This window comes from Agathobaculum sp. NTUH-O15-33 (assembly GCF_033193315.1).
Lineage (GTDB): Bacteria > Bacillota > Clostridia > Oscillospirales > Butyricicoccaceae > Agathobaculum > Agathobaculum faecihominis_A.
In genome coordinates, this window is record NZ_CP136187.1 from 851,208 (window position 1) to 966,550 (window position 115,343).

General features: G+C 58.0%; 103 protein-coding genes, 1 tRNA gene, 1 pseudogene and 1 riboswitch (1 of these 106 only partly in view). Of the genes and pseudogenes, 61 read left to right on the forward strand and 44 right to left on the reverse strand.

Features of this window, described 5'->3' with window-relative positions; all coding sequences use genetic code 11:
* The 11 genes and pseudogenes from RWV98_RS04460 to RWV98_RS04510 all read right to left on the reverse strand — a co-directional run.
* Positions 1 to 1,498, reverse strand: partial view of a helicase HerA-like domain-containing protein gene (locus tag RWV98_RS04460; RefSeq protein ID WP_317864046.1) — the 5' portion only. 65 nt of this gene lie to the left of the window's left edge; the window shows 1,498 of its 1,563 coding nt (coding positions 1-1,498); it begins with the start codon at positions 1,496 to 1,498; its stop codon lies beyond the left edge, outside the window.
* A gap of 372 nt (positions 1,499 to 1,870) precedes the next feature.
* A complete protein-coding gene (locus RWV98_RS04465) occupies positions 1,871 to 2,503 on the reverse strand; it encodes a cytidylate kinase-like family protein (protein ID WP_280961257.1) in 633 nt (210 codons plus the stop codon).
* Between the two features lie 13 nt (positions 2,504 to 2,516).
* Positions 2,517 to 3,224, reverse strand: a complete 708-nt coding sequence (locus tag RWV98_RS04470) for an ABC transporter ATP-binding protein (protein ID WP_280961258.1) — start codon at positions 3,222 to 3,224, stop codon at positions 2,517 to 2,519.
* A 15-nt stretch (positions 3,225 to 3,239) separates the two neighbouring features.
* A complete protein-coding gene (locus RWV98_RS04475; protein WP_280961259.1) occupies positions 3,240 to 3,998 on the reverse strand; it encodes an ABC transporter ATP-binding protein in 759 nt (252 codons plus the stop codon).
* 1 nt (position 3,999) lies between these two features.
* Entirely contained in the window at positions 4,000 to 5,076 is a 1,077-nt protein-coding gene (locus tag RWV98_RS04480) for a branched-chain amino acid ABC transporter permease (RefSeq protein WP_317864049.1), read from the reverse strand.
* Between the two features lie 12 nt (positions 5,077 to 5,088).
* Positions 5,089 to 5,970, reverse strand: a complete 882-nt coding sequence (locus RWV98_RS04485; RefSeq protein ID WP_317864051.1) for a branched-chain amino acid ABC transporter permease — start codon at positions 5,968 to 5,970, stop codon at positions 5,089 to 5,091.
* 182 nt (positions 5,971 to 6,152) lie between these two features.
* Positions 6,153 to 7,350 (reverse strand): annotated as a pseudogene (locus RWV98_RS04490) (ABC transporter substrate-binding protein).
* 285 nt (positions 7,351 to 7,635) lie between these two features.
* Positions 7,636 to 8,310, reverse strand: coding sequence for an ABC transporter ATP-binding protein (locus RWV98_RS04495; protein ID WP_317864053.1), 675 nt, complete (start codon positions 8,308 to 8,310; stop codon positions 7,636 to 7,638).
* Between the two features lie 27 nt (positions 8,311 to 8,337).
* Entirely contained in the window at positions 8,338 to 10,809 is a 2,472-nt protein-coding gene (locus RWV98_RS04500) for an ABC transporter permease (RefSeq protein WP_317864055.1), read from the reverse strand.
* 106 nt (positions 10,810 to 10,915) lie between these two features.
* Entirely contained in the window at positions 10,916 to 12,322 is a 1,407-nt protein-coding gene (locus tag RWV98_RS04505) for a sensor histidine kinase (RefSeq protein ID WP_317864056.1), read from the reverse strand.
* Entirely contained in the window at positions 12,323 to 13,024 is a 702-nt protein-coding gene (locus RWV98_RS04510; RefSeq protein ID WP_317864058.1) for a response regulator transcription factor, read from the reverse strand.
* 926 nt (positions 13,025 to 13,950) lie between these two features.
* Here RWV98_RS04510 and RWV98_RS04515 point away from each other — a divergent pair.
* Entirely contained in the window at positions 13,951 to 14,268 is a 318-nt protein-coding gene (locus RWV98_RS04515; protein WP_317864060.1) for a helix-turn-helix domain-containing protein, read from the forward strand.
* A gap of 409 nt (positions 14,269 to 14,677) precedes the next feature.
* On the opposite strand, the gene RWV98_RS04520 is transcribed toward RWV98_RS04515, so the two are convergent.
* The 4 genes from RWV98_RS04520 to RWV98_RS04535 form a co-directional block, all read right to left on the reverse strand.
* Complete coding sequence (locus RWV98_RS04520; RefSeq protein ID WP_280961267.1) at positions 14,678 to 15,862, reverse strand: cation:proton antiporter; 1,185 nt, start codon at positions 15,860 to 15,862, stop codon at positions 14,678 to 14,680.
* A 49-nt stretch (positions 15,863 to 15,911) separates the two neighbouring features.
* Positions 15,912 to 15,987: riboswitch (Fluoride riboswitch) on the reverse strand.
* Between the two features lie 78 nt (positions 15,988 to 16,065).
* Positions 16,066 to 17,985 carry an ABC transporter ATP-binding protein gene (locus RWV98_RS04525; protein WP_442872099.1) on the reverse strand — a complete coding sequence of 640 codons (1,920 nt, stop codon included), beginning with the start codon at positions 17,983 to 17,985 and terminating at the stop codon, positions 16,066 to 16,068.
* The gene (locus tag RWV98_RS04530; protein WP_280961296.1) at positions 17,985 to 19,664 is read right to left on the reverse strand and encodes an ABC transporter ATP-binding protein; all 1,680 of its coding nucleotides are present in this window, start codon (positions 19,662 to 19,664) and stop codon (positions 17,985 to 17,987) included. Before RWV98_RS04530 ends, RWV98_RS04525 begins: the two co-directional genes overlap by 1 nt.
* Complete coding sequence (locus RWV98_RS04535) at positions 19,567 to 20,175, reverse strand: MarR family winged helix-turn-helix transcriptional regulator (protein ID WP_280961268.1); 609 nt, start codon at positions 20,173 to 20,175, stop codon at positions 19,567 to 19,569. The genes RWV98_RS04530 and RWV98_RS04535 overlap by 98 nt, the downstream gene beginning before the upstream one ends.
* A 186-nt stretch (positions 20,176 to 20,361) precedes the next feature.
* Between RWV98_RS04535 and RWV98_RS04540 the strand changes: the two genes are divergently transcribed.
* Positions 20,362 to 21,618, forward strand: coding sequence for a DNA polymerase Y family protein (locus tag RWV98_RS04540; protein WP_317864062.1), 1,257 nt, complete (start codon positions 20,362 to 20,364; stop codon positions 21,616 to 21,618).
* A complete protein-coding gene (locus RWV98_RS04545) occupies positions 21,619 to 21,858 on the forward strand; it encodes a hypothetical protein (protein WP_317864064.1) in 240 nt (79 codons plus the stop codon).
* A gap of 51 nt (positions 21,859 to 21,909) precedes the next feature.
* Here RWV98_RS04545 and RWV98_RS04550 read toward each other — a convergent pair whose 3' ends face one another.
* From RWV98_RS04550 to RWV98_RS04575, 6 genes are all read right to left on the reverse strand, one after another.
* Positions 21,910 to 23,232, reverse strand: a complete 1,323-nt coding sequence (locus RWV98_RS04550) for a sensor histidine kinase (protein ID WP_317864066.1) — start codon at positions 23,230 to 23,232, stop codon at positions 21,910 to 21,912.
* 127 nt (positions 23,233 to 23,359) lie between these two features.
* The gene (locus RWV98_RS04555; protein ID WP_317864068.1) at positions 23,360 to 24,088 is read right to left on the reverse strand and encodes a M15 family metallopeptidase; all 729 of its coding nucleotides are present in this window, start codon (positions 24,086 to 24,088) and stop codon (positions 23,360 to 23,362) included.
* Between the two features lie 92 nt (positions 24,089 to 24,180).
* On the reverse strand, positions 24,181 to 24,981 hold the full coding sequence (locus RWV98_RS04560; RefSeq protein WP_317864070.1) for a hypothetical protein: 801 nt from the start codon (positions 24,979 to 24,981) through the stop codon (positions 24,181 to 24,183).
* On the reverse strand, positions 24,978 to 26,384 hold the full coding sequence (locus tag RWV98_RS04565; RefSeq protein ID WP_280961274.1) for a sensor histidine kinase: 1,407 nt from the start codon (positions 26,382 to 26,384) through the stop codon (positions 24,978 to 24,980). Before RWV98_RS04565 ends, RWV98_RS04560 begins: the two co-directional genes overlap by 4 nt.
* 4 nt (positions 26,385 to 26,388) lie before the next feature.
* On the reverse strand, positions 26,389 to 27,045 hold the full coding sequence (locus tag RWV98_RS04570) for a response regulator transcription factor (protein ID WP_280961275.1): 657 nt from the start codon (positions 27,043 to 27,045) through the stop codon (positions 26,389 to 26,391).
* Between the two features lie 48 nt (positions 27,046 to 27,093).
* A complete protein-coding gene (locus tag RWV98_RS04575) occupies positions 27,094 to 29,088 on the reverse strand; it encodes a fructose-1,6-bisphosphatase (RefSeq protein ID WP_317864073.1) in 1,995 nt (664 codons plus the stop codon).
* A 169-nt stretch (positions 29,089 to 29,257) separates the two neighbouring features.
* Between RWV98_RS04575 and RWV98_RS04580 the strand changes: the two genes are divergently transcribed.
* Entirely contained in the window at positions 29,258 to 29,677 is a 420-nt protein-coding gene (locus RWV98_RS04580; RefSeq protein WP_280961283.1) for a pyridoxamine 5'-phosphate oxidase family protein, read from the forward strand.
* Positions 29,678 to 29,739: 62 nt separating this feature from the next.
* Here the strand turns inward: RWV98_RS04580 and RWV98_RS04585 are convergent, their stop codons facing one another.
* Positions 29,740 to 30,480, reverse strand: coding sequence for a tRNA 2-thiocytidine biosynthesis TtcA family protein (locus RWV98_RS04585; protein ID WP_317864076.1), 741 nt, complete (start codon positions 30,478 to 30,480; stop codon positions 29,740 to 29,742).
* A gap of 266 nt (positions 30,481 to 30,746) precedes the next feature.
* Between RWV98_RS04585 and rplM the strand changes: the two genes are divergently transcribed.
* The 4 genes from rplM (at position 30,747) to RWV98_RS04605 (ending at position 33,761) form a co-directional block, all read left to right on the forward strand.
* Positions 30,747 to 31,175 carry a 50S ribosomal protein L13 gene (rplM, locus tag RWV98_RS04590; RefSeq protein ID WP_280961285.1) on the forward strand — a complete coding sequence of 143 codons (429 nt, stop codon included), beginning with the start codon at positions 30,747 to 30,749 and terminating at the stop codon, positions 31,173 to 31,175.
* A 16-nt stretch (positions 31,176 to 31,191) separates the two neighbouring features.
* Positions 31,192 to 31,599 carry a 30S ribosomal protein S9 gene (gene rpsI / locus RWV98_RS04595; RefSeq protein ID WP_280961286.1) on the forward strand — a complete coding sequence of 136 codons (408 nt, stop codon included), beginning with the start codon at positions 31,192 to 31,194 and terminating at the stop codon, positions 31,597 to 31,599.
* Between the two features lie 176 nt (positions 31,600 to 31,775).
* Entirely contained in the window at positions 31,776 to 32,465 is a 690-nt protein-coding gene (locus RWV98_RS04600) for a GTP pyrophosphokinase (RefSeq protein WP_280961287.1), read from the forward strand.
* Positions 32,466 to 32,492: 27 nt separating this feature from the next.
* Positions 32,493 to 33,761, forward strand: coding sequence for a DNA recombination protein RmuC (locus RWV98_RS04605; RefSeq protein ID WP_280961288.1), 1,269 nt, complete (start codon positions 32,493 to 32,495; stop codon positions 33,759 to 33,761).
* Positions 33,762 to 34,272: 511 nt separating this feature from the next.
* Here RWV98_RS04605 and trxA read toward each other — a convergent pair.
* The 3 genes from trxA to RWV98_RS04620 form a co-directional block, all read right to left on the reverse strand.
* Positions 34,273 to 34,605 carry a thioredoxin gene (gene trxA, locus RWV98_RS04610; RefSeq protein WP_317864079.1) on the reverse strand — a complete coding sequence of 111 codons (333 nt, stop codon included), beginning with the start codon at positions 34,603 to 34,605 and terminating at the stop codon, positions 34,273 to 34,275.
* Positions 34,606 to 34,955: 350 nt separating this feature from the next.
* On the reverse strand, positions 34,956 to 35,360 hold the full coding sequence (locus tag RWV98_RS04615) for a hypothetical protein (protein WP_317864081.1): 405 nt from the start codon (positions 35,358 to 35,360) through the stop codon (positions 34,956 to 34,958).
* Between the two features lie 61 nt (positions 35,361 to 35,421).
* Complete coding sequence (locus RWV98_RS04620) at positions 35,422 to 36,096, reverse strand: response regulator transcription factor (RefSeq protein ID WP_317864083.1); 675 nt, start codon at positions 36,094 to 36,096, stop codon at positions 35,422 to 35,424.
* A gap of 172 nt (positions 36,097 to 36,268) precedes the next feature.
* On the opposite strand from RWV98_RS04620, the gene RWV98_RS04625 reads away from it, so the two are divergent.
* Genes RWV98_RS04625 through RWV98_RS04640 form a run of 4 tightly spaced genes read left to right on the forward strand, consistent with a single transcriptional unit; the run spans position 36,269 to position 41,861 of the window.
* Complete coding sequence (locus RWV98_RS04625; RefSeq protein WP_317864085.1) at positions 36,269 to 38,143, forward strand: efflux RND transporter periplasmic adaptor subunit; 1,875 nt, start codon at positions 36,269 to 36,271, stop codon at positions 38,141 to 38,143.
* A complete protein-coding gene (locus tag RWV98_RS04630; protein WP_317864087.1) occupies positions 38,094 to 38,816 on the forward strand; it encodes an ABC transporter ATP-binding protein in 723 nt (240 codons plus the stop codon). Before RWV98_RS04625 ends, RWV98_RS04630 begins: the two co-directional genes overlap by 50 nt.
* A gap of 4 nt (positions 38,817 to 38,820) precedes the next feature.
* On the forward strand, positions 38,821 to 39,999 hold the full coding sequence (locus tag RWV98_RS04635; RefSeq protein ID WP_317864089.1) for an ABC transporter permease: 1,179 nt from the start codon (positions 38,821 to 38,823) through the stop codon (positions 39,997 to 39,999).
* 14 nt (positions 40,000 to 40,013) lie between these two features.
* Positions 40,014 to 41,861 carry an S-layer homology domain-containing protein gene (locus RWV98_RS04640; protein WP_317864091.1) on the forward strand — a complete coding sequence of 616 codons (1,848 nt, stop codon included), beginning with the start codon at positions 40,014 to 40,016 and terminating at the stop codon, positions 41,859 to 41,861.
* Positions 41,862 to 43,342: 1,481 nt separating this feature from the next.
* Here RWV98_RS04640 and RWV98_RS04645 read toward each other — a convergent pair.
* On the reverse strand, positions 43,343 to 43,585 hold the full coding sequence (locus tag RWV98_RS04645) for an AbrB/MazE/SpoVT family DNA-binding domain-containing protein (RefSeq protein ID WP_280963590.1): 243 nt from the start codon (positions 43,583 to 43,585) through the stop codon (positions 43,343 to 43,345).
* A 1-nt stretch (position 43,586) separates the two neighbouring features.
* The gene (locus RWV98_RS04650; protein WP_317864093.1) at positions 43,587 to 43,919 is read right to left on the reverse strand and encodes a hypothetical protein; all 333 of its coding nucleotides are present in this window, start codon (positions 43,917 to 43,919) and stop codon (positions 43,587 to 43,589) included.
* A gap of 161 nt (positions 43,920 to 44,080) precedes the next feature.
* Here RWV98_RS04650 and RWV98_RS04655 point away from each other — a divergent pair, with 161 nt between their 5' ends.
* The 3 genes from RWV98_RS04655 to ybaK all read left to right on the forward strand — a co-directional run bounded on the left by RWV98_RS04655 (position 44,081) and on the right by ybaK (position 45,724).
* Positions 44,081 to 44,434: a helix-turn-helix domain-containing protein gene (locus RWV98_RS04655; RefSeq protein WP_280963588.1), complete on the forward strand. Its 354-nt coding sequence runs from the start codon at positions 44,081 to 44,083 to the stop codon at positions 44,432 to 44,434.
* Positions 44,435 to 44,802: 368 nt separating this feature from the next.
* Positions 44,803 to 45,087: a helix-turn-helix domain-containing protein gene (locus RWV98_RS04660; protein WP_317864095.1), complete on the forward strand. Its 285-nt coding sequence runs from the start codon at positions 44,803 to 44,805 to the stop codon at positions 45,085 to 45,087.
* Between the two features lie 157 nt (positions 45,088 to 45,244).
* Positions 45,245 to 45,724: a Cys-tRNA(Pro) deacylase gene (gene ybaK, locus RWV98_RS04665; RefSeq protein WP_317864097.1), complete on the forward strand. Its 480-nt coding sequence runs from the start codon at positions 45,245 to 45,247 to the stop codon at positions 45,722 to 45,724.
* On the opposite strand, the gene RWV98_RS04670 is transcribed toward ybaK, so the two are convergent.
* Positions 45,711 to 46,481 carry a hypothetical protein gene (locus tag RWV98_RS04670; RefSeq protein ID WP_317864099.1) on the reverse strand — a complete coding sequence of 257 codons (771 nt, stop codon included), beginning with the start codon at positions 46,479 to 46,481 and terminating at the stop codon, positions 45,711 to 45,713. The two genes, ybaK and RWV98_RS04670, sit on opposite strands and share 14 nt — an antisense overlap.
* A gap of 161 nt (positions 46,482 to 46,642) precedes the next feature.
* On the opposite strand from RWV98_RS04670, the gene RWV98_RS04675 reads away from it, so the two are divergent.
* The 13 genes from RWV98_RS04675 (at position 46,643) to RWV98_RS04735 (ending at position 59,962) form a co-directional block, all read left to right on the forward strand.
* Complete coding sequence (locus tag RWV98_RS04675) at positions 46,643 to 46,849, forward strand: hypothetical protein (protein WP_317864101.1); 207 nt, start codon at positions 46,643 to 46,645, stop codon at positions 46,847 to 46,849.
* Positions 46,830 to 47,156 carry a YqeG family HAD IIIA-type phosphatase gene (locus RWV98_RS04680; protein WP_317864103.1) on the forward strand — a complete coding sequence of 109 codons (327 nt, stop codon included), beginning with the start codon at positions 46,830 to 46,832 and terminating at the stop codon, positions 47,154 to 47,156. Before RWV98_RS04675 ends, RWV98_RS04680 begins: the two co-directional genes overlap by 20 nt.
* A complete protein-coding gene (locus RWV98_RS04685) occupies positions 47,149 to 48,024 on the forward strand; it encodes a TIM barrel protein (RefSeq protein WP_317864105.1) in 876 nt (291 codons plus the stop codon). The genes RWV98_RS04680 and RWV98_RS04685 overlap by 8 nt, the downstream gene beginning before the upstream one ends.
* Positions 48,025 to 48,141: 117 nt before the next feature.
* Positions 48,142 to 48,576 carry a type II 3-dehydroquinate dehydratase gene (aroQ, locus tag RWV98_RS04690; RefSeq protein ID WP_280963583.1) on the forward strand — a complete coding sequence of 145 codons (435 nt, stop codon included), beginning with the start codon at positions 48,142 to 48,144 and terminating at the stop codon, positions 48,574 to 48,576.
* Positions 48,573 to 49,637, forward strand: a complete 1,065-nt coding sequence (locus RWV98_RS04695) for an aminopeptidase P family protein (protein WP_317864107.1) — start codon at positions 48,573 to 48,575, stop codon at positions 49,635 to 49,637. Before aroQ ends, RWV98_RS04695 begins: the two co-directional genes overlap by 4 nt.
* The gene (locus RWV98_RS04700) at positions 49,634 to 50,392 is read left to right on the forward strand and encodes a GNAT family N-acetyltransferase (protein WP_317864109.1); all 759 of its coding nucleotides are present in this window, start codon (positions 49,634 to 49,636) and stop codon (positions 50,390 to 50,392) included. Before RWV98_RS04695 ends, RWV98_RS04700 begins: the two co-directional genes overlap by 4 nt.
* Before the next feature lie 161 nt (positions 50,393 to 50,553).
* Positions 50,554 to 51,489, forward strand: coding sequence for a substrate-binding domain-containing protein (locus tag RWV98_RS04705; protein ID WP_317864111.1), 936 nt, complete (start codon positions 50,554 to 50,556; stop codon positions 51,487 to 51,489).
* Complete coding sequence (locus tag RWV98_RS04710; protein ID WP_317864113.1) at positions 51,489 to 52,931, forward strand: sensor histidine kinase; 1,443 nt, start codon at positions 51,489 to 51,491, stop codon at positions 52,929 to 52,931. Before RWV98_RS04705 ends, RWV98_RS04710 begins: the two co-directional genes overlap by 1 nt.
* 3 nt (positions 52,932 to 52,934) lie before the next feature.
* Entirely contained in the window at positions 52,935 to 54,482 is a 1,548-nt protein-coding gene (locus tag RWV98_RS04715) for a response regulator (protein WP_317864115.1), read from the forward strand.
* 45 nt (positions 54,483 to 54,527) lie between these two features.
* Positions 54,528 to 55,067 carry a methylated-DNA--[protein]-cysteine S-methyltransferase gene (locus tag RWV98_RS04720; RefSeq protein WP_317864117.1) on the forward strand — a complete coding sequence of 180 codons (540 nt, stop codon included), beginning with the start codon at positions 54,528 to 54,530 and terminating at the stop codon, positions 55,065 to 55,067.
* Positions 55,068 to 55,243: 176 nt separating this feature from the next.
* Positions 55,244 to 56,335, forward strand: coding sequence for an ABC transporter substrate-binding protein (locus RWV98_RS04725; RefSeq protein ID WP_317864119.1), 1,092 nt, complete (start codon positions 55,244 to 55,246; stop codon positions 56,333 to 56,335).
* Between the two features lie 50 nt (positions 56,336 to 56,385).
* A complete protein-coding gene (locus RWV98_RS04730; RefSeq protein WP_317864120.1) occupies positions 56,386 to 58,374 on the forward strand; it encodes a metallophosphoesterase family protein in 1,989 nt (662 codons plus the stop codon).
* 859 nt (positions 58,375 to 59,233) lie between these two features.
* The gene (locus tag RWV98_RS04735) at positions 59,234 to 59,962 is read left to right on the forward strand and encodes an S-layer homology domain-containing protein (RefSeq protein ID WP_317865688.1); all 729 of its coding nucleotides are present in this window, start codon (positions 59,234 to 59,236) and stop codon (positions 59,960 to 59,962) included.
* Positions 59,963 to 60,095: 133 nt separating this feature from the next.
* On the opposite strand, the gene RWV98_RS04740 is transcribed toward RWV98_RS04735, so the two are convergent.
* From RWV98_RS04740 to RWV98_RS04755, 4 genes are all read right to left on the reverse strand, one after another.
* Positions 60,096 to 60,332 (reverse strand): HPr family phosphocarrier protein, encoded by a 237-nt coding sequence (locus RWV98_RS04740; RefSeq protein WP_280963573.1) that lies wholly within the window; start codon positions 60,330 to 60,332, stop codon positions 60,096 to 60,098.
* Between the two features lie 288 nt (positions 60,333 to 60,620).
* Positions 60,621 to 61,949, reverse strand: a complete 1,329-nt coding sequence (gene aspS, locus RWV98_RS04745) for an aspartate--tRNA(Asn) ligase (protein ID WP_317864121.1) — start codon at positions 61,947 to 61,949, stop codon at positions 60,621 to 60,623.
* A gap of 141 nt (positions 61,950 to 62,090) precedes the next feature.
* Entirely contained in the window at positions 62,091 to 62,888 is a 798-nt protein-coding gene (locus tag RWV98_RS04750) for a lipid II flippase MurJ (RefSeq protein ID WP_317864122.1), read from the reverse strand.
* Positions 62,858 to 63,523 (reverse strand): hypothetical protein, encoded by a 666-nt coding sequence (locus RWV98_RS04755; protein ID WP_317864123.1) that lies wholly within the window; start codon positions 63,521 to 63,523, stop codon positions 62,858 to 62,860. The genes RWV98_RS04750 and RWV98_RS04755 overlap by 31 nt, the downstream gene beginning before the upstream one ends.
* Positions 63,524 to 63,935: 412 nt before the next feature.
* Here RWV98_RS04755 and RWV98_RS04760 point away from each other — a divergent pair, with 412 nt between their 5' ends.
* The 3 genes from RWV98_RS04760 to RWV98_RS04770 are packed head-to-tail and all read left to right on the forward strand — an operon-like array spanning position 63,936 to position 67,648.
* Positions 63,936 to 64,979 carry a sugar ABC transporter substrate-binding protein gene (locus RWV98_RS04760; RefSeq protein ID WP_317864125.1) on the forward strand — a complete coding sequence of 348 codons (1,044 nt, stop codon included), beginning with the start codon at positions 63,936 to 63,938 and terminating at the stop codon, positions 64,977 to 64,979.
* A 46-nt stretch (positions 64,980 to 65,025) separates the two neighbouring features.
* Positions 65,026 to 66,555, forward strand: coding sequence for a sugar ABC transporter ATP-binding protein (locus RWV98_RS04765; RefSeq protein ID WP_317864127.1), 1,530 nt, complete (start codon positions 65,026 to 65,028; stop codon positions 66,553 to 66,555).
* Positions 66,556 to 66,559: 4 nt separating this feature from the next.
* On the forward strand, positions 66,560 to 67,648 hold the full coding sequence (locus RWV98_RS04770; RefSeq protein ID WP_317864129.1) for a sugar ABC transporter permease: 1,089 nt from the start codon (positions 66,560 to 66,562) through the stop codon (positions 67,646 to 67,648).
* Positions 67,649 to 68,019: 371 nt separating this feature from the next.
* Here RWV98_RS04770 and RWV98_RS04775 read toward each other — a convergent pair whose 3' ends face one another.
* Positions 68,020 to 69,183 carry a zinc-binding dehydrogenase gene (locus RWV98_RS04775; protein WP_317864131.1) on the reverse strand — a complete coding sequence of 388 codons (1,164 nt, stop codon included), beginning with the start codon at positions 69,181 to 69,183 and terminating at the stop codon, positions 68,020 to 68,022.
* 116 nt (positions 69,184 to 69,299) lie between these two features.
* Positions 69,300 to 70,325, reverse strand: a complete 1,026-nt coding sequence (locus RWV98_RS04780) for a LacI family DNA-binding transcriptional regulator (protein WP_317864132.1) — start codon at positions 70,323 to 70,325, stop codon at positions 69,300 to 69,302.
* 535 nt (positions 70,326 to 70,860) lie between these two features.
* On the opposite strand from RWV98_RS04780, the gene RWV98_RS04785 reads away from it, so the two are divergent.
* The 4 genes from RWV98_RS04785 (at position 70,861) to RWV98_RS04800 (ending at position 75,635) form a co-directional block, all read left to right on the forward strand.
* Positions 70,861 to 72,027: a zinc-binding dehydrogenase gene (locus RWV98_RS04785; RefSeq protein ID WP_317864134.1), complete on the forward strand. Its 1,167-nt coding sequence runs from the start codon at positions 70,861 to 70,863 to the stop codon at positions 72,025 to 72,027.
* Positions 72,028 to 72,063: 36 nt separating this feature from the next.
* Entirely contained in the window at positions 72,064 to 73,572 is a 1,509-nt protein-coding gene (locus tag RWV98_RS04790; protein WP_317864136.1) for a sugar ABC transporter ATP-binding protein, read from the forward strand.
* Between the two features lies 1 nt (position 73,573).
* The gene (locus tag RWV98_RS04795; RefSeq protein WP_317864138.1) at positions 73,574 to 74,557 is read left to right on the forward strand and encodes an ABC transporter permease; all 984 of its coding nucleotides are present in this window, start codon (positions 73,574 to 73,576) and stop codon (positions 74,555 to 74,557) included.
* Positions 74,558 to 74,633: 76 nt separating this feature from the next.
* Positions 74,634 to 75,635, forward strand: coding sequence for a sugar ABC transporter substrate-binding protein (locus RWV98_RS04800; protein ID WP_317864140.1), 1,002 nt, complete (start codon positions 74,634 to 74,636; stop codon positions 75,633 to 75,635).
* Positions 75,636 to 75,984: 349 nt separating this feature from the next.
* Here RWV98_RS04800 and RWV98_RS04805 read toward each other — a convergent pair whose 3' ends face one another.
* Complete coding sequence (locus RWV98_RS04805) at positions 75,985 to 77,556, reverse strand: hypothetical protein (RefSeq protein WP_317864142.1); 1,572 nt, start codon at positions 77,554 to 77,556, stop codon at positions 75,985 to 75,987.
* Positions 77,557 to 77,727: 171 nt separating this feature from the next.
* On the opposite strand from RWV98_RS04805, the gene RWV98_RS04810 reads away from it, so the two are divergent.
* The 16 genes from RWV98_RS04810 to RWV98_RS04885 all read left to right on the forward strand — a co-directional run bounded on the left by RWV98_RS04810 (position 77,728) and on the right by RWV98_RS04885 (position 93,255).
* Positions 77,728 to 77,943: a hypothetical protein gene (locus RWV98_RS04810; RefSeq protein ID WP_317864144.1), complete on the forward strand. Its 216-nt coding sequence runs from the start codon at positions 77,728 to 77,730 to the stop codon at positions 77,941 to 77,943.
* A complete protein-coding gene (gene csaB / locus RWV98_RS04815) occupies positions 77,931 to 79,985 on the forward strand; it encodes a polysaccharide pyruvyl transferase CsaB (protein ID WP_317864146.1) in 2,055 nt (684 codons plus the stop codon). Before RWV98_RS04810 ends, csaB begins: the two co-directional genes overlap by 13 nt.
* 17 nt (positions 79,986 to 80,002) lie before the next feature.
* Complete coding sequence (locus RWV98_RS04820; RefSeq protein ID WP_317864148.1) at positions 80,003 to 81,175, forward strand: glycosyltransferase; 1,173 nt, start codon at positions 80,003 to 80,005, stop codon at positions 81,173 to 81,175.
* Positions 81,176 to 81,485: 310 nt separating this feature from the next.
* Positions 81,486 to 81,974 (forward strand): 5-(carboxyamino)imidazole ribonucleotide mutase, encoded by a 489-nt coding sequence (gene purE / locus RWV98_RS04825; protein WP_280960880.1) that lies wholly within the window; start codon positions 81,486 to 81,488, stop codon positions 81,972 to 81,974.
* A 64-nt stretch (positions 81,975 to 82,038) separates the two neighbouring features.
* Positions 82,039 to 82,749 carry a phosphoribosylaminoimidazolesuccinocarboxamide synthase gene (purC, locus tag RWV98_RS04830; protein WP_280960881.1) on the forward strand — a complete coding sequence of 237 codons (711 nt, stop codon included), beginning with the start codon at positions 82,039 to 82,041 and terminating at the stop codon, positions 82,747 to 82,749.
* A gap of 8 nt (positions 82,750 to 82,757) precedes the next feature.
* A complete protein-coding gene (gene purF, locus RWV98_RS04835) occupies positions 82,758 to 84,221 on the forward strand; it encodes an amidophosphoribosyltransferase (RefSeq protein WP_317864150.1) in 1,464 nt (487 codons plus the stop codon).
* Between the two features lie 36 nt (positions 84,222 to 84,257).
* Positions 84,258 to 85,679, forward strand: a complete 1,422-nt coding sequence (locus tag RWV98_RS04840; RefSeq protein ID WP_280960883.1) for an amidophosphoribosyltransferase — start codon at positions 84,258 to 84,260, stop codon at positions 85,677 to 85,679.
* 58 nt (positions 85,680 to 85,737) lie between these two features.
* Positions 85,738 to 86,778, forward strand: coding sequence for a phosphoribosylformylglycinamidine cyclo-ligase (gene purM, locus RWV98_RS04845; RefSeq protein ID WP_280960884.1), 1,041 nt, complete (start codon positions 85,738 to 85,740; stop codon positions 86,776 to 86,778).
* Between the two features lie 123 nt (positions 86,779 to 86,901).
* Complete coding sequence (gene purN, locus RWV98_RS04850) at positions 86,902 to 87,522, forward strand: phosphoribosylglycinamide formyltransferase (protein ID WP_280960885.1); 621 nt, start codon at positions 86,902 to 86,904, stop codon at positions 87,520 to 87,522.
* Positions 87,523 to 87,535: 13 nt separating this feature from the next.
* Positions 87,536 to 88,249: an IMP cyclohydrolase gene (locus RWV98_RS04855; protein ID WP_317864153.1), complete on the forward strand. Its 714-nt coding sequence runs from the start codon at positions 87,536 to 87,538 to the stop codon at positions 88,247 to 88,249.
* 29 nt (positions 88,250 to 88,278) lie between these two features.
* The gene (locus RWV98_RS04860) at positions 88,279 to 88,641 is read left to right on the forward strand and encodes a four helix bundle protein (protein ID WP_317864155.1); all 363 of its coding nucleotides are present in this window, start codon (positions 88,279 to 88,281) and stop codon (positions 88,639 to 88,641) included.
* A gap of 42 nt (positions 88,642 to 88,683) precedes the next feature.
* Positions 88,684 to 89,859 carry a phosphoribosylaminoimidazolecarboxamide formyltransferase gene (locus RWV98_RS04865; RefSeq protein WP_280960887.1) on the forward strand — a complete coding sequence of 392 codons (1,176 nt, stop codon included), beginning with the start codon at positions 88,684 to 88,686 and terminating at the stop codon, positions 89,857 to 89,859.
* A gap of 38 nt (positions 89,860 to 89,897) precedes the next feature.
* Positions 89,898 to 90,437, forward strand: coding sequence for a hypothetical protein (locus RWV98_RS04870; RefSeq protein ID WP_317864157.1), 540 nt, complete (start codon positions 89,898 to 89,900; stop codon positions 90,435 to 90,437).
* A 17-nt stretch (positions 90,438 to 90,454) separates the two neighbouring features.
* Complete coding sequence (locus tag RWV98_RS04875) at positions 90,455 to 90,973, forward strand: hypothetical protein (RefSeq protein ID WP_317864159.1); 519 nt, start codon at positions 90,455 to 90,457, stop codon at positions 90,971 to 90,973.
* Positions 90,974 to 91,482: 509 nt separating this feature from the next.
* Positions 91,483 to 92,733: a phosphoribosylamine--glycine ligase gene (purD, locus tag RWV98_RS04880; protein WP_317865689.1), complete on the forward strand. Its 1,251-nt coding sequence runs from the start codon at positions 91,483 to 91,485 to the stop codon at positions 92,731 to 92,733.
* Complete coding sequence (locus RWV98_RS04885) at positions 92,734 to 93,255, forward strand: hypothetical protein (protein ID WP_317864161.1); 522 nt, start codon at positions 92,734 to 92,736, stop codon at positions 93,253 to 93,255. It abuts the gene before it with no gap.
* Positions 93,256 to 93,764: 509 nt separating this feature from the next.
* Here RWV98_RS04885 and RWV98_RS04890 read toward each other — a convergent pair.
* The 7 genes from RWV98_RS04890 to glgB form a co-directional block, all read right to left on the reverse strand.
* Positions 93,765 to 94,394, reverse strand: a complete 630-nt coding sequence (locus RWV98_RS04890) for a hypothetical protein (protein WP_317864163.1) — start codon at positions 94,392 to 94,394, stop codon at positions 93,765 to 93,767.
* Between the two features lie 527 nt (positions 94,395 to 94,921).
* Positions 94,922 to 95,053: a cyclic lactone autoinducer peptide gene (locus RWV98_RS04895; protein ID WP_317864164.1), complete on the reverse strand. Its 132-nt coding sequence runs from the start codon at positions 95,051 to 95,053 to the stop codon at positions 94,922 to 94,924.
* Entirely contained in the window at positions 95,050 to 95,631 is a 582-nt protein-coding gene (locus RWV98_RS04900; protein WP_317864165.1) for an accessory gene regulator B family protein, read from the reverse strand. Before RWV98_RS04900 ends, RWV98_RS04895 begins: the two co-directional genes overlap by 4 nt.
* A 505-nt stretch (positions 95,632 to 96,136) precedes the next feature.
* Positions 96,137 to 97,483, reverse strand: coding sequence for a sensor histidine kinase (locus RWV98_RS04905; RefSeq protein ID WP_317864166.1), 1,347 nt, complete (start codon positions 97,481 to 97,483; stop codon positions 96,137 to 96,139).
* Complete coding sequence (locus tag RWV98_RS04910; RefSeq protein ID WP_317864168.1) at positions 97,429 to 98,142, reverse strand: LytR/AlgR family response regulator transcription factor; 714 nt, start codon at positions 98,140 to 98,142, stop codon at positions 97,429 to 97,431. Before RWV98_RS04910 ends, RWV98_RS04905 begins: the two co-directional genes overlap by 55 nt.
* Before the next feature lie 309 nt (positions 98,143 to 98,451).
* On the reverse strand, positions 98,452 to 99,342 hold the full coding sequence (locus RWV98_RS04915; RefSeq protein ID WP_317864170.1) for a hypothetical protein: 891 nt from the start codon (positions 99,340 to 99,342) through the stop codon (positions 98,452 to 98,454).
* Between the two features lie 11 nt (positions 99,343 to 99,353).
* Entirely contained in the window at positions 99,354 to 101,117 is a 1,764-nt protein-coding gene (gene glgB / locus RWV98_RS04920; RefSeq protein ID WP_317864171.1) for a 1,4-alpha-glucan branching protein GlgB, read from the reverse strand.
* 188 nt (positions 101,118 to 101,305) lie between these two features.
* Here glgB and RWV98_RS04925 point away from each other — a divergent pair, with 188 nt between their 5' ends.
* From RWV98_RS04925 to RWV98_RS04960, 8 genes are all read left to right on the forward strand, one after another.
* Positions 101,306 to 101,863, forward strand: coding sequence for an RNA polymerase sigma factor (locus RWV98_RS04925; protein ID WP_317864172.1), 558 nt, complete (start codon positions 101,306 to 101,308; stop codon positions 101,861 to 101,863).
* Entirely contained in the window at positions 101,856 to 102,644 is a 789-nt protein-coding gene (locus RWV98_RS04930; RefSeq protein ID WP_317864174.1) for a hypothetical protein, read from the forward strand. The genes RWV98_RS04925 and RWV98_RS04930 overlap by 8 nt, the downstream gene beginning before the upstream one ends.
* Before the next feature lie 73 nt (positions 102,645 to 102,717).
* A complete protein-coding gene (locus RWV98_RS04935; RefSeq protein ID WP_317864176.1) occupies positions 102,718 to 105,765 on the forward strand; it encodes an insulinase family protein in 3,048 nt (1,015 codons plus the stop codon).
* Entirely contained in the window at positions 105,734 to 106,021 is a 288-nt protein-coding gene (locus RWV98_RS04940; RefSeq protein WP_317864178.1) for an S-layer homology domain-containing protein, read from the forward strand. Before RWV98_RS04935 ends, RWV98_RS04940 begins: the two co-directional genes overlap by 32 nt.
* A 349-nt stretch (positions 106,022 to 106,370) precedes the next feature.
* Positions 106,371 to 108,296 (forward strand): methionine--tRNA ligase, encoded by a 1,926-nt coding sequence (gene metG, locus RWV98_RS04945; protein WP_317864180.1) that lies wholly within the window; start codon positions 106,371 to 106,373, stop codon positions 108,294 to 108,296.
* A gap of 52 nt (positions 108,297 to 108,348) precedes the next feature.
* Positions 108,349 to 108,543, forward strand: a complete 195-nt coding sequence (locus RWV98_RS04950; RefSeq protein ID WP_317864182.1) for a DUF4177 domain-containing protein — start codon at positions 108,349 to 108,351, stop codon at positions 108,541 to 108,543.
* Complete coding sequence (locus RWV98_RS04955) at positions 108,543 to 109,313, forward strand: TatD family hydrolase (protein ID WP_317864184.1); 771 nt, start codon at positions 108,543 to 108,545, stop codon at positions 109,311 to 109,313. Before RWV98_RS04950 ends, RWV98_RS04955 begins: the two co-directional genes overlap by 1 nt.
* An 85-nt stretch (positions 109,314 to 109,398) precedes the next feature.
* A tRNA-Ala gene (locus tag RWV98_RS04960) sits at positions 109,399 to 109,474 on the forward strand.
* A 159-nt stretch (positions 109,475 to 109,633) separates the two neighbouring features.
* Here RWV98_RS04960 and RWV98_RS04965 read toward each other — a convergent pair.
* Positions 109,634 to 110,929, reverse strand: a complete 1,296-nt coding sequence (locus RWV98_RS04965; RefSeq protein WP_317864186.1) for a sensor histidine kinase — start codon at positions 110,927 to 110,929, stop codon at positions 109,634 to 109,636.
* Positions 110,926 to 111,663, reverse strand: a complete 738-nt coding sequence (locus RWV98_RS04970) for a LytR/AlgR family response regulator transcription factor (protein WP_317864188.1) — start codon at positions 111,661 to 111,663, stop codon at positions 110,926 to 110,928. Before RWV98_RS04970 ends, RWV98_RS04965 begins: the two co-directional genes overlap by 4 nt.
* Before the next feature lie 220 nt (positions 111,664 to 111,883).
* On the opposite strand from RWV98_RS04970, the gene RWV98_RS04975 reads away from it, so the two are divergent.
* On the forward strand, positions 111,884 to 113,032 hold the full coding sequence (locus RWV98_RS04975) for a GGDEF domain-containing protein (protein ID WP_317865691.1): 1,149 nt from the start codon (positions 111,884 to 111,886) through the stop codon (positions 113,030 to 113,032).
* 38 nt (positions 113,033 to 113,070) lie between these two features.
* Positions 113,071 to 114,486 carry a carbon starvation CstA family protein gene (locus tag RWV98_RS04980; RefSeq protein WP_317864190.1) on the forward strand — a complete coding sequence of 472 codons (1,416 nt, stop codon included), beginning with the start codon at positions 113,071 to 113,073 and terminating at the stop codon, positions 114,484 to 114,486.
* Positions 114,487 to 115,343: the final 857 nt, after the last annotated feature.

A 115,343-nucleotide genomic window follows, 5' to 3' on the forward strand; every position in this document is an offset into this window, starting at 1 on the left:
TCAGCGCGGTTCCCGCGACCTTGTTGATCATCTTGGCGCGCTCCCGCGCTTCCCGCGCGGCTTCGCGGTCGGCCGCGGCCTGCTCGCGGGCCAGCTGACGGTCGTAGGCGTCCTGCTCCTTTCGGGCCTTGGCTTCGGCGGCCAGCTCCGCCTTGGCTGCCTTCAGCGCTTCCTCTTTCAGTTTGGCCTTTTCCTCCTCCGCTGCCGCGCACTGCACCTTTTGGCTCAGCTTTTCATAGGCGGATTCGCGGTCGATAGCCTGATCGTATTTCGCGCCCATGGGGCTTTGCTGCATGAGCACCGCGCGCTTTGCGTCGTCCAGCGCGGCCATCAGGCTTTGCGGCGGCAGGATGCGCGCCTGCTCGACGATGGAGGGACGGCCCTCCTCGTCCAAAAAGGAGATAAGCGCTTCGCCCGTGCCCAGCTCTGTGATGACCTTCGCCGTTTGAAACGCGGGGTTTGCGCGGAAGGTCTCGGCCGCTACCTTGACGGCCTTTTGCTCGCTCGGCGAATAAGCGCGCAGCGCGTGCTGGATGCGGTTGCCGAGCTGGGCTAGCACGGTGTCCGGCACGTCGGTCGGGCTTTGCGTGATAAAATAAATACCCACGCCCTTGGAGCGGATCAGCCGCACGACCTGCTCGATCTTTTCAAGCAGCGGCGCGGGCGTATCCCGAAACAGCAGGTGGGCTTCATCGAAGAAAAAGACCATTTTGGGTTTGTCCATGTCGCCGATCTCGGGCAGACGCTCGAACAGTTCGGACAGCATCCACAGCAAAAAAGTGGAGTACAGCTTGGGATTCAAAAACAGCTTGGCGCAGTGCAGAATGTTAATATAGCCGTGCCCCTCGCCGTCGCACCGCATCCAGTCGGCAAGATCGAGCGCGGGCTCGCCGAAGAACACGCCGCCGCCCGCGTCCTCTAAATTCAGCAGCTGGCGCGTGATCGCGCCGATGGAGGGCGTGGGGATGGCGCCGTATTCGCTTTTCAGCTCCGCGGCGTGGTCGCCGACATACTGCACCATGGCTTTCAGGTCCTTCAGGTCAAGCAGCAGCAAGCCCTGATCGTCCGCCACGCGGAACACGATATCTAAAACGCCCTCCTGCGTATCGTTCAGATCCATGATGCGGGAAAGCAGCATCGGGCCCATTTCGGAAACGGTCGCGCGCACCGGATGCCCCTTTTCCTGATAGACATCCCAAAACTGCACGGGATAGCCGCGGTAGGCAAAGCCCGTTTGATCAAGGCCAAACTTGGCAATGCGTTTTTGCATGCCCTCGCTGTCCACGCCAGGCGCGGCCATGCCGGAAACATCGCCCTTGACATCGGCTAAAAAGACCGGAACGCCCAGATCGGAAAACGATTCGGCAAGCACCTTGAGCGTGACCGTCTTGCCGGTGCCGGTCGCGCCGGCGACCAGTCCGTGCCGGTTGGCCATTTGGGGGAGCAGGCAAATGTTCCGGTCGCTCTGCGCGATCCACAGCTTTCCATCGGTGTACATAACATCCCTCCGTCGTTCAATATAGGCCCAGTTTAGCACGTTTTCAGCGGTTTGTCGAATATTTCCGTACAAGGAAAATTTATGTGAAAAAGCGCCCGGCCATGTGTGAATGGCCGGGCGCATAGTTAGCCGAATAAGTCCTCACGCCGCAGCGTGTATCAAATAGGATTTTGCCGCTTGCGACAAAATCCATCAAAACCGGGAGCATGTATCTCGGTTTTGATACAAACCGACTTCAAGTGTGCCTGTAAGGCGCGCACAGAAGCCGGAATACTCGATCGAAATGGGGCTTTGTTTCGATCGAAGACTGTCAAAAACTATTTTTGACAGTCTCAGCGCCCGGCCGTGTGTAAATGGCCGGGCGTTAAGATTTTATTTGGAGAACTGGTCGCGTACCGCGAGGTAGGCGACGATGGCCTCTACCGTGCCGTCAAAGCCCAGCACAGAAGAGTTGAGGGAAAGATCGTAATTGCGGGCGTCCATCCATTCCTGACCGGTGTAGCGCTTGTAATAAGCGGCGCGGTAGGCGTCCACCTCGGCGATCTTCTTTTTGACCTCGCGTTCGGGCAGCGAATCGACCTTCATGGCCTCCTGCAAACAAAAATCAGCGGTCGCGTGGACGAACACGCGCGTCACGTCGTCGCGGCCTTGCAGCACATAGTCCGCGCAGCGGCCGATCATGACGCAGGGCCCCTTGTCCGCGAGCTGGCGGATGATCTTCGCCTGATATTCAAACAGGTTGTCCTCCGCGGTGAAGCCGGACTGCTCGGGGCTGACCGGCTTGCCGCCGCGGCTCTGGTAACGGCTGCGCAGGCGGGAGAGCAGGTCGGGTTTCAGGCGTTCATCCGAAAACAGCACGGCGTTAATGCCGCTGTCCTCGGAGGCCATGGTGATGATCTCGCGGTTATAGCAGGGGATGCCCAGCCGCTTTGCGAGCAGCTGGCCGACTGTTTTGCCGCCCGAGCCATACTGCCGGGCAATGGTGATGATGTGCTTTCCGTTCATCGCGTGTTCCCCCTTATTCTCCCAAATAGGCTTTTTTGATATCTTCGTCGTCCAGCAGGGCCTTTGCGTCGCCCGACTTGACGATGTGGCCGGTCTCCAGCACGTAGGCGCGGTCCGCGATGGACAGCGCCTTGTTCGCGTTCTGCTCGACCAGCAGCACGGTCGTGCCCGCCTTCGAGACCTCTTCGATGATCTTGAAGATCTCGCTGACGAACAACGGCGACAGGCCCATGGACGGTTCGTCCAGCAGCAGCAGGCGGGGGCGGCTCATCAGCGCGCGCCCCATGGCGAGCATCTGCTGCTCGCCGCCGGACAGCGTGCCCGCGAACTGGTGCTTGCGTTCCTCCAAACGGGGGAAGCGTTGGTATACGTCGGCGAGCGACGCGGCGACCTCGCTTTTCGGGCGGGTGTACGCGCCCATTTTCAGGTTTTCATACACAGTAAGCCCCGCGAACACACGGCGGCCCTCGGGCACGTGGCTCATGCCGAGCCGCACGATCTCGTGCCCCGGCTTTTTGGCGATCTCCTTGCCCTCAAACACGACCGAGCCGCTTTTAGACGGCAGCAGGCCGGTAACGGTGTGCAGCGTGGTCGTTTTGCCCGCGCCGTTCGCGCCGATCAGCGCGACGACCTCGCCCTCGTTCACCTCGAAGGAAACGTCGCGGAGCGCGTGGATCAGGCCGTAATAAACGTTTAAATCCCGGACTTCCAGCATTGCCATAATCTCGTTCCTCCCTTATTCGCCCAGATAGGCCGTGACGACCTCGGGATCGCGCAGTACCTCGGCGGGCGCGCCCTGCGCGAGCTCGCGGCCGAAGTTCAAAACGTAAATGTATTCGCAGATGCCGGAAACCAGCTTCATATCGTGCTCGATCAGCAGAATGGTCACATCGAACTTATCGCGCACCAGACGGATGGTGTCCATCAGCTCCGCGGTCTCGTTCGGGTTCATACCGGCGGCCGGCTCGTCGAGCAGCAGCAGCTTGGGCTCGGTCGCGAGCGCGCGGGCGATCTCCAGCTTGCGCTGTTTGCCGTAGGGCAGGTTGGCCGCCTTAAAATCGGCCATGCCGTCCAGATCGAACACGCTGAGGATTTCGAGCGCGCGCAGGTCCATCGCGCGCTCCTTTTTGCGGTAGGAGCCGAGGTGGAACACACTTTCGCCGAGCGTATAGGTCATTTGGTTGTGCAGGCCGACCTTGACGTTGTCCAACACGGTCAGCTCCTGAAACAGGCGGATATTTTGGAACGTGCGCGCCACGCCCATTTTACAAATCTCGTGCGGTTTCTTGCCGATTAGGTTTTTCCCGTCCAGCCGGATACCGCCGTCGGTCGGCCGGTACACGCCGGTCAGCATGTTGAACACGGTCGTTTTGCCCGCGCCGTTCGGGCCGATCAGGCCGACAAGGCCGCCCTTTTCGATCGACATGGAAAGCTCATCCACGGCGCGCAGGCCGCCGAACGAAATACCCAGTTCGGTCACTTCCAGCATCGGCATATCACGCGCCCCCCTTTCCGGCCATACCGGCTTTTTCGATCTTTTCCATCTGCTTCAGCCCGCGCTTTTCCGCAAGGCGGCGCTTGAAGCCCGAATTGTTGAACAGCATCATCGCGATCAGCAGGATCGCGTAGATCAGCATGCGCCAATCGTTCACCGCGCGCAGCACCTCGGGCAGTACGGTCAAGAGCGCCGCCGCGATGATCGAGCCCCAGATGTTGCCCAGTCCGCCGAGTACGACGAACACCAGAATGAGGATGGACGCGTTAAAATCGAATTGCGTCGCCGATACCTTGGTGTAGTTCATGGCGAACAGCACGCCCGCCATACCGGCCAGCGCCGCCGATATGACAAAGGCGAGCAGCTTGTAGCGCGTGGCGGATACGCCCACCGATTCGGCGGCGATGCGGTTGTCGCGCACGGCCATGATCGCGCGTCCCGCGCGCGAATGGATCAGGTTCAAAACGACGAACAGCGTGATCAGCACGAGCACGATGCCCGAAATAAACGAGGAAAGCTTCTGGTTGCCGCTCAGGCCCATCGGTCCGTTGACGATCATCTTGCCGCCCTCGGCAAGCGTGAAGCGCTGCTCAAGCAGGCTGAAATGCAGGCCGCCCCCGTCCATGCCGATGTACAGGACGTTGACCATGTTTTTGATGATCTCGCCGAACGCCAGCGTGACGATGGCGAGATAGTCGCCCTTGAGGCGCAGCACCGGCACGCCGACGATCACGCCCGCGACCGCGGCGAACAGGCCGCCGCACACCATGGCGATCGCGAGCCGCACGGGCGCGAACGGAATCGCCTCCGCAAGGCTGGCCGCGACGACCGCGCCCGAAAACGCGCCGACCGACATGAAGCCCGCGTGGCCGAGCGATAATTCGCCCAGCACGCCGACCGTCAGATTGAGCGAGACCGCCATGGCGACATAGGCGCAGATCGGCACGAGCTGACCTTTGAGCGAGCTGGAGATGCTGCCCGCCGACAGCATGATCTGAATGACGATAAAGGCCGCGAGCACAGTGCCGTAGCACAAAAGGCCGGTGCGCGTCGACCGTTTCAAACTTTTCAGTTTCATCTTCGCGCCCCCTTACACTTTTTCACTGCGGCGCTTGCCAAGCAGGCCGTCCGGCTTGATGATCAGCACGATGATCAGCACCGCGAATACGATCGCGTCCGACAGCTGCGTGGATATGTACGCCTTGGAGAAGATCTCGATCAGGCCGAGCAGGACGCCGCCGAGCATTGCGCCCGGGATTGAGCCGATGCCGCCGAATACCGCCGCCGTGAACGCTTTGATGCCGGGCATCGCGCCGGTGGTCGGCATCAGGGTGGGGTAGGCCGAGCAGAGCAACACGCCCGCGACCGCCGCAAGGCCCGAGCCGATGGCGAAGGTGATCGAGATCGTCGTGTTGACGTTAATGCCCATCAGCTGGGCCGCGCCCTTGTCCTCGGACACCGCGCGCATGGCGGTGCCGATCTTGGTCTTGGTCGTAAAAAGGGTCAGGCCGACCATGATGATGATGCACGCCGCGACGGTGACCACCGTCGTCATTGTGATGGACAGCTCGCCGCCAAACAGCTTGAACGTGTGGCTGCCGACGACCGAGGTAAAGGTTTTGGGATTCGCGCCCCAGATCTTGAGGGCCGCGTTTTGCAGAAAATAGGATACGCCGATGGCGGTGATCAGCACGGCGAGGGACGAAGCCTGCCGCAAAGGCTTATACGCCAACCCCTCGATTACCACGCCGAGCACCGTGCACACCGCGATGGCAAGCAGCACGGATACCAGCGGGGTCAGGCCCCAGTACGCCGTGGCGCAGAACGACATGTACGCGCCGATCATGATAACGTCGCCGTGGGCGAAGTTCAGCATTTTGGCAATGCCGTATACCATGGTGTAGCCAAGCGCGATGATCGCATACACGCTGCCGAGACTGATCCCGCTGATCAAATAGGACAGGAAGGTCATGGGTAGGAACACCTCACATCTTTTATTTCTCATTTCTTGTGGAGCGGGGCGACGGTTCGCCGCACGCGCCAAGCCGCCGCCCCACCCCATAAACGGGGCGGAATGCAAAAAAGGGCAAAGGAGGGACCGTCGTCACGATATAACGGCGCCCTCCCTTGCTCTTCATTGAGACTTGCTTTAAATTACATGCCGACGTAAGCGCCGTTCTGGATGACCATGCCCTTCGGGCTCTTGGATACAGCGCCGGTCTCATCCCAAGTCACGCCTTCGCCGGTCAGGCCGTCGAACGTGATCGTCGGGAAGGTCGCAACCATCTTCTCGCAGAGATCCTGCGCGCTCATGTCCGCCGTGCAGCCGGCCGCTTCAAGGGCCGCCTTGTAGGCGTAAATGCAGTCGTACGCATCCGCTGCGAACTGGTTCGGCACGTCGCCGAACTGGGTCTTGTAGGTTTCAACGAACTTCTTGGTGCGCTCGTCCTCCGCATCCGCGTTGAACGGGGTCAGCAGCATAACGCCTTCGGCAAGCGAGGTGTCGAAGCCTTCAAGCGTCAGAATGCCGTCCATGCCGTCAATGCCGAATACCTTGGGTGCGAAGCCCGTGTCGTTCGCCTGCTTGAGGATCAGGGAAGCCGGCTGGTAGTAGATGGGCAGGAACAACAGATCCGCGCCCGCGGCCTTGGCTTCGCCGAGCTGCACGGAGAAATCGTTCGAGCTGTCCTTGGTGAAGGTCGTGGCCGAAACAATCTCCAGACCGAGCTCGTCCGCCTTGGTCTTGAAGGTGTTATACACGCCCTGCGAGTAGTTGTTGTCGTTCTGATAAATGACGCCGATCTTGGAGCCAAGCTTCTGATCCACAATGTACTGTGCGGAAGCCGTGCCTTGGTTCGGGTCGGCAAAGCACATCTGGTACACGTTGTCCACACCCGCGGTCACGTCCGGAGACGAAGCCGACGGGGTCAGCGCAAAGATGCGGTCCTCGTTGTGCAGAACGTTGGTGGCAGCGCCCGGCGTCGAGGTGACCGTGCCGAGAGAAAGCTGCAGGCCCCAGTCCTTCAGGGCGTTATATGCGTTTTCAGCCTTTGCCGGGTCGGACTCGTCGTCCTCATACTTCCAGTTCAAACTGGATCGCGCCGCCCTCGGCGTTGATCTCGTCTACCGCGATCTGCGCGCCGTTCTTGGCAGCGTTGCCGTAAATGGCGTTATCGCCGGTTAACGGGCCGGTGCCGCCGATCTTGAACGCCGCGGCGGACGTGCTCGCGCCGCCGTTATCGGCGTCCGGCGTCTTGTCGGCGTCGCCCTGCTTGCCAGCATCGCCGCCGCAACCGCTGAGCACCGATGCCAGCATCGCGCCGGCCAAGAGCATGCTTAGTGTCTTCTTCATGGTGAATCTTCTCCTTTACGATATAATCTCCCCGCCCCCTATGAAATGCAACCGCTAAGAGGTCTCGGATTATTTTCTTATTATACTACCTTTTGTTTGTTTTTGTATCTTTTTTTTCTTCTCTTGAGTAAATTCATAGAAACCGCTGATTATCATTTCAGAGAATGCACCGCTTTTGTGTGTTCTTACCGAAAACACTTGTCCACCTTGCAAGGAATGATGCAGCTTTGCAAGCACGCTCTTGCAAAAAGAAAGATGCACTGCAAAACGACCGGCAGGGGGCCGTCAGACGAGGGCGCCGTCCCTTACGGTAAGCACCCGGGTGCTGCTTTTCGCGGCCTCCGGCGAGTGCGTCACCATGATGACCGTTTGGCCGGTTTCGCGGTTTACCTGCCGCAGCAGGCGCATGATCTCGTCGCCGGTCTCGCTGTCCAGATTGCCGGTCGGTTCGTCCGCGAACAGGATTTCGGGCGCGCCGATCAGGGCGCGGGCGATGGCCACGCGCTGCTGCTGGCCGCCGGATAGCTCGCGGGGCGTGTGTCCGCGCCGGTCGGACAGGCCGACAAGCGCCAGCATATCGTCCAGCCGCTTGCGGTAGTCCGCCGCCCTTTTACCGTCCAGCAGCAGGGGGAGCAAAACGTTTTCCTCCACGTTCAGGTTGGGGATCAGGTTGTAGAACTGAAAGACAAAACCGATCTTTTGCCGCCGCAGTCGGCTCATTTTATCATCGTCCAAGCGGGAAATGTCGGCGCCGTCCAGTAGGACATGGCCGCTCGTCGGCGTATCCAGCCCGCCGAGGATGTAAAGCAGCGTGCTTTTGCCGGAACCCGACGGCCCCATGATGGATACAAACTCCCCTTTTGCTACCCGCAGGGAAACATCCTTCAGCGCGTCCGTTTCCGTATCGCCAAGGCGAAATGTTTTGACGAGATGCCGGGCTTCTAGGGCTATTTGTTTCATGATAAAAAACCTCCATACCGTTTGGCCTTATTCAAAGCGAATCTGCTGCGCCAGCGCCATGCGCCGCGCCTTTCGGATGGGCACGGCGGAGCCTGCCAGCGTGATCGCAACGCCCAGCGCGCCTGCGGAAAGAAACGTCAAAGCGTCAAGCGTCGGCGCGGCCGTTATTTTGGGGCCCGCCACAAGAAAGATCGTTTGTATTTCCAGATAAGATACGAGAATGGCGAGCAGCGCGCCGGTCAGGCCGGTGCAAAGCCCTTCGATCAGCGTCATTTTCACATTTTGGCGCAGGCTAAGCCCAACCGCCCGGTACATCGCGACGGCGCGCCGTTTTTGCAGAAAGCCGATCAGCAGATTGTTCACCACGCCCACCGCCGCAAGCAGCAGGATCAAATAGGTCATGCCATGCATAGGCCGCAAAAATGTACCCACCGTGTTTTGCGCGTCCGCGTTAAATTCCGCAACCGTGCGGCTCCAGTTTTCGGTATCGCCGAACAGGCTGCGCAGCTGCACCATGATCGCGTCCGGGTCGGCGGCGGTGTAGGCGAGGAAGCCATAGCCTATATCCCCGAAATCCGCGTTCGCGCAGGCCGAGGGGATGATCGCTTCCACATCGGTCGCGCGCGACCGAAAGCTATCGGCCACCCGGTAGCTCTGCCGATTCGTTTGCACGGACAGCGTAAGGGTGTCGCCAACGGCGACGCCCAGCCGCTCCATAAAGCTTTCGCTTAGCAAAACGGCGCGGCCCGCGGCAAACGCGGACACGGCTTGCGCCTTGCCGTCCGGTTCCTTGTAATGCAGCGCCAGCATGCCGCTGTATGAATCCACATCGTCGGTTGCTTCCAGCCGGGAAAGAGGCACGCCGTTCGCCCGCACCCCATCGTTCCATACGGAAAGGGGCAGCACCGTTTCGATGCCCTCCATGTCCTTCACCTGATCGACGAACGCCTGATCCATCTGTCCGTCCGCGAAGCCCTGCAAGGCCGCGCCGCGAAACACGTCGCTGACGTAGTCCGTCACAAAATTGCCGACGACCGTGATCGCAATGACAGCGGAAAGGCTGATAAACAGCAGCGTGATATTTTGCGCGGCGTTCGGATCATCCCGTAGGTTGCGGGCGGCGAGCCGGCCTTCGTTCCCGAAAAGAAGGCCCAGCGGCTGCTGTAAAAGTGCGGAAAGCAGGTTCATCAGCAGCGGGATTAGCAAGATCGCGGCCGCGATCAGGCCCAGCAGCGACAGGCCGCCCGCCGGGTAAAGCAAACGGTTCGGCGCGGCGCGGGGCAGAAAAAGGGAAAGCGCAAGCAGCGCCGCGCCGCAGCCAAAAGCCAAACGCCTGCCCGGCGGCTTTTGCTCCACCGTGCCCAGCACGACCGCCTTGATGGGCAGGCGGCTGGCCCTGCGCACGGGCAGCAGCGCGCTGAGCAGCGATACGCCGAGCGCCACGGCAAGGGGCAGCAGCACGCTGTACGGCGTTAGTACGATCGGTATGGCAATACCCTGCGCCAGCGACCGGCCCATGCCCCGCAAAAGAAGCCGCAGCGCCACAAGACCAACCGGCAGCGCGAGCAAGCCGCCGATGCCGCCGTAAAGCGCGCTTTCGGCCAGCAGAAGGCGGGTGACCGCCTTCTGCGTCGCGCCGATGCTGCGAAACGTGCCGATCACGGGCAAACGGTCGAGCGTAATGACCTTGTAGCTGCTGTAAATGATGAACACGCTCATGGTCAGCGAAAAAAAGCTGATCAGGAAAAAGGGCATGGATTTTTGCCGCGCGTCGGCTGCAATCTGCGTTTCGTTGACGACCTCGGCAATGGAATATCCCTCCGGCAGCGCGGCTGACAGCGCTTGCTTTAGCTCGCCGGTGGTCACGCCCTTGGCGGGCGCGAGCAGGATTTCGCTGTATTCCTCGCCCGCGCCAAGGATACCGGCCAACGTGGAACGGGGCAGCAGGGCGGTCGCGCCCCGGGTGTGCCGCAGAAAAACAGTATCATACGCGGCGATCGCGGCGACGGAAAAACGCATGGACCGGCCGCCGATTTGCAGGGCGACCGTATCGCCCTGTTTGATGCCGTATTTCTCGGTGAACCGGTCGGGCAGCACGATCCGGCCGCCGGAAAAGTCCGAAAGGGCGCCGCCGTTCACAAGGCGCGGCGGATTGATCTGTTCCAGCTTTGTCAGATCGGCCGCGACCAGATCGATTGATTCATAATAGCCCTCTTCGTGGTAAAGCGCCGCGCCCTTGAGCATGCCGACGTTAGCGCCGGTCTCGGGCAGGGAAGGCAGGGCGGCGGGATCGATCCAGCCCGTCCCGGCGGTCACGGATAGGGTGGTGCTGCCCGCCATGCCCCGCGCCATTTTTTTCTGCGCGCTTTCATAGGACGCGCCTACGGACAGGGATACGAACAGAAGCGTCGCGGAAAGCAGAATGGAGAGCAGCATCACCGCCGTTCGCGCTTTTCGTTCCTTCACGTTCATAAGCAAATAATGAAATAAAATTTTCATGGGTCCGCCTTCTTTCTCCGCCGGTACCCACAACACAGAAAAAGACCGGCGGTTTATCATGATCTTTATGATAAACCGCCGGTCTTAAATCGTGCTTCAGCGAACCTTAATTAACCTTAACGAGGGGAAAATCGATCTGAAAAATGGTGCCCGCACCGGGAACGCTGGAAACCGCAAGGACGCCGCCATGCAGCTCGATGATGCTTTTGGAGATCGCAAGCCCCAGCCCCGTGCCCTCGGGCTTTTGGCCGGTGTCCGCGCCCCGGTAATACCGGTCGAACAGTCGTTCTGTTTCGGCCTCGTTCATGCCCGGCCCATTGTCGGCCACCGTGATGCGTGAGGCGGCGACGTGCAGTTCTACCTCGGTGTCGGCCGTTCCGTGCACAAAGGCGTTGATGATCAGGTTGCGGAACGCTCTGGTCAGAAGCGTTTGATCGAACGGCACCATAAGACGCTCCGCGTCGCTGGAAAAGCGGATCACGCGGCCCTCATAAGCCGGGTCGTTCAGAATATCGATCGCCAACTCCTTTAGAAAGCGAACGATATCCTGCTCTTGCCGGTCTACGGACAGCATGTCGTTTTGAAGCTGATAGGTCAGCTTCAGATCGTCGATCAGGGCTTCCATATACGCGGCGTTTTTCAGCGTAACGGCCGCATACCGCCTGATTTGCTCCGGCGTGGCGCGGTCCTCCCGCATAAGCTCCGCATAGCCCTTGATGGGCGAAAGCGGCGTTTTAAGATCGTGGGTGATGTTTGCAATCCATTCCTCGCGCGTTCGTTCCGTTTGCGCCCGCGCCCGGTCGCTCGCGCGAATTTCCGCATCCAGCGCGTTCAGGCTTTCGGTCAACTCGCGAAACGCGCCGGTAGGCGGCTGGGCAAGGTAGCGGCGGAACGCGATCTCCTGCACCGAGGCGGTGAGCCGCTTGATCGTTCCGGCCGTCCAAAAACCATATACCGCGCCCGAAAGCAGCACGGCGCAAAACAGCACGGCGGCAAGGGCGAGCAGCAGCGCCTTGCCGCCCGTGAACCGCGCTCCGCTCAAATACATGGTGACCTTGGCGATGGATAGGGGAAAGTAAAGCAAATAGGTGTATTCCGTCCCCTCGTGCGAGGCCGTGCCCACAAAAGCGGTGCTGTCGTCCTCCGTTAGCCGTCCCGTTTGGAAAAGCTGCAACAGCGCCGCGTCGGAATAGGCGGCCGGGGCGCTCTCGGGCTTTCGGTAGCAAAGCACCTCGCGGCCGGTGCGGTCGAGCACTTGCAGGCCGATACGGTAATCCCGCAGCAGCTCGACGCCCGCCTGACTGACCCGCGGCTGTCCGTCGATAAAAAGAAGCTGCTGCTGAAATTCCTCGGTCAGGGCTTGCGGTCGGTCGGTTCGCATGGCGGCGTCGTCCGGCCCGTGCACGGTGATCAGCAGAAAAAACAAAACGGCGGCGGCAAGGATTGTGCCGAGCAGCGAAAAGAGAAAGATCAAATAAATATGGAGCGTGGTGCGGTAACCGGCGCGCTGCATTTAAGTCCCCTCCTTCCGAAGTCGGTAGCCCAGTCCCTTGACGGTGGTCAAAAGCTGGGGACGGGAGGGGATATCCTCGATCTTTTCACGCAGATGCCGGATGTGAACCATGATAGTGTTGTCGCAAACGCTGCTGTACTCGCCCCAGACCTGCTCATATAGCCGTTCCTTGCTGATGATCTTGCCCGCGTTTTCCATCAAATAGGACAGAAGCAGAAATTCCCGCCCGGTCAGCGCAAGCTCTTGGCCCGCTTTAAAGGCCCGGCCGCCGTCCCGGTCGAGCGAAAGCGACCCCACCGTCAAAGCCGCCTGACCCGGTCGCGCGCCGGTTTGATACTGCTGGCGGCGCAGCTGCGCCTTGACGCGGAACGCGACCTCGCGCGGGCTGAACGGCTTGACGATATAATCGTCGCCGCCGCAGGAAAGGCCGAGTATTTTATCGATATCGTCGTTTTTAGAGGATACGAACAGGATGGAGCAATAGGAAAACGTCCGAATTTGCCGGCATACCTCAAGCCCGTCCATATCCGGCAGCATGATGTCGAGCAGCACGGCGTCGGGCTGAAACGCGCGGCAGACGCGCAGGGCGTCCCGCCCGGTATAGGCCCGCTCGATCTGCCGAAAGCCGTCCTGCCGCAGCACCTCTTCGATCAGGTCCGCGATATCCTTTTCATCGTCCACCAATAAAATTTTGCCGTCCATGCGTTTCCCTCGCTTTCCGCGCGCTGTTCTGTACCCCTCATTATAGGGGCTTGGCCGCCGAAAAACAAGTGGGCGGAGTGACCGCACCAATGTCATTCAGTTTATATGTTTGTCATTCTGAGCGGAGCGAAGGATCTCGCGCGAACGCGCGGTTGCTGCCGAAATCGGGGGTTCGCTTTGCTCACAATTTAATGCGCGGCGGTAGCCGCGAGGGACGCTGCGGCGCCCGCTGCAAGGGCAAGAGGGAGCGGACACCTTGCGGTTTCCTCGCCCTCTTGACTTCCACTCTTTCCCTGTCTTCTGGCCGGGGCGGCGCGTGCCGCCCCTTTGTTTCTGTATGACGTATTGTGGTGCTGTGCCGGGTGCCTAGGGATTCAGTAGAAAGCTGCCTTCGCTCGGCCGGACCGGCCTGCTTTGCGCGCCCACGTATCCCGGCGCTCCGTTTGGCCGGTGGTTCGCTGCGCTCACAATTTAATGCGCGGCGGTTATATGCGTTGTTATCCCTCCGTACATGATGATTGTGAACACTGATAAAGTAACTATTGTTTATCATATTGCTAATATTGATGAACAGTACGTGCTTATATTAACGCATTCTTTATTGTAAAATTACAATAAGGTGATGTAAGTAGAAAAGGACGTAAAAAAGCGATTGACCGAAGAATCGTGCGGCGGTCAGGCGCAACCCGCTTGACTGAACTTTTTTATCATCCGGTTATTGCTGCCTAAAATGATAATAGAAATACTGGGTTTATACCAACACAATTATCACTTAAACTATAGCATAGACGAAGTTGTAAACATTTGGCTATAGGACGGAAATGATGTTGCATGATTTTATGGCTATACAGTATAACCATAAAGCCGTTGCACCACTATTTTAGTGATACAATGAAGATACAATATACTTAAAAGAGGGATAAAACATGAAGCTATTGATGGGGCAACGCTTGAAAAAAGCACGAATCAGCCGTGGACTGACCGGCGAACAATTAGCGGAATTATGTCACATCAATGCGACTTATCTTCGCCAAATCGAAGCAGAGCGAAAGACGCCCAGTCTGCCGGTATTTATCAGCTTATGCGACGAACTTAAAGTATCGCCAACCTACTTGCTTACCGATGTGCTGATAGAAAACGAACTAAGCGATTTTGGCGTACTTTCAGATCTATGGCAGAGCGCAACGCCTATTCAAATTCAAATTGTCACCGCTATGGTGCGCAGCGCATTGGAGCAAATGTAGTTTAGCATACCGAGAATCGGCGGAGTGAGGTCACTCCGCCCTACAAGCGGGGACGCTTGGCTGGCGTAGGGCGGCGTGACTCACGCCGCCGCACGCGGCTACTGCCGCGCATTAAATTGTGAGCGCAGCGAACCACCAATCAAACGGAGCGCCGGGATATGTGGGCGCGCAAAGCAGGCCGGTCCGGCCGAGCGAAGGCACCTGTCCACTGAATCCCTAGGCACTCGGTAAGGCACCACCAAACGGTATGCAAAAACAAAGGGGCGGCACGCGCCGCCCCAGCCAGAAAATAGGGAAAGAGTGGAAGTCAAGAGGGAGAGGAAACCGCAAGGTGTCCGCTCCCTCTTGCCCCCGCGGCGGGCGCCGCAACGTCTCTCCGCGGCTACCGCTGCGCATAAAATTGTGAGCGTTAGCGAGCCTCCTCGGACAGCAGCCGGCGGTAGGTCATATCCACGCCAAACGCGCCGAGCGGGGCGGTGATCAAAATGGCGAGCACGGCCACCGTCAGCACGATCTGGCCGCAAGCAAGCCCCATCGTCAGCGGAAGCGAGCCAATGGCCGCCTGCACGGTCGCCTTGGGCGTGTAGGCGATCATGCAGAACAGGCGTTCCTTCATGGACAGCGGGGTTTTCAGCAAGCATACAAAAACGCCGATCATGCGGAACACCAGCGCGCCGAAGATCACAAGAACCGCCGCCAGCCCGGCGGAGGCGGCGTACTGGATATCGACCGTGGCGCCGACCAGCACGAATAAAAGCACCTCGGCGGCTACCCAAAGCTTGGAGTACTTGGCCGAGAGCCGCCCCGCGACCTCGGGGCGGCGGCGGTTCACCGCGATGCCGCAGCTCATAACCGCGAGCAGGCCGGAAAAGGGGACCGTACCCTTCAGCGCGTTTTCCAGCGCCACCAGCAAAAACGAAATGCTGAGCAGCACCACCACCTTGGTGGAATCCCGCACATGGACGCGCCGGTAGAATGCCGCGAATGCCAGCCCAAGCGCAAGGCCGCCCACGATGCCCGTAACGATCGAAATGGGTATCTGCACAAAGGTGACGGGCGAAATCGTCCCGCCCTGCGCCAGCCCGGTAAAGGCGGCGAACATGACGATGACGAACACATCGTCCACCGAAGCCCCGGCAAGGATCATTTGCGGAATGCTGCGCCCGGTACCGTAGCCGCCCTCCATCAGCTTCAACATTTTAGGCACGATCACCGCGGGGGATACCGCCGCAACCACCGCGCCCATAATGGCCGCGTCCAATACGGAAATGCCCAGCAGCCGGGGTGCGATCGTCACCATGCCCACCATTTCAAAGCAGGCGGGGACAAAACACATCAGTACGGCGGGCCGCCCCACCTTTTTCAGATCGTTCAGGTCGAGCGACAGCCCGGCCCGCGTTAAAATGATGATCAGCGCCACCTGCCGCAGATCGGCCGAAATGCCTAAAATAGAACCGTCCAGCAGGTTCAGCACATAGGGTCCGAGTATAATGCCCGTGATCAGCATGCCAAGCAGGCTGGGCAGCCGCAGCCTGCTGAAGAGCCACCCAAGGCTCATCCCAACTAGAAAAATCAGCGCAATACTGGTTAACATATCCTTCCTTTACCTCCTTAACATAACAAAAAAGCTGATAACTCTGCAATCGCTTGCAGAAGTCATCAGCTTTTTAAGCGGTTTAGTGGTCACCCACAAGGGAGAACTTCATTCCCTGTTTTACTGATTATACCGGAAGCGCGGCAAAATGTCAATCCGCGTTTTGTTATTCCAGCTCGAACGCGCCGGTGTACAGCGTTTTGTTATTCCAGCTCGAACGCGCCGGTGTACAGCTGGTAGTACTTGCCGTGCTCGGCGATCAGTTGATCGTGGTTGCCGCGCTCGATGATGCGGCCAAGCTCCAGCACCATAATGACGTCCGCGTTCTGCACGGTACTAAGTCTATGCGCGATCACAAACACCGTGCGGCCATACATCAGGCCGTCCATGCCGCGCTGGACGATGGACTCGGTGCGGGTGTCAATGCTGCTCGTCGCTTCGTCCAGAATCATAACCGGGGGATCGGCCACCGCCGCGCGGGCGATCGATAGCAGCTGGCGCTGGCCCTGCGACAGGCTGCCGCCGTCGCCGCCGATCTCGGTATCGTACCCCTCGGGCAGGCGGCGGATAAAGTCGTCCGCGCCCGCAAGCTGGGCCGCCGCCTCGATCTCTTGATCGTTGGCGTCGAGGTTGCCGTAGCGGATGTTGTCGCGGATCGTGCCGGTGAACAGGTTGGTATCCTGCAAAACGATGCCGAGCGAGCGCCGCAAATCGGCCTTTTTGATCTTATTGATGTTGATGCCGTCGTACCGGATCTTACCGTCCGCCAAATCGTAAAAGCGGTTGATCAGGTTGGTAATCGTGGTTTTGCCCGCGCCGGTCGCGCCGACAAAGGCCACCTTTTGGCCCGGTTCGGCGAACAGCGAAATATCGTGCAAGACGATCTTATCCGGGGTATAGCCGAAATCCACGTCGAAAAAGCGTACGTCGCCCTGCACGCGCTCGTAGGTGACCGTGCCGTCATCATGCGGGTGCTTCCAAGCCCAAACATTGGTCTTTTCCGGCGTTTCGTACAGGCTGCCGTCCGCGTTGATGCGGGCGTTGACCAGCGTGACGTAGCCGTCGTCCACCTCGGATTCCTCGTCCATCAGATCGAAAATGCGTTCCGCGCCCGCCAGCGCCATGACGATGGAGTTGACCTGCTGCGAAATTTGGCTGACCGGTTGGGTGAACGTCTTGGTCAGTTGCAGGAAGGAGGCGATCACGCCCAGCGTGATGCCGCCGCCAACGCCCGCGAGCGCCAGCGTGCCGCCGACCACCGCGACCAGCACGTACAAAAGGTTGCCGATGTTCATCATGATCGGCATCAGGATGTTGGCGAAGGTGTTGGCGCTCGTAGCGTTTAGGCGCAGCTCTTCATTGATCTCGTCAAACTGCTCCTTGCACTTTTCCTCGCGGCAAAATACCTTGACGACCTTTTGCCCGCCGATCATTTCCTCGATATAGCCGTTGACCTTGCCGAGGGATTTCTGCTGCTCGAGGAAGAACTTCGCGGAGTTGCCGCCGATCTTGCCGGTCACGCGCAGCATGACGAACACGCCGAGAATGACGAACAGCGTCAGCCACACGTTGGTGATCAGCATGGCGGCGAGCACGGCTATGATTGTGATGGCCGAGGAGAACATCTGCGGCACCGACTGCGAGAGCATCTGCTGCAGCGTATCGGTATCGTTGGTGTAGTGGCTCATCACATCGCCGTGGGTGTTGGTATCAAAGTAGCGGATGGGCAGCGATTGCATGTGGGCAAACATTTGGTCGCGCACGGTCTTTAAAACGCCCTGCGAGATCGAGACCATCAGCCGGTTGTAAAGGAAGGTTGACAAAATGCCGACGAGATACACGCCCGCCATCATGCCGAGCGCCCGGAGCAGCCCGCTAAACACCGGGTTCGCCTGCGCGAGCAGCGGGGTGATATAGTCGTCGATCAGCACGCGCAGAAACATGGAACCGCCCACGTTTGCCAGCGCGGACAGCACGATGCAGATCAAAACGACGAAGAATTTTGCGCTGTAACCTCTTTTAATATAGGCGAGCAGACGCGAAAGCGTCTTTTTCGGGCTTTTGGCCTTTTTGCCGCCGCCCATGCGGCCGCGGCGGCCGCCTCCCATCATCGGTCCCGGCATTATTCCTCGCCTCCCTTCTGCTGCTGGCGGTATACTTCCTGATAGATCTGGTTGGATGCGAGCAGGCTGTCGTGCGTGCCCACCGCGTCGATATGGCCGTTATCCATAATTATGATCTGGTCCGCGTCCTGCACCGAGGAAACGCGCTGCGCGATGATGATCTTCGTGGTATCTGGTATCTCCTCGGCAAAGGCGCGGCGGATCAGCGCGTCGGTCTTGGTATCGACCGCCGAGGTCGAATCGTCCAGAATGAGGATCTTGGGCTTTTTCAGCAGCGCGCGGGCGATGCAAAGGCGCTGCTTCTGGCCGCCCGATACGTTGGAGCCGCCCTGCTCGATATGGGTGTCGTAGCCGTCCGGCATCTGGGAGATGAAATCGTCGGCCTGCGCGAGCCGGCACACGCGCCGCAGCTCTTCGTCCGTGGCGTTTTCATTGCCCCAGCGCAGGTTTTCCTTGATCGTGCCGGAAAACAGCACATTCTTTTGCAGCACCATCGCGACCTCGCTGCGCAGGGTATCCAGATGATACGCGCGCACATCGACGCCGCCGACCTTGACCGAGCCCTCGGTCACATCGTACAGACGGGGGATGAGCTGCACCAGCGTCGATTTGGCGGCGCCCGTGCCGCCAAGGATGCCGATGGTCTGCCCGGCCTTGATATCAAGGCTCACGTCGCGCAGGGCGAACTTGCTGTGGTCGCCCTTGTAGCTGAAGCTGACATGCTCGAAGGAGATGTCGCCGGTCTTTACCTCGGTCACCGGCTTTTCCGGGTCGTGCAGGTCGGACTTTTCGGAAAGCACCTCGCTGATACGCTTTGCCGAAGCGCGGCTCATCGTGATCATGACGAACACCATCGCCACCATCATCAGGCTCATCAAAATCTGCATGATGTAGGAGAACAGGCTGGTCAGCTCGCCGGTCGTCATGCTGCCGCCGACGATCAGGCGCGCGCCGAACCACGAGATTAACAGGATGCAGGCGTACATGCAAAACTGCATCAGCGGCATGGCGCAGGCCATGGTCTTTTGCGCCTTGGAAAATTCGCGGTACAAAAGGCCGGATACGCCTTTGAATTTTTCGGTCTCATACTCCTCGCGCACGTAGCTTTTGACCACGCGGATACCGGTTAGGTTTTCCTGCACCACGGTGTTCATGCGGTCGTAGGTCTGGAATACGCGGGTGAACACCGGGCTGACGATCTTCATCAGAATGCCCAGACCGATCGCCAGAATCGGCAGCACGGCAAGGAACACCCAAGCGACCTCGCTGTTGATGCGAAACGCCATGATCAGCGAAAAGATCAGCATGATCGGGCAGCGCACCGCGATGCGCGTGATCATCTGAAAGGAGTTTTGCACGTTGGTCACGTCGGTCGTCAAACGGGTGACGATCGACGAGGTCGAAAAGCGGTCGATGTTGGAAAACGAAAAATCCTGCACGGCGTAATACATATCGTGCCGCAGGTTGCGCGCAAAGCCGGCCGAGCCGCGCGCGGCATAGGTGCCCGCGAGCGCGCCGAACACCAGCGCGAGCATGGCGCACGCGATCAGGATCAGCCCGTATTTCCAAATTTCATTTAAATTACCCGCGTCTATGCCGCGGTCGATCAGGAGCGCCATCACCGTCGGTATGACCACCTCCATCACGACCTCGAGTATGACGAAAAACGGGGTGAGCAGCGCGTCCTTCTTGAACTCGCGCACGCATTTTGCCAGTTGTTTGATCATATTTTGTCTCCTCCGAAGCCTCGCGTTGGTATTGTTCCAGATTTACCCGTATTTTTTCACATACGGCAAACCAAATTTCCAGCTCTTCCTGTGTCACGCCGCGCTGCATGAGCGCCTCGGTCGCTTCCAAGCCCTGATGGATCTCTTGATTCAGCGCCCGCGCCTTATCCGTCAAAACCAGACGTTTTAAGCGCGCGTCGTGCGCGGATTGCTCGCGCCGCACCAGCCCATGCTGCTCCATGAGCTGTAAAATGCCGGTCGCTGTCGAGCGGCGCATGGCAAATTGCGTTTCGATATCCTTCTGGAAGCGGTCGCCCTGTCCCTCGGACTGGATCAGATAGTGCAGCACCATCGATTGCATGCCGGTGATGCAGTCGATATCCGATCCGGCCATCATGCACGCCATCTGGCGCTTGATCAGATTGTTCAGCATGCCCAGCTCAGCGCCGATCCGTTGTTTCACGATTGTTAGCCCCCTTACTGTTAGTATGCTAACATATTATACGCCGTTTTGCGTTAATGTCAACAGGGTTCACAGAAAGTTCACCAAACAAAAAAGGTCGATCACTTTACAAATAAAACCGCTTGAATTAATCGAACAAATGTTCTATAATTGCTGTACAGACCAAAGGAAAGAGAGGCGGCGTTTATGGCGCGCGTAATCCTGCATTCCGACTTGAACCATTTTTATGCGGCGGTAGAATGCCTGCACCACCCGGAGCTGCGCGGCAAGCCTGTCGCCGTGGCGGGCAATATCGAGCTGCGCCACGGCATCATCCTGACGCGCACGCCGGAAGCCCGCGCGCGGGGCGTGAAAACCGGCGAAGCCATTTGGCAGGCGCGGGAAAAGTGCCCGGAGCTTATCACGCTGCCGCCGGATTTTGCTTCCTACCTGCGGTTTTCCGAATTGGCCCAGCGCATCTACGCGGACTATACCGACCAGATCGAGCCCTTCGGCATCGACGAAAGCTGGCTCGACGTGACGGACAGCGCCGCGGTTCGGGGCAGCGGGGAACAGATCGCGCAAGAGATCAGCGGCCGCGTCAAGAGCGAGCTGGGGCTTACCGTATCCATCGGCGTATCGTGGAACAAGATATTCGCCAAGCTGGGCAGCGATTACAAAAAGCCGGACGCGGTCACGGTATTTTCCCGGCAGAACTATAAGGAGCTGGTATGGCCGCTGCCGGTGGACGATCTATTGTGGATCGGCCCCGCGACCAAGCGCAAGCTGAAAAATCACAGCATCCAAACCATCGGCGAGCTGGCGCAGGCCGACCCGCGCCTGCTGCGCCCAAAGCTCGGCAAAATGGCCGACGTTTTGTGGGGCTTTGCCTGCGGGCTGGACCTGACGCCGGTGGCGCGGGCGGGGGCGGTGCCGCCGGTCAAATCGATCGGCAACGGCTGCACCGCCCCGCACGATCTGCGCTGTGACGAGGACGCCAAGGCCCTGCTGTTCACCCTGATCGAAGCGGTGGCCATGCGGCTGCGCGAGCAGGGCCTGTGCGCGGGCGGCGTGGCAATCGGCATTCGGGACTGCGAGCTGTGGAGCTTTGAACGGCAGTGCCGCCTGCCGCAGCCGACCGATATCACGGAGGAACTGATGGCGGCCGCGCTCGGCCTGTTTCGAGATAGCTGGGATTGGCGGCGGCCCATTCGCTCGCTCACCGTGCGGGTCATACAGCTTTTGCCCGCGAACCAGCCGGTACAGCTCGATCTGTACCGCGACGAAGCGGGCCGCGAGCGCTTGGAAGCGCTCGACCAAACGCTCGACTGGCTGCGCCGCCGCTTCGGCAACGCCTGCGTGCAGCGCGCGAGCGTGCTGGCCGATCCCGATATCGCCCAGATCGACGCGAAGAAGGATCATATCATTCATCCGGTCGGCTTTTTCGGAAGGGAGGCGACATAAGTGGTACGCAAGGTATATGTGGATGTGCTCGCCGCGTGGAGCCGGGACGGGCGCATCACGCCGCGCGTGGTCAAGTGGGAGGACGGCCGCCGGTTCCCGATCGACCGCGTGCTCGATGTGCGCCCGGCTGTTTCGCTCAAAGCCGGCGGCGCGGGCACGCGCTATACCGTCCGCATCGGACAAACGCAAAGCTTTCTGTTTTTGGAGCAGGACCGCTGGTGCGTCGAAGCGCATGGGTGAGCGATAAAAACGAGACCGAAAGCAGCGGTACCGCTGCTTTCGGTCTCGTTTTTATATCAGCAAATGCATATGGAACCAGCCGTCCGCCACCTGATAGTCGAGCACGCCGCCCCAGCGGGCGGCGAAGATGGCGATGCTGCGGGTGCCGTAGCCGTGTCCGGGGCGTGTGGCGCGGGGCAGGGCGGTGGAGGGGTCGAGCGATACGCCGTCCGGGCAGGTGTTGGATACAGTGAGCAAAAATTGCGCGCCATGCGGTTCGCCCAGAACCTTTACCGCGCGTTCGCGGCCCTTTGGCAGCGCCAGACAAGCGTGCAGCGCGTTTTCCAGCGCGTTGGAAAGCACGGTGGAAAGCTCGGCAAGGTCGGGTTCCAGCACATCCGGAAGCGCCAGCCTTACTCTGTACTGTGCGCCGCACCGGCCAAACGCGTCCCCGTAGGAGGAGAGCACCGCGTCCAGAATCGGGCGGCCGGTGTAGCGGGTGATGGTTTGGCGGGTTTGCTCCAACCCGTTTAACGTCTGCTGCGTGCGCTGCAGCAGCGCGCGGGCTTCCTCGTACGCGCCCGCGTCGATGCATGTGGAAAGCGCGTTGACGTGATGCCGCAGATCGTGGCGGAAAACGCGCTCGGCCTCGTCCTGCCGGGTGATTTCATCTGCCCGGCGCACAACCGCGGCCATCTGCGTGCGCAGCACGTCGTTATCGTGCGTTTGCTGCTGGCGCAGATAGATCGAGCGGAAAAAATAAGTCAGAATACCGTAAACGGTGCCCGTAATCGCAATAAGAGCGATTGCGAGCAATAAAGGAAAGCGGGCGCCGCCGCGCACATAATCATCAAGTGCCAGCGAGCTGGAAAGCAAAAACAACTGTATACCGATTGGAATGGCGCACAAATACCCCCACCCCTTTTCCACGGTTTGCTCCAGCTGCCGGATGGCGGGCTGGAGGAAAAAATACACCGCCAAAATGGATAGCATGGTGAGCGGCAGCTTAAACAGTAGCCGGGACGCAACGGGCAACAGCATAAAAAGCATGCTGGACAAAATGCCGCAAAGACTGACCACAAGACACATCGTACACAGCGAAAGCCAAAATATCGGTGTGCGCGGACGGCAGCAAAATATCATAATTAACACGCTGGGAATGGAGCATAGCTGTTTGATAATGGCCAGATAGTGGCCGAAATAGATAATGGGCTGCAGAACGAACAGCATCGCGAGAAGCAGCAGCCACATGCATTTCCGACCCGGTCTCCATTCCCTTTGCAGCAGCAGCATACCGGCAAAAAAAAGGATATAGGAAAGTGAAGTGGAGAGATTTTCCAACAAACACTCGATTGCCCTGTCGGGAATAAAGGCGGCCAGTGCGGAAGCCGTCATAACACGCTGCCTCTTTCATGCTTTTCCGCAAAGCTGTTTTGCATTTCCCGATTCATGAGGTATCCCCCCTATATAATAATATTTTATTATATATTGAATCGGTAGAAAAAGCAAGAAATGGGTCGGATCAGGCGGTCGCGCCGAGGTATTCCTCCAAACAGACCCCCTGCGACATGATTTCGTTCGCGGCGGTCTCTCCGACATAGCGGTAGTGCCACGGCTCGTAGCCGACGCCGGTCACATCGCTTTTATCGGTCGGATAGCGCAGGATAAAGCCGTAGGCCGCGCAGTTTTCGATCAGCCATTGCTGCTCGGCGGTCTGCTCCTGCTGCTCGTCGAGCAGCTGATAGGATTCGGCCACGATGTCGACCGCAAGGCCGAGCTGGTGCTCGCTGGTGCCGGGGGCGGCGACCCAACCGGCGGCCAGCCGCGTGGCTTCTTCCACGGAATAGCCTTGATTTAAGTAGCTTGCCACCTTGTTTTGAAACAGCTCGGTCTGCTTTTCGTTCGTGCGGTAGGAGGAGCAGATCAGCGGGCGCAGACCCGCCGCGCGCGCGTCGTCCATCATACGTTGCAGCGCGGGGTAAACGCGCGAGTCGATGGCTTGTCCGTTACGCAGCTCGGTCAGCTCGATCTGGGGATTGCCCTCGATCGGGTTTTTGGCGTTTACAAGCGTGAGCTGCCAAGCGTCCTCCGGCTGGATCACGGTCTCGTTGCCTGTATTGACAACGCCCGGCAGGATCGAGCGCGGCGTGCGCCCGCAGAGGAATCCGGCCAGCGCGGCAAGGAGCAGCAGGCATAGCACAAGCGGCGCCGTGCGGCGGCGTTTTCGGGAGATATGGGCAGGAGCTTTCATAAAAAACAGTCCTTTCGTTTTCTGTGCGTTTTCCACAGTATACGAAAGGACTGTATCGTACTTCGCGCGTTTTTGCATCAAAGTGGCATCTTTTAGTTATGGTTGATAGAAACGGCGTCGTCGCCGAAACGCGAGGTGCTGCGCATGCTGTCCGCGGCGAGCGAGAATGCCGGCGGGTCGCTCAACACAATGTCGATCGCGTAGGTCGTGCCGTGGAAGAAATAGCGGGAGGAAGCCCCCTCCACCAGATAGTCCTCGTAGCCGTACGCGGCGCCTACCGGGTCGAGCGTGAGGGAAACGCCGAGCTGCTTGGCAAAGCCCTCCGCCATAGCGGCGGAATCAAGCAGCATTTTTTCCATCGTGCGTTCATCCATATCCGGATCGTCCGGCGGGCGGTAAGAGGAAAGGGCGTACACCGCTCCCGTCTCCACATCCATGGTCAGCTCGACGCTGCCGCCGGTGCAGGAGAGCAGCATGACGTAAACGCTGACGCTTTCCCCCGTGGTTCGGTCGCGGTACAGCAAGCGGCTGACGGGGTTGTATTGGTATTCGCAGCTCGCGGCGGGGAAGTCGGCGGGCAGCACGCCGTAATCCACCAGTGTTTGCAGGGCGGCGCGCGCGTCGGTCAAGGCGGTTTGCTGCTCCTTTTCGGGCGGCTGCTGCACCACGAAGATGAGGCCGCTGTCATCCTGCGTCCTGCCCCGGCGCACCAGATCGATGCGCTGCGGCGGGGCGGTCGGCTGCGCGCCGGCCTCCTCGCGCAGCGGCTCGGTGTGGGTCACGCCGAACAGGCCGCGGTCCTGCACGCGCGAGGCGAACGCGGGCAGGATGGCCGCCGTCAGCACGACCGCGAGGGAGAGCAGGGGCAGCAGCGGAAAGGCTCGTTTACTCATGCGTCGCCGCCCCCTTTCAGAAAAATGGTTACACGGGTGCCCTGTCCCGGAATGCTGCGGAAGGTGAGTCTGGCGCCGTGCAGCGCCACGATCCGCTGGCAGATCGCAAGGCCCAGTCCCGCGCCGCCTTGCGCGCGGGCGCGCGATTTATCCACCATGTAAAACGCTTCCGTGATACGCTCCAGCTCCTCGGGGGGAATGCCCTTGCCGTTGTCGTAGATGGAAATGCGGTAGCCGCCGTCCGGCTGGCTCACGCCCTCCAGCAGCACCGCGCCGCCGCCGTCCATCGCCTTGCGGGCGTTGTCCATCAGGTTGAGCAGAACGGTGTGCATCAGATCGGGCTCCACCTGTAAGACCGCGTCCTCGCAGCGCACGGCAAACGCGATGTTCGCATTCGCAAAAACCGGCCGCAGCCCAAGCTCAACCCGTTCAAACAGCACGCGCGCGGGCACGGAGCGCAGGGGGAAAACCTGCTTGTCCAGCACAATCAGGTCCATCAGCTTGCGGGAAAGCGCTTCCAGCCGCTTGCCTTCGGTAAAAATATAGCCCGCGGATTCCGCGACCTGCTCGGGCGAGGAAGGGCGCGAACGCAGCAGATCGGCATAGCCGATGATGGAGGTCAGCGGGGTTTTGGTCTCGTGCGCGAAGCTGCCAACGAAATCCTCCTGCCGCCGGGCCGCGTCCTTTAATTCGTCCACCATGGCTTCCAGCCGCTCGGCCATCGCGTTGAAATCGGCCGAAAGCTTGCCCAGCTCGTCCCGGCTGGTGACGGGCACGCGCTGGTTGAACGCGCCGCCCGCGACGTGACGCACCGCGACCGAGAGCCGCCGCAGCGGCCGCGTGAGCAGGCTGGACACCGCGAAGGTGACCAGCCCCACGGCCGCGATCAGCGCCAGCATCAAATAAAAAAAGCGGTGGTACTGGTCGTCGCGCGTGTCGAACAGATCGGTAATCTCGCGAAAGTTTTCCAGAAAAACCATGCCGTCGGACAGGGTCAGCGGGCTGGCGGCGTGCACATAGGTCCGCTCGCCGAGCTGCATCAGCTCGTACCCGCGCTGTTCTGCGCCGAGCGATGCGAGCATGTCCACATCGCCCGCCGCGCCGTCGCCGGTGAAGAGCGCGTCGCCGTTCGGCTCGGTCAGGCGAAAGGGGATCGTGCCGCGCCCGGTCTCGATGCGCACCGACTGCGCGACCAGCGCGAGCGATTCGCGGTCGGTCGCGTAGCCGTTTTGTAGCTCGCGGTCGATCGCGTACCATAAAACGTCGTTTTCCTCGTAAGCGGCGGTGATCTCGCGTTTGAGCGAGGTGCGGAACTGCGAATCGATCAGCCAAAAGCCGCCCAGACTGATCGACAACGCCGTGATGACCACTGTGCTGCAAAAGATCTTCCAGAAAAAGCGCAAGCGATCACCCCTCCAAGCGGTAGCCGATCTTGTAAACAGCCTTTAGGCGATCCTCCAGCCCGCATTTTTTGCGCATGCGCTGAATGTGCAGGTCGACTGTGCGGCTGTCGCCGAGGTATTCCTCGCCCCACACCTTTTCATAGATGCGGTCGCGGTACAGGGCGATATTTTTATTCTGCACAAACAAAAGCAGCAGCTCGTATTCCTTGGCGGTCAGCGGTATAGGCTCGCCGTTTTTATGCACCATGCGGGAAAGCGTGTCGATTTCCACGTCGTAAAACACGATGCGCTGTTCGTTTTTGCCATAGCGCCGCAGCACGGTCTCCACGCGCGCGAGCAGCTCCATCAACTCGAACGGCTTTACAATGTAGTCCTCCGCGCCCAGCCGCAGGCCGCTCACACGGTCCTGCACATCGGCGCGGGCGGTCAGAAAAATAACGGGTATGCCGAGCGGGCGGATATATTCAAACAGCTCGTAGCCGTTGGCGCCCGGCAGCATGATGTCGAGCAGCACCAGATCAAACGGATTTTTTTCAAGCAGATCGGCGGCGGACAGCCCGTCAAACGCACAGGTGCAGCGGTAGCCGGCGTCCGTCAGCGTCTGCCGGATCAGGTTGGAGATCGGCGCTTCGTCCTCGACGATCAATATGGTGTTGTTCATATGGATCACCTCTCGTCAAGAATACCGCGTTTCTCCATCATTTTTGCATCATTGGGGCGGAACGGGCGCGCCGTTGTCCTCCTTGATCTCGCCGCGGCGGTAGGCGGCAAGCAGATCCTTCAGGTCGCCGATCATGCGCTTCAGCCGCAGGCCGATGTCGGTCTCGCCGATCAGGATGCGGGCTTCCGAGCGGTCGAACGCCATGGAGGTCGAAAGAATATCCTTGTTATTGCGTATCGCGTCCCGCTTGCCGGAAAACGGCTCGTGCGCGGTCAGGTGGATGCCCCACGAATCGTACACGAGCGTGTAGCCCGCGATGCCGGTGGTCGGCTGGTAGGCGCGGCAGAAGCCGCCGTCGATCACGATCAGGCGGCCGTCCGCTTTGATCGGGCTTTCGCCGTCCTTTGTCTTGACCGGTACGTGGCCGTTGACGATGTGGCAGTGCTCGCCCTCCAGCCCAAATTCCGCGAGGATGCGCACGCAGACCTCGTCCTCATTATAATAGGAATAATAGGGGTTTTTCGGCTCGGCCCAGGTGGTTTGGTCCGCGATCAGGCGGCGTTCAAAGGTCGCGATATGGTCGCGCCCGAACAGCGGCGAGTGCCGGCCGCACCAAAGGAACCACAAAAAGTCCTTGCCGAACTGCCGTTCCGCCGTGCCTTCGCGGGCGTAATAGCCCTGCCGCGCGACGGTCTCCGCGTAATCGAGCAGGGCCTTGCCCGAATAGGTCTTGTTATCAAAGGTAAACTGCATGAACTGGCCGTCCTCCGTCATCGGGATGCAGCCGTGGTACAGCAGGTTGCCGTTAAAGCATTTATACAGACCGCCCTTGGAATACAGGAAGCGGATGTGGCGCTGCAGCTTTTCCGAGCGCAGAAAGGCGTTTTTCAGCTGCGCCATCAGTTCGTGCTCTTCCGGCGAAAGCCGGTAGGGGTCGGCGGGATCGATGGTGGGGAAGTTCGTATCGCGCAGGGGATATTCGTCGTCGCCGATGCGCACGGTGCCGCGCGCAAAATCGATCTTGTCCAGCAGCAGCCGGTCCTCCATGCGGAAAGCCGGGCAGCGCAGGATGGTTTGCCCTTCCAGCTTGAACTGGATTACCGCGATCGCCTTGTGCATCCGGGCGGCCATGGTCAAGTCCTTGGCGGTGGCGGATTCGTCGTCCACCTGCTTGGTTTGGAAACAGGATTGCTCGGCGCTGCACTTATACACCTCGTTTGCAAACAGCGCGAGCGGGCGCAGGCTGATGCCGTAGCCCGTTTCGATCATTTCAAGGTTGTTGTAGGTGATGGAATTGCTTAAAACCGTGGCGATGCAGGTGCGGCTGCCGGTCGCCGCGCCCATCCACAGCACATCGTGGTTGCCCCACTGGATATCGACCGAATGGTGGTCCATCAAAAGGTCCATGATGATATCGGCGCGTGGTCCGCGGTCAAAGATATCGCCCACGATATGCAGATGGTCGACGACCAGCCGTTTAATGAGGTTGCACATCGAGATGATGAAATATTCGGCCTGATCGATGTCGATGATGGTCGAGATCACGCTTTCAAAATATTCGCGCTTATTGAAAATATCGTTGCCCTTGTTGAGCAGCTCGTTGATGATATCGCGCGTTTCGGGCGGCATGGCGCGGCGCACCTTGGAGCGCGTGTATTTGGATGCGCACAGGCGGCAGATCTCGAGCAGCCGGCCCAGCGTGATGCGGTACCATTCGGCGGCGTCAGGCGCGGCCTGCACCAGTTCTTCCAGCTTTTCCTCCGGGTAGTAGATCAGCGTCGCCAGTTGGGCGCGTTCATCCGCGGGCAGGCTGTCCCGCAGCACGATCTCTACCTTTTCGCGCACCGCGCCCGAAGCGTTATTTAGGATATGTACAAAGGCCTCGGCTTCGCCGTGCAGGTCGCTCATAAAGTGCTCGGTGCCCTTGGGCAGGTGCAAGATCGCCTGCAAATGGATGATTTCGCTGCTGGCGGCCTGTACGTTCGGATATTGCCTTGCGAGCAGGCGCAAATAATCGCGCCGGTCGTCTGATTGTATCGTCATAGGATGGGTTCCTCCTTTGCGTTGTCCTTCCTCCATAGTATGACATATTTGCATGCAAAGCACAAAGGCTTTTCGGTAAAATTTTGAGAAAGGGGAGGGCGCCGCTTGCGGGGAACGGTACAAAGCGGTATAATGCCCTTAACAAGCAGCGGAAGGAAGGGAAAATACCATGATGCGTGACCCGGAAAAGACCATCGGCAACCTGATCGACAAGCAATCGGTCGCCATGCTCGGCTCGGTGGATGAAAACGGCTTTCCAAACATTAAGGCAATGCTGCCGCCCCGCAAACGGGAGGGGATCCGTGTGTTCTATTTCACCACCAACCTGTCCTCGCGGCGGGCAAAGCAGTTTGAGCAAAACCCCAAGGCCTGTCTTTACTTTTGCGACAAGCGGTTTTACCGCGGCGTACAGCTCACCGGCACGGCGGAGGTGCTGACCATCGACGAAGCCAAGCGCATGATCTGGCGCGAGGGCGATACCCAGTATTACGCCGGCGGCGTGACCGACCCGGATTACTGCGTTCTGCGCGTCACGGTGACCGAGGGCCGCTATTACGCCAACTTCAAGTCCGAGGATTTTGTGATATAGGGAATCGCTGAAACGGCGAAAAAAAGGCTACGACGAAACGCAAATCGTCGCAGCCTCTTTTTTTAGGAGTCTTTCTTCGGTTCTCTCGCGCGGTCGGGCGCCCAGCCCTTGAGGGGGTAACGCTGCATGGCGCCGAAAATGCGCTCGCGCAGGCCGGGCATCTGCTTTTCGAGCGTTTGCAGCAGCTCCTTGATCTCCTGCCGCTTGGTGTTGCCGTCCGCCGGGCAGGGATTGTGCACGATCGGCAGATCGAAGCGCTTGGCGAACGAGCGCAAAAAGTGTTCCGGCGTATACAAAAGCGGGCGGATCAACGTGATCCCGCACCGGTCGAGAAAGGTGACCGGCTGAAAGCAGGAAATACGCCCTTCATAAAATAACGAAAGCATATAGGTTTCCACCACATCGTCAAAATGGTGGCCGAGCGCCACCTTTTTGCAGCCTGCCGCGAGCGCGGCTTCGTGCAGCGCGCCGCGCCGCATCTTGGCGCATAACGCGCAAGGGTTTTCCTCGCGCCGGATATCGAAGATCACCTGCTTGATCTGTGTGGGCACTTGGATATAGGGCACGGCAAGCTCGTCGCACAACTTTTGTACCGGGCCAAAGTCCATTTCCTCATAGCCCATTTTCAGCGTGATGGCAACGACCTCGAACTTTTTCGGATAAAAGGCGCGCAGCTTCGCAAGCGATACGAGCAGCGCGAGCGAATCCTTGCCGCCCGAAACGCCCACCGCGATGCGGTCGCCCTCTTCGATCATATGGTAGTGGTCCACCGCGCGGCGGACATAGGAAAGCATTTTCTGCATCGGTTTTTCCCCGTTTTCTCGTAGAATACCTATTATATATAGCAGAAAACAGGACCGCACGCAATCGCAAATTTTAAATTGAAAAGATAGAAAACAAGAGAATGAAGGAGTGTGAAAGAGAAAAAAAGAGTATAGAATGGATTTGCAATAAATTTTGAAAATTGCCGTTGACTTCGCGTGCGGGATGTGTTTTAATAGATATGCTCGTTTGAAGCAGGTAAAAAAGTTATCAAATGATTTGATTATATAAAATGGAGGAAGAAAACATGTCTACATTTATGGCTAAGGCAGAAACTGTCGAGCGTAAGTGGTACGTGCTGGACGCCGCGGGCAAGCCGCTCGGCCGCACCGCCGCTACCGCCGCCATGCTGCTGCGCGGCAAGCACAAGCCGGAGTTCACCCCCCATGTTGACGGCGGCGATTTCGTCATTATCGTCAACGCGGACAAGGCCGTTCTCACCGGCAAGAAGCTGGAGCAGAAGTACTACCGCCACCACACCGGCTGGGTAGGCGGCCTGAAGGAAGTACAGTACAAGACCATGATGGCCGAAAAGCCGGAAATGGCGATGCAGCTCGCGGTTAAGGGCATGCTGCCGAAGAACTCGATCGGCCGCCAGTCCGCCACCCGTCTGAAAATCTACGCGGGCGAGAACCACAATCATCAGGCGCAGAAGCCTGAAGCTTGGGAAAAGTAAGGGGAGGAACTAACTGATGTATACACCGAAGAAAGCATACTTCTATGGCACCGGCAGAAGAAAGTCCTCCGTTGCCCGCGTTCGTCTGTTCCCCGGCGGAACCGGCGAAATCAAGATCAACAACCGCACGATCGACAACTACTTCGGCCTTGATACGCTGAAGATGGTCGTCCGTCAGCCGATGGAGACCACCGGCACGATCGGCAAGTTCGATATCGAGTGCACCGTAACCGGCGGCGGCTTCACCGGTCAGGCCGGCGCGATCCGCCACGGCGTGGCCCGCGCTCTGCTGCAGGCTGATTCCGAGCAGTACCGTCCCGCGCTCAAGGCCGCTGGTTTCCTGACCCGCGACCCCCGCATGAAGGAACGTAAGAAGTACGGTTTGAAGGCAGCCCGTCGCGCTCCGCAGTTCTCCAAGCGCTAAATTGTTACAAATACCGCCAAACAATCGTTTGGCGGTATTGTTTTGTTTGCATAGGCGGCATAACGCGGGGCGAACGGACTGAGAATATGTCTTTTCCGGTTTGTCAAAACCGCGAAAGCGTATTATAATAGAAAAGGAAATTTCACGCCCATGGGCGGGAACGCGGAGGTGCGCAAATGGAGCCGAACGATCTGCTTGCTATCGAGGAATTTGGCGAGCTGGACACCGAAAAGCTGGTGGAGTACGCCTTCCAGCTTCAGCAAATGATGATGCTGTACGAAGCGGGGATCCGCGAGATCAAGACCAAGCTGGATATTTTAAACGACGAATCCCGGCTGACCGGAAAGGCCGGGCCGATCGAGTCGATCAAAACCCGCATCAAATCGCCGCGCAGCATCATCCGAAAGCTCAAGCGGCGCGGGTTCCCGATCTCGCTGCAATCGATGATGGAGAATTTAAACGATATCGGCGGCATCCGCGTGGTCTGTCCGTTTATCGATGATATTTACACTGTGGCCGACATGCTGGTACGGCAGGACGATCTGGAACTGATTGAGCAGAAGGACTATATCAAGCATCCCAAGCCCAACGGCTACCGCAGCCTGCATATGATCTTGGAGGTGCCCATTTTCCTATCCGAAAGCACGCGGCCGGTGCGGGTCGAATTGCAGCTGCGCACGATTGCCATGGATTTTTGGGCCAGCTTGGAACACCAGCTGCGCTACAAAGCCGATATGGAGGTGCCGCCGCATATCGCGGAGGATCTGAAAGCGTGCGCCGAGGTCATTGCGGCCACGGATTCGGAAATGCAGGCCATCGCCAACGAACTAAACGCCCTAAGCCCCAAAAAGAAACCCGAAAAATAGAAATGCTCCACAGAAAGGAATATCCCCATGCAATATATCCCCCTGATCACGCTGGCGGCCGTGCTGGTACTAATCGTGCTCGTCCTTGTGCTGCTCGCGCGCCCGCAGCGCGGCGATAGCTCGAGCGGCTCGATTTCCGCGCTCGGCAGTCTGGTGACCGACAACCTGCGGCAGGGCCGCGAGGCGCAAAACGATCAACTCGGCGCGATGGACAAAAGCCTGTCCGCCAAGCTCGGCGCGATGCAAGGCCAGATGAACGACCAGCTTGGCCAGTTTGAAAAACGCCTGCACGGCTTTACAGCCGAGACCGCGCAAAGTCTGGAAAACATCCGCGCGACAGTCGATAAAAACCTGCACGCCATGCAGACGGATAACAACAAAAAGCTGGATGATATGCGGCAGATCGTCGATGAAAAGCTGCAAAAGACGCTCAATGAACGCATGAACGAATCGTTTAAGCTGGTCAATGAGCGGCTGGAACAGGTCTACAAGGGCCTTGGCGAAATGCAAACGCTGGCGCAGGGCGTGGGCGATTTGAAAAAGGTTCTTACCAATGTCAAGACCCGCGGTATCGTCGGCGAAATACAGCTTGGCGCGATCTTAGAGGATATTTTAGCGCCGGAGCAGTACGAAACCAACGTCGCCACCCGGCCGGGCAGCCGCAATGTGGTGGAATACGCGGTTAAGCTGCCGGTCGAAAACGGCGATTATATCTATTTACCGATCGATTCCAAGTTCCCCGGCGACACCTACGGCGCGCTGCGCGACGCTTACGAGGAAGGCTCGCGCGAGCAGGTGGAGGCATGCTTAAAGCAGCTGATCGCCACGCTGCGCAGCGAGGCGAAGGATATCCACGACAAGTACTTAGAGCCGCCCTATACGACCGATTTCGGCATTTTGTTCCTGCCGTTCGAGGGCCTTTATGCCGAGGTGGTGAACCGCGGCATGGTGGAGGTATTGCAGCGCGATTTTCACGTCAACATCGCCGGGCCGAGCACGATGGCCGCGCTGCTGAACAGCCTGCAAATGTCTTTCCGCACCATTGCCATCCAAAAGCGCTCCGGCGAGGTTTGGGAGGTGCTCGGCGCGGTCAAAACAGAATTTGACAAGTTTGAAGCCGCTTTGTCGCAAACGCAAAACCGTCTGGATCAGGCCAGCCGCGAGCTGGACAAGCTGATCGGCACGCGCACACGCGCCATCCAGCGCCGCCTGAAAAGCGTTACCCAGCTGGAGGAAACGCTCAGCGGCGCCGTGCTGGGGCTGGACGAAGCCGAAGAGGAAACGACCGAATCATAAACATACCAAAGCGCGCCCGGATGAAACCTTGTGGGTTCCATCCGGGCGCGCTTCGGTATGTAGGCTAGGATTTGGACTCATCCTCTGGGGCAAGCGGACGATAGTGGGGACAGGCGGCCGTTTCACCATATCGTAGCTTTCGGCGCGGGTATACGCAATGCCCGCTTCTTGTTTTATGGTAATTTTTTGGCGTGAGCTGGACATAGTGCTGCCTGTAATGCTTGCAGGTTTGGCAAATGAATGGCTGCGTGCTTTCCATTTCTCATGCCCCCACTCGTTCTCTGTTTTCTTTTGACACGGCTAGAGACCATTGCTTGTTTGAGAGAATTTCGCATGGTCGTGTATGCAATTTCATCACCTCAATGAAAGTATACATCAACCTTCTATAAAACCTCGTAATTTAACCTGAATCAGGTTGAATTATTTTTATTCGACGCCGCCATCGTAAAAAGCAAAAAAAATGTTTGTCATCCTGAGCAAAGCAATGGATGACAAACATTAATAGATGGGATTAGTCCAGCGTGACGCCGTTTGCGCCGAGCCATTCTTCGATCGCGCCGCGGGAAGGGGGATTGACCAGCGGCTGGCCGACTGCGCCGTCGCGGAAAAACAACAGCGTCGGGATGGTGCTGATCTGATAACGCTCGGCCAAGGGCATGCTATCGTCGATGTTCAGCTTGCCGACGCGGATCTTGCCCTCGTAAGCGTCCGCGATCTGGTCTACGGTCGGCGCGATGCCGCGGCAGTACCCGCACCACGGCGCCCAAAAATCGATTACAACGGGCGTGGCGGTGTTCAGCACCTCGGAATCAAAATTATCCATGTTTACATTAAAAATTGCCATGTTAGAAACTCCTTTCAAAAGCGGTTACTCTTACTGTAACCAATTCGGTTTCATTTATCATACTGTAAATATAACAGTTACAGTTGAGGTTGTCAAGAGGTTTTTAGAAATTTAAAGACAGAGCCGCAAAAAAGGGGCTGTAAAATAAGTTCTCACAAATGAATAGAAAACTGTTGCAAAGCGAAAAATGCTACCAATTCTGTCATTCTGAGGAGCGAAGCGACGAAGAATCTCGCGCGAACGCGCGGAATTTACGCTGGGAACGCGCGTTCACGCGAGATTCTTCACTTCGTTCAGAATGACATTTGGGTACTCTTCTATTTTGCAACAGTTTTTTTACAGCCCCTTTTTTATTCGGTCACCGTTACCTGCACGGTGGCTTTTAGGTCCAGCCCGGTGCCGAGATGCACGGTGGCTTCGCCGGGGGCGAGCGCCTCCACGGTGCAGATCACGCGGCCCTGCGTGAAGCGGTCCATCGTAATGACCGCGACGTCGGGCTGTTCGCTGCCCCAAACAAGCTTATCGGTCTTTGCCTTGGGGTCCACATAGGTAAAGGCGACCTCGGTCGTCTGCCCTGCCTGCAAGGTGATCGCCTCGGTCTCGGCGGATACCTCCGTGATTTGGGGCGAAGGGAAGAGAAGCGCCACGATAACCACGATCAAAAATGCGCAAAGCGTCACGCGCACGCCCTTGGGCCAGTTAGAGAACCGCAGCTTGCTCCAGATCGACGGCTTGCCGCCGGTGTTGTTTGCCAAAATCCATCACCTCATTTTGTTTCATCCAGTATATCACAAAACGCGGGGAAAGGAAAGGCCGTTACACGGCGGGCGTAAGATAGTAGCCCACGCCGCGCGCCGCGCGGATAAACACCGTAGCGCCGACCGCGCGCAGCTTTTTGCGCACAAAGGATAGGTATACTTCCAGCGTGTTATACGAGGGCTCGCAGTCGTACCCCCAAACCTTTTGCATCAAAAGATCGCGCGGCAGAATCTGGTGCGGATTGATGAGAAACAGTTCGAGCAGCTGCAATTCCTTGACGGAAAGCCGCTGCGTTTCCGTGCCGTAGCTGACCACGCAGCGGCTGCGGTCGAGCGTCAACCCATCCACTTCCAGCAAGCGGGGCTGCAGGTAGGTGCCGCGCCGGGCCAGCGCGCGCACCCGGGCGGTCAGCTCGCCCATGACGAACGGGGAGGAGAGCACGTCGTCCGCGCCCGCGTCCAGCGCGCGGATGCGGTCGCGCGGCGCGGCGTGCGCGGCGAGCAGCAGCACCGGCGTTTCGCAGCCATCCTCGCGCAGGCGGCGCAGCAGGGTATGGCCTTCTGGCTGGGTCTTCATAAAGGTCATGATGATAACGTCGTATACACCGGAAAGCGCGGCTTCCGCCGCCTCGTTAGGAAACTGCTTCCGGTCGGCGGTAAAATGTTCACGGCGCAGGGCGGCAAGAATGGACTCAGCCGCCGCGTCGCGCGGTTCAATAAGCAGGGCACGCATGGCGTTTCTCCTTTCGGTATTTCGTGCTGCTTTAACGATACGGTCCCCGTGTGGAAATTCTGTGTACGGACCGGGAAGAATTGGTGAAAGCTTAAAATGCTTAAGGTTTGTTCAAGCTTTATCCCGTACGATATTGCAACAGAACGAAAGAAGCGTGCAGGAGGGAAGAAATTTGAAACTTCCATGGAGTAACAAACGGAAACGCAAGGGAACGGATCTGGCCCTGCCAGAGGCTATGCCGGCGGCGGAAGCGTTGGTACCCGTTGCGGAGGCGGGCGGCGCACACCGAATCGGCAAAAAGGGCAAGAAAACAGGAAAAAAGCGCCGCCTGAATAAAAAAGTAATCATTCCGGTCGCGGCGGTCGTATTGGCCGCCGGATTTTTCGGCGTGCGGCACATGCTTTCCGTCAAAGCGGGCGCGGTGGAGCAGACCTATACGGAAAGCGAGGTGTCCCGGCAGGATATCCGGCTTACCTTGTCCTCGACAGGCACGATTGCGCCCGCGAACCAGTATAGCGTGACTGCCGCCGTCAAGGGCGAGGTGCTTTCCGCTTCCTTTGAAGAAGGGGACGAGGTGAAAAAGGGCGACGTACTGTACGAAATCGACAAGACCGACGCGCAAAACTCGATCGATCAGTCCAAGCTGTCGCTCCAACAGAGCCAGAACAGCTATAACCAGACGCTGGAAACGCTGGACGACCTGAACGTGAAAGCGGACGACGCGGGCGTGATCACCGAGCTGCACGTCAGCGTGGGCGATCAGGTGTCGAACGGTACCGTAATCGCCGATTTGCGCGATTCCTCGGTGATGGAGCTGACCGTACCCTTCAATTCCAGCGACGCGGACAGCTTCGGCGTCGGCGCGGCGGCCACCGTGACCATGGACGGCTCCTTTGAAACGCTTTCCGGCACGGTAACATCGATCGACGCGGCCGAAAGCGTGTTGGACGGCTATCAGATCGTCAAAAACGTTACGATTCAAGTGTCCAACCCCGGCGGCCTGTCCACCACCTCCGCGGCGACGGCGACGGTGAACGGCACGGCCTGCAATCAGGGCGCGAACTTTACTTACCTTTCCGAATCGACCATCACCGCGTCCGCGTCGGGCAAGATTGCAAGCCTGAACGTGCGCGAAGGCTCGTCGGTGAGCAAAAACCAGACGGTCGCCACGATCTCGTCCACCTCTGCCCAGAACTCGGTCACCAATAGCAAGCTTTCCTTGGAGCAGGCGCAGCTTTCCTATCAAAAATCCGTCGACATGCTGGATGATTACACGATCACCGCCCCCATCGACGGCACCGTGATCACCAAGACCATCAAGGCGGGCGACACGCTGGACGCGACCAACGGACAAACGACGCTGGCCGTGATTTACGACCTGTCCTATCTGACCTTCGACATTTCGCTCGACGAGCTGGACGTCAATCAGGTCGAGGTAGGCCAGCAGGTCAATATCACCTGCGATTCGCTGACCGATGCGGGCGAGTTCACGGGCGAGGTGACCAAGGTCTCGGTAGCGGGCACGACCTCGAACGGCGTGACCACCTATCCGGTCACCGTCAAGATTACCGCCCCGCCCGACGGCCTGCTGCCCGGCATGAATGTGGACGCGACCATTGTCGTTGATGAAGCGGCGGACGCGCTCTCCGTGCCGATCGCGGCCGTGCAGCGCGGCGATACCGTTTACGTCAAACAAGCGGGCGCGAAGAACACCGAACAGATTATGGTCGGCGGCAGCCTGCTGCCGGACGGCTGGACGGCCGTCACCGTGGAGACCGGCCTTTCGGACGACAGCAACATCGAGATCATTTCCGGCTTGTCGGAAACGGATATCGTCTACGTGCCGCAGATACAGCGCCAAAACTCCGGCGGTGAAATGGGCATGATGCCTGCGGGCGACATGGGCGGCGGTATGCCCGGCGGCATGGGCGGCGGACAGGGCGGCCCCCCTCCGGTGGCGGCGGTGGCATGCCCGGCGGCGGAGGCGGTATGCCGTGATGACGCAGCAAAACAAAACGCCGCTGATCGAGCTGCGCGACATTTATAAGATCTACCAGATGGGCGATACCGAGGTCCGCGCGTCCGACGGCGTTTCCATGACCATTTACGAGGGCGAGTTCGTTGCCATCGTCGGCCAGTCGGGTTCGGGCAAGAGTACGCTGATGAACATCATCGGCTGCTTGGACGTGCCGACCGAGGGGCAGTACTTTCTAAAAGGCGAGGACGTTTCCGAATTTACCGACGACGAGCAGGCCGAACTGCGGAACAAAACGCTGGGCTTCATTTTTCAGCAATACAACCTGATTCCCAAGCTGAACGTGCTGGAAAACGTCGAGCTGTCGCTCCTTTACGCCGGTCTGCCGGCGGATGAACGCGCCGAGCGGGCGCTTCGGCAGATTGAGCGCGTGGGCCTTGCGGGCAAGGAAAAGAACCTGCCCAGCCAGCTTTCGGGCGGCCAGCAGCAGCGCGTATCCATCGCCCGGGCGCTGGCGGGCGACCCTTCCGTCATTCTGGCCGACGAACCGACCGGCGCGCTCGATTCGCACACCAGCCGCGAAGTGCTGGATTTCCTGCAAAAGCTCAACCGCGAGGGCAACACCATCGTCCTCATCACGCACGACAACGGCATCGCGCAGGAGGCCAAGCGCGTCGTGCGCGTGGCGGACGGTAAGATCATTTTCGACGGCCCCGCCCGCGAGGCCTTTCCAAGGGGGGACTGACGGCATGGGATTTACACAGGCCTTTAAGCTGGCGGTCAAAAGCTTGGCCGGCAGTAAAATGCGCGCCTTTTTGACGATGCTCGGCATCATCATCGGCGTGAGCTCGGTCATTATTCTGGTCTCGCTCATGCAGGGCATGACCGGCGAGGTCACCTCGATGTTCGAGGATATGGGCACCAATACGCTGACCGTCAGCGTGACCGGGCGCGGCTCGTCCCGCACGGTCGACGCCGACGATCTGTATGCGCTGTACGAGGAAAACACCGACGTTTTCATGGGCATGAGCCCGACGGTGTCGCTTCGTGGTTCGGTCAAGACCTCGACCGATTCGGATTCGTTCGATTCTACCACGGTCACCGGCGTATCCGAGCAGTATGCCGAAATCAGCAAGCTTACGCTGTCGGACGGGCGCTTTATCAGCTATACCGACCTGACGGCGCGCGGCAAGGTCGCGGTCGTCGGCGCCTATATCGCGAACAATGTGTTTGGCGGCAAGGCGCTGGGCGAAACGATCAAGGTAAACGGCAACCCATGCACCATCGTCGGCGTGCTGGAAGAGCAGGACGATTCGACCTCCGGCTCGGCGGACGACTGCGTGTACCTGCCCTATACCACCGCCTCCAAACTTTCCTTCGGCGCGATTTCAAGCTTCACCTTTGCGACTTGGGATTCTTCCATGAACACGCAGGCGACCAATTTGATCGACAACGTCCTTTATGAGGTGTTCCAGAACGAGGATTATTACAATATTTCGGATATGCAGGAAATGGTCGACTCGATGGAGGAAATGACCGGCATGATGACCATGGTGCTGGTCGGCATCGCGGGCATTTCGCTGCTGGTCGGCGGCATCGGCATTATGAACATCATGCTGGTATCCGTCACCGAGCGCACGCGCGAGATCGGCATCCGAAAATCGCTCGGCGCGAAAAAACGGGATATTATGCGGCAGTTCGTCATCGAAGCGGGCACCACCTCGGCGCTCGGCGGCGTGATCGGCATTGTATTTGGCTCGGTCGTCGCGGTGGTTCTGGGCAAGGTGATTGGCATCAGCGCGGAGCCGAGCGTCAGCGCGGTGCTGCTCAGCTTTGGCGTTTCCGTGTTCATCGGCGTGTTTTTCGGCTTCATGCCGGCGAACAAGGCGGCGAAGCTCAACCCGATCGACGCGCTGCGCTATGACTAAGGGAGGAACATGAAATGAAGAAGTTTACCGCACTGCTGCTTATCGCGGCGGCGCTGATAACGGCGCAGCCGCTCGCCTTGGCGGCGGATGCGTCGGACGATGTGGTGCAGCAGGTGATCGTTTCCATCGGCATCATGACCGGCGACCAAAGCGGCGATATGAAGCTTGACAGCAACGTCACCCGCGCGGAGTTCGCCAAAATGCTGGTGAGCGCTTCCGTCTATAAGGATAAGGTCAGCTCGGCTTCCAACTCGTCGCCGTTTAAGGATGTGCCCTTTACGAACTGGGCGGCGGGCTATGTCAAAACCGCCGTGCAGCAGGGGTGGCTGACCGGCTATCTGGACGGCACCTACCGCCCGACGAATACCGTAACGCTGGAAGAAGCCGCGACCGGCTGCCTCAAGCTGCTCGGCTATACGACGGAGGATTTCGCGGGCTCCTATCCCTATGGCCAGCTGGCGCTTTACAAGTCGCTGGGGCTGGATAAGCGCGTCACCGCCTCGCAGGGCGCGAGCATGACGCGGCGCAATATGATGTACCTGTTTTACAACCTGCTTTCGGCGGATACCAAGGAAGGTAAGCCCTATGGCGAAACGCTGGGCTACACCATCGGCGCGGACGGCAGCGTGGACTATTTAAGCGTGCTCAGCGAATCGATGGAAGGCCCCTTTGTCGTTGAAAGCTCGCTGGATTCCATCGTGTCGTCGGCGGGCCGGACCGTTTACCGCAACGGCTACGCCTCCTCCGCCGATGCGATCAAAAAGTACGATGTGGTGTATTATACCGGCTCGTCCATTTGGGCCTATGCCAACGCGGTCACCGGCACCTATCAGGCGGCGTCCCCCTCGGCGGCCTCGCCCACCTCGGTCACGGTGGCGGGCAACAGCTATACGCTCGGCACCGGGGAAGCGACGCTGTCCCTGTCCACGCTGGGCGAACTGAATATAGGCGATATCGTTACCCTGCTGCTGGGGCGGGACGGCGAGGTCGTGGCCGCGCTGTCGGCGGAGGATTACGCTTCTTCGCTCGCCGGGGTGGTTACGGCGGTCGGCTCGGCCACCTACCAGACCGCGGCGGGCAACCCGTATTCGGCGCGCACGGTCACCGTGCTGGCGACCGACGGCGTAAACTATACGGTGCCCTGCGATAAGACCTCCATCACAGAAGGCGACTTCGTGTCCATCGGTTTCGGCTCGTCCGGAACCGATGTTTCTATCCTGACCTCTTCCAAGGTGACGGGCAAGGTATCGGGCCGTAATATCGGCAGCAAGACCTTCGCGCAGGACGCGCGCATACTGGATGTGCGTGATGAAATGGGCGTTCGCGTTTACGTGTCCCGCCTGAACGGGGCCACGCTCGAATCGAGCGATGTGCGCGGCTACCGCGAGAACGAAGCGGGCGAGATTACCGATTTGATTCTCAATGATTTCACGGGCGATCTGTACAGCTACGGCATTATCACGAGCGCCCGCGAGCAATCCGCCAGCATGAATCTTTCGGGCAGCTATACCTATTTGGTCGCGGGCGAGGAAAAAAAGCTGTCCACCAACGGCTCCACCCTTGGCGCGGTCAGCGGCCCCGCGCGGCTGACGATCGAAAACGGCACGCTCACGTCGGTGCGCTCGCTCGAACGCATCAAGGACCCGGATTCCATTACGCTGCTCGGCGTGGAAAAGGATGGGGAAAGCCATCTGTTCGCGGATGATTGCGCGGTTTATTTGTACCAGAACAGTGTGTACAGCCTGTTTTCGCTGACCGAGCTGCGCAATAATTTAGACAGCTACGGCATGACCGCTTATTATGATAAAGAAACCGTGGACGGCGGCCGCATCCGCATCGTCGTCGCGCGCCCCAAAACGTAGGCGGTTCGCTTCGCTCACAGGCGGCAGCCGCGGGAACTCGTCTAAATGTAGGGCGGTGTGACCTCACCCCGCCGTCGACGGTGGTTCGCTTCGCTCACAATGAAATGCGCGGCGGTAGCCGCGGGCGGCCGCGTGGGGTCACGCGGCCCTACGCAAGATATGCAAAGTGACCGCCCATCCCTCACAAAGATAGCGGTCACTAAGACTAGTTATTGAGGGCTAACCGTCTGCCTGACAGTGCCCCTTTTGTATCTATAGTATACCCACGCCAAGCGGGTTTGTCAAGCCGTCCATAGGGGCGGTGTTTGCCGCTTGCTTGCGTAATTTGTCGGCATCTGCTATACTCAGATTAGGCGCAGCCGTGCCCAGCGGTTGGCGGTTATTCCCACCTCATCCCATTAGAGGGGAGGTGGTGCTTATGGTTACTTATGCAGAGCTGTTCCAGCTTCTGCTTGTGCTCATAGCATTTGCTGGTCTGATCATTCAGATAAGCAAAAGAAAATGACCGCCCCCACTCCCCAGTGATGCGGTCATTTCTTTTGACTAAAGTCTAACGGGGGTAACCGTCAACCGGCTGCGCCCCTTTTGTATCTCTAGTATACCCGCGCCGAGCGTGTTTGTCAAGCCGTCCATAGGGGCGGTGTTTGCCGCTTGCTTGCGTAATTTGTCGGCATCTGCTATACTCAGATTAGGCGCAGCCGTGCCCAGCGGTTGGCGGTTATTCCACCTCATCCCATTAGAGGGGAGGTGGTGCTTATGGTTACTTATGCAGAGCTGTTTCAGCTTCTGCTTGTGCTCATAGCATTTGCCGGTCTGATCATTCAGATAAGCAAAAGAAAATGACCGCCCTCACTACCAAATGATGCGGTCATTTCTTTTGACGTAAATTTTGGGAGTAACCGTCAATCGGCTGCGCCCTTTTTATACCTCTAGTATACCTCGCGCCGAGCGTGTTTGTCAAGCCGTCCATAGGGGCGGTGTTTGCCGCTTGCTTGCGTAATTTGTCGGCATCTGCTATACTTTGTTTAGGCGCAGCCGTGCCCAGCGGTTGGCGGTTATTCCCACCTCATCCCATTAGAGGGGAGGTGGTGCTTATGGTTACTTACGCAGAGCTGTTCCAGCTTCTGCTTGTGCTCATAGCATTTGCCGGTCTGATCATTCAGATAAGCAAAAGAAAATGACCGCCCTACCCTTCCAAAAGTAAACGGTCATTTCTTTTGACATAGATTTTGGGAGTAACCGTCAATCGGCTGCGCCCTTTTTATACCTCTAGTATACCTCGCGCCGAGCGTGTTTGTCAAGCCGTCCATAGGGGCGGTTTTTGTTTTGCTTACGATAAAATGCGACTGGTGGTTCGCTCCGCTCACAATGAAATACGCGGCAGTAGCCGCGGGCGGCCGCGTGGGGTCACGCGGCCCTACGCAAGGGTGGAAAGCTCGCCGTTGTGAAAGGCGGGTGCCCCACCCCGCCGCAGTATCGGCTTACAAAGTTGCAAGTTCCTCCTTGCAGTGCTTACATATGTATTTGCCATCAAATAAAATTACATTACTAGCATTGCCACAAAATACACAACCGGGTTCGTACTTTTTCAGTATAATTAGATCGCCGTCTACGAAAATCTCAAGTAAACTATTTATCTGAATATCTAGGGTTCGTCGTAGCTTCATGGGAATAACAAGACGGCCCAATACGTCTAGTTTACGTACAACGCCAGTAGATTTCATGTTATAACCCCTCTTTTAATATTTTATCTTCAACTACTTTCTTCAAATCAGCTTGACTCATATTGTTCTCGGCTAATAATTGCATTAATATAATGACTGTTGAAATCATGGATTCAATAATTTGTTCGTCGGTTAGTTGACTTGTCATGCATATTAATTGTTCGCATGCAAGTAATGCTGCCGAGTTAGGATTGCTGCATTGAAAACTTAATACCATTCTATCAATAACTTCACCGATGGATAATTCTAAGGATTCTACATCTTTTTGCAAGCAACGGTATGTTTGGTTTAAAAGCGTTACTTCAATCGTTGTAAGCTGAGCTTGTTCTGACATTTGAGTTACTCCTTTACGGCAACAAAAACGAATGTTTACAAATAGGCAAATTGCCTATTTAAATATAATATATTATAACCACATAGGCGATTTGCCCATGTGGATTGTTTTCAATTAAACTATATTCCGGTAAAATAAGTTTATTAAAGGTGGTGAGCTTTATGGTTCCGCATGAAGTGGATTTTAAAAAGATAGGCGCAAGAATTAGAAAGCTGCGTATTAAACAGGGACTTACACAAAGTGAACTTGGGGAAATGATCGGTTGCTCCAATAACCATTTAAGTCATGTGGAGACAGCACAGAATAAAGTGTCGTTGACATTGCTCCTGCGTCTTTCCTATGCTTTGGAGATAAGCCTTGATTATTTCCTGCTGGATACGCCGTTTGCACGACCGGAAGCGATAATCAATACCGAAATTGCGGGGAAACTGTCTCGGTGCTCATCAGCAACGCTTGTCGCGGTAAGCCGCATGATAGACACACTATTGGAACAGCAAGATAGCATGTCTGAGTAATTTAAGATATAAGATATCCTAGGGCCTGTCGCAAAATGGAAAAATACTTGATTGTCATTCTGAACGAAGTGAAGAATCTCGCGCGAACGCGCGGATATGCGTGGAAATCGCGCGTTCGCGCGAGATTCTTCGTCGCTTTGCTCCTCAGAATGACAAGGTTTAAGGGCGTTTTTTATTTTGCAACAGGCCCGTTTACTTGTTTTTCCGCGCAATGCTAATAGCATTCATGAGTTATAACTCCTACCCTAAATATTGTTTCCGCGCTTGCTTGAGAATAAATAGTTACCCTGATAAAAGGATACCCTATAATATGGGGAATGTCAAGAAGGTAGTCCGTTGATACAATAACACCAATAGGAGGTGAGCGCGTGGACGATTTTAAAAGTATAATTAGTTATAAAACACAAGAATACGGTAATATCAAAGTAAAGCTGGCAGAAATGCTGGAAGCTAAAGGCATTACAAGAAATCGCTTGCGAACGCTTACCGGTATCAAATACGAAGTAATTGATCGCTACTATAAAGCAGCTAATATTGAAATGGTAGATTTAGATTTCTTTTCAAAAGTGTGCTTTGTTCTCGATTGTGAAATTCAAGACTTACTAGAATACCAACGGCCAAAAGCAAAAGAAGACGATTCAGATGTCTCATGACATATTGAATCGTCTTCTTTTGTTGTTAGAAAAGGCATAAAAGCTGTAACGATATAATAAGGAGAAATTCGGCGTTTTTTCTTTCCCTATTCTTGCATTTTTCGTTCAAACGGCCTATAATGGGGAACGGATTTGTATGAAAAAGGGGAGCGGCACGATGCCTTTGGTCAAAACGAATGTGATGCGGATATTGGAGCAGCATAAGATACCGTATACTGCGCATGAATATCCCTATGGCAAGGACGCGGTGGATGGGGAAACGGTCGCGCGGATGCTGGGGCAGGACCCGGCGCGCGTGTTCAAAACGCTCGTCGCGCGCGGCAAATCGGGCGGTTATCATGTGTTCGCCGTGCCGGTGGACAAGGAACTCGATTTGAAGAAAGCGGCCAAAGCGGCGGGCGAAAAGGCGGTGGAATTAATCCACGTGAAGGAGCTGCTGCCGCTTACCGGTTATGTGCGCGGCGGCTGCTCGCCGGTGGGCATGAAAAAAGCGTTTTCTACCGTTTTCGACGCTTCCGCCGCGGCGCAGGAGACTATAATGGTATCGGCTGGAAAAATAGGCTATCAGGTGGAGTGCGCGCCGCAGGCGCTGGCCGCCCTTGTCCGCGCGGACTTCGCGCCCGTTACGGCAGATTAAGCAGCCGTTCGGCGTCCGGGTAGAGCGCGAACACCGTGCGCACCCCGCAGCCGGATAATTGGGCCAGCTTGGCCTGCATGGTCGTATCGTCGTCGAATAAGACGAAATGCGCGCGGCTGTTTTCATCCGTGTATGTAAAATATTTGGCGCACAGCTCGCGCGAAAAAAAGGTTTGCGAGCCGGTGCGGTTCAGCAGCGCCTGCCGTTCTTCCGGCGATAGCACGGTGCCGTCCGGCGTTTCGGAGGGCAGCACAAAATCGCTGGATACCGGGTGCAAAAAAGCCGCGATGCGCTTTGCGCCGTACATGCCCTGCAAGGAGGAGACCCGCTCGGTCAGGCTGCCGCCTGAAATAGCGGTATCCACCGTCAGCGTGGCGTGCTGCACAGCCTGTCTGCTGGCAATGGGCACGTAAAAAGGTATGTCCGCTTCAAAAAGCGCCTTGTCGATCGCGGCGAGCAGCTCGCGGCATACCGGAACGTCGCGTTCAAAGTCCGCGAATACGCCAAGCGCTTCCGTGCGTTTGGCCTCGTAGGTCAGGTCGGCCGCGATGCGCGGGGCGTTTACCGTTTGCAGCTGGCGCGGTAGGTCGCACAGGCCAAGGTAGCTGCGCGCCTTGGCCGTGGGCAGTTGCGTGCGGCGCAGCGCGCCGTTTTCGGTTACGCCAAGGCAAAGGTGAAGCACCTTCAGGCCGCTTCCCGCCGCGCGCGCCGTATCCCGTCCGGTGCAAACCAGTACCATATTGTCGGTGAAATTCATGATCCGTTTCCCTCCGTTGACATCCATATTATTCGGGTGTATGATTTGCCGCCCCTTTCGCTTCAGGGGGTGCGCTGAAACCACTGGACTTTATTTTTAAAATCCCTTACAATACAAGATATATGATGCATTTCGATTATTGAGAACGCAGGAGACACCGAATGAGCCTTTTGATTCCCGATTATGTTTTTGATTCGATCTATGAGATCACACCGGCGCTGCTCGCTGCCAGCGGTGTGCGCGGCGTGCTGTTCGATCTGGACGGCACCATCGCTTCGCATAAGGCGGCTTTGCCGCCCGAAGCGCTCGCGCCTTTTTTTTCGCACGCTGACCGATGCTGGCTACCCGGTGCTGGTTTTTTCCAATAACCGCGACCGGCGCGTCGCGCCGTTTTGCCGCGCGCTGGATATTCCGTTTATCAGCCGCGCGGGCAAGCCCTTGCAGCGCGGCTTTAAACGCGCGGCCGCACAGCTTGGGCTGGAACCCCGCCAGCTCGCCATCGTCGGCGACCAGATTTTTACCGATGTGTTCGGCGGCAACCGCGCGGGCGCTACCACCTGCTACGTGCAAACGCTGGACCGCCGCTATTTTTGGGTCAATTTTCGCTACCAGTTCGAGCGGGGCTTTATCTCACGCGGACAAAAGCGCATGAAAGCGAGGGGCGGCCATGAGTGACACGCCAAAGTTCGGCCCCGCGGGCAATTCGGAATCGTTTGCCAAGGCGGGCTTTAAGGAAAGCCGCGACGCGCCCGCGTGGCTTGCTAAAATGGGCCTGACCGCCTATGAATACCAGTGCGGCCGGGGCGTGCACGTCGGCCCGGAGACCGCCGCCAAGATCGGCGCGGCCGCGCGGGAAAACGGGATTGCCATGAGCGTGCACGCGCCGTATTTTATCAATCTTTCCTCTGAGGAACGCGAGCGCATGGAGAAAAACATCCAGTACGTGCTGGACGCCGCGCGGGCGGCGCATCATTTGGGCGCGTCCCGCATCGTCGTGCACTGCGGCGGACAGGGCAAGCTGACGCGCGACCGCGCCATGCGCAATTCGCACAAAAATGTGCGCGCTATTTTGGAAGCGCTCGACGCGGCGGGGCTGGGCCATATCACGGCGTGTCTGGAAACCATGGGCAAAAAAAGCGTGATCGGCTCGGCGGAAGAGGTGTGCGAGCTCGTCGCGGCGGACGATCGTCTGCTGCCCTGCATCGATTTCGGGCATTTGAACGCGCGCACCGGCGGGCAAATGAACAGCGCGGACGCGGTAAAAGCCCTGTTCGATCTGATGGAGCGCACCATCGGCCTAGACCGCACGCGCCGTTTCCACGCGCATTTTTCCCACATCGAATATAACGACAAGGGCGAAATTCGCCATCTGACTTTTGAAAACGATCCCGGCTTTGGCCCGGATTTTATACACGTTGCCCGCGAGACCGCGCGCCGCGGCTACGCGCCGACCTTCATCTGTGAATCCGCCGGCACCCAAGCCGAGGACGCTTGTTCCATGAAGCTTTGCTTCATGGAACAGTTAGTAGTTAGTAATGAGTAATTAGTAATTGTGGAATCGGCCTTAGGCCGATAAATCAAATGATCGCGCTTTGCGCGATTCCTTAATTCCTAACTACTAATTCCTAATTCCAAATTAAAAAGAAGGGGTTTTTCAGATATGAAAAAAATACTATTACTGCACGGCCCGAATTTGAACCTGACCGGCATGCGTGAACCGGGCGTGTACGGTACGGAAACGCTGGCCGCCATCAACGCCGAAGCGGTGGCGAAGTGCGAGCGCTTGGGCATGCAGTGCACGGTGTTCCAGTCCAATTCGGAGGGCGCGCTAATCGACCGCATCCACGCCGCGCGCGAGGAATGCGCGGCCATCATCATCAACGCGGGCGCGTATACGCATTACAGCTATGCCATACGCGACGCGATCGCGGCGGTGCGCCTGCCCTGCGTGGAGGTGCATCTTTCCAACGTGCACGCGCGCGAGGAGTTCCGCCATCAGTCGGTGCTCGCGCCCGTCTGCGCGGGTGTGATCGCGGGCTTCGGCAAGCACAGCTATCTGCTCGCCATCGACGCGGTAAAGGCGATCTTGGGATGAGAAAAGAAGAATTACAGGCGCTTTTGCGCGGCGCACCGTTCGATGCGATGCTGCTCACGGGCGAGGTCGCCCGCCGCTACGCCACCGGCTTTCCCTCCACGGCGGGCGTGGCCTATGTTTCCCGCTGCCGCGCGGTGTTTTATACGGATTTTCGCTATGTCGAAGCGGCAAAGGCCGCTATTTCGGATTTTGAGGTGCGCGAAATCGGCGGCGGCCTGACCTACAGCGCGGTCATCAACGACCTGATCGACGAGGACGATGTAAAAAAGATCGCCCTAGAAGACCGCACGCTGACGCACGACGCTTACACCCGCTGGAAACGCGCGCTGCACGCGGAGGGCGTGCGTCTGGGCGCGCGGCTCGAAGCCCTGCGCCAAACCAAGGACGATGAAGAGGTGGGCAATATCGTCGCCGCCCAGCGCATTGCCGAGCAGGCGCTGGAAGAGGTGCTGAACGATATCCGCGTCGGCGTATCCGAAAAGGAGATCGCCGCGCGCCTGACCTATCTGATGCTGCACTACGGGGCGGAAAACATGTCGTTCGATCCCATCGTGGTTTCGGGTAGGAACAGCTCCAAGCCGCACGGCGTGCCGACGGAAAAGACGCTGGAAAACGGCGATTTTATCACCATGGATTTCGGCTGCATCGTAAACGGCTATTGCTCGGATATGACGCGCACGGTCGCCCTTGGCTCCGTGACCGAGGAAATGCAAACCGTGTACGATACCGTGCTTTCCGCGCAGCTTGCGGGCATCGCGTGCGCCAAGGCGGGCGTGCCCGGCCGCGAGGTGGACGCGGCGGCCCGCCGCGTGATTGAGGAAGCGGGCTACGGCGAAGCCTTTGGCCATAGCTTTGGCCACGGCGTTGGTCTGGAAATACACGAAGGGCCGAACGCTTCCTCCTCCGCCGTCGATCCGCTCCCCGCGGGCGCTATCGTCACGGCGGAGCCCGGCATTTATCTGCCCGGTAAATTCGGCGTGCGCATCGAGGATATGCTCTACGTGATCGAGGACGGCTGTATCAACCTGACCGAAGCGCCAAAGGGATTGATGATTTTATGATTATTGAGATAAAAGCCCCGGGAACGGTCGCCCCGCTGGTTCGCAACTGGCGGGAAACCATGCTCTGGTCCTACTTGGAGGGCCGCATGGGGCGGGCGTTCGCGCCCGAGGGGGGCGCCGCGCGCTCCGCTATGATCTGCGTGGCTGATTTCTACTGCTTCGCGGGCGCGCCGGACGCCGAGCTCGCCGCGTTTGATCCGCCGGGGGCTTCGCCCTCTGCGGTTCTGGTGCCGCAAAACGCGGGCTGGGCGCGCGCGATCGAGCGCGCCCGTCCGGGAGCGAAGCGCATTACCCGCTATGCGTTTCAAAAGCGCGATACCTTTGACCGGGACAAGCTCCGCCGCATGACGGCGCTGCCGCAGGGCTTTGCGCTTTGCCCGGTGGATGAAAAGCTATACCACGCGGCCCGGGCGGAGCAATGGAGCTTTGATCTGGTCTCGCAGTATCCTACCTATGCGGATTATGCCGCGCACGGGCGCGGCTTTGCCGCCACCGAAGGGGAGGCGCTGGTCTGCGGCGCGTCCAGCTATACGGATTGGTCGGGCGGTATCGAGATCGAGGTGGACTGCCGCCCGGATCGCCGCCGCCGGGGCCTTGCGCGGGCGTGCGCCGCCGCTTTGATGCTGGACCAGCTTGCGCGCGGCCTGCACCCCTCGTGGGACGCGGCAAACGAAATTTCCGCGCATCTGGCCGATACGCTGGGCTACGAGCCCGCCGGGGCCTACCCCGCGTTTGAAATAGACCTTCCTGTTTGATTTTCGGCGACAGTGCGGCCCCTGCGTTAGTCTCGTAACGCCGGGGCCGCTTTTCGTATCCAAACCGGCGCGCCGCAATAGGGTTCCAGCCGAACCGTGCTTGCATTTATGGCGGCGGCATGGCAAGATAGTATCAGTAAGAAAAACGGGGTGGGGTATCGATGAGGATGCAAAAGCGGTTGGCGGGCTGCGTGTGCCTGCTGGCATTCACCGCCGCGCTGCTGGCGGCGTGCTTGCTTCGGCCGCAGACGGCGCCGGTGAAAACGCCGGTGATGGGCATTGTGTATACCGCGTCGGAGGACGATTGGAAGGACGAGCAGTTCCGCCTTCTAGGCGAACAGGCCGAGGCGCACGGCTTTGACCGCATGGTCATGCAGGCCATGCGGACGCAGCAATCGCAGATCGACGCGATCCGGGCGCTGGTCGTGTACCGGGTGGATGTAATCGTGTTTTCACCCGTGGTGCAGAGCGGGTGGGACAATGTGCTGCGCGAGGCCGCGGAAGCGAACATTCCGGTCATCACAGTGGATAAGACCGTTACCCAAGGCGATGCGCGCGCGCAGGTCAGCTATGTCGGCTTTCCCTATCGCGCGCTGGCCAAACAGGCGGCAAAGCGCCTGCTGAGCGAAAAAAACGATACAGTGGCCGAACTGTACGGCACGCTCAATTCCTCCGGCGCGCAGGAAATGTCGCGCGGCTTCCGCGAAGGCATGGAGCAGAGCGGGCAGGAGCTGAAATACAGCCTCTGCGGGGATTTTCTCCGTTCGCGCGGCTATGAGCTGATGGAGACCTTTGAGCAGGAATACCCGCATATCGGTCTGGTGGTGTCACAGAACGATGCGATGGTGCTCGGCGCGGTGGATTACTTAAAGGAACACGGCCTGCGGCCCGGAACGGATATCCGCATCTGCGCCTTCGGCGGCGGGGAAGAGGTATTGGGCTGTTTGGCGCGCGGCGAGATCAATTTGGTGGCTGTGTGCGATAATCAGGCGCTCGCGCACGAGACCGCGCACGCGGCGCTTAAACTGCTTGAGCACCCGGAAACGCCGCTCTGGAACGAGGTGCGCGCCGAGCTCCTGCCAAAGGAGGCGGCCTGATGCGCGTAAAAAAAGAAAAGCGGGATAGCGGCCACAGCATTCGGGGTATTTTGAAATACTCCTATACCACCATCATCGCAAGCCTGACCGTGCCGCTGGCGGTTCTGCTGCTGTTCGTTCTGGCCTTTGTGCACCAATACGGCGCGGTGATTGAAAATATCGCCCGCGCGGCGGAGGCGCAGACGGTGGCCCAGCAGGAATTGCCGGATGAAATATGGCAGATTGTATCCGGCCGGCAAAAATTCGGGCAAGGCCGTCAGGGCGCGCAGATACAGCAGCTGCGCGGCCTTTTGCAGACCATGCAGCGCGGCGCGTCCGACAAGCAGCGGCAATACCTGAACGCGGCGGGGCGCGCGGCCGACACGATCGAGCATTATATCGAGGTGCTGGGTGCACAGACCGCGCAGGGCAGCGCGGTCAGCCGCAATGAAAATCTTTATCACGAAATCGTGAGCGTGACCGGCCTGACCGCGGATATGCTAAGCCGCTACACCACGGAAGCGATCGATGAAATGGCAAGGCTAAACGGGCGCATTCGCACGGTCGCGCTCGCCATGGCGGCGCTGGTCATTCTGCTGCTGGGCCTTGTGGCGCGCGCGGCGGTCCGCTCGTATCAGCAGGTGGACCGTTCCATCCGCGCGCCCATTTTGCAAATGGAAAAAATGGCCGCCCGCATCGCGCAGGGCGACCTGAACGCCCGCGCGCCCGTGCCCGAAATCGCGGAGCTGTACCGGCTGGCCGTCGATTTAAACCGCATGGCCGAGCAGCTGAACCGTCTGATCGGGGAGCAGGTCGAGCATGAAAAGAACATGAAAAAAGCCGAACTGCGCGCGCTGCAAGCGCAGATCACCCCGCATTTCGTCTACAACACGCTGGAAACCATCGTTTGGCTGGCGGAGGAGGAGCGAAACCGCGAGGTTGTGGAAATGACCATGGCCTTTACCGATTTTTTGCGCATCTCGCTCAGCGGCGGACAGGATTTTATCTCCGTCGCCAAGGAAGAGCAGCATGTGCGCAGCTATTTGATGATTCAAAGCGTGCGCTACGGCAGCGTCATGCGGTATGAGATCGATATCGACCCGGCGCTGCAAAGCTGCCGCATGCTCAAGCTGATGCTACAGCCGCTGGTGGAAAACGCGATCTACCACGGTGTTAAAAACAAGCGCGGGCGCGGGGTGATCCGCATCACCGGCAGGCGCGAGAACGGCTGGATGCGCTTTGCGGTGGAGGATAACGGCATTGGCATGACGGAGGAAGCGCTTTTCGCGCTGCGCGGCCGTTTGCAGCGCGGGGAAGAATCCGGCAGCTACGGCCTGCGCAATATCACGGAGCGGCTGCGGCTGTACGGCGGCAAGGGCCTGTTTATCGACAGCGAGCAGATGCGAGGCACGCGGGTGGAATTCTTGCTGCCCACCGCGCCGGAAAACTGGGAGGGGGACTGAACGATGCTGCATGTTTTTGTAGTGGACGATGAGGAGATCATCCGCACAGGCATCCGCAACGCGCTGGAAAAAACGGCGGGGCAATTTCACTTTGCGGGTGAAGCGCCGGATGGGGAGATGGCGCTTCCCGCGCTGCTGGAGATCAAACCGGATATTCTGATCACGGATGTGCGCATGCCGTTTATGGACGGGCTTGAGCTGGCCGAGCTGGTGCGCAAATCCATGCCGTGGATGCGCATCATCTTTCTGAGCGGGCACGATGAATTTGAATACGCGCAGCGCGCGGTCTCCCTGCGGGTGGACGCGTATATCCTAAAGCCGGTGGATTCGCAGAGGCTGCTTTCCATTCTGGAACAGACCGCGTCCCGCATCGAGGAGGAGCGCAGGGCGCTGCGCGCCGCCGCCCAGCACACCGAGCGCCAGCAGCAGGAGCGCGAAATCCTGCGCGAGCACTTTTTAAGCGAGCTGCTGACCGGCGGCGTTTCCCCGGCCCACGCGATCGACCGGGCGCGGGAATGGAATTTGCCGCTGACCGCGCGGCAGTACGTGGTCCTGCAAGCCGTGTGCGGAACGGACGGCAAGGTGCGCCGCCAGATCCGCGCGGTGCTGGGCCATATGTTCGACGAAGCGGACGACGTCGTTTGGTTCTTCGAGGGCAACGAGCGCTTGGTGCTGCTCGTGCTGGGCGAGGAAAGCGAGGCCGTGCGCGACCGCGCCTATGCCGTGGCGCAGGGCGTGCGCCACGAACTGGAACAGGTCGCCGCGATCGACTGCAAGATCGGCATCGGCGGCGTGACCGACCGGCTGAGCGGCCTGCCGGGTTCGTACCGGCAGGCGCGGCAGGCCGCGTTTGAAATGAAGCATATGCTGGCGGGCATTGCCGGTTACGGGGATTTGACCGAGGCGCCCGAGCGGGGCTTTGATTTTGCCGCCAACGTGCCGCTGGCCGAAAAGCTGCGCCACGCCGGGCGGGAGGATATCCCGGCGCTGGTGGACGCGTACTTCGGCGCGGTGCGGGAAAACGATATGCAAAGCGTTTTATACCGCTATTATTTGCTGATGGACCTGCTCGTGACCGCCGCCAGATTGGATAGTGAAAACGCGGGCTGGGAGCAAAATCCGCAAACCGTTTTGCGCGCCGCCGAAACGTGCGAAAGCACGGTCGGCTATGCCAAGGAAGCGCTCGAACGGCTGATCGGCAGCCGCGCCGCCAGCGGCAAGGTGCGGTACGCGGAGGAAATTCAGTGCGCCAAGGAATACATCACCGCCCACTACGGCGACGAAGGGCTCAGCCTGCACACGGTGGCCGCGGCGGTCGGCTTCAGTCCCAACCATTTTTCCACGGTGTTTTCCCAGCAGACCGGCGAAACCTTTGTCGAATACCTGACGCGCGTGCGCATCGACGCGGCCAAGGATATGCTGCGCGCGGGCGGCGCGAAAATGAGCGATATCGCGTTCGACGTGGGCTATCACGATCCCAATTATTTCAGCTACATCTTCAAAAAGCACACGGGCGCTTCGCCGCGGGAATATCGCGCGGGGTGTCAATAAGAAACAGAAATGCCGCTTGGCATACGGGAGCAAGGAGGCTGCCACATGTTTTTTTCGACCAGATACCCTTCTCCGATCGGGATGCTCACGCTTGCGTGCGATGGTGCGCATTTGACGGGACTTTGGATGGAAGGGCAAAAATATTTCGGCGGCGCCATTCCGGAACCAATGACGGAACGGGACGACCTGCCCGTGTTCCGCGCCGCGAAAAACTGGCTGGACCGGTATTTTGCCGGGCAAAAGCCTGAAATTTCTGAACTGCCGCTGCACCCCATCGGCGGCGAATTCCGTCAGGAGGTGTGGATGATTCTGTGCGAGATTCCGTATGGAGAAGTCGTCACCTACGGCGACATTGCCAAAAAGATGGCCGCCAAAAAGGGCAAGAAAACCATGTCCGGTCAGGCGGTGGGCGGCGCCGTGGGACATAACCCCATTTCCATCATCATTCCTTGCCACCGGGTGGTGGGCGCAAACGGAAGCCTGACCGGTTATGCAGGGGGTGTGGATAAAAAAGTGAAGCTACTCGCCTTAGAGGGCGTCGATATGTCCCGCCTGTTTATTCCGACAAAAGGGACCGCGCTTTGAGCAAGGCGCGCCCCATGCTATGAAAATCTTCTCGTAAAAAAACAAAGAAAATTCCGGCGCGGCGGCGATATCGGAATTTTTCTCGTAAGCCGTTCGATGGCGGCGGCACCCGGATCATTGATATAATCATGCTGCAAGGGAGACTGTGCCTTTTCAGCCGGAGGAGGAGGCGAAAAATGAAAGGGTCGATACGGCGTTTCCTGTGCGCCCTGTCCGTTTTGCTGCTGGCGGGCTGCACGGTAACGGGGGATCGTGGGCGGCAAACGGCGGCGCAGGAACAAACCACCCTGCCGGAGGCGCCTCCGGCGCAGGCGGGCGGCAAACTGACGATTTACAGCGCGCTGCCGGAGGAGGAGCTGCCGGTTTATTTACACGCCTTCACCAAGGACACCGGCATTGAGACCGTGTGCACGCGCCTGTCCGCCGGCGAAATGATGCTGCGGGCCGAAGCCGAGCGGGAAGCGCCGCAAGCGTCCGTTTTGCTGGGCGGCTCGTCGGACTTTTACCGGTACGCCGCGAAAAGCGGCCTGCTGGAGCCCTACCAAAGCGCAGAGCTGCAAAACGTACAAGACGCCTACCGTGACCCGGACGGCTATTGGACGCCCATTTACATCGGCGTGATCGGGTTCGCCTGCAATCAGGAATGGTTCGAGGAAAACGGCCGGCCCTATCCCCGCGTATGGGACGATCTGCTGGACCCCGCGTTTGCCGGGCGCATCGTGATGGCGTCGCCCGAGACCTCGGGCACCTCCTACAATGTGCTGGCGGCGCTGGTGCAGAAGCTGGGACAGGCGCAGGCTTGGGAATACTTTGCGGCGCTCGACCAAAACATCGCTTATTACACCCGCAGCGGCCTTGCTCCGGTCGAAGCGGTGAAAAAGGGCGACGCGGCGGTCGGCATCGTGTTTTCCCACGACGGGCGGCGCGCCGCGCTGGACGGTTATCCGGTCGAACTGTGCTATCCCGAGGATGGAACGGCGCTGGAGATCGGCGCGTGCGCGCTTACCTGCGGCGGCTCGCAGGGGGAAACACAAAATGCCAAGGCGTTTATCGACTGGATGCTTTCCCAGCGCGGGCAGGAATGCTTTATCGAAGCGAAAAGCTGCCGCCTGCCGGTCAACGCGGCGGCGCGAACGGCGGACGGTCTCCCCGCGCCGGGCGCTCTGAATGTCATCGAATCCGACTGGGAATGGGCGGGCGCGGTGCAAAAGGAGCTCAGCCGTGAATTTTGCACCCGTATGGAGCGGGCGCGGACGCCGGTGGAGTAAAACCCACGGCGCGCCGCGCAATGCAGGCAAAGAGAAGAGGAGAAGATGAAATGGAAAAGCGGTTATTGCTCAAAAAAAGAATATGCAGCTTTTTAGTGGCGTGCGCGATGCTGCTGGCGATCGTGCCGGTTCAGGCGCTCGCGGTCAACGAGGAGAACGGCCCCAAGTCGTTTTTGGCCGGGCCCTTTATGCTCGCCCCCAAGACCGACGGCATTGTGGTCACATGGGAGCTGGACAAGGCGATGAAATCCACCATTGCATACGGCCCCTCGGCGGATCAGATGAAGACCGTCGACGTGCCGGTAGAGGAGGGCGAGCCGTTTCAGGGCGTGCCGATGCATATGTACCGCGCCCGCCTGACCGGCCTGACGCCGGATACGCGCTATACCTACAAGGTGACGGCGGAAAACGGCGAATCGGTCGAAGGCTCCTTCCGCACGCTTCCGGTCAACGCGGAGGAGATCCGCTTTGTGGTGATGAGCGACAGCCACCGCTTTGAAACGGCCGAGCAGGTCTCCGCGGCGATTGCGAAGTTTGATCCGCACTTTATCCTGCACACCGGCGACACGGTAGAGGGTACGGGCAGCCAGAAGGATCAGTTCGCTTATATCTTCCGCAACGCGGGCGATTTCCTGCACCACTACCCGGTTGTGTTCAATAGCGGCAACCACGATTACGGCACGTATTTCGATGAGTACATCTCCAAAACGCAGAAGGAACAGTACCACTCTAACGAAAACGGCCGCAACGTTTCCTTCAACGTGGGCGGTCTGCACATCACGATGGTGGACTCGAACCCGTGGAGCCTGTTCGAGCTGAACTCCTCTTCGGGCGGCAGCGTCGACCCGGCTACCAAGAAGCTGGTAGAGGATTCGCTGAATTGGCTGAAGGACGATCTGGCTTCGCCGGAAGCGAAAAACGCAACCTTCCGCGTGCTGACCATGCACCATCCCTATGAGGACGACCTGACCCGTAAGTATATCCCGCCGATCGCGGAGGCGGGCAATGTGAACATTATGTTCGCGGGCCACACGCACGAATATTCGCGCGGTGTTTCGGCCGATCCGACGCGCGGCGCAAAGACCCTGTATGTGACGCAGGGCGACGCCCGTATCGGCGACAGCAAGATCAATCTGGGTAAGGACAACGAGCGGCCCAATGAAAACTTTGCCGAGATTCTTGCGACCGGCAAGGGCGACATGATCGAATGCACGGTAAAGGGCGATGTGCTCACTTACTCGAACATCGGCCTTTCCGGCGGCGAGGAAAAGGTCGTGGAAACGGTTTCGCTGTTTAGCGGCGAACCCTCGCTGCAATACGAGGACATTTCGATCACGCCGGATTCCGTTCTTTCGGGCGCGACCGTAAAGATTTCGGCCAAGGTGACCAACACCGGCAAGGGACTGGCAACGGCCGCTTTCCAGATCAACGACAACGGCAAGGATCGCTATCTCTACAACTTCGGCGATAAGGCGACCAGCCGCGTGGTCGCGCTCAAGCCCGGCGAGAGCAAAACGCTTTCCGGCGAACTGGAGCTGGTCGAGCTTGGCAAGCACACCCTGAAGATGGAGGGATACACCAAAAACGTGGAGGTGGCCTTCCGCAACGCGACCTATTCGTACGACAACCTGCGCGTCAAGCTGGGCGACGGCGAAACAAGCGACCTGACGAGCGATAAAATGCACGTGAAGGCGGATGTGAAGAACATCGGCAACGAGACCGGCACGGCGGAGCCTGCAGCTCATGATCAATGGGCAGGCGGTCGGCGCCGAATCGGTATCGCTCGGCGCGGGCGAAACCAAGACGGTGGAATTCACCTATACCTTCCCCATGGGCGGCGATTACGAGGTGCGCATCGGCGATTCCCCGGCGCAGACCGTGTCCATTCTGGGCGAGATACAGGGCGTGCCGGTCGTTCGCGACCAGTCCGGTATGGGGAACGACGGCCTGATCCGCGGCAACCCGACGCTGGTTCAATACAACGGCGGCTACGGCCTGTCGCTGGACGGCTTGGACGACTATGTGGAGATTCCGGATAGGCAGAATTACGTGGTGGACGACGGCGTGACCGGCATGGTCTGGGCCAATATCGACCGGCTGGCACAGGCTGGCGAGTGGGATCACAACCCGCTGCTGATGAAGGGCTCCTCCATCAGCTATGGCACGAACTACCTGTACCGCATGGCCGTGCGCCAGACGGGCATGGTCACCTACGGCATCGGCTTTAACAACGACAACGGCGAATATTTCTGGAACGATGACGATTCCATCCCCGGCGCGGGCGTGCAGCTCGGCGAGTGGGTGCAGTACGTGGGCGGCTTTGACCGCGCGACCGGCGGCACCAGCTGGGAAAACAACAAGCAGTCCGGCTCGATCGCGGCGCCTGATTTTGATTCCGAGATCAAGAATTGGCCGGGTTCGTCCATGTATGCCGGGTTCTCGTTCCACCGGCATCTGCTGCCCGAACGAGGCCGCGGCAAGACCTACACGATGCTGACGGGCGATATCGGACAAATTCGTTTCTACACGACCAAGCTCAGCGCGGAGGATAACGCGAAGATCTACGGCGCGCCCGCGGCAAAGGGCCCGAAGAGCGACAAGCTGGTCGTTTGGCTGGATTTTGATCCCAAGAATATCGTTCTGGACGGCAAGCATACGACGGAGTGGCGCCCGGTGACGGGAAGCCTCAAGAGCTTGTCGTTCGAGACCGGCATACAGGGCGCGGCCACGGCCAAGGTGACGGTCGAGACGTCGGACGACGGCAAGACCGTGGCGGGCAGCAAGAAGGCCGATTTGACAAACGGCAAGGGCACGGTCGACCTATCCGATCTGGGCGAAGCGAAGTATGTGCGCGTGGTGACCGACCTGCATTCCTCCGTGGGCGAGCAGGCGACCGATATGCCGGTCATCAAGTCCTATGTGATCGAAGCGGGCAACAAGAACAGCTGGAGCACGCTCAGCGCCTTTAACAAGGGCACCTTTGAAGGCGCCGCCGGTTACCAGCCGACGGACTGCTTCAAGGATTACGCGGCCGATTTTGACGATTATTCCGGCGCGGCCGATGTAACGGCGGAAGCCACCGGCGAAGCCGGCGGCAAGGTCGGGGCGGATGTGCCGCAGAGCCACTGGGCTTACGGCAGCATTCAGAAAATGATCGAAAACGGCGTGGTCAGCGGCGACGCGGAAACCGGCAAGATCCGCCCGGACGAGACCATTACCCGCGAAGAGGTTGCCAAGGTCATCCTCAGCACGCTGAACATTCCGGTCAGCGAGACCGGGACGATCGCGGCGGGCGACCGCTCCTCCCGCTGGGCCAAGGATATTTTGGCGACGGCTAAAACCGCCGGTATCATGAAGGGCGACGAAAACGGCCATATGCACGGGCAGGACAACGCGACCCGCGCGGAGGTCGTCACCATGATCGCCCGCGCGGCGGAGATCACGAGCGACGACGCGAGCGCGCTCGATAAGTTCGCGGACGCTTCGAGCATCCCGGGCTATGCGAAAGCGGGTGCCGCAGGTATGGTGCAAAAGGGCATGCTGAACGGCTATGAGGACGGCAAGCTCCATCTGGAGCGCCCAATCCTGCGCGCGGAAACCTTTGCCCTGCTGGCAAAGCTTCTATAAATACGTCCACATACAAAGGCCCCGGCGTTACAAACCGTAACGCCGGGGCCTCAGGCTGTCAAAAAATAATTTTTTACAGCCTGAAAAAGCGCCCAAACCATTGGTTTGGGCGCTTTTTATGTGCGGGTATGTGTTAGTCGTCGATTTCGAGATAATCCTCAAGATCCTTGAACAGCGCGGTGGGATCTACGTCGTCCTCGAGCACGATCTGCAGGGGCTCGTTGAGCGAGAGCAGGAACATGCCGAGCAGGCTCTTGGCGTCTACCATGCCGCTCTTGCCGTGGATCCAGATATCAAAGCCGTACTTGGTCACGATCTTGTTGATCTGCTGGATATCATCGGTGTTCTTAACGCGAATGCTTCTGGTCATATTACTTTACCTCCTAACAAGTATATCCATTCTTGTTTCTGCTTTCATTATAGCATAAAAACGCGGAAAAGAAAGCACTTTTTATTCGATTTTGCATTTTCATCATTTTAGAGATGCGGGAGCGGCCGAACACCGACGCTCTGTGCAGCATGCACAAATAGTGCGACAGTGTTTTGTGAAATATGCGAAACTCCATTCTCGCTATATAAATTTCTTGCGCAATCACCCTCCGCGCAAAACGCGGGAAACACCCCTATCGATCGAAAGCGTGGCTTCGGTCGGATGCTTTTACGGCTCCAGTCGATTCATATCGCGCGGGAACATGGAAGCGTCGCGCACGTTGCCGAGACCGAGCAGCTGCATCGTCAGCCGTTCCAGACCGATGCCGAGACCGCCGTGCGGCGGCATGCCGTATTTGTGCAGGATGGTGAAGGATTCAAACAGCGTTTCGTCCATCTTGCGGGCGCGCAGCTTGTCGATCTGTTCCTGATAATCGTGGATACGCTGTCCGCCGGTGGTCACCTCAAGGCCGCGGAACAGCAGGTCGAACGACAGGGCAAGCGTCTTGTCCTCCTCGTCGTCCTTGGCGTAGAACGGGCGCTTGGCTGAGGGGAAGTGGGTGACGAATACAAATTCGCTGCCGTGCGTTTCCTTGGCCCAGTTGCACAGCATGACCTCTTCGTCCGGGTTCAGGTCGTAACGGTTCTTGGATTTGTGGCCGTATTTCTCCTGCATGATCTCCTTGGCTTCATGGAAGCGCACGGAGGGGATGTCCTTCACCTCGGGTACGTCGGCCTTCAAAAGGGCGAGCTCCTCGGCGCAGTTCTCCTTCACATACTGCATGACAAAGCGCAGCATGCCGGTCTCCATCTGCATAACGTCGTACATAGAATCGATATAGGCCATTTCAAAGTCCAGACCGATATATTCGTTTAAGTGGCGCGACGTATTGTGGCGCTCGGCGCGGTATACGCTGCCGATCTCGAATACGCGGCCAAACGCGCCCGCGAGGTACTGCTTATGGAATTGGGGCGACTGCGCCAGATATGCCTGCTGGCCGAAATAGTCCAGCTTGAACATGTTGGCGCCGCCCTCCGCGCCGGCCGCGACCAGCTTGGGCGTGTGGATGTGGGTGAAGCCCTGCGACTTCATATATTCGGCAAAGCCGTCCGCGATCGCGCCCTGCACGCGGAATACCGCCTGCTTAATGGGGTGGCGCAGCGTGATCGGCCGCAGCGGCAGGTCGACGTCGAGCGAAAGCCCCATGTATTTCTTGCCCAGCGGTACAGGCAGCTGTTCATAGGGTCTCGCAAGGATGTTAATCGCGCTCAGAACTACCTCCACGCCGTGCTCGGCGCGGGGCTCCTCATGCACCTTGCCGGTCACTTCGACGACCATGGCGTCGCGCACGTCGGCGCGCTGCGTTTCGCCCAGCGCGTCGCCTTGGAAGGTGCACTGGATCAGGCCGCGCTCCACGCGGACGATGATAAACGCGAAATCCGACATGTCGCGCACGCGGTGCACGGTGCCGCGAAAGGTGACTTCGCCGCCGACGCTGGCCCGCACATGGGCGACCGTGTCGACATACTGCTTGGGATCGGATACAAATTCTATCATTTTATAACGCCTCTCTAATCAGCATTTTTATATAGAGTGATAATACAGAGTAATATTATACCACAGGATGACTGTTTAGACAAGTTTTTGCGTGAAAAAAGCGCTCTCCACAGCAAAAACTGCGAAGAACGCTTTGGTATTTTACAGTCGTCTCTTAAGCCTTGCTAAAATGGCCGCGAATTCGGCCTTGGCCTCGCCGGAAAGGACGATGGTCACCGCATAGGTCAGGCCGCCCGCGCATACCGCGAGCGCCAACCGGATCAGGTTGCCGAACGGCAGCAGCGTGCACGCAAAGGCCGCCGCGCCGCAGAGGAGCGAGCATACCACGATGCGGACCAGCGAGCTTGCCGGCACATGGAACAGAAAGCGCCGCCTGACGCGCGCGCTGGTGATGATAAAATAGAACGCAAACGCAATGATGGAGCCCATGGCGCCGCCGGTAAAGCCGCACAGCTTCAAAAGCGCCAAGCTGCACACCACCTTGACGACCGCCGCCGCCGCGCTGTTTTGCAGCACGTGAATGGTGGACTGTTCAAGCTCGTACGCCTTGTTGGCGTATTCGGTGAGACCCATAAAAAGCATGGCAAGCGCGGTGTAGGCGATCACGCTCGCACCCGCGTCGTATCCTTCGGCAAAGAGGAAGCGGGAAAGCGGCAGGGAAACCGCCGTAAGCCCGGCGACGGCGGGGGCCGCGATCAGCAGATACAGCCGCACGCCCTGATCGAGCAGGGGCTTCGCGGCGTTCACGCCGCCCTCGCGCCAGCCGCGCAGCACCGCCGGGTACACGCCGCGCATGATGCCGACCGATATCATGGTAAAGATGCCCGAAGCGATCGAGTTGTTGGAATTGTAAACGCCGAACAGCTCCTGCCCGTAAAAGCCGGTGACGAGGTAGCGGTCGATCATGTTTAAAAGCGCGACCGCGATCGAAACGCCCATGAGGGGCACGCCGTAGGCAAAAAACTTTGCAGCAGCGGCTTGGAAAAGTACCGAAGCCGCGCGACCGCGGGGATGGAGAGCGCGATCACCGCGCCAATGCCCGCCACGCCATCCGACAGGGTGTTCGCCAAAATGGCGGGGGCGGGGGACGGATAGTTAGACGAGCCGTGCACGATGAGGTAGGCGATCAGCAGCTTGCAAGAGGCGGAAACTAAGCTTAAAACGATCGAAGCCCGCATGCGTCCGAGCTGAATCAGCGCGGCGTTCAGTATTTGAAAGATCGTATAGCTGAAAAACATGAACGCGCCGCCGATCCAGATCGGGTCGCGCGTTACCGCCGCGGCAACGCCGCTGAAAACCGCCGCCGCGCCGCAAATGAGTAGATAGATGGTAGATACCGTGGAAAAGAGCGCGCTGCCGCGGTCCTTGTGGTATTCCTCGCCGACATAGCGGGTCGCGGCGTTCGCCATCCAGCCCGCGATGATCAGATAGCATAGCTGCACGGTCGTATTGACGATACCGAACGCGCCCACCGCGCTTTTTGTAAAGATGTGCGTATAGAGCGAGGAGCACGCGATCACCAACAGCCCTTCCACTACCTTTGCGGGCAGAAAGAGCATCGCGTCGCGCGTCATGGTGTTTTTTCTTTGCAGGCAAAACGGTTTGCCACTCCTTTGCCGGAATCGCCCTTTGCCAACCATATCCAGAAAGGCCGGGCGCATATCCGCATAATTACAATCAGTATACCATAAAACCCTACACTTGACAATGCTGTGAGGGATGCGGGTATAAAAACTTGTGCTATTCGCACAAAAAATGAAAGAATAGTTCTACGTCGAATTATATCGACTATTAATAAAATACTTAAAATAAACATTGACTTTTTACGTGGATACGTTAAAATAACAATAACCTTTAAATTAACGGCGATAAAAAGGAGGTGAATCCGGGCAAGGCACAGCGCGCGTTTCTCTGGACATGAAACCGTATGATCCGGGTAAGAGAGCGGATCATGAAACCTTGACAATGGAAAGTGAGTGAAGAGCAATGAGTAAGAGAATGTTTGCAAAATCGATCGGTTTGGTAGCGGTAAGTCTTAGCGTTTTGCTTTCTGGCTGCGCGGGGGGCGGAACCGGCGGCGGTACGGAAAAAGAGGCCGGCGGCGACAAGCCCGTGGGCGATACGATCAAGGTCGGCGTGGCCAACCGCACGTTTAAGGAATCCGCCTATCTGTTCATGCAGCAGGGCTCGGAGGCAAAGGCCGAGGAATACGGCAACGTGCAGATCGACTGGCAGGCCTGCGATCTGAACATCGCCAACCAGAAAAATATTGTGGAAAACTTCATCAGTCAGGGCTACGACGCGATCGTGATCGAGCCTTGCGACTCGGTTTCCATGGTGCAGCAGGCCCGCGAGGTGCGGGACGCCGGCATCAGCCTGATCTTTATTGAGCAGAAGATGGACGGCATTGCACCGGATATTTGGATCACCGGCAACAACTATCAGCTCGGTTGCTTGCAGGTCGAGGATTTTGTAAAGCGCTGGGGCGAGGATCAGCCCGCCAAGTGCGTCATGCTGGCCGGTTCGGACGGCGACTACGCGGCCGAAGAGATCAAGCGCGGCGTGCAGGAAACGGTTGCCAAGTATCCGAATCTGGAACTGGTGTTCGAGCAGACGATTCAAGACTGGGACCGCGAAAAAGCAATGAAGTCCATGGAGGACGCGATCTCCGTGCACGGCGACGCGATCAACGCGGTTTTTGCGGCGAACGACGGCATGGCGCTCGGCGCGTATAAGGCGGCGCAGAACGCGGGGCTGGAAAAGGATATGTACTTCTACGGCGGCGATAACGATCAGGAGACCAACGAAATGATCCTAGCCGGCGCGGAGAACATTTTTGTGGTGGACCGCGGCTCGTTCAGCCATGGCGAAATGATCACCACGGCGGCGGTGCAGCTGGTAAACGGCGAGGAGCTGACCTTTGACGAGACCGACGCGGACGACTACAAATGCAAGTGGGCGCAGCTGACCATGGTCGGCTATGACAATCTGGAGCCCAGCAAGATCAAGTTCCCCGAGCTGTTCGAGTGATCCGGCGGCGCCGGATACATAAACCGTGAGGGGAAAGGAAAAGCAAATGAGCCATATCAAAATGGAGCGGATAACCAAGCAGTTTCCGGGCGTGGTGGCGCTGAACGATGTAACGGTGGAGTTTGAACGTGGAACGATCACCGCGCTGTGCGGGGAAAACGGCGCGGGCAAATCGACGCTCGGCAAGGTGCTCGCGGGCATATACGACCATAAATCCTACGACGGCGCGATCTATGTGGACGGCAAGCAGGTGCAATTCCGCAACACGCTGGACGCGGAAAAGGAAAAGATCGTGCTGGTGCATCAGGAACTGAACCTGATCCCGGACCTGACGGTGGAGGAAAACGTGTTTCTGGGCGATTTTCCTGTGAAGATGGGCCACGTCGATTACGAAACCATGACCCGCCGCACGCTGGAAATCTTTGAGGAGCTGGACATCCATATCGACCCGAAGGAGACCGTGCGCAACCTGTCCACCAGCTTGCAGCAGATGGTCGAGATCACCAAGGCCATCGCCCGCGAGCCGGAGGTCGTCATCTTTGACGAGTCGACCAGCTCGCTGACAGCCAAGGAGATCGGTGTATTCTTCGCCATCCTGCGCAAGCTGCGCGACAAGGGGGTCACGCTGCTGTACGTCTCCCACAAGCTCGAAGAGGTGTTCGAGATCTGCGACCGCGTCGTCATTCTCAAGGACGGCGCTTATGTCAACGAAGCGCCGGTGAGCGAGATCGACCGGGACACGCTGATCACATGGATGGTCGGCCACGGCATGAGCGGGCAGTTCCCGCCGCACGACAAGGATCTGGTGCAGCACGGCAAGGTGCTGTTCGAAATAAAGGATTGGAGCGTCTACAAGACCGGCACGTCCAAATCGGAGGGCCTGAAAACCGTGGACGGCATGTCCTTTCAGGTGTGCGCGGGCGAAGTGGTGGGTCTGTACGGGCTGATGGGCGCGGGCCGCACGCGGCTGCTGAATTCGCTGTTCGACAGCGAACGCTATCCGCACGAAGGCCGGATCTTTGTAAACGGCAGGGAAGTGAAGAACCACACCGCCGTGGACGCGATTAAAAACGGTCTGGGCTATGTCACCGAGGACCGGCGCAAGACCGGCCTGTGCCTGATCCACTCGGTCAGCGACAATATCCTGCTGGCCTCGCTGCGCAATTACGCCAACCGGCTCGGCTGCATCAGCGACAAGAAGGGCTCGGACGCGCGCGCGGACATGGTGAAACGGCTGAGCATCAAGGTGGCGAACGTGGACAGCTCGGTGGCCAAGCTGTCCGGCGGCAACCAGCAAAAGGTGATCTTCGCCAAGTGGCTGCTCAACAGCCCGCATGTGCTGCTGCTGGACGAGCCGACGCGCGGCATCGACGTGGGCGCGAAAAAGGAGATCTATTCCATCCTGCGGAAGCTGACCGAGCAAGGCGTCGGTATCGTGCTGGTCTCCTCGGAAATTCCGGAGGTCATGGGCGTGAGCGACCGGATACTGGTGGTCAAAAACGGCCGGATCGCCGCGGAGGTGGCCCGCGCGGAAGCAACCGAGGAGCTATTGCTCCATCATGCGATTGGAGGGTAAAGGTATGACGCTTTTAAGAAAGATCGATTGGAAAAAATACACCTCGGTCATTGGCTTGGTCTTGCTGTGCATCATTTCGATCATGCTCAACGACAGCTTTTTGACGCCGCGCAACCTGATGAACATCGTGCGTCAGCTGGCCGTGCCCGGCCTGCTGGCCATCGGCATGACCTACGTGATCATATCGGGCGGCATCGACCTTTCGGTCGGCGGTATCTGCGCGCTGGTCAGCGTGCTGTACGGCATGCTGCTGCAAAAGGGCGTTCCGTTCGGCGTCGCGGTGCTGGCGATGCTGGGACTGGGTCTGCTGCTGGGCCTGTGCTACGGCTTCTTCGTGGCCAAGGTGGATATCCCGCCCTTTATCGTCACGCTGGCGGGCGTCAATGTGTGCAAGGGCATCGCGCTGGTGCTGACGGACAGCGCCGCGGTCGGCGTGACCGATCCGTTCACGCTCGACGTGGGCAGCCTGAGCTTGCCGACCGCGCCGGCGCTCGTCCTGCTCGCGGCGGCGGCCGTATACTGTGTGTACAACATGGTGCAGGGGGCAAAGGCAAAAAGCTTCCGCTGGATCAATATTCTGTTCCTCGTCATTTTGGCGTACAGCGCGTATCTGGTGATGAACAGCAAGGGCATCCCGTATCTGGCGCTGATCTGCATCGCGCTGATCTTGGTTTTCAACTTTGTATTGAACCATACGGTGTTCGGCAAGGGCATTTACGCGGTGGGCGGCAATATCGACGTAGCGCGCATGGCCGGCGTGAAAACGGTCAAGGTATTGATGAGCGTTTACGTGGTGGACGCGATGCTGGCGGCGCTCGGCGGCGTACTGACCGCGGCGCGCCTTGGCGCGGGCGCGCCGACCATCGGCACCAACTGGGAGCTGGACGCGATCGCGGCGGTCGTCATCGGCGGCACCAGCATGACGGGCGGCTCGGGCAAGCTGACCAAAACCGTGATCGGCGTGCTGCTCATCGGCGTACTGAACAACATGCTGTCGCTGATGAACGTGCAAACCAACGTGCAGATGATCTTTAAGGGTCTCATCATTCTCGGCGCGGTCGTGCTCGATAAGGTGACCTCGAACAAGCGGTAAACCAAAAAAACAACCTCCTCGCGCCGCAGCGCGCATAAAATAGGATTTTGCCGTTTGCGGCAAAATTCATAAAAACCGGGAGCATGTATCTCGGTTTGCTCTCATTTAATCGCCGCACGGCGGCGGTCAGTGGATAGAGGCCTACGGGCTATACAAACCGACTTCAAGTGTGCCTGAAAGGCGCGCGCAGAAGTCGGAACTCTCGATCGAAATGGGGCTTTGTTTCGATCGACAGTCAAAAAAGCTCCTGCCGAAAACGCGGCAGGAGCTTTTTTGATATTGGAATGGTTCAGCCCTTGTAGAAGTCCGGGCGGTTTCGCACCGCTTCTGCCACGACTGCTTACTCGCATTAATCGTTGCCAGCCGTTATTTTAGGCTTTCCACGGATCGATCAGCACCTTCATGCTTTCCGGAGTCATACTGGTCTGAACGGCTCTTTCGGCTTCGTCCAAGGAAAAGACGTGGCTGAAGAGCCGGGGCCACGGGAAGCGGTCCTTTTCGCGCAGCATCATTTCCATCACCTGCTTATAGCAGTTGTGCGTGTGGTTGGTCATGCCGATGATGCGCAGGTTGTTCGCGCAGATCTCGTGCACGTTGACAGTAACGCCGCCGCAGTCGACAAAGTTGCCGGGTTCGAGATACATGCCTGCCTTGCGCAGATAACGCAGGCCCTCGGGAAAGGCTTCGGGCCGCCCGACGCACTCCACCGCGATATCCGCGCCGCGTCCGTTCGTCTCGGCCTTGACACGGGAAATGCGCTCCTCTTCGCTCGTTTGATGCACATTCATCACGATGTCCGCGCCGAAGGCCTTCGCGATATCCAGCTTGTAATCGGAAATATCGGTCGCTATGATCTTGCCCGCGCCCATCATGCGCGCTTTGATAATATGGGCCACGCCGAGCGGGCCGCAGCCCTGCACGACGACCGTGTCGTCGAAGTTGAAGCCCTCCAGCGAAAAACCGCTGAACTCCTTGGCCTTGTCCAATGTGTGCGCCACGCACAGCACCTCGGTAAATGCGGCCATTTCGTTGGGCAGCCCATCCGGCACCTTGTAAAGGCGCGCGCCCGGCTCCACATAGAGGTACTGCGCAAAACCGCCGTACAGGTGGTTGCCGTCGTCGCACGAGCGCATGTTGCCGTAGCTGAATTGCAGGTGCTCGCACCAAGGGTAGCTTGGTATGTTTTTGCAGTACCAGCACTTGCCGCACACCACGTCCGGGCAGATGGTCACGCGGTCTCCTACCTGCAGCACGGCGCCGTCGTATTCCAAACTGCGCGCGCCCTCCTCGTCAATCGCGGCGATCTCCATCACGATTTCGTGCCCTTGAATGATGGGGAAGGGCAGATCGATTTCGTTTTCCGTGCCCTTGTACTGCACGGTCTCGCCGCTGTAGCTGTGCTTATCCGTGCCGCATACGCCGGCCATCAATACCTTGCAGATGGCCGCGCCGCGTCCCAGCGCGGGCATGTCGAAAATGCGGGTCTCGATGTGGCCGGGCTGCGTGAGCACGGCGGCTTTTACGGTTTGTTCCATTGGAATTGTTCCTTTCTGCGCCCGGCGCACCGGGCGGTCTATATTTTTTTATGATGCGCGTGGGCTGACGGCTCACGTGATCTCCATGCCGGCCCTCTCTCCGGCCGCGGCCGCTTTTATTTGGTCCGGCCGCACGGCCCGGTGGAGTTGCGGAGAATCAGCTCGGGCCGGAGAAAGGTCTTGCCCTGCACGTGCGCGTTCGGCATGTTGACCGCTTGCAGCAGGCGGTCGACCGCGTGCCGGGCAAGGTCCTGAAAGGGCTGGCGTATGCTGGTGAGCGAGGGACGATGCATTTCGCCGATGTCCAGCCCATCCAGCCCGATGACCGAAACGTCGCCCGGCACGCGCAGACCGTGATCGGCCAGCGCGTTGATGGAGGCGAGCGCGCCGACATCGAACTGCGCGAACAGGGCGGTGGCGTCCTGAAAAGCGTCCCGGTGCGCGGAGATCGTCGCGTAAGTAGACTGATAATCCGCCGCGCAGGTGAAAACGAGCGAGGGATCGTAGAGAATGCCGAATTCCCGCAGCGCTTCGCGGTAACCGCCGGTGCGGTCCGCGAATTCATCGAGCGGCGAGGTCACGGTGGCTATGCGCCGATGGCCCAGATCGATCAAATGCTTGGTCGCCAGATAACCGCCCGCAAAGTTGTCCGTGTCGATGATGTTGGCCTGCTTGGTGGAATGACGCAGGTGGTAGATGAGATAAACGTGCGGTATGCCGATGTCGTTAAAGTACCGGTCGATCGTTTCGTCGTACTCGCGGTTGATGATGATAAACCCTTCGATCAGGCCGAGCGCCAGCAGATCGCGCAGTTTATCGATGCCCGCCTCGCCGCCGTAATCCAAAAGCGGCATGGCGTAATAGTTTTCCTCCTCGATAAAGGAATTGAGCACGCAAACAAGCTGGTTAATGAACAGGTCGTCGAAAAACATGTGGCGCATCATCAGCACGCCGATGGCCTTGCGCGCAGGGGAGCAAACGGTCTTCCTCGCTTTTTGGCGTACCACGTAGCCGTTGGCGCGCGCGAGCGCACGGATCCGCTCCTTGGTATCGGGCGAGATCTCGGGCCGGTCGTTCAGGCTGCGTGAAACTGTGGATTGGCTGACCCCTGCGAGTTCGGCAAGCTTTCTGGTGGAAATCATCCGTGCCACTCCTTTCCTTGGCTTGCTTTCCATGATAAGAGCGCCGATGCGTAAAAGTCAACGGGAAATGATGCAGAAACGGCAAGAAATTGTGCATCATTTATGCATCAAAACACAATAAAACGCCTGTAAGAACACTAAAATGTTGTTAAATTGCACAATGGGTTGAGGCGGAAACGGGAGGGAGAACGCGTAAAACCGCTGCCGGATCAAGAGACCGGCAGCGGTTGTGGGTATTTCTGTAAAACGCTTTGTGCGCTATGCATAAAGTATGGCGGATACATCTTGTAAAATGCAATAAAAATGCACTTTTGATGCGGTGATGCGCTTTTGATGCACGGAATAGTGCAGTTTTTCCGTTGACATCGGTGTGCAAAATCCATGATAATTACCGTAACAGATGCGGCCGAATGAAGCAGGTTGACGGGAAACGATGCGAAAGGCGAAAGAGCCCGTGCATCAAGCCGATGCCTGACGACACGGCCGAAGCTGCCTTGTAACAACAAACAACGACAATCGGTAAGGAGTGTAGAGTATGTCCAAGATGGTAAAAGCAGCGGTGGTAGAAGGACCGGGCAAGATCGGCTTTCGTGAAATTCCCTATCCCAAGCTGGAATACGGCGACGGCGGCGCGATCATGAAGAGCATTGCCTCCGGCATCTGCGGCACGGATAAGCATACCTTTAAGGGCGAGACCAAGCAGAACGGCGGTACCGCGACCGAGTTCGAGGCCGCGTACCCCCTCATCCAAGGGCACGAAGCGGTCGGTATTGTCGAGGAGATCGCGCCCGGATCGGTGCGCAAGGATTTTTACGGCGAAGAGCTGCGCCCGGGCGACCGCATCACCTTCTGCCCCGACATCGTCTGCGGCGAATGCTACTATTGCCGCACCGCGCCGTGGTACCCGTGGTGCGAGGACCCCTCCCGCGAATGCTATGGCAACAGCATGTCCTGCGAACAGGGCAAGCGCCTGAACGGCGCCTTTGCGGAATACATGTACCTGTATCCCAAGGCCTATCTGTACAAGGTGCCGGAAAAGCTCTCGAACGACCTTGCCTGCCTGACCGAGGTCATGTGCGTGACCTATTCGCTCGATAAAGCCAAGGAGATGTTCGCGTTTGACGGCGAGGGCTTTGAGTTCGGCGGCGCGGTCGTCGTGCAGGGCTGCGGCCCGCTCGGTCTGGCGCACGTGATCAAGGCCAAAATGCTGGGCGCGGGCACGATCATCGTCACGGATATTTCGGATTATAAGCTGGAACTGGCCAAAGCGTTCGGCGCGGATATCTGCCTGAACGTGCTAAAGACCACGGCGGAGGAGCGCATCGACATCGTACGGCAGGCGACGCACGGCTTTGGCGCGAACGTGGTCTGCGAATGCTCGGGCGTGCCGACCGTCGTGCCGGAGGGCCTGAAAATGGTGCGGAAGTGCGGCGTTTACCTAGAGGTCGGCCACTTTGTCGACGTGGGCCCCATACAGGCCAACTTCCACGAGATCTGCGCCAAGGATATCCGCATCGTGGGCATGAACAACCACGCGGTGACCGGCTACCGGCCCACCATGGAAATGATGCTGAAGCACGAGCACGATTTCCCGTGGGAGAAGTTTTTCAGCCATCACTTTAAGCTGGATCAGTATGAAGAGGCGATCAAAACCAGCATGTCCCCCGAAAGTATGAAGGTCATCGTGAGCTGTTGGGACTAAGGCGGACGGCGGACAGCCAGAGAGGGGAGAGGACGCATGGGCGCTGAAAGAACCGGCACCCCCATCGTAGAATTTCGCGGTATTCGGAAGGAATTTCCCGGCATCGTCGCGCTGGACGATGTATCGATGAAGATCTGGCCGGGCGAGGTGCACTGCCTGCTGGGCGAGAACGGCGCGGGCAAATCCACGCTGATGAAGATCTTGACAGGCGTGTACCACCCGGACGGCGGCGAAATATGGATCAATGGCAAAAGAGTCGAAGTCGGGGACATCCATGAAGCGCAAAAGCTGAATATCGGCACGGTGTTCCAAGAAAACAGCCTGATCCCGCACCTGACCGTGGCGGAAAACGTATTTCTGACGCGGGAGATCAAGAACCGGATCGGCCTGATCGATTGGCCTAAAATGTACGCGGAGTGCCAGCGCTGGTGCCGCGAGCTCGGCGTGGAGCTCGATCCGCGCGCCCGGGTGGGCCGGCTATCGGTCGCGCAGCAGCAGATCGTCGAGATTGTCAAGATGTTCTCGCAGGATCCGCACATCGTCATTCTGGACGAGCCGACCTCGTCGCTCTCCGACCATGAGATCGACAACCTGTTCGACATCGTGCTGCGTATGCAGAAAAAAGGCATTACCTTTATCTATATTTCCCACCGTATGGAGGAGATCAAACGCATCGGAAACGGCGGCACCGTGCTGCGGGACGGCAAATTCGTCGCCGCGATCGAGGATGTGCGGAGGCTGGAAATGGATGAGATCATCTCGATGATCGTCGGCCGCGCGCTGGATGAAAAATACCCCAAACGGGAGCCTCGCATCGGCGAACCGGTCATGCGGGTAAAAAACCTGACCGTGCCGCGCACGATCTACGATATCAGCTTCGAGGTGCGCCGGGGCGAGGTGCTGGGGTTTTCCGGTCTGGTCGGTTCGGGCCGCACCTCGACCGCCAAGGCCATCTTCGGCTCGCTGCACCGCACGTCGGGCACGGTCGAGATCGGCGGCAAGCCGGTGTCGATCAAAAGCCCGCATGATGCGATCCGTGCCGGGCTGGGCCTGCTGCCTGAAAACCGGAAGGAGGAGGGGCTGGTGCTCAACCAGTCCATCGCGTGGAACACCACGTTTGCCGCGATCGAGCATTTTCGCAAGGGACCGTTCATCGATGAAAAACAGGAGCGCCGAAGCGTGATGGACTACAAGGAGCGGCTGAGCATTAAGGCGCCCGATGTGGAAAAGCAGGTCAAGTATCTGTCCGGCGGCAATCAGCAGAAGGTGGTGTTCGCCAAATGGCTGTGCGCGGACGCGGCGATTTATATCTTTGACGAGCCGACGCGCGGCATCGACGTGGGCGCGAAAAGCGAAATTTACAGCATCATCAACATGCTGGTCGCGGAAGGGAGCGCGGTGATCGTCATCTCCTCCGAACTGCCCGAGATCCTCGGCGTGTGCGACCGCGTGCTGGTGTTCCACGAGGGGCGCATCACGGCGGACCTTGACCGCGCGGAGGCGACGCAGGAAAAGATTATGTATTACGCGATTGGAGGAACGTGAAATGGAAACGGCAGCAAAGAAAAAATGGGCCGCGCCCGCCTTTTTGCAAAAACTGAAACGGGTGAACGGTCTGGGCGCGTTGTTCCCCCTCGCGGTGATCTGTATTTTCCTGTGCCTGTTTACGGGTTCGTTCGCGCAGAGCAACAACATCATGCAGGTGCTGCGTCAGGCGGCGGTGTACGCCATCATGGGCATCGGCATGACGTTCGTCATCATCACGGGCGGCATCGACCTTTCGCAGGGCTCGGTTTTGGCGTTTTGCTGCGTGCTGGCCGGCATGACGATCAACGCGACCGGCAACATGTGGCTGGGCATGGCGGTGTCGCTGCTTGCGGGCGCGCTGGCCGGTCTGATCAACGGCGTGGTGATCGCCTATGTGCGCATCCCCGCGTTCATCATGACGCTGGGCACCATGTTCATCTTTCGCGGGGTGACGCTGTGGATGACCAACTCGACGCAGATCGCGGTCAACCACCAAACGTTCAAATTCATCGGGCAGGGCTTTTTCCTCGGCATCCCGGTGCCGGTGTATGTGTTTCTGGCGGCCGGCTGGCTGGCGCACATCGTGCTGACCAAGACGGCCACCGGGCGCTATATCTTTTCCATCGGCTCGAACGCGGAAACGGCGCGGCTGTCCGGCGTGCGCATCGAACGCAACACGATCAAGGTTTACATTCTGTCCGGCATGGCGATCGGGCTGGCCGCCATCGTGTATCTGGCCCGCCTGACGGCGGCGCAGCCCACGGCGGGACAAAGCTACGAGATGGAGGCGGTCGCGGCGGTGGTCATTGGCGGCACGAGTATCTCCGGCGGCGAGGGCGGCATCCTCGGCACGTTAATCGGCGCGGTGACGGTGGCCGTCATCCGCAACGGTCTGGTGCTACTCGGCGTGCAAAGCTACTTTACGCAGATCGTCGTCGGCGCGATCATCGTTTTTGCGGTCGCGCTCGATATCACGCGCAAACGCATCGCGGCGTCCAAGTAAGGGCGGACACTTCCGGCGGCGCAAAGCACGCGGGGTGTACATAGACAGCAGAGAGTTATTTAAGGAGGAAAGACAAATGAAAAAAAGAATGCTTACCTTGGCGCTGGCCGCGCTGATGGGGTTGGGCCTGCTCGCGGGCTGCGGCAGCGAACCGGCGGCGCAGGAGCCGGACGCAGCGCCGGACGCGGCGGACACGCCCGTGGACAGCGGCGCGCCCGCGGGCGATAAAAAGGTGATCGCCATCGTGCCCAAAACGCTCAACAATCCGTTCTTTGTCGCCATGGTGGATAACGCCAAGGCCTCGTGCGAAGCGCTCGGCTGGGAGGTCAAGGTAAACGCGGCGGACGCGGAAACCGAGGTTGACAAGCAGATCAGTATATTGGAAGCCTTTATCGAAGAGGGCGTGGACGCCATCATCACCGGCCCCAGCTCCAAGACCGCGCTGGTCGATGTGATCAATAAGGCTGACGCCAAGGGCATTCCGGTGTTTCTGGTGGATTCGGGCGCGGATGAATGCGCTTACAAGGCCTACATCGGCACGGATAACTATATCGGCGGCCAGCTGGGCGCCAAGTGGATCGGGGAAAACGTGAAGGCCGGACAGGTCGCCGTGCTGGACGGCTTTTCGGGCAACGATGCGACCACCCAGCGCCAGAAGGGCTTTATGGATGAGATCGCGAACTATCCCGATATCGAGGTCGTCGCTTCCGAATATGGCAACTGCGAGATATCCAAGGGCATGGAAGTGACCGAGAACTTCCTCGTCGCCTACCCCGAACTCAAGGGTATCTTTACCGTGAACGATATGATGGCGATCGGCGCGGGGCAAGCGGTGGAAGCCGCGGGCAAGCGCGACAGTATCCTGATCTGCGGTTTTGACGGCCAGCCCGACGCCGCGCAAAAGATCATCGACGGCACGATCGACGCGACCATCGCGCAAAAGCCCGCCACCATGGGCAAGCTGATCGTGCAGTCCGTGGCCGACTACTTTGACGGCAAGGAGATCGAGCGCACGGTCGATACCGGCTGCGACGTTGTAAACGCGGACAACGCCGCCGAATACCTCGAGTGGCACTGATTGCACAGCTTTTGTTTTAAATCTCTTTTTCTCTTCTTCATTCCTTTGCGGCGCGCCGGATGATTGCATCCGGCGCGCCGCCTCTTTTCCTGCATAAGCGCAAACGAGGGACGTTGCCCGATCGGGCAACGTCCCTCAGCGTGTCGACAAAGTCGACACGCTGTCTAGGGGCACGGGGTGCCCCCTAGATACTCTACCCGTTCCGGAGAAACCGGTCCCGATACCCCCGGGTTACGCGCCCGGTGGCGCGGGTCGAGGTGTTTTTTCGAGGTACACGCCCCCGAAAAAACGGATTTTACGTCGCTTCGCTCCATTTTCCATTCTATGCGTGCTGCGGCGAGAGACCTTATTATTCGATGCGAAACGCGGGATGGCGGCGCAGCGCGTGTTCAAAACCGTTTTGCGCAAGATAGCGCTCCTTGCTTTGCAGCAGCGCTTGCAGGCCTGCGTACTGCGACCAAACGCCGGTCTCGTCCAAATAGCGGGCGGCGGAGATCAGATCGTTATAGGTGACGGTGACATAATCATCCTTTTCCATCTGTCCGTCCGGACGGATGGCGTACCACAGGTCGCCGTTTTCCCGTATCCATCGCGGAGCGGAACGGTCGATCGCGCGCAGGATGGCGTGACCGCGCGCGATAAAGGCTTGGTTTTCATAGACTTCGCCCGCCTGCAGCAGGGTCAATCCCTCGGTGAGATAATGGTTTAGCGAGCAGGCCGCGCCCGTGCGCCGCGTCAGGTCGCTGTCGCCATAGTCGGGTGTGAAGGGGATGCCGTCAACAGTAAATGCTGCGCTGTCCGCAAAACGCAGGTAGGTCCCAAGCATGCTTTGCACGGTCTCGCCGCACAGCGGCTCGCGCCAAAGCTCGCCCACGCGCATCAGCCGGCTGATCGTATCGAAGTTGAATCGCGTATCGTAAAAGCTCGGACCGATGCCGTAGTCGTCGCGCAGCCACATGGAGGCAGGCTCGGTCGGAATGAAGCCCGTATTTGCCGCCGCGTCAAGATAACTGTATAGAATGGAGCGGCCAAGCGCTGAGAATAACGGGCCGTTGCTTTCATAAGAGCAGGGACCAAGCAGCCACGCCGCGGCCGAACGGTACACATGCGGCCCGCCGCCCTTTCGCTGGGGCAGGTAGGTGTCGGGCAGGGTCTGGTAAACGCCGGAGGAAAGCAAGCGGTAATCGGTCTTGTCCGCATCGAGAAACGATACGTTTTGGCGGGCTTGCTCGTCCGCCCAGTTGATCGGATCGCCATCGGTCACAGCGCCGGCGGCCGCCGCTATGGAGCCGGGCACGGCGTGCAGCGGGATGGATACCGTTGCGCCGCACGCGCCGCGCGCAAGCACTGCGCCGCTCTCCGGCGTATCACGCGCGTATACCGTTTGTCCGAGCGGGGTCAGCAGCGCCAGACGGGAAAGATAAAGGTTGGTGCCGCCCGATAAATACAGCGCGGTATTCGCGCCATAACGAATCGCGCGCCGCCGCACGGGCGCGGGCGCGAACGCGGTGTCGCTGCCGCCGTAGGGGCAGTACCGGACAAGCGTCGCCTTTCGCGGCCCGCCGCTGATGCGGCAGTCGATTGTGCCGGGCGCGTCGCTCTCCAGATAAAATACGGTACCGGCGCCGCTTTCGTCAAGGGTAAGCGTGACCGTGCCGCCGGGCGTTTCCGCGCCGCTGTAAACGGGCAAGGTGTATACGGTGCGCGTGCGGAGCCGGCGGATATCGGGCGCGCTGCTTTGGGGCGCGCCGACGGACTGCCCGGGCAGTCCGGGCGAAAAGGTAAAGGTATAGCAAGCTTCGCCGCAACGCAACGACACCGCCTGACGCGCGGCGGTTTGCCGCGAGGCGGCGCAGGTAAGCAGTGCGAGCGTGAGCAATATCAGCGCAAGCAGCGGCCGTGCGCGCCGGATGAAAAACATAGGAAAACACCTTCTTTGACAGCTAACAGAGAAAATACCGGTCTGCTGAGGCAAGCGAGACGGCGGTCTTTTAAAGCACGGCACTATTATATGTCATTTTCGCGGGCTTTGCAATCGCGCGCGGGGTGTGGTATACTGCATTCATATGTAAAACGATGGAGGTTTACGCTTTTGCGAGTCATGCATGTGATGGGCGGCGGCGACGTGGGCGGCGCCAAGACCCACATTATGAATATGGTGACCGGCCTTGCCGAGCGCAACGCGGTGATGCTCTTAAGCTTCCGCGCCGGTCCGTTCGCGGATGAGGCGGCTGAACGCGGCATCGATGTGCGCGTGATCGAGCGGCACAATCCCTTTCGCGCCGCGCGCGCGCGATGCGCGGGCTGATCGACGAGTTTCAGCCCGATATCATCCACTGCCACGGCGGCCGCGCCAACCTGATGGGCGCGATGGTGCGCCGCAGCCGTTCGGTGCCCGTGATCACCACGGTGCATTCGGATTATAAGCTTGATTATTTGGGCAATCCGCTCAAACAGCATACCTTCGGCGCGGCCAACGCGGTCGCCCTGCGCTTTTTGGATTTTTATCAGCCCGTGGCCGACCGGATGGCCCGCACGCTGATCGAGCGCGGCTTTGACCCGGAGCGCATTGTGAAGATCTACAACGGCATGGATTTTCAAAAGCCGGAGGGTCCGTTCGACCGCGCGGCATATTTAAAGGAAACGTTCGGCGCTTCGATCGAAGAGGGCGACGTGACCTGCGGCATCGCCGCGCGCCTGACCGCGGTAAAGGACATCGCCACGACCGTGCGCGGCTTTGCCGAGGCCTTAAAAGAAGCGCCCCGGCTGCGCCTGTTTATCGCGGGCGACGGCGAGGATTTGCCCATGCTGAAAAAGCTTTGCGCGGAGCTGCGCGTATCCGAGCGCGTCACCTTTTGCGGCTGGGTCTCGCCGGTGGAGCCGTTTTTCCGCGCCATGGATATCAATCTGCTTTCCTCGGTGTCGGAAACCTTTCCGTATTCGATTTTGGAAGGCGTTTGCGCCGGGTGCGCGACGATCTGCTCCGATGTGGGCGGCATGCCGGAATTGATCGACACCGGCGAAAACGGCTATATTTTCAGCGTCGGCGATCACGAGCAGCTGGCGCGCTATATGGCAAAGCTCGCAAACGATCCGGCGCTAAGGCAAAGCTTTGCCGACGCGCTGTATGAAAAGGCGGCGCGCGATTTTTCGCGCGCGCGTATGTGCGAGCGGCAGGAGGAAAACTACCGCCACGTGCTGCACCGCTTCCGCCGCCCGAAGGACGCGCGCGAGGGCATCGTCATCTGCGGCGCGTACGGACGCGGCAACGCGGGCGACGACGCGATCCTCAAGGCCATCGTTCAGGAAATGCGCGAGCTCGACCCCGACCGGGCGATCTGCGTCATGTCGCGCAGGCCGCGCGAAACGCGCCTTGTCTACCGGACAAGCTCGATCTATACGTTTCATGTGTTCAAGGTGCTGGCGCGCTTTCGGCGGGCCGCCCTGTATATCAACGGCGGCGGCAGCCTGATGCAGGACGTCACCTCCAACCGTTCGCTGTGGTATTACCTTTATACGCTGCGCGCGGCGAAAAAGCACGGCTGCAAGGTGATGATGTATGGCTGCGGCATCGGCCCGATCAACCGCCCGCACAACCGGCGCATGGCGGCCCGGACGATCGACGCGTATGTGGACCGCATCACGCTGCGCGATGAAAACTCGCGCAGGGAACTGGATACCATGGGCGTGACGCGGCCGAACATTTTGGTTTCGGCCGATCCGACCATCATCCTCGATCCCGCGCCGCGCGAGGTGGTCAATATCGCGCTGGAGCAGTCCGGCATCGACCCGCAGGGCAAGTATATCGGCTTTGGCCTGCGTTCGTGGAAGGGGCTGGAGGCCGCGCTGCCCGAGATCGCCGCCGCGGCGAACTACGCCTATGAGAAGCATGGGCTGACCCCTGTGTTCGTGCCCATTGAATTTCCGAGCGACCTGATCCCCGCCGACCGGGTGGGCGCGCTGTTAAAGTGCCCGTTTTACGCCGTGCGGACCCGTTTGCCGATCGAAACGACCATCGGCATCCTCGCGCGGATGAAGGTGGTCGCGGGCATCCGCCTGCACGCGCTGATGTTTTCGGCGGGGCAGGGCGTGCCGGTCGTCGGCATGAGCTACGACGTGAAGGTGGACGGCTTTTTAAAGTATATCGGCAGCCGCACCTGCCTGCAGCTTTCCTCGGTGCGGGCGGACGCGCTCTGCGCGCTGATTGACGAATGCGTATCCGGCGAGCTTTCTGGACAGGTGCGTTCCTCCGCCGCCCTGCTGCGCGAACGCGAGCAGGAAAATTCGCGCGGCGCGGCGCTGCTGCTCGGCATTGACCGGGACGGCGGGAAAAATGTGCAATCTGAATAAAAGGATGTTGTAGCTCCATGAAAAACCATATCGTCTGTCTGTCCACCACCAATTATCACCCGCTGCCGACGCGCAAGCAGAACGTGATGAACCGCTTGCGGAACAGCGAAATCCTGTATTTCGATCCGCCGGTGTCGGTCATCGCGCCCCTGAAGGATAAAAAGTGCCGCGAGCGCTTGTCCAAGCACAAGCAGGCGGGCGAAAAGGTACAGGAGAATATCACGGTATACGCGCTGCCGCCCGTTTTGCCGTTTTTCAATAAGTTCCGTTGGGTAAACCGGCTCAATCAGAAGCGGCAGGCCAAGTTCGTGCGGGAAAAGATGCGCGCGCACGGCTTTGGCGGGGAAACGGTTTTGTGGTGCTACTCGCCCTCCTCGTGCGATATCGTGCCGCATGTGCCGCACAGCCGTCTGGTGTATGACTGCGTCGACCGGCACTCGGCCTATCAGGGCCATATCACGCCCGCCGTGGTCGACCGGATGGAGCGCGATCTGGCTTCGCCCGCCGATCAGGTGTTCGCCACCGCCGTCGGCCTGACGGAAACGCTGGAAAAGATCAATCCGACCACGAAAACAATCCCGAACGGCGCGGCGTACGAGATATTTTCCCGCGTGCAGACCGAAAAGGACGACCTGCCCTGCCCGGAGGAAATGAAAAAGCTGGCGCATCCGGTATACGGCTTTGTCGGCATGTTACAGGAGTGCATCGATTACGCGCTGATTGAAACGCTGGCGAAGCAAAGGCCGGATGCGACGATCTTTATGATCGGCCGCACGCTGCCGGGCGTCGATCTGTCGCATTTGCAGCAGTATCCGAACATCGTGTTCCACGGCTTGGTGCCGCAGCCCGAGCTGCCAAAGTATCTGGCGCAAATGGACGTTTGCCTGAACGTGTTCCGCGCGGGCGCGCTTTCCAAGGACGTGTCGCCGCTCAAATTTTACGAGTATCTCGCCACCGGCAAGCCGGTCGTTTCCACGAGGGAGCCATTGCAGGTGGAGGACTTCGCGGACGTCGTCTATATCGCGGACGGCGAAGCGGATTTCGTTAGCCTCTGCGAGAAAGCGGCGGCGGAGCGCGACCCGGAAAAGACCGCAAAACGCCTTGCTTACGGCAAGGCCTGCTCCTGGACTGAGCGCGTGCGCCAAATTGAAGAAACACTGTATGCAAAGGGCGTTCTGCACGAAAGCTGACGCGCCCGGAACGTTTCTTTGGTCATTTGCACGAAACGCGAAAAAACCGCGTAAAATGCTTGCAATAAACGCTTTTTTTCGATAAAATATTAACGTATTGTCACCGATGGTTTGAAAGAGAACGAAAGAGGTGTTGGGCATGACCGGCTGCGTGTTTTTGGAGAAGGCATCCCAGTCTATCCATATGCAGTTTTGGGGCTGTTTCGCCGGGCATTGCTGCATGCTTTCGGGCATCGGTGCAGCTCATTTAAGCGCACGCTAGGACACGGGTATACCCGTGTCCTCATTTATTTTTGAGGAGGAAGCGTAAATGAAAAAAGTTCTCGTCGTCATGGGGTCGGACAGCGATCTCAAGGTCATGGAAAAGTGCATCGATCGCCTGAAATCGTTCGGTATCCCGGCGGAGGTTCGCATTTGCTCGGCCCACCGTACGCCCGCCGTGGCGGAGGATCTGGCGAAAAACGCGGTGCAGAACGGCTTTGGCGCGATCATTGCCGCCGCGGGCAAGGCCGCGCATCTGGGCGGCGTGCTGGCCGCTTACACCACGCTGCCGGTCATCGGCGTGCCGATGGGCACCTCGGTCATGGGCGGCATGGACAGCCTGCTTTCCATCGTACAGATGCCCAAGGGCATTCCGGTCGCTTCTGTCGCGATCGACGGGGCGGATAACGCCGCGATCCTCGCCGCGCAGATGCTCGCCATTTCGGACGAAGCGCTCGCGGAAAAGCTCGTTTCCTTTAAGGCCGATATGGCGAAGGAAGTCATGGCCAAGGACGAAGCGGTAAAGGCGCAGTATTAAACCGCGTATCCCGTTATTTTGCGTATGTATCAAAAATAAAGAAACATAAATGGAGGAACCCACCATGGAAAAGAAAGAACAGCTTTACGAAGGCAAGGCCAAGAAGGTATTCGCGACCGACGATGCAAACCTTGTCATCGTAGACTACAAGGACGACGCGACCGCTTTTAACGGCGAAAAGAAGGGCACCATCGCGGGCAAGGGCGTGATCAACAACGTGATGAGCAACCACATGTTCCAGATCCTTGAGAAGCAGGGCGTGCCGACGCACTTTGTCGAGCAGCTGTCCGAGCGCGAGACCGTGGTCAAGAAGGTCTCCATCGTGCCGCTCGAGGTCATCATCCGCAATATTTCCGCCGGTTCCTTTGCCAAGCGCTACGGCGTGGACGAGGGCATCGTGTTCGACCAGCCGACCGTTGAGTTCTCCTACAAGGACGATTCGCTGGGCGATCCGCTCATCAACGATTACCACGCGCTGGCGCTGAAGCTCGCCACCAAGGAAGAGCTGGAGCTGATCAAGGAGATGGCGTTCAAGGTAAACGAAGTGATGAAGGCCTACTTCGACACGCTCAACGTCATTCTGGTAGACTTCAAGCTTGAGTTCGGCAAGACCGCGGACGGCGCCATCGTGCTGGCCGACGAAATCAGCCCGGACACCTGCCGCCTGTGGGACAAGACCACCAAGGAAAAGCTGGACAAGGACCGTTTCCGCCGCGACCTCGGCGGTGTGGAAGAAGCCTATAACGAAATCATGAACCGCCTGATGGGCAAGTAAAGGAATCCATGAAATATCGCATAAGCAAAAAACAGCATACCCTACCCCTTGATAAGGTGCATGAAGAGTGCGGCGTGTTCGGCATCGCCGCACCGGACGGACAGGAGATCTCGGCGGCGCATGAAGCGTATGTCGCCCTGTTCGCCCTGCAGCACCGCGGTCAGGAGGCCGCCGGCATCGCGGTGAACAAAAACGGCGTCATCCGCTGCCATAAGGACGTCGGCCTCGTCAGCAAGGTGTTCAGCCAGCAAACGCTGGATTCCATGCCGGGCCAAATGGCGATCGGCCATGTGCGTTACTCGACGACGGGGGACACCCGCCGCGAGAACGCGCAGCCGATCTCCATCACCCATGTCAAGGGCAACCTTGCCGTTGCGCACAACGGCAATCTGGTGAACGCCGGTCAGCTCCGGCGGGAGATCGAGCTGAACGGCGGCATTTTCCGTTCGTCGAGCGATACTGAGGTGCTGGTGTACACGATTGTGCGCGAGCGCCTGAAATGCGGCTCGATCGAAGAAGCCGTGCAGCGCACGATGAGCGTGATCGAGGGGGCTTACTGTCTGGTCGTCATGTCCCCGCGCAAGCTGATTGCCGCGCGGGACCCGCGCGGCTTCCGGCCCCTTTGCATCGGCATGTTGGAGGGAAGCTATGTCTTTGCCTCCGAGACCTGCGCGCTCGACGCGCTCGGCGCGGCGTTTATCCGCGACGTGGCGCCGGGCGAGATCTGCGTGGTCGAAAACGGCGTGCTGCGTTCGCTTTACAGCGAAAAGCAGTGTCCCACCTCGGCCTGTGTGTTTGAGTATATCTATTTTGCGCGCCCTGATTCCGTGATCGACGGCGCGTCCGTCGAACTGGCCCGGCAGGAAGCCGGCAAATATCTTTCGATCGAGCACCCGGTCGGCGCGGACGTCGTGATCGGCGTGCCGGATTCGGGTATTCCGGCGGCGATCGGCTACGCCAAGTATTCGGGCATCCCGTACGGCGTCGGCCTGATCAAAAACCGCTATATCGCGCGCACCTTCATCCAGCCCGGGCAGGACAAACGCGAGCGCTCCGTGCGTCTCAAGCTGAACGCCCTGCGCACCGCGGTGGAAGGCAAGCGCGTCATCATGGTGGACGATTCGATCGTCCGCGGCACGACCTGCGCGCGGCTGGTAAAGCTGCTGCGCGACGCGGGCGCGGCCGAGGTGCACATGCGTATCTCCGCGCCGCCGTTCCGCCACCCCTGCTTTTTCGGCACGGATATCCCGGAGCGCAGCCAGCTTTTGGCGCACGGCCGCACGGTGGAGGAAATGCGCGAGATCATCGGCGTGGACAGCCTCGGCTTTCTGTCGATCGAGGCGGCGCGCAAGATCGCGGTCGGCTGCAAGCTCGGCTTTTGCGACGCTTGCTTTTCGGGCGAATACCCGATGGCGGTGCCGGAGCAGGCCGAAAAGAATATGTTTGAAAGCGAACTGCCGGATCCCAAGTGACCGGCAAACTGACAATATAAAATGTAAGGAGAGCTTATGGGAGGATTCTTCGGCGCGATCTCGAAGCGGGATTGCGTGCTGGATATTTTCTTCGGTGTGGATTACCATTCCCATCTGGGCACACGCCGCGGCGGCATGCTCGTATACGGGGAGGAAAACGGCTTTCAGCGCCAGATCCACAACATTGAAAACACCCCGTTCCGCACCAAGTTTGAAAAGGATATACAGGAATTTGCCGGGTGCAGCGGCATTGGCTGCATCAGCGATACCGATCCGCAGCCGCTTCTGGTGCGTTCGCATCTGGGGCTGTACGCGCTGACCACGGTCGGCATTGTCAACAACGCGGAGGATCTGGTGACCCGCTATTTTTCCGACCATGGCCATCAGTTCATGGCCATGGGCTCGGGCAAGGTCAACCAGACCGAGCTTGTCGCGGCGCTGATCAACCAAAAGGATGATCTGGTATCCGGCATCCGGCACGCGCAGGAGATGATCGACGGGTCGATGACCCTGCTGGTGCTGACGAAGGACTGCATCCTCGCCGCGCGCGACCGTTTGGGCCGCCTGCCGGTGCTGATCGGCAAGAGCGAGGACGGCCACTGCGTTTCGTTCGAGTCCTTTGCCTACCATAAGCTTGGCTATGAGGACGCGTACGAGCTTGGCCCGCGCGAGATCGTCAAGGTCACGGCGGACGGATTTGAAACGCTGTCCGCCGCGGGCAAGGAAATGAAAATTTGCGCCTTCCTTTGGACGTATTACGGCTACCCGAACTCGAATTACGAGGGCGTCAACGTCGAGCTGATGCGTTACCGCAACGGCCAGATCATGGCGCGTTACGACAGGGAGCACGGCTTCGACGCCGGGCTGGATTATGTGGCGGGCGTGCCCGATTCGGGCGTGCCGCACGCGATCGGCTACGCCAACGCGGGCACCGCGCCCTTCGCGCGCCCGTTCATCAAATACACGCCCACTTGGCCGCGCTCATTCATGCCGTCCAACCAGAAGATCCGCAATCAGGTCGCCAAGATGAAGCAGATCCCCGTGCCAGAGCTGATCGAGGGCAAAAAGCTGCTCTTCGTGGATGATTCTATCGTGCGCGGCACCCAGCTGCGCGAGACGATCGATTTTCTGTATGCGTCGGGCGCGAAGGAAGTGCACATGCGCTCGGCCTGCCCGCCGATCATGTATGCCTGCAAGTTTCTGAACTTCTCGTCGAGCAACTCGGATATGGAGCTGCTCGCGCGGCGCACCGTGCAGGAGATCGAGGGCGACGAAGGCCAGAAGCATCTCGAAGAGTACGCCGATGCGGATACCGAGCGCGGCCAGTGCATGCTGAAAACGATCTGCGACAAGTTCGGCTTCCACTCGCTGGGCTATCAGTCGCTCGACGGCCTGCTCGAAGCGATCGGCATCGACCGTGACAAGGTATGTACATACTGCTGGAACGGTAAGGGATAAACGCCGGCTGGCGTTCCGAATCCCCATCATCCTGTATTTATGAAAGTGAGAGAATAACATGAATAATGAAAGCCGTTCTGAAAGCTACAAGGCGGCGGGCGTAGACGTCGTCGCCGGCTATGAAGCCGTCAAGCTGATGAAACCGATGGTGGAAAGCACCTTCACAAAGGGCGTTTTAGGAACGCTCGGCGGCTTCGGCGGTATGTTCCAGCCCGATTTTAAGGGCATGGCCGAGCCGATTTTGGTTTCCGGCACCGATGGCGTCGGCACCAAGCTCAAGCTGGCCTTTTTAATGGATAAGCACGATACGGTCGGTATCGACTGTGTCGCGATGTGCGTAAACGATATTGCGTGCTGCGGCGCGCAGCCGCTCTTCTTCCTAGACTACATCGCGGTCGGCAAAAACCACCCGGACAAGATCGCGGCCATGGTTTCCGGCATCGCGGAGGGCTGCCGTCAGGCGGGCTGCGCGCTGATCGGCGGCGAGACCGCCGAAATGCCCGGCTTCTATCCGGAGGACGAGTACGATATGGCGGGCTTCTCGGTCGGCATGGTCGACCGGCAGAAGATGATCGACGGCTCGGCCCTCAAGGCGGGCGACGCGCTGATCGGCGTGGCGTCCTCGGGCGTGCACTCCAACGGGTATTCGCTCGTGCGCAAAACGCTCGGCATCAATGAAAAGGCGGTTCGCCGTTATATTGACGAGTTCGGAAAGACCCTTGGCGAGGAGCTGCTCACGCCCACCAAGATCTACGTGAAAACGATTCATTCGCTGATGGGCACGGTGGATGTCAAGGCCATCAGCCATATCACCGGCGGCGGCTTTTACGAGAATATCCCGCGCATGCTGTCCGACGGCCTGTGCGCCAAGATCGAAAAAGCGGCCATGCCCGTGCCGCCCGTGTTCGAGCTGATCCAAAAGACCGGAAAGATCCCGGAGCGCGATATGTACAATACCTTCAACATGGGCGCGGGCCTTGTGCTGGCCGTCGCGCCGGAGGACGCCGACCGCGCGGTAGCCGCCATTTCGGCGGCCGGGGAAAAGGCGTACATCATTGGCGAGTGCGTCGCCGGGGACAAGGGCGTAGAGCTCGCTTAAAACAATTTAGAAAAAAAGGAGCCATCCCAAGCGGGAGTTGGACAAGGGGACGGTTCTTCCTGTCGGAAAGGACAGAAGAACCGTCCCCTTGTTCAGCGGCGCTCCGGTAAGGATAAAAGATCTATGATAAACATCGCAGTGCTCGTCTCCGGCGGCGGGACGAATCTTCAGGCGCTTCTGGACGCCGAAGCGCGGGGCGGGATCGAAAACGGGCGTATCACGCTCGTCGTTTCCTCGAACCCGAAGGCGTATGCGCTGGAGCGCGCTGAAAAAGCGGGCGTATCCACCGCCGTGCTGCGCCGCCGCGATTTTGCTTCGGCCGAGGACTATGGCGAGGCGCTGGACCGGCTGCTGCAAGAGCGGCGGATCGGCCTGATCGTGCTGGCGGGCTTTATGACCGTGCTGTCGCCTTCGTTTTGCCGGCAGTATGAAAACCGTATTTTGAATGTCCATCCGTCGCTCATCCCCTCGTTTTGCGGGGAAGGGTTTTACGGCCTGCGCGTGCACGAAGCCGCGCTCGCCAAAGGGGTGAAGGTGACCGGCGCTACCGTTCATTTCGTATCCGAAGTGGTGGATGGCGGCGCGATCGTATCCCAAAAAGCCGTTGAAGTGGAGCCGGGCGATACGCCGGAAACGTTGCAGCGGCGCGTGATGGAGCAGGCGGAATGGGTGCTGCTGCCGCAGGCGGTCTCCGATTTCTGCGCCGGGCGCCTTGGCGTAACAGACAGAGCCAAAAACGTGTAAGGAGTGTTTTTCCATGAGCAAGAATGTGTTCAATATCAGCACCGAGCTGATCTCTAACGCTTATCCGGGCCGCGGCATCGTGCTTGGCCGCACGCCGGATAATAAGAAGGACGTAATCGCTTATTTCATCATGGGCCGTTCGGAGAACAGCCGCAACCGTGTCTTTGTCGAGACCGAGGACGGCATCCGCACCGAAGCGTTCGATCCCTCCAAGATGACCGATCCTTCGCTCATCATCTACCATCCGGTCCGCGTGTGCGGCGGCAAGACCGTCGTCACCAACGGCGACCAGACCGACACCATCTGCGAGTACCTGCGCGCGGGCAAGAGCTACATCGACGCGCTGCGCACCCGCCAGTTCGAGCCCGATCCGCCGAACTACACCTCGCGTATTTCGGGCGTGGTCAACGAGGATGGCTCGTACAGCCTTTCGATTCTGAAAAACTTTACGTCCGACCGTACCTCGAACAAGCGCTTTTTCTATGAGTATGACAAGCCGGTGCCCGGGCTGGGCCATTTTATCCACACCTACCTGTGCGACGGCGACCCGCTGCCGCCCTTCCGCGGCGAGCCCAAGTGCATCCGCATCGAGTGGCCGATCGGGGAAATGGCCGACCTGATGTGGGATTCCATGGACGCGCAAAACAAGGTGGCCCTTTTCGTCCGCTACATCGACCTAGAAACCGGCACGTATGAAACCGTTATAAAGAACAAAAACGCGAAATAAGGTAGGAATTAGGAGGTAGGAGGTAGGAGTTGATCGGAAAAAACGGCGTGATGCATCAGAAGAGTTTATCGTTTGCTAAAAGCATCGTTAGTGTGTATCAATATTTGACAGATGAAAGAAAAGAATTTGTTTTGTCTAAACAAATATTACGCAGCGGAACAAGCATCGGAGCCAATATAGCGGAATCGCAATACGCTGTTAGCCGAAAGGATTTCTTAAACAAGCTGTATATCGCTCTGAAAGAGTGTGCGGAGACTCTGTATTGGCTCGAGCTTTTGAGAGATTGCGCCTATATTACGCAAACGCAGTACAAGGAATTGCAAGAAAATTGTGAGGAACTGCGCAAAATATTATCTGCTGCCACAAAGACCCTTCGCGAAAATAACTCCTAATTCCTACTTCCTAACTCCTAACTTGATGAAAGGATTGATAATATGAAGGACTTATCCTTAAAGTACGGCTGTAACCCGAACCAGAAGCCGGCGCGCATTTTTATGGGCGAGGGCGAGCTGCCGATCGAGGTGCTGAACGGCCGCCCGGGTTATATCAATTTCTGCGATGCGTTCAATGCGTGGCAGCTGGTGAAGGCGCTGAAACAGGCTACCGGCCTGCCCGCGGCGGCATCCTTCAAGCATGTTTCGCCCGCGGGCGCGGCGCTCGGTACCGCGCTTTCGGATATTGAAAAGAAAATATACTTTGTCGAGGACGATCACGAGCTTTCGCCCATCGCGTGCGCGTATGTCCGCGCGCGCGGCGCGGATCGCCTGTGCTCCTACGGCGATTGGGCCGCGTTAAGCGACGTGTGCGACGCGGACACGGCAAACTATTTGAAGGGCGAGGTTTCGGACGGCATCATCGCCCCCGGTTACACCGAGGAAGCGCTAGAGATCCTGCGTTCCAAGCGGAAGGGCGGCTATAACGTCGTTAAGATCGATCCTAATTATGTGCCCAAGCCGATCGAACAGCGCGATATTTTCGGCGTGACCTTTGAGCAGGGCTACAACGATCTGGCGATCACAAAGGATATGCTGCAAAACATCGTGACCGAAAATAAAAACCTGCCTGAAAGCGCGCAGCTTGATATGCTGGTCGCGCTGATCACGCTCAAATACACGCAGTCCAACTCGGTCTGCTACGTCAAGAACGGACAGGCCATCGGCGTGGGCGCGGGCCAGCAGAGCCGCATCCACTGCACGCGGCTGGCGGGCAACAAGGCGGATAACTGGTTCCTGCGTCAGCATCCCAAGGTGCTCGCGCTTGACTTTGTGGACGGCATTCGCCGCCCCGACCGCGACAACGCGATCGACGTTTACCTTTCCGACGAATACGAGGACGTGCTGGCCGACGGCGTTTGGCAGCAGACGTTCAAAACCCGCCCCGAGCCGCTCACGCTCGAAGAAAAGAAGGTCTGGTTACAGGGCAACACCGGCGTAACCGTCGGTTCGGACGCGTTCTTCCCCTTTGGCGACAATGTGGAGCGCGCGCATAAGTCCGGCGCGGCCTATATCGTGCAGCCCGGCGGCTCTATCCGGGATGACCACGTGATCGACACCTGCAATAAATACGGCATCGCCATGGCCTTTACGGGCATGCGGTTGTTCCACCATTGAAAACCGCGGGTACAAAAGCGCGGCAAGCGGCAAGTCTGTTGCTGATTGCGCTTGCCGTGCAGCTCGGCGGGTCGCTGCTTGCCGAGATGGCGAATTTGGATACGGCGTGGCTAATCGGCATTTTGTTTTATGTGCTGAGCGGCTGGGCGGCCGTGCTGCTCGGCAGTAGGCTGTCGCTCGCGGCGGCAATTTGCGGGGCGGGCGTCTGTCTGGCGCTGCCTTTTTCGCTGCTGCCGCAGGCGGCCAGCGTGATACTGACCAATGTGATCTATATCGCGCTGTATCTGCCGGTACAGCGCGTGTTCGACCAGCGGCTAAAAATAGCCGAGGTATCGCGCGCAACGCTTACCATCGGGCGCGGCTGGTCGCTGTTCACGCTGATCGGCCGTGCGCTGTCCATCGCCGACCGTCTGCCCTATTTCGCGGGACAGGATAAGCTTTCCGCGGCGCAGGGCCATTTTACCGCGCTGTTTCAGGCCCAGCTTGCGATCGAGGTCGCCGGGCTGCTGGCCGTTGTGATTTCCTATGTGTTTATGGTGCGCTATTTATGGCGCGCTAAAAATCTGCTGACCGATTAAAGAGGGGAGGTATCCGCTTGGTCGGGACGTATTACGCCTATTTAGCGATCGCGGGCGGCTACCTGCTGAACCTTGCGGGCGGTCAAATCGGCCATGCGGCGGTTTATATCGTCGCCTATGGGCTGATCGCGCTCGGCGGCATTGCGCTGCGCCGGTTTTCGCCGTGGTATTTCCGCGCCGCGGGCGCGGCCCTTGCTTGCAGCGTGCTGCGCCTTTTGCAGCTCGCTTTGCCGGTGGCGGCGCTGCCGTTTTTGCTGGCTTGCGGTGTGCTGCATGTGCTGGTCTGCCTCGGTCTGGCGGGGCAGCGGAAGCGGTGCGGCCTTAGCCCCGCCTTGGAATACGTGCTGCTGGCGCTGGCAGCCGCGCAGTCGCTTGGCGGCGCGGTGCTGCTGACCGGGCTGGCGGATGGCAACATATTTGTCTTTCAAAACCTGCTGCTGGCCGCCAATGCCGGCGGCGTCATATTCCTAATCGGCATGGTATTCGACGTATTCCGCACCCAAAAGCTGGCGCTGAGAAGCGAGGCGGAGCAATGAAGGAGCTTCGCCAGTTGTTTCTGCCGTGCGCGCTGGGTATCGCCATGCTGATCGTCGCGCTGTGGGCGGGTTCGTTTGCTTGGCTCGCGCAGTTGCTGGGCTTTATGGGGGTCGCCAACGGCGCGCAGCTTTTGGCCGAATACCGGCCGAAGCTCCAGCGTACGGTGCGTTTCGCGGTCGGCGCGGTCGCGGCTGCCGTTTTGCTGAAGCTGCTTGGGATGGTGCCCGCCGCAAGCGCCTATCGGGGCTGGGAAACGCCGATCGTCCTGCTGATGGACGCGGTGGTGCTCACTTGCCTGTGCGCGCAGTTGGCGGCGCTTCTCGGCGGCGGCTGGCGGTTTACCTGCTGGGTCGGCGCGCTGCCCGGCGCGGTGGGCGTTTTGGCCGCGCTTGTGCAGTGGCATGGCTACAAGCTCGCTTGTGAACCGGCCGTGTCCGTGCTGCTGCTCGCGGCGCTTATTTGGATTCTCGCGGCATACCGCCGCTTTCATCAACAAGGAGGACTGAAAATGAAGGTTCTGGTCATCGGCGGCGGCGGGCGGGAGCACGCCATCGTTCATACCTTAAAGAAAAGCCCGAAGGTGGATCATATTTGGTGCGCGCCGGGTAACGGCGGCATTGCGGAAGAGGCGGAATGCGTCGACCTGAAGGCTACCGATATCGACGGCGTGGTCGCCTTTGCCAAAGCAAACCAGCCCGATCTTGTCATGGTCGCGCCGGACGATCCGCTTGCCCTCGGCATGGTGGACGCGCTGGAAGCCGCCGGGTTCCGCGCTTTTGGCCCGCGTAAAAACGCGGCCGTGATCGAAGGCTCCAAGTCCTTTGCCAAGGAGCTGATGGAGAAATACAACATCCCCACGGCGGGCTACGCTGTGTTTGAAAATTCGGCGGACGCGATCGAATATATCCGCAAAAACGGCGCGCCGATCGTCATCAAGGCGGACGGCCTTGCGCTTGGCAAGGGCGTTACCGTTGCCATGACGGAGGAAGAAGCGATCGAAGCCGTGAAGGACGCGATTGACGGCGGCAGCTTTGGCGCGGCTGGCGCGCGCGTTGTGATCGAGGAATTTCTCACCGGGCCGGAGGTTTCGGTTCTGGCGTTTGTCGATGGCAAAACGCTCAAAACCATGCCCTCCGCGCAGGATCACAAGCGCGCTTATGACCACGACGAAGGGCCGAACACCGGCGGCATGGGCGCATTTTCGCCCTCACGCTTCTATACGGACGAAATCGCGGCCACCTGCATGGAAACGATTTTTAAGCCCACCGTCGCCGCCATGGCGCAGGAGGGCCGCCCGTTCAAGGGCGTGCTGTACTTTGGCCTGATGCTCACGCCGAAGGGCCCCAAGGTGATCGAGTACAACGCCCGCTTCGGCGATCCCGAAACGCAGGCCGTGCTCTCGCGCTTGGACAGCGACCTTTATGATATTTTTAACGCCGTGATCGATGAAAAGCTGGATCAGATCGACATCAAGTGGGCGGATAACGCCGCGTGCTGCGTCTGCATGGCTTCCGGCGGCTATCCGGGCGCTTATGAAAAGGGCAAGGAAATCGCCGGTCTGGATCAGGTAACGGATTCCATCGTGTTCCACGCGGGCACGGCGGTGAAGGACGGTAAGCTTGTTACCGCCGGCGGCCGCGTTCTGGGCGTAACCGCGGTAGCGGATACGCTGGACGAAGCCATCCGCAAGGCCTATGCGGATGTTGAAAAGATCCATTTTGATCAGGCACATTACCGCACGGATATTGGAGTGAAATAAATGAAAACCGAACAGCAGAACCGTATTTTGACCTGTATGGCCGATGTGCTGAACCAGAACGGCTTCCGCGCCGAGGTCATGCAGAGCGAGAACGCGCCCACGCTGCTGCGCTGCGAAGCCATGCGGCAGGGCAAGGTAGCCAAGGATGTGGTGATAGAGTGCTGCTTTATCCCCATGCAGCTGCCGGAAGAGGACATGGGCCTTTTGCAGTTTTTCGTTACCCTGTTCCAGAACGCGCCGGAAACAAACGCGGCGCAGACCCGCAAAGCCTGCGCCTACTGCAACGATTTCTGCGCGCTTGGCTCGTTTGGCTATTTTGAAGGAGCGGGGCAAATCTACCTGAAGCATAACACCCTGCTGGACGGCTCGCTGGAGCTGGAAAAGATCATCACCTTTGTGGCGGATAATATTTCCGTTTTGCTCGCCGCCGTTACTCGTTTTATCGACGGCCTAGCCGCGGTATCGTTCTCCGGCATGCCGCTGGATTCCGTGATCGATCAGGAACTGTTCCCCAAGCTGTAAAGCGGGATAATAGAAGAATGCAAAACGCTCCTCTGAAAAGAGGAGCGTTTTGCATAGATATAGAAATGAAAAAGTGATGTGTGCGATAAGCAATAGGGGGGACACAAAAGAACCGTCCCCCTGTGCACGTCTTTTAGTGTTTTAATCTTCTTATAGCATCAATAGAATCTGATAAAACTAAAAGCGAATACCCAATTAAAAGTAGCATAATAGCATGTTCAGGGTGAAGCTCACTTTTGTGATATCTAAGAAATGCAAAAAGAAAAATTACCATACAAATGAACACACGTCTTATATAATAACACTTTTTAGAGCTTATTCTCAACTTAAATTTATCATTCAGCATAAATTCAAAATAGAATAGCGCAATAAAGAGTGGAATTGCGAACAAGATAATGTGTTCAGGAATTTCGTTATGCCCAAACATGCTCAAAATGCCCATAAGCAATGAAAACAACGACAGTGATGCTATCACATAACAAGTTCGAAGATTTTTCTTCATGTCTTTCTTATGCAGGTTCAAACCTGACATCATAAGCGCTGCTATAGTCTAGTTCCGCATATGGGCGGGTATCCCAACCGGATATTACAGTAGAAGTTCCACCGGAAATTGAATCGTAAATAACAGAGCAACGTGCATATCCGCCTGCTTCCTCAACGCTTTTTCGTGCATAATAGTCCTGATATGCGCTGGCAAGACCAGCAGCCGCTAAAAGTTTTGAAAAAACATATTCCGGAACAAAACCCAAGACTCCTATTATAACAGCTCTTATAGTGCCAAAATTTCCAGCCAACAATTTGTTTGTTTCTTCTTTATTACAAAAGGTAATAGCATTTTTTACATAACCGTCGTCAAGCTGATATTTAAAGTCGTATTGATATGTAAGAACTCCGCCGTTGGGTGCATACCACCGCTGAGAGTTTGAGGCAAATGTGGATTGTTCCTTGGGAATAAGTGCTGCAACGTGTAGATCATAGTGCTCTAATGCGTCCTGCTCTTCCAACTGCCGATAAATTGAAGCCTTCAATTCTGCATACGGGTCAATGTTTTCATTTGCAGCAAATGCGAATGGCATCGAGATTACGCCCATAGAAAAACACAACAAAATGGATACCAATTTTCTCAACGTTTTTTTCATAATGAAGTCCTCCTTTTCGTCATGGATACCATAGAAAATACTCGACTTTTTCGGAATTTTTACTCCTTAAAAATGAGATTATTGATGTGATACCATCATAGGCATCAAATCCTTTCTTAAATAGAAGATAAGGGGTGGCGATTCCGTCTTATTGGTATTGATGTTGGGAAGAACAATAGAGCCACCGCTTTGTCTTATATCTGTGCCAGATATAATAACTTTTAACTATAACTCAAAATGATTGATTTGGAAATGTTTTTGTCGGGAAACATGCCTGAAATGGCGTGAAAAATTACTTGGAGAGCAAGTGAAACGAGTGGATAGAAGAACTGTCCGAAACCACTGAAAACCCTTTGTTTGATGGAACAGCATAAACAATGCAGGATATAATAAAATATTTTACAAAAAAACAAAGAATAACAAATCGTATTAAAGAAGTCGAAAAAAATGGTTTTTCTCTTTCTCAGAAATCTGGACTTTTTCAGTGGTTTCGAACTGTCCCCTTGGCTTTAAATCTGATATAAAACTCATTTATTCAATTTTTGTGGAACCTCCGGCTCATACATCCCACCATGCGATGCCGTGCCAACGGATACCACAGCCGCAAGGAACGCGCAGGCGGCGAGTTTGGTACAGAGCTGATAGATCATTTTTTTCATGATGTTTTCCTCCCTTTTCGTGAGTGGATATATATCGCCGAAATCATGCACAAAGACACGATCCAGAGCGTCAAGGAAATTGTCGCGCCTTCTTGCCGGTGGTACAGACAGAGGACGAATGCAAGAAGCGTCAGGCTATAATACAGCACAATGGAGAATCGCCGGTTCTTCTTTCGCACCGCATCGGTAAGCGGTTTGTTTGCGTGAGGGATGGGGGCGAAGAGCACGACCGGCACGGATGCCAATAGGTTTTCGCCAAGCAGAAGAATCGCGTTGTCGGGGGATAGCCACATATTACATAGCATGAATAACAGATACGCGCCAATGGTGCAGATGTGGCAGTGCAAATGCGTTTTTGCATGGTAGCCGCCGCAAAAGCTGCGCAGGCCGACGAAAATAAATAGGTACAGCACGCTATACCAAAGCTGGCCCGCAAGGCCGCCGATCAGCAGGATAGCGGAAAAGTTGATCAGGTCGGCAATCAGCAATTCAAACCCATATTCGTATATTTCGCGGTCGGCCGAAGGTATAATAGATCGGGCTATAAAAAAAGCAGTTATTCTAGCAGATATACTCATTCAGGAACCCTCCGTGAAAAAGTCTATCTGTAAAATAACTGCTTTTGTCGAAGTTTGCAAGGGGTTAGGCAAGTTTTGTATGAATACAGGCAAAATTGGTAATGAGTATCATAAATTATGAAAGAATATGAAATAAAATACAGTTGGAATTACAATGCGAAGGAAACCAAATTTGTGGCCGGGTGAGTCAGCGATGCCAGTAAGTAAAGATAACGCATACAAAAAAACATAGGAATCACCGAGGTAGTAGGGCGCGACGCCCTCGGCGCGCCATCTCGAAGGGACGTAAAACTTACTGGGAAACAATGTTACTTCGCTCGGCTGTACCCAGCCTGTTTGGTACTCCCGCATATTCCGGTGCTTCGCTCTCGGCGCGCCGAGGGCGTCGCGCCCTACTACCTCGGTGATTCACATGTAATTTGTATGCGTTACGTTTATCTTAATGGCATTGGGTGCGTCGCCCGGCGGCCACTACTGCGCATTTTTTGCGAGCGGGGCGAGCCTCCTATGACCGGGAAAGTAAAATTTCAGTGACAAAGCGGTCGTTTTCTTCATAAAAACGAAGGTGGCCGCTATATTTTTGCACGATTTTGTTGATGTTTTTTACGCCGTAGCCGTGTCCTTCCTTTATTGTTTTTGTGGTGTCAAGCGTTGGGTTATCGCCAAGGACGGAGCGGGTAATGCTGTTGCGGAGCGTTATCATAGCGTACTCGTCCGATTTCCCGATGGTAAGGGTGATCTCCTTGACCGGCGCTCTGCTGGCCGCTTCGATCGCGTTATCCAGCAGGTTTCCGAAAAGAACGCAGATATCCTCCGCCGCCATAAAACGCAGCGTTTCGGTAATGACGGGGCTGAACGAGATACCGGCATGAAAAGCGGCGGATTGCTTGACGTTTAAAATAGCGTCCAAAGCGTCGTTCCCGGAAAAAACGAAGGTGCGGTTTAAATCCTCCTGCTGGCGCAGAAGGTTTTGGATATATTGCCTGACATCGGCTTGTTTACAGTCCGCCGGCTCCAGCATATGGGATAAGCAAAGCAGATGATTACTCATATCGTGCCGAATGGAACGCACCTCCTCATACAGGTTTTGAATATCCGCCGCGTTTTGCCGGTCGCTGGCATGCTTGAGCGCCAGCAGCTGATAATCGCTTTTGAGCTGGCTGCTGCGCGCAAGACTGATGAACAGCCAATATGTTAATAGGTTTAGTACGATCAGCAGACAGACGGCGATAAAAATCTTAGATTGTGTCTCCGGCGCTTGCATGGCGGTAGAGGTGATTAGACCGATTGTAACTATGGACAGGACAGGAAAGACAACCAGTGGGAAAACATCTTGCCTTTCAACACGGCTATGCTTTTTGAAACGCAGCACCAGACGCGTGATCTGAAAAAACAACAGTTTTGTGAGCAATACAGAAATAATACGTATGGTATCGAATTGAGTAAAAATATCTACAATATCGGCATCGAATATACTGCCAAACAAAAACGCAGTAAAACCTGCGATCGCCATAATGCCAATCATGGTAAAAGCGGACAAAACTGCCTGTATCCAAACGTTACCCTTTAAAAGAACCTGACAGAAAATAAGGTTGATTACAATCTGCACTAAGCTGGAAGTGATCTGAAATGCTGCCATAGCAGAGAAACAAGTGACTGCTACCGTGGAAATCAACCAAAACAAACCGCAGCCCCACCACCGTTTCGCGCCCTCCACCCGGAAGCCAAAATACCGCGCGAGAAAATCTAGGATTAAAAAGGCTTCCAGCGCGTTGATCGCTGTTTCAAAAGTAAATCTCATTGTTTCAGGCTCCCTTTGCTGCGGAAAAAGGCGTCTTGGGTATCCTGCCACCGGCTGCGGCTGACGGGGATAATGATTTCTTTTTTTGCGCGCAGCGTTACATTTTGTTTATCCAGCGTTTTCATATAGCGGCAGTTGATATAGTAACTGTTATGGCAGCGGATAAAGTCCGGGCTGTTAAGCTGCGCCACGATGTCGTCCAGCTTGGCCCGGAACCGGTGGGTATCTCCCGCCGTATGCAGAAGAATATAGTGCCCCTTGCTTTCAAAATACAGAATATCATCCAGCAGAAAACGCCGTGTGACATCGTTGACAACAACAGAATATTCCTGTTGTCCCTGCCGTAAGGCGGCGAGCAGCTTATCGATCACCACGGGCAGCTCCTCCAAATGGTTTTTCCGCAGAAACCAGAAGGGCTGGAACTGGAATGAATCAAAAACCAAATCCTCCATGCTGGTCGTAAAGATCAACAGCGGCTTTTGGGGGCGGCCTGATAATTGCGCCGCGATGGTGAACCCATTCGCTTCCGGCATATCGATATCCAGAAAGACCACATCCGCCGGACTTCGGTCGATCTCCTCGAGCAGCCGCGCCCCGCCATCGCAGCGCCGCAGGTCTACCGTTATCTCCCGTTGTGCAAATTCAGTCATAATTGCCCGGCCAAAGTGGTATAAGAAGGCTTCGTTATCGTCGCAAAGTAGAATACGCATAGACGCTCCTCTCTTCAATACCAAAATTATATATCATTCGCCAAAATAATACAATAAAATCATGGAAATGTATTTTAGAAAAAGAAAAGAGGCTGTCAAAAAACTATTGCGAAATAAAAGAATGCCTAACTGTCATTCTGAACGAAGTGAAGAATCTCGCGCGAACGCGCGGAATTGACGTAAGAAGCGCGCGTTCGCGCGAGGTTCTTCGTCGCTTCACTCCTCAGAATGACAAAGCTAGGCACTCTTTTTCTTTTGCAATGGTTTCGCCCTTCTAAGGCGGACTTTTTTTACAGCCTCTGGCTTTGATCAAACAGAATCACGCAGGTTTTGGTAAAACAATGCCGCCTGCTGGTTGCCGGTGGAAAAGGAAAAAGGCAATCGATTGTTTTCCAACTTTAGCGTGCAAGTGGTAACATCTTGGTATCGCTTATCGTCCTCTAAATAAACGCTTTGCAGCTTGTGCAGGGGAATATAGGTAAAATCATATCCATATTCGCTTTCCTGCGCGTCCTTTTCCGCGTTTTCCTGTACAATGAGCAGCAATTCGTCGTCATTGAACAGGTGCAGCGCGCTCGGCAAAAGCTGGGGCTTGAGCAGCCGAAACAGCCGCTGCGTCAAGCTGGGCTGCCGTGGCAAAAGATGCGCCGCGGGCTGAAACGCGCCGGTTTGAAAGCACTCGCCCGCGTCGCGCAGGTCGTTTTGCAGGTTGATAAACAGCGCGTCCGGTATTTCTTGCTCAAACGCCGGGCCGACGCGCACCTTCGATTTGGCGCGCGCCTGCTCCCGCGCCTGATAATTCGAGCGGATCAGCCGCACAAAACGCTGCATGAGCTGCATCGAGGTGGTGTTGAACGTAACGGTAAGCGCGCGGCCGCTCAAGTAAAGCGTGCACAGGCCGAGCAGAAATTTTCGGAACAGCCGTATCCCTTCGATCGCCTCATAAGCAACCGTAGTGGAGGAGACCGCCTTGCCCTCGCGCTTTAAAATAAGGATATGGTGTTCGTACGCGGCGATCACATAGTCGTACAGCTCCATGTCCGGCGTGGCCCGTCGGCGCTCGATATCCCGGGGAATTTTAAAGCTCATAATGGGTTCGGGCGACTGGGGATAATGGGGCGCGAACAAGGCGGGCAGCGGGTGTTCCTCGCTGATCTCGTATATCCAAGGGCCAAACGCGTCGTATTCGGATACAATCATCCCATCACTTCTCATTTCACATATTGCAGCAGTACGCCGCTGAATTTTGGCAAATGCAAGAATAATTTGTCCTCATCTGCCGAAAATGAACGATCGTTCTCTTTTGATGCGCCGCCGAAAGCCGTCCAATCCGTGTGCAGCAGCAGGGTGGCCGGTGCGTCGATCGGGAAGTCGCAAGGCTCGTCCGAAAAGTTCAGAACAGCAAGCAGGCGTTCGCCGTCTACACTTCGGGTAAAGGCAAAAACGCTTTCCGTTTGCTCGTCCTGAGGCAGCCAGACAAAGTTATCCGCGCGGTAGTCCGCGTGCAGCGCGGGGTGCGCGCGGTACACTTGGCACAGCGCCGCGAAAAATGTGTGGAACGGGCCGTGCTCATACGACCAATCCAGTTCGGCGGCTTCGTTCCATTCCGTGCGCAGGCCCAATTCGCCGCCCATAAAATTCAGCTTTTTGCCGGGGTGGGCAAACATATAAAGGTAAAAGGCGCGGGCTTCGGCGTATTTGTCCTCTAAATCGCTGCCATACATCTTCTGCACGATAGCGGCCTTGCCGTGCACCACCTCGTCGTGCGAAAGGGGAAGCAAATACCGCTCATTCGGGAAGTATTCCATGGAAAACAGCAGCTTGCCGCGGTCACGCGGCCGCTCTTCCGGCGGGGTTTGCATATATTCCAGCGTGTCGTGCATCCAACCGAGGTCCCATTTGTAGTCAAACCCAAGGCCGCCCTCCTGAATGGGCTTAGTAATGCCCGGATAGGCGGTCGAATCCTCGGCGATTAGAAGGGCGGTGGGGTGGCGCTGCTTCAATCCTTCGTTCATATTGCGCAAAAACTGTAGCGTATCGCCGTTCACGCCGCGCGCGGGGTCGCCCTGCCAGTAGATCAGGCGGGATACCGCGTCCATGCGCAGGCCGTCAAAATGGAACTCGGTCAGCCAATAATCGGCGGCGGATTGCAAAAAGCAGCGCACCTCGCGGCGGGAATGGATAAAGTTGTAGCTGCCCCATTCGCTTTCGCCCACGGCGGGGTGGGGGTATTCGTACAATGTCGTGCCGTCATACCGGGCAAGGCCGTAGCCGTCCACCGCGAAATGGACGGGCACAAAGTCCATGATTGCGCCGATCTCGGCGTGATGCAGCTTGTCGATCAGCATTTTCAGCTGCGCCGGGGTGCCGTAGCGCGAAGTCGGCGCGAAAAAGCCGGTGTTTTGATAACCCCACGAGCCGTCAAACGGATGCTCGGATAGGGGCAGGAACTCCACGTGGGTGAAGCCGTGCTCGCGCAGGTAGGGGATCAGGAAATCCGCCAGCTCGTCGTAGGTGTACCAGCCGTTTTCATCCTTGGGGTTTCGTTTCCAGGAGCCGGGGTGCATTTCGTAAATGTTCACGGGGCCGTCATGGCTCGCGGTGCGCGCGGCCATCCATGCGTCGTCGGTAAAGGTATATTCCGAAAGGTCGGTCACGATGGAGCAGCAGCCGGGGCGAAGCTCCATGGCGAAACCGTAGGGGTCGCAGTGGTCCTGTACCGTGCCGTCCCCAGCGTAAACGCGGTACTTGTAGAGCTGGCCCGGCTTGGCCTCGGCGCTTTTCAGCTCCCAAAAACCGCTTCTGCCGTCCGGGATCATCGCGTCCTCTTGCCAGTCGTTAAATGCGCCAGTTACGGTTATTTTAGTGGAATTTGGCGCAAAAGTACGAAAAATGACCGACTGGTCGCTAACGTGAGCGCCGAACCAGCGGTAGGCGTCGAAGATTTTACCATCAAAAAAAGCCTGTTTATCCATGAGAGGGGGTTCCCTCCTTTACTATTCTTAGTTATAGTATAAGGGAAGGCGCGGACAAACACAAGGAACAAACCACCCATAATATGTAGATTAAGTTTTGGCGCTATATCGTAAAAAATTTTTGAACCAAATGCACCCTTCGGTGCTCTTATATACAGGTGCACCAAATACATGGAAGGAGGGAGCACATGACCGACGAAGAACTTGTCCGCCGCTGGAAGCAAGGCGACATGCAGGCGTTCGACGAATTGTACACCCGCTATAAAGATGATGCGTATCGCGTCGCCTGCCTTGTCACCGGAAACTGTTCGGATGGTGAGGATTTAACGCAGGAAGCGTTCGTTACCTGCGCGCAGTCCATCTCATCGCTGCGGGACGGATCGAAATTCCGCCCGTGGCTGCTCAAGACGCTTACCCGGCTCGCGTGGAAATACTGCCGAAAAAAGCGCCGCGAGACCCCGGAAGCCGAATTGATAGGAACGGGGCAGGAAGAAAGCGCGCTTAGCGCCGTATTGCGTACCGATGAGCAGAAGCGCTTATACAACGCGCTTTACACGCTGGATGAAAAACGTCGCACGGCAGTGATCCTCTATTACTACAATGAACTTTCTGTTCACGAGATCGCCGAGGCGACCGGCGTGATCGAGGGTACGGTCAAATCCCGTTTATTTTCCGCCCGCCGCCATCTGCGGCAGGCGCTGACAGACAATACGGAAGAGGCCAAGGAGGCTGTCAACCATGGATGAAATGAATTTGAACCGAGCGGTAAGCGAGACCCTGCATGCTTGCGGAGACGGGCTGAAAGCGCCCGATAAGCTAAAGACCCGCGTCGATTTTGCGATCAGAAGCGGCGCGCCCCTGCCCAAAAGCAGGATGAAAACTTGGAAAAGAAACGCGATCGCGCTTTGCGCGGTGCTGGCCGTGGCCGTTGGCGGCGCGTTTGCGGGCGGCAAGGTGGTCAGTTGGTCAACCCACAGCTATATTGCCAACGGCTGGACTGATTTTGACAAGACCGCGTCGGAAGCGGAAGCCATTTCGCCCGATCTGAAGGTCGTGGACAGCTTTTTAAGCGAGTTTACCTTTGTACAGGGCAATCGCGACTCGATCGATAAAGTTGACGAATCGGGCAATAAGGTTGAATCTTTCCCGCTGCTGACGCTGCGTTATAAAAATGATAAGGACGTTAGCCTCGATGTTTCCGTCGAGCCGGTCCAGCCGGACGGCATATATGACGATCCGTTTGACGAGACCCGCCAGATCGGCGACGTGACCGTGGGTTACCGCGCAATCCCGCAGATTTTCCTGCCGGGCGACGAATCTGAAAAGCCGACCGCGGAAGAGCAGGCGAAAATGGACGCGGGCGAGATCAACATCGCCTACGGCACCGAGACGCGCGAAGAGCTAAATTATTATCGTGTCCACTGGGTGGAAAACGGCCTGACGTACAGCATCGCAACCTTTGACGAGAGCGATCTGACGGCGGACGACTTTTTCCAGATGGCGGAAGACTTGATCACGGCGAAGTAAAACAAAAGGCAGCGAAAAAGCCCTGTAATTTATGGTTACAGGGCTTTTTTGCCCATGACCGAAAGGGTTTTGCATGATGAAAAAAAGACTGCTCGCAGTGCTGCTCTGCGCTGTGATGATCGTATCGTTTTTGCCGGTCGGCGCGGGGGCGGCGGATCGCTTCGGCGCATACGGCTTTACCGAAGAAAAGGTACAAAAACGGGAGGAAGGCGCCTACCACCTGCTGCGGCACACGGCTTCGGGCGCGCAGGTCCTATGGCTGGAAAACGACGGGGAGGAACGCTCCTTTGCCGCCGGGTTCCGCACCCCGCCCAAAGATTCGATGGGCGAAAACCACGTTTTGGAACACGCGCTGCTTTGCGGCAGCGAGAAATATCCGGTGCGCGAACTCATGCACGTACTGGCGAATACCTCGGTCGCGGATGAGCTGAACGCCTACACCTCGGATGATTTCACCTGCTATGTGGTGCGTACCAAAAACGAAACGGATTTTTACAACCTGTCCGATGTGTATATGTCGTCCGTGCTGTTTCCGCTGCTGCGAACAGAGCCGAATATTTTCAAGCAGCAGGGCATCCGTCTGGAATATGTTGACGGCAAGGCGCAGTACAACGGCATCGTATTCAGCGAACTGAAGCTGCGCAGTCTGGATACGAACGAAAATTCAATCGATTTTGTCAGCGAGCAGATGTACCGCAACCTTTATGGCGACGGCACGCCCACGCTTGCGTCCGGCGGCGCCATTCCGGACATTTTAAACCTGACCTATGACGATGTGATGCGCGTTTATAACACCTATTATAAGCCTTCCAACATGCTGATCTATGTGGCAGGCGAGCAGGATATCAGCAAAACGCTTAAAATGCTGAACGGTTATTTATCTAAAGCAGACAAAGGCAGCGCGCCGGAGATCGAATTTGACAGCGCGCCCATCGAACAGACCAAGAGCGTGCAGGAATACAACCTGACCGCATCGACCAAAACCGTGGATATCGGCTTTATGATGCACGGGCCGGACGTGCTGGACCTTAAAAATGTCGAGGCATGGAACGCGCTCGTTACCTATTTATTAGAGATAAAAATGCAGGAGCAGTTCCCGGATACAATAGGTTATTCGGTCGGCGGCATGGGCGGTGGCATCTATAATTTTGGTATTATCCTTGCGGGCGTGCCCGTGGAACAGAAGGATCAAGCGGTGCAGGCCTTTCAAAAACTGCTGGACGAAGTGGCCCAAAACGGTATTCCGTCCGACTGCCTCAACAAGCTGCTCGATCAGCAGAAGACATGGCAGCAGTTTGGCCGCGAGGAGATCTTCACCGGCTTTGCCTACGGCGGCGATCCGCTGGCCTGCATTGACCGTCTGGATGTGATCGACGCGCTGAAAACCGATACGCAGATTTATAAGACCCTTGCCGCCGAATGGCGCACGGGCAAGTACCAAACGACCGTCATTTCCGGTAACGGCGGCGCAAAGCCGGGCATTCCGGAGCCTAAGCTGACGGACGCGGAGCTGCAGCAGGTAAAGCGGGATACCGAGGCGTTTAACGCATGGATTGGCACGCCGGATTCTCCGGAGAACATTGCCAAGCTGCCGCAGCTCTCGCTCGCAGACTTTTCGGAAAACACCTTTGCGTTAGAACAAAAAAGTGAAACAACGCCCGAAGCGGCGTGGTACCACACCGTGGATACGGACGCGGAGCAGGCATCCTTCTCGCTCTATTTTCCGATCGAAGCCAAGGCGGACGATCTTGCCGCTTGGTGCCTGCTGGCCGAATTTTTGAACGATCAGATGGAAAAGGGAAATATTGGCGCTTATTTTGGGGTCGATGGAAATGCGCTGTACGGCGATGCGGAAACTTTGGCCCCGGCGCTTGTCGCCGGCGGTTCGGTCGCGCCGGCCGAGCTGAAAACGCAGGTCGATCGTCTGATTAAGCTGCTGGGTGCGCCGCCCTTACAGGATACGAGCGCGCTGCGCGCCTTCCTGACCGAGCGGAAAAAGCAACTGAAAGCGAATTTCTCCAATCCATTCCAGACGGAGTACGGCCTCAGACTCTTGGCGAGCACGCAGAGCAACCGCTTTTTAAGCGGGGCGCCCGCCGGGTTCTACGGCTCGTCGCGCTCCTATCAGGCGTTTGTGGAAAAAGCGGTGGATGCGCCTGAAAAGGATGAAGCGCTGCTCGCACGGCTGCGCGGCCTGCTGGGCGATGCTTTAAAACGCGGCGGCGTAGTGACGAACTTTCAGGGGAGCGAAACGGATTACCGCACCTTCCAAGCGGCGGCTAAGTCCTTTTTGGCGGGACTGCCCGAAGGCAGCGGCGTTTCCTCCTGCGCGTTTTTGCCCGGCGGGTGGCCGTCCGCGCTCGTCGTTTCCAACGGTACGCAGGACGACAACCACGTGATGATAGACGGCGTTTACGATGGGCCCGTGGATGACGCGGCGCTGCGCGTGCTGGGCTCGGTGCTGGGGGCCAAATACCTGATGCCCGAGCTGCGCGACAAGCGCGGGGCCTACGGTACGAACATCAGCTTTGACGCGCACGGCATGACCATGGCGTGCGCGGGCGGTGTGCCCGTGGACGAGGTGATCGCGGTCTATAAAGGCGTGGGCGCGTATGTGCGGGGGCTGACGCTGTCGGACAGCGAGCTGAACGGCTACATTATCGGCGCGATCAAGGAATACGACGAGGAGGCGTCATGGTCGCGCGGCAACGCCGCGGCGCTCGCGCGTTCGGGCAAAACGCAGGCCGATTTTGAGCGCGAGCGTGCGGCGCTGATGAACGTCACATTGGACGATCTGAGAGCATGCGCCGATCTGCTGGATCGCATGACCGCGCAAAACCGCGTGTTTGCGCGGGTAAACACCGCGGAAGCGAAGGGCGTTCAATTCCCGTTCGCCTGCCGCGCGGACGCGGATACCGGACGGGTGCGGCCGATGCTGCGCGCCGATCTGCCGCAGGAAGGCGCGAAAACGCCGCTGACGCGGGCGGAAAGCCGCAGCGCTGATTGCGGAAAGCTTGATCGACCAGTCCGCTGTCGAGCGGCCCGAACTGCCGCGCTTTACCGACGCTTCGTCGGACGCGCTTTCGCGCTTGCACGACCGCGGCCTGCTGCGCGGCTATGAGGACGGTTCGTTCCACCCGGACGCGGCCATCACCCGCGCGGAGTTTTGCTCGCTCGTGGATACGCTCGCTCCGGCGGGCACGGCGGCTGGCCCGTCGTTCAGCGATGTCGGCGGCGGGTACTGGGCGCATAAGGTCATCAGCCGCATGTCGGGATTGGGCTATTTGAAGGGCGACCCGGAAGGCACCTTCCGCCCGGAGGACACTATCACCGGCGCGGAGGCGCTGACCATCCTGCGGAGACTGTCAAAAAAATAATTTTGACAGTCTATCGATCGAAACAAAGCCCCATTTCGATCGAGTGTTCCGGCTCTGGCGCGCGCCTTTCAGGCAGAAGGTGAATTGCCCCTTCGGGGCAAGAGAGGCCGGCCTGGGCCGCACTTCGCCGCCGGTTTGTTCAAAAAGCGAGATACATGCTCCCGCTTTTTGGTCAAATTGAAGCTTAGCTTCAATTTTCAATTTTATTGCGCGCTGTGGCGCGAAGGCTTTTTGACAAGCTGTGCAGCCGGTCGAAACGATGTTTCGGCCGGCTGTGTTTTTCTCTTGTGTTTTATGTCCTTTTTGGCTATAATAAAGGGTAACGGGAAATAAAAGGAGCGGAAAAGCAATGGAGAAAAAACCGTATTATATATCGACGGCGATCGCCTATACCTCGGCCAAGCCGCATATCGGCAATACGTATGAAATCGTGTTGGCGGATGCGATCGCGCGTTATAAGCGCATGACGGGGTACGAAGTCTATTTCCAGACCGGCACCGATGAGCATGGCCAGAAAATTCAGGAAAGGGCCGAGGCCGCCGGTATTTCGCCCCAGCAGCATGTGGACAATGTGGCGGGGGAAGTGCGCCGCATCTGGGACCTCATGAACACCACCTACGATAAGTTTGTCCGCACGACCGATCCGATGCACGAAAAAAAGGTGCAGCGCATCTTCAAAAAGCTGTACGATCAGGGCGATATCTACAAGGGCAGCTATAAGGGCAAGTACTGCAAGCCCTGCGAATCCTTCTGGACGGACAGCCAGCTCAAGGACGGCTGCTGCCCGGATTGCGGACGCCCCGTGGTGGACGCGGAGGAAGAAGCCTACTTCTTTAAAATGAGCAAATACGCCGACCGGCTGATGAAGCATATCGAGGAGCATCCCGAGTTCATCCAGCCCGAGAGCCGCAAAAACGAGATGGTCAACAACTTCCTAAAGCCCGGCTTGCAGGATCTGTGCGTGTCGCGCACCTCGTTCTCATGGGGCATTCCGGTGGATTTTGACCCCGGCCACGTCGTTTACGTTTGGCTGGACGCGCTGACCAACTATATCACCTTCTGCGGCTACGACCCGGACGGCAGCCACGATGAGCATTATAAAAAATTCTGGCCGGCGGATGTGCACCTGATCGGTAAGGACATTATCCGGTTCCATACCATTTATTGGCCGATCTTCCTGATGGCGCTGGGCGAAGAGCTGCCGAAGCAGGTGTTCGGCCACCCGTGGCTGTTGGTGGGCGATGGGAAAATGTCCAAATCGCTCGGCAACGTGATCTACGCGGACGATCTGGTGCGCCTGTTCGGCGTGGATGCGGTGCGCTACTATGTGCTGCATGAAATGCCCTTTGGCAACGACGGCGTCATTTCGTACGAGCTGATCTGCGAGCGCATCAATTCCGAGCTGGCCAACGTGCTGGGCAATTTGGTGAACCGCACAATCGCCATGACGAAAAAGTATTTCGGCGGCGTTATCCCCGCGCCCGAAGCCGCCGAACCGGTGGATGAGGAACTGAAAAGCCTCGCGCTCGCCCTGCCCACGGCTGTGGAAAAGCGCATGTCGGGCCTGCACGTGGCGGATGCGATCGACGAAATTTTCACTCTGCTGCGCCGTTCCAACAAATATATCGATGAGACTATGCCTTGGGCCCTTGCCAAGGATGAGGCAAAGAAGGCCCGTTTGGGCACGGTGCTTTACAACCTGCTGGAATCCATCCGCTTCGCGGCGGTTGAGCTTGCGCCCTACCTGCCCGAAACGGCGGATAAGATCTTCGCGCAGTTAAATGTGGAGAATAAGGGCGTGGAGAGCCTTAACTCGTTTAACGGCATGCCGGTAGGCGGCAGCGTGGGCGAAGCGTCCATTTTGTTTGAGCGCATCGATATCCCGAAAAAGCTGACGGAGATCGAGGAAGAAAACGCCGCGAAGAACCCGCCCGCGGTCACCTTCCTGCCCGATATCGCGTTTGACGATTTCTGCAAGGTCGATATGACGGTGTGCAAGGTGCTTGCGTGCGAAAATGTGAAAAAGAGCGAAAAGCTGTTGAAGTTCCAGCTGGACGACGGCTCCGGCAAGCCGCGGCAGATCCTTTCCGGCATTGCGAAGTACTATAAGGCCGAGGAACTCGTTGGCAAGACCGTGGTAGCCGTTACCAACCTGCCGCCCCGTAAGATGATGGGGCAGGAGAGCTGCGGCATGCTGCTTTCCGCTGAAAAGGATGAAAAGCTGAACCTGCTGATGCTGGATGACGGCATCCCGGCGGGCGCCAAGCTTTGCTAAACCCAAAGGCCGCCGTTCGGCGGCCTTTTTCGCTAGATTAAGGAGGACGGATATGTATCAGTACGAATATGTGTCGCTGCATACGGGCGGCGGCTTTTGGGTCGATAATTCCGCCGGCGAGCATCGGGATCTGATCGCGCGATACGCGGCGCAGGGCTGGCGATACGCCGGCTTTGTGCCCACGCGCTTTTCCAGCTACGGCGGTATCAAAGAGCTTGATCTGGTGTTTGAGAAAGAGGTTCCGTAATGCTGTTTGACACCCATGCCCATTACGACGACGAGCGCTTTGACAGCGACCGCGACGAACTGCTCCGGTCTATGCCGGCGCAAAATGTCGGCCTGATCCTCAATCCGGCGGTCGATTTGGCGTCCAGCCGCAAGGCGATTGGCTATGCACAAAAATACTCCCATATGTACGCTGCGGTTGGTATTCACCCAGAAGATATCAACGAAAACTGGGAAAATGACCTATCGGTCATTTTTGAATTGGCGCAAAACGAACCCAAGGTGCGCGCCGTCGGCGAAATCGGTCTGGATTATTATTGGGAAAAAGAGGAACGCGCCCGCGCCCGCCAGCAGGTCGTGTTCCGCCGCCAGATGGAGTTGGCGGAACGGCTGTCTCTTCCCGTGATCGTGCACGACCGGGACGCCCACGGCGACTGCATGGAGATCACGCGCGCATTTCCGGGTGTGCGCGGCGTGTACCACTGCTATGCGGGCAGCGTGGAGATGGCGCGCGAGCTGCTCCGGCTGGGCTATTACCTTTCCTTCACCGGGGTGATCACCTTTAAGAACGCGCGCAAGGCGATCGAAGTGATCCGCGAAACGCCGATCGACCGCCTGATGATCGAGACCGACGCGCCCTATATGGCGCCCGAGCCGTACCGCGGCCGCCGCAATTCCTCCTTGTATGTGCACCGCATGGCGGAGACCATTGCTGAGGTCAAGGAAATGGACGTACACGAGGTCGAGCGCATCACGACGGAAAACGGCAAGCGTCTGTTTGCGATCGATTGAAAAAATAGAAAAAAACTGCTTGACATTTCCCCATGTTTTCCGTATAATATATTTTGTCGTCAGGACAAGTTCTGCGGCAAAACTTGGGGGCGTAGCTCAGCTGGGAGAGCGCCACACTGGCAGTGTGGAGGTCATGAGTTCGATCCTCACCGTCTCCACCAAGGGTACTAGAAAAAGGCTTGTTTTCGTTAAGAAAACAAGCCTTTTTACTGTTTTATGCGCGCTGCGGCGTTCCGAAAGGAACGCCCTTTTTTATTTCCGCTTTTTTCTGAATGCCTAACCGAATGGTATGACTCACCGCGAGACTGTCTTTAAAACCCCTATTCCGTTGGCTTTTTCGGCCAGTTGATCAAAAACTGAAAGCGGAACATCTCGTCCGCCAGCTGATAGCTGTACACCGCGTTGTATTTCTTCATAAAGGCGGCGATACTCCGGGTGCCCAAACCGTGGCCCGGCTCCTTGGTGACGGGAAAGCCCTCGCCGTCAAAGGCTACTTCGCCGGTATAGGTGTTGGCGATCTCGATACAGAAGTGGGGCGAGGACACCGCCGTCAGCTCAATGCGGCGCTTCACGTCCTTTGGCAGCTTGCCGCAGGCGTGAATGGCGTTTTCCATGGCGTTGGCGAACACCGTGGACAGCTCCAATTCGTCGGCGGGGAGTTCCACGCCCAAATCCATGTGGGCTGTGACCGTGATGTTCCGCTCCTGCGCTTTCTCCGCATAGTAGGCAATCAGCGCGTCCAGCACCGCGTTGTCACAGTAGTGCACCAGACTGGTGTCGTTTAATTTAGCGTCGGATTCGCCCAGATACTTCAAAGCGCCCGCCACATCCCCCCGTTCCAGCATGGAAGCGGTCACCTGCATGGTGAAGCGCATATCGTGCCGGTATACCCGGATCTTTTCGTCGTTGCGGCTCACGGCGTCCGCCTGCCGCTGAAGCGCCTCCACCTGACTTTTCAGAGCGTCGTTCTCACTGGTGGCTTTCAGCAGATTGTAAGTATTGTGGAACACCTGATAAATAACGAAATACACCACACAGAGGATGACGTAGAGAAACACCACCCCCATGAGATTGTCCTCCCGCTTGTGGGGATACAGTCCCAAAAACATCACCAAGGCGAAGAACAACAGCGGCAACACGGCCATGACGCGCCAGTCCCGCCGCATATTGGCGGCGATAAAGCGATAGGCTTCCCGCAGCCAGCGCACGAACACAAAGACGATCAGCCCGAAGAACGCCAAGCGGAACAGTACGCCCGCCCAGATCGGCTCCTCGTCCGCACCCAAAAGGAAATGGGAGAGAATGGCGGTCAGATAAAAGGCGTTGACAGCCGTAAAGAAATTGAACAGCACTTGGGAAGGGCGGTCCGTGGTGGCAAAGAGCAAAAACAGCAGACTGGGTACGAGCAGGACGATAAAGTAGACCCGCCACATCTGTTCCAAGCCCACGGTCAGAATCAGGGTGAAGCACACCGCCGTGCCGAGCAGCGCGATCACCCAGAAAGCTGCCCACGCCGTTTTCCGCGTGCATCGGAAGCCGGACATGGCAAACAGCAGCGCCAGCGGGCAGGCACAGGTCACCAGTGTGCGGAATAAAACCTGAATTGTCTCGCTCATACGCCTCGCCCCCTTTTAAGCATAAAATCAAGAAACGCCTGCCGTACCTCGCCGCGGCGCAGCCGGGGGATGGGAATTTTCAGTCCTCCGTGCATGAAAAATTGCTCCTTTGTCATGCTGTCCACATAGAGCATATTCACTACAAAGGAAGCCCCCACCCGCAGAAAACGCGGTTCGGCCAGCAGAGCCGCCGCCACCTCGTCAAAGGAGCGGACGGTCCCCGTGGTCAGCGTCCGCCCGCCCGAAAGCGTGTAGCGGGCGGCATGGTCGCCGTTCTCCACCGTGACGATCTCCGCGAGGGGAACCACCACAACGCCGTCCCTTGTCCGCACCGTCACGGAGGGCATGTCGTCTAGCGACCGCTCCGCCGCCCGATCCAGCAGGGAAAAGAGGGCGTCCCGCTCCACGGGCTTTAAGAGATAATCCATCGCCCGCACCCGGTAGGAAGCCACGGCGTAGTCCGGGGAGCTGGTGAGATAGACAAGCATGGCGTCCTTATCCCGCTCCCGAATGGCCGCGCCCACGGCCAGACCGTCCGGCTCGGGCATCATTACATCCAGCAGATACAGGTCGAACCCGCCCCGGCTTTTGACGCACTCCAGCAGGTCGTAGCTGGACTGAAAGGGCAGCACCGTGCTGTCCAGCTCCGGGTGGAGCCGGATATACGCTTCCACCAGCCCCGTCACCCGTTCCAATTCCTCCACCCGGTCGTCGCACAAAGCGATTTGCAGCACGTCTGTCACCCCCTCCGCTATGACCAATTTCGTATTTTCAGGTACCAATTCCGTAAAACGCCGCCGCGCCGCCCATAAAAATTTTATAATAGGGGCAGTCAAAGCTTGGCGGCCGTAGTTCCATTTTAACCAGCTCGAACCGATTCGTCAAGGCTGGACGGGTATGCAAAAAGCAGAGACACGGAAACGCACAGAGGATGGAGGAGATTATTTGCCAGATATGTTTGCCGTCCTAACAGATGTGACGGTTATCTTTTTTGATCTGCTCATTTATTCTATGATCTTTAAGCTGAAAAGGGATACGCCGTTATACCGCGCCTTCATGTACGGCGGCTGCGGGATCATTCTGCTTTTCTACTTTGTTGGGGTTTATCTCTGGGACATCCCGGCCTCGCTGGCGGCGGCCGTTTTTATGACGGTGCCGAGCTTTCTGCTGTTTTGGGCATTGTCGCGGCACAAGGGAAGCCGCTTCCTGCTAACGTTCTGCTTTGTGGATACCGTATCGCTGATCGTTGCGTTCATCGGCCGCTATGCGGGCATCCTGTTTCGCGGCGGGGCGGTCGGGGCGTTTTTTGTGGTACTTACACTGTTTTCGATCCTTTTGGCCGCGGGCTATAGGCGTTTGCGGGCCTATCACGTTTTGCTGGACACAGTGGATTCTGGGTGGGGGACGATGGCGTTTTCCGCCGTGCTCATCTATTTTGCCCTTATCTTTTTTGCCGTCTATCCCAAGCCGATGATCCAGCGCCCCGAATACGCGCCCTGCTGGCTCACGTTTGCCGCCGTGGTGCTGGCCTGCTATGCAGTGTTTCTGCAATCCATCCGCAAGACCCTGCATATCCAGAAGCAGAACGAGCGACTGGAACGGGAAAAGCACCTGTACCAGCTCGTGTATCTGGACGCCTTGACCGGCCTGTATAACCGGGCAGCCTATGTGGAGCGTGTGAACATGCTGGAGCGGGAGCGCGGGACGGATGCGGTCTGCTGCGTCATGCTGGACTGTAATCACTTTAAGCAGATTAACGACCGTTTTGGACACCATGCCGGGGATATGGTGCTGCGCCGCTCCGCGGACGCGCTTCGCGCCGTCTTTTCCGAAACAACAGAGCATTTATTCCGCATCGGCGGGGACGAATTTTCCGTAATCCTGCCGGGGTGTCCGCCAGAGCGGGCGGAAGCCCTGCTGGCAGTCTTGGCGGCGGAACTGGAACGTGCGTCCGCGGAGCAGGGGATGCCGATCTCCATCGCCGCCGGCCATGCCTGTACCCGGCCGGGGGAAAGCATCGAGGATGCATTCATACGCGCCGACGCAAATATGTATCAAAATAAGGCGGCTTTGAACTGCCAGACCGTGCGTGCACTTTCATAGGGGTACGTCACTTTGAAATTGGGGGGACTAAAAATATCATGCTTACTTTTTTTGCAGCGCTCGCCCTGCTGCTTGCCGGCTATCTGACCTATGGCGGGCTGGTCGAGCGGGTGTTCGGCCCTGACGACCGCGAGACGCCTGCCGTCGTTCGCGCGGACGGGGTGGACTACGTCGCCATGCCGCTGTGGAAGGTGTTTCTCATCCAACTGCTCAACATCGCGGGCACCGGCCCCATCTTCGGCGCGCTCATGGGCGCGGTGTTCGGCCCCGTGGTATTCTTGTGGATCGTTTTCGGCAGCATTTTGGGCGGCGCCGTGCACGATTACTGCACCGGCATGATCTCCGTTCGCATGGGCGGCGCGTCGGCTTCCGAAATCGTGGGCAAGTATCTGGGCCGCGGCATGAAGCAGGTCATGCGCGTATTCTCGGTGGTGCTGCTGGTTCTGGTGGGCGCGGTTTTCACAACCAGCCCCGCCGCCCTCATCGCGCGGCTCACACCGCCCGCGTTCGGCGCGCCCTTTTGGGTTTTCGTCATTCTTTTGTATTATCTTCTCGCTACCCTGCTGCCGATCGATAAACTCATCGGCAAAATTTATCCCGTGTTCGGCGTCGTCCTCATCGTCATGGTGCTGGGCATCGGCGGCGGCATCCTGCTTGGCGGCTACCATATTCCCGAGCTGACGCTGCAAAACCTCCATCCGGACGGCAGGCCCGTCTGGCCCTATCTGTTCATCACCGTGGCCTGCGGCGCGGTAAGCGGTTTCCACGCCACCCAGTCGCCCATGATGGCGCGCTGTCTTGCCCGCGAGCGGGACGGACGCCGCGTGTTCTACGGGGCCATGATAACCGAGGGCGTGATCGCCCTCTGCTGGGCTGCGGCGGGCGTCGCGTTTTACGGCGGCGCCGGCGGCCTGCAAGCCGCCCTGTCCTCGCTCGGCCAGTCCGGCGTGGTGTATGATATTTCGACCGCCTTGCTCGGCGTTGTCGGCGGCGCGTTGGCCGTTGTCGGCGTGGTCGCCTGCCCCATCACTTCGGGGGATACGGCGTTTCGCTCCGCCCGTCTCACCCTATCGGACTGGTTCCGGCTCGATCAGTCGAAAATCCGCAACCGCCTGCTGCTCACCCTTCCGCTTTTGGCGGCGGGCGCGCTGCTCACCCAACTGAATTTCGATGTCGTCTGGCGTTACTTCTCTTGGGCCAATCAAGCGCTCGCCATGATCGCCCTCTGGGCGGCGGCGGTCTATCTCCGCCGGCACTGCGGGCGCGTGCAAAGCCTTATGGCGGCGCTGCCCGCCGCGTTCATGTCGGCGGTCTGCTCCACCTACATCCTCATGGCGGAGGAAGGCCTGCGCCTTTCCGCCGGTATCGCCTGTCCCGCCGGCGTTCTGTTCGCCCTTGCCCTGTCCGCCCGTTTCGCTTACAGCGGGCGGACGGGTAACGCACTGAAAAAATAAAGAGAGGGGTATACCCCTCTTGGCGATAAATGGGACATTTATCGCCAAGGCTTCTTTTACTTACAAAACACAAAGGGAGGAAGAAATATGAGAGAAATAAAGAAACTGCGGCGGCCGCTTGCATCCCTGCTGGCAGCGTTTATGCTAATGACCCTGCTGCCGGTCTCGGCGCAGGCCGGGGGGACGGAGAACGGTCGGGACGTGATAGTCGCGGCCTTTGAGCCGTTGGACGCGGCGGTGGCGGAGCAGACCGTCCCGGCGGGGACGGTGCGGGAGGCTTTAAACCTGCCCGGCTCCCTCCGTGCCACCGTGTACGCCACGGCCCCGGACACCGAGCCAGTTGTGATTGACGGCGTGAGCTGGGAAGCGGACCGCCCCTTTGAAGGCCCGGCGGGCCGCTATACCTTTACCGCGTCCGCACCGGGGTACGCCTGCGCCGAGGGCGTGGACTGGCCCGCGATCACCGTCACCGTGGCGGAACAGACCGCGCCGGAGCCGGACGAGGTGGACGCCCTCTGCGCCGCCATCGACGCCCTGCCTACGGTGGACGAACTCTATGAAAGCGCCCCCGGCGACGCCGACCCGGCATTCCCCGTCTGGGTTACCGAGACCCGCGCCAAGCTGGCGGCGGTCCCCGCCCTGCAAGCGCGGCTTTCCGCGCTGTCCGGGGACGCGGCGGCTCTGGAGCGGATCACCGAGGCGCGCGCCGACAAACTGGCGGAACTGAACGATTTTGCGAAGCAGCTGGGGGACATGGAGACGCTGACCGGCACCACCGTCTTCACTTTTACCGTTACCGTGTCCGTCAAGCAGACGGCGCCGTACTGCAAGGGCGACGAGATATTCCTGATGGCCGA

Excerpts from the sequence above, each read along its gene's own strand:
- RWV98_RS04510 (WP_317864058.1), bottom strand. The coding sequence starts at position 13,024 with ATGGACGGCAAAATTTTATTGGTGGACGATGAAAAGGATATCGCGGAC.
- RWV98_RS04965 (WP_317864186.1), bottom strand. The coding sequence starts at position 110,929 with ATGAGCGAGACAATTCAGGTTTTATTCCGCACACTGGTGACCTGTGCC.
- RWV98_RS04740 (WP_280963573.1), bottom strand. The coding sequence starts at position 60,332 with ATGACCAGAAGCATTCGCGTTAAGAACACCGATGATATCCAGCAGATC.
- RWV98_RS04605 (WP_280961288.1), top strand. The coding sequence starts at position 32,493 with ATGCAATATATCCCCCTGATCACGCTGGCGGCCGTGCTGGTACTAATC.
- RWV98_RS04570 (WP_280961275.1), bottom strand. The coding sequence starts at position 27,045 with ATGAACAACACCATATTGATCGTCGAGGACGAAGCGCCGATCTCCAAC.
- RWV98_RS04475 (WP_280961259.1), bottom strand. The coding sequence starts at position 3,998 with ATGCCGATGCTGGAAGTGACCGAACTGGGTATTTCGTTCGGCGGCCTG.
- RWV98_RS04465 (WP_280961257.1), bottom strand. The coding sequence starts at position 2,503 with ATGAACGGAAAGCACATCATCACCATTGCCCGGCAGTATGGCTCGGGC.
- RWV98_RS04775 (WP_317864131.1), bottom strand. The coding sequence starts at position 69,183 with ATGGAACAAACCGTAAAAGCCGCCGTGCTCACGCAGCCCGGCCACATC.
- RWV98_RS04520 (WP_280961267.1), bottom strand. The coding sequence starts at position 15,862 with ATGTTAACCAGTATTGCGCTGATTTTTCTAGTTGGGATGAGCCTTGGG.
- RWV98_RS04760 (WP_317864125.1), top strand. The coding sequence starts at position 63,936 with ATGAGTAAGAGAATGTTTGCAAAATCGATCGGTTTGGTAGCGGTAAGT.
- purE (WP_280960880.1), top strand. The coding sequence starts at position 81,486 with ATGAAAAAAGTTCTCGTCGTCATGGGGTCGGACAGCGATCTCAAGGTC.
- RWV98_RS04655 (WP_280963588.1), top strand. The coding sequence starts at position 44,081 with ATGGTTCCGCATGAAGTGGATTTTAAAAAGATAGGCGCAAGAATTAGA.
- RWV98_RS04755 (WP_317864123.1), bottom strand. The coding sequence starts at position 63,523 with ATGACGCGCGACGCGATGCTCTTTCTGCCCGCAAAGGTAGTGGAAGGG.
- metG (WP_317864180.1), top strand. The coding sequence starts at position 106,371 with ATGGAGAAAAAACCGTATTATATATCGACGGCGATCGCCTATACCTCG.
- RWV98_RS04715 (WP_317864115.1), top strand. The coding sequence starts at position 52,935 with ATGCTGCATGTTTTTGTAGTGGACGATGAGGAGATCATCCGCACAGGC.
- RWV98_RS04550 (WP_317864066.1), bottom strand. The coding sequence starts at position 23,232 with ATGACGGCTTCCGCACTGGCCGCCTTTATTCCCGACAGGGCAATCGAG.
- RWV98_RS04805 (WP_317864142.1), bottom strand. The coding sequence starts at position 77,556 with ATGTTTTTCATCCGGCGCGCACGGCCGCTGCTTGCGCTGATATTGCTC.
- RWV98_RS04600 (WP_280961287.1), top strand. The coding sequence starts at position 31,776 with ATGGAGCCGAACGATCTGCTTGCTATCGAGGAATTTGGCGAGCTGGAC.
- RWV98_RS04895 (WP_317864164.1), bottom strand. The coding sequence starts at position 95,053 with ATGAAAAAAATGATCTATCAGCTCTGTACCAAACTCGCCGCCTGCGCG.
- ybaK (WP_317864097.1), top strand. The coding sequence starts at position 45,245 with ATGCCTTTGGTCAAAACGAATGTGATGCGGATATTGGAGCAGCATAAG.
- RWV98_RS04935 (WP_317864176.1), top strand. The coding sequence starts at position 102,718 with ATGATGAAAAAAAGACTGCTCGCAGTGCTGCTCTGCGCTGTGATGATC.
- RWV98_RS04980 (WP_317864190.1), top strand. The coding sequence starts at position 113,071 with ATGCTTACTTTTTTTGCAGCGCTCGCCCTGCTGCTTGCCGGCTATCTG.
- RWV98_RS04750 (WP_317864122.1), bottom strand. The coding sequence starts at position 62,888 with ATGGGCGTTTCGATCGCGGTCGCGCTTTTAAACATGATCGACCGCTAC.
- RWV98_RS04495 (WP_317864053.1), bottom strand. The coding sequence starts at position 8,310 with ATGAAACAAATAGCCCTAGAAGCCCGGCATCTCGTCAAAACATTTCGC.
- aspS (WP_317864121.1), bottom strand. The coding sequence starts at position 61,949 with ATGATAGAATTTGTATCCGATCCCAAGCAGTATGTCGACACGGTCGCC.
- RWV98_RS04500 (WP_317864055.1), bottom strand. The coding sequence starts at position 10,809 with ATGAAAATTTTATTTCATTATTTGCTTATGAACGTGAAGGAACGAAAA.
- RWV98_RS04720 (WP_317864117.1), top strand. The coding sequence starts at position 54,528 with ATGTTTTTTTCGACCAGATACCCTTCTCCGATCGGGATGCTCACGCTT.
- RWV98_RS04635 (WP_317864089.1), top strand. The coding sequence starts at position 38,821 with ATGGGATTTACACAGGCCTTTAAGCTGGCGGTCAAAAGCTTGGCCGGC.
- RWV98_RS04620 (WP_317864083.1), bottom strand. The coding sequence starts at position 36,096 with ATGCGTGCCCTGCTTATTGAACCGCGCGACGCGGCGGCTGAGTCCATT.
- purF (WP_317864150.1), top strand. The coding sequence starts at position 82,758 with ATGAAATATCGCATAAGCAAAAAACAGCATACCCTACCCCTTGATAAG.
- RWV98_RS04645 (WP_280963590.1), bottom strand. The coding sequence starts at position 43,585 with ATGAAATCTACTGGCGTTGTACGTAAACTAGACGTATTGGGCCGTCTT.
- RWV98_RS04910 (WP_317864168.1), bottom strand. The coding sequence starts at position 98,142 with ATGCGTATTCTACTTTGCGACGATAACGAAGCCTTCTTATACCACTTT.
- RWV98_RS04735 (WP_317865688.1), top strand. The coding sequence starts at position 59,234 with ATGCCGGTCATCAAGTCCTATGTGATCGAAGCGGGCAACAAGAACAGC.
- RWV98_RS04955 (WP_317864184.1), top strand. The coding sequence starts at position 108,543 with ATGCTGTTTGACACCCATGCCCATTACGACGACGAGCGCTTTGACAGC.
- purM (WP_280960884.1), top strand. The coding sequence starts at position 85,738 with ATGAATAATGAAAGCCGTTCTGAAAGCTACAAGGCGGCGGGCGTAGAC.
- RWV98_RS04725 (WP_317864119.1), top strand. The coding sequence starts at position 55,244 with ATGAAAGGGTCGATACGGCGTTTCCTGTGCGCCCTGTCCGTTTTGCTG.
- RWV98_RS04670 (WP_317864099.1), bottom strand. The coding sequence starts at position 46,481 with ATGAATTTCACCGACAATATGGTACTGGTTTGCACCGGACGGGATACG.
- RWV98_RS04685 (WP_317864105.1), top strand. The coding sequence starts at position 47,149 with ATGAGTGACACGCCAAAGTTCGGCCCCGCGGGCAATTCGGAATCGTTT.
- RWV98_RS04840 (WP_280960883.1), top strand. The coding sequence starts at position 84,258 with ATGGGAGGATTCTTCGGCGCGATCTCGAAGCGGGATTGCGTGCTGGAT.
- RWV98_RS04780 (WP_317864132.1), bottom strand. The coding sequence starts at position 70,325 with ATGATTTCCACCAGAAAGCTTGCCGAACTCGCAGGGGTCAGCCAATCC.
- RWV98_RS04695 (WP_317864107.1), top strand. The coding sequence starts at position 48,573 with ATGAGAAAAGAAGAATTACAGGCGCTTTTGCGCGGCGCACCGTTCGAT.
- RWV98_RS04975 (WP_317865691.1), top strand. The coding sequence starts at position 111,884 with ATGTTTGCCGTCCTAACAGATGTGACGGTTATCTTTTTTGATCTGCTC.
- RWV98_RS04585 (WP_317864076.1), bottom strand. The coding sequence starts at position 30,480 with ATGCAGAAAATGCTTTCCTATGTCCGCCGCGCGGTGGACCACTACCAT.
- RWV98_RS04730 (WP_317864120.1), top strand. The coding sequence starts at position 56,386 with ATGGAAAAGCGGTTATTGCTCAAAAAAAGAATATGCAGCTTTTTAGTG.
- RWV98_RS04630 (WP_317864087.1), top strand. The coding sequence starts at position 38,094 with ATGACGCAGCAAAACAAAACGCCGCTGATCGAGCTGCGCGACATTTAT.
- RWV98_RS04480 (WP_317864049.1), bottom strand. The coding sequence starts at position 5,076 with ATGAAACTGAAAAGTTTGAAACGGTCGACGCGCACCGGCCTTTTGTGC.
- RWV98_RS04885 (WP_317864161.1), top strand. The coding sequence starts at position 92,734 with ATGAAAACCGAACAGCAGAACCGTATTTTGACCTGTATGGCCGATGTG.
- RWV98_RS04785 (WP_317864134.1), top strand. The coding sequence starts at position 70,861 with ATGTCCAAGATGGTAAAAGCAGCGGTGGTAGAAGGACCGGGCAAGATC.
- RWV98_RS04485 (WP_317864051.1), bottom strand. The coding sequence starts at position 5,970 with ATGACCTTCCTGTCCTATTTGATCAGCGGGATCAGTCTCGGCAGCGTG.
- purD (WP_317865689.1), top strand. The coding sequence starts at position 91,483 with ATGAAGGTTCTGGTCATCGGCGGCGGCGGGCGGGAGCACGCCATCGTT.
- rplM (WP_280961285.1), top strand. The coding sequence starts at position 30,747 with ATGTCTACATTTATGGCTAAGGCAGAAACTGTCGAGCGTAAGTGGTAC.
- RWV98_RS04795 (WP_317864138.1), top strand. The coding sequence starts at position 73,574 with ATGGAAACGGCAGCAAAGAAAAAATGGGCCGCGCCCGCCTTTTTGCAA.
- RWV98_RS04470 (WP_280961258.1), bottom strand. The coding sequence starts at position 3,224 with ATGGCAATGCTGGAAGTCCGGGATTTAAACGTTTATTACGGCCTGATC.
- RWV98_RS04900 (WP_317864165.1), bottom strand. The coding sequence starts at position 95,631 with ATGAGTATATCTGCTAGAATAACTGCTTTTTTTATAGCCCGATCTATT.
- RWV98_RS04650 (WP_317864093.1), bottom strand. The coding sequence starts at position 43,919 with ATGTCAGAACAAGCTCAGCTTACAACGATTGAAGTAACGCTTTTAAAC.
- RWV98_RS04770 (WP_317864129.1), top strand. The coding sequence starts at position 66,560 with ATGACGCTTTTAAGAAAGATCGATTGGAAAAAATACACCTCGGTCATT.
- RWV98_RS04640 (WP_317864091.1), top strand. The coding sequence starts at position 40,014 with ATGAAGAAGTTTACCGCACTGCTGCTTATCGCGGCGGCGCTGATAACG.
- RWV98_RS04950 (WP_317864182.1), top strand. The coding sequence starts at position 108,349 with ATGTATCAGTACGAATATGTGTCGCTGCATACGGGCGGCGGCTTTTGG.
- RWV98_RS04525 (WP_442872099.1), bottom strand. The coding sequence starts at position 17,985 with ATGCCGGGACCGATGATGGGAGGCGGCCGCCGCGGCCGCATGGGCGGC.
- RWV98_RS04580 (WP_280961283.1), top strand. The coding sequence starts at position 29,258 with ATGATGCGTGACCCGGAAAAGACCATCGGCAACCTGATCGACAAGCAA.
- RWV98_RS04540 (WP_317864062.1), top strand. The coding sequence starts at position 20,362 with ATGGCGCGCGTAATCCTGCATTCCGACTTGAACCATTTTTATGCGGCG.
- RWV98_RS04765 (WP_317864127.1), top strand. The coding sequence starts at position 65,026 with ATGAGCCATATCAAAATGGAGCGGATAACCAAGCAGTTTCCGGGCGTG.
- RWV98_RS04700 (WP_317864109.1), top strand. The coding sequence starts at position 49,634 with ATGATTATTGAGATAAAAGCCCCGGGAACGGTCGCCCCGCTGGTTCGC.
- RWV98_RS04890 (WP_317864163.1), bottom strand. The coding sequence starts at position 94,394 with ATGAAAAAAACGTTGAGAAAATTGGTATCCATTTTGTTGTGTTTTTCT.
- RWV98_RS04865 (WP_280960887.1), top strand. The coding sequence starts at position 88,684 with ATGAAGGACTTATCCTTAAAGTACGGCTGTAACCCGAACCAGAAGCCG.
- RWV98_RS04855 (WP_317864153.1), top strand. The coding sequence starts at position 87,536 with ATGAGCAAGAATGTGTTCAATATCAGCACCGAGCTGATCTCTAACGCT.
- RWV98_RS04790 (WP_317864136.1), top strand. The coding sequence starts at position 72,064 with ATGGGCGCTGAAAGAACCGGCACCCCCATCGTAGAATTTCGCGGTATT.
- RWV98_RS04515 (WP_317864060.1), top strand. The coding sequence starts at position 13,951 with ATGAAGCTATTGATGGGGCAACGCTTGAAAAAAGCACGAATCAGCCGT.
- RWV98_RS04675 (WP_317864101.1), top strand. The coding sequence starts at position 46,643 with ATGAGCCTTTTGATTCCCGATTATGTTTTTGATTCGATCTATGAGATC.
- RWV98_RS04925 (WP_317864172.1), top strand. The coding sequence starts at position 101,306 with ATGACCGACGAAGAACTTGTCCGCCGCTGGAAGCAAGGCGACATGCAG.
- glgB (WP_317864171.1), bottom strand. The coding sequence starts at position 101,117 with ATGGATAAACAGGCTTTTTTTGATGGTAAAATCTTCGACGCCTACCGC.
- RWV98_RS04555 (WP_317864068.1), bottom strand. The coding sequence starts at position 24,088 with ATGAAAGCTCCTGCCCATATCTCCCGAAAACGCCGCCGCACGGCGCCG.
- RWV98_RS04710 (WP_317864113.1), top strand. The coding sequence starts at position 51,489 with ATGCGCGTAAAAAAAGAAAAGCGGGATAGCGGCCACAGCATTCGGGGT.
- aroQ (WP_280963583.1), top strand. The coding sequence starts at position 48,142 with ATGAAAAAAATACTATTACTGCACGGCCCGAATTTGAACCTGACCGGC.
- RWV98_RS04705 (WP_317864111.1), top strand. The coding sequence starts at position 50,554 with ATGAGGATGCAAAAGCGGTTGGCGGGCTGCGTGTGCCTGCTGGCATTC.
- RWV98_RS04800 (WP_317864140.1), top strand. The coding sequence starts at position 74,634 with ATGAAAAAAAGAATGCTTACCTTGGCGCTGGCCGCGCTGATGGGGTTG.
- RWV98_RS04575 (WP_317864073.1), bottom strand. The coding sequence starts at position 29,088 with ATGACGATACAATCAGACGACCGGCGCGATTATTTGCGCCTGCTCGCA.
- purN (WP_280960885.1), top strand. The coding sequence starts at position 86,902 with ATGATAAACATCGCAGTGCTCGTCTCCGGCGGCGGGACGAATCTTCAG.
- trxA (WP_317864079.1), bottom strand. The coding sequence starts at position 34,605 with ATGGCAATTTTTAATGTAAACATGGATAATTTTGATTCCGAGGTGCTG.
- RWV98_RS04930 (WP_317864174.1), top strand. The coding sequence starts at position 101,856 with ATGGATGAAATGAATTTGAACCGAGCGGTAAGCGAGACCCTGCATGCT.
- RWV98_RS04820 (WP_317864148.1), top strand. The coding sequence starts at position 80,003 with ATGAAAAACCATATCGTCTGTCTGTCCACCACCAATTATCACCCGCTG.
- csaB (WP_317864146.1), top strand. The coding sequence starts at position 77,931 with ATGCGCGGGCTGATCGACGAGTTTCAGCCCGATATCATCCACTGCCAC.
- purC (WP_280960881.1), top strand. The coding sequence starts at position 82,039 with ATGGAAAAGAAAGAACAGCTTTACGAAGGCAAGGCCAAGAAGGTATTC.
- RWV98_RS04560 (WP_317864070.1), bottom strand. The coding sequence starts at position 24,981 with ATGAGTAAACGAGCCTTTCCGCTGCTGCCCCTGCTCTCCCTCGCGGTC.
- RWV98_RS04505 (WP_317864056.1), bottom strand. The coding sequence starts at position 12,322 with ATGCAGCGCGCCGGTTACCGCACCACGCTCCATATTTATTTGATCTTT.
- rpsI (WP_280961286.1), top strand. The coding sequence starts at position 31,192 with ATGTATACACCGAAGAAAGCATACTTCTATGGCACCGGCAGAAGAAAG.
- RWV98_RS04915 (WP_317864170.1), bottom strand. The coding sequence starts at position 99,342 with ATGATTGTATCCGAATACGACGCGTTTGGCCCTTGGATATACGAGATC.